This is a genomic window from Gordonia gummivorans (assembly GCF_022513585.1).
Classification (GTDB): Bacteria; Actinomycetota; Actinomycetes; order Mycobacteriales; family Mycobacteriaceae; genus Gordonia.
In genome coordinates, this window is record NZ_JAKWBF010000016.1 from 1 (window position 1) to 112,175 (window position 112,175).

General features: G+C 66.4%; 103 protein-coding genes and 2 riboswitches. Of the genes, 51 read left to right on the forward strand and 52 right to left on the reverse strand.

Annotated elements, in window-relative coordinates:
* Nucleotides 1-276 precede the first annotated feature (276 nt).
* From MKW15_RS13085 to MKW15_RS13100, 4 genes are all read right to left on the reverse strand, one after another.
* Nucleotides 277-1,173, reverse strand: coding sequence for a universal stress protein (locus MKW15_RS13085; protein WP_240858685.1), 897 nt, complete (start codon nucleotides 1,171-1,173; stop codon nucleotides 277-279).
* The gene (locus MKW15_RS13090; protein ID WP_240858687.1) at nucleotides 1,163-2,668 is read right to left on the reverse strand and encodes an APC family permease; all 1,506 of its coding nucleotides are present in this window, start codon (nucleotides 2,666-2,668) and stop codon (nucleotides 1,163-1,165) included. The genes MKW15_RS13085 and MKW15_RS13090 overlap by 11 nt, the downstream gene beginning before the upstream one ends.
* 189 nt (nucleotides 2,669-2,857) lie before the next feature.
* Nucleotides 2,858-3,586: a type 1 glutamine amidotransferase gene (locus MKW15_RS13095; RefSeq protein WP_240858689.1), complete on the reverse strand. Its 729-nt coding sequence runs from the start codon at nucleotides 3,584-3,586 to the stop codon at nucleotides 2,858-2,860.
* Nucleotides 3,587-3,597: 11 nt separating this feature from the next.
* On the reverse strand, nucleotides 3,598-4,065 hold the full coding sequence (locus MKW15_RS13100; RefSeq protein WP_240858691.1) for a hypothetical protein: 468 nt from the start codon (nucleotides 4,063-4,065) through the stop codon (nucleotides 3,598-3,600).
* A gap of 127 nt (nucleotides 4,066-4,192) precedes the next feature.
* Here MKW15_RS13100 and MKW15_RS13105 point away from each other — a divergent pair, with 127 nt between their 5' ends.
* Nucleotides 4,193-4,804, forward strand: coding sequence for a dihydrofolate reductase family protein (locus MKW15_RS13105; RefSeq protein WP_240858693.1), 612 nt, complete (start codon nucleotides 4,193-4,195; stop codon nucleotides 4,802-4,804).
* Nucleotides 4,805-4,847: 43 nt separating this feature from the next.
* Here MKW15_RS13105 and MKW15_RS13110 read toward each other — a convergent pair whose 3' ends face one another.
* From MKW15_RS13110 to sdhC, 4 genes are read right to left on the reverse strand one after another with little or no spacing between them, the layout of a single operon-like run.
* Nucleotides 4,848-5,636 carry a succinate dehydrogenase iron-sulfur subunit gene (locus MKW15_RS13110; RefSeq protein WP_240858695.1) on the reverse strand — a complete coding sequence of 263 codons (789 nt, stop codon included), beginning with the start codon at nucleotides 5,634-5,636 and terminating at the stop codon, nucleotides 4,848-4,850.
* The gene (gene sdhA / locus MKW15_RS13115; protein WP_240858703.1) at nucleotides 5,636-7,390 is read right to left on the reverse strand and encodes a succinate dehydrogenase flavoprotein subunit; all 1,755 of its coding nucleotides are present in this window, start codon (nucleotides 7,388-7,390) and stop codon (nucleotides 5,636-5,638) included. Before sdhA ends, MKW15_RS13110 begins: the two co-directional genes overlap by 1 nt.
* A gap of 16 nt (nucleotides 7,391-7,406) precedes the next feature.
* Nucleotides 7,407-7,859, reverse strand: a complete 453-nt coding sequence (locus MKW15_RS13120; protein WP_240858704.1) for a succinate dehydrogenase hydrophobic membrane anchor subunit — start codon at nucleotides 7,857-7,859, stop codon at nucleotides 7,407-7,409.
* Nucleotides 7,860-7,873: 14 nt separating this feature from the next.
* Complete coding sequence (gene sdhC / locus MKW15_RS13125) at nucleotides 7,874-8,281, reverse strand: succinate dehydrogenase, cytochrome b556 subunit (RefSeq protein WP_240858709.1); 408 nt, start codon at nucleotides 8,279-8,281, stop codon at nucleotides 7,874-7,876.
* 225 nt (nucleotides 8,282-8,506) lie between these two features.
* Between sdhC and MKW15_RS13130 the strand changes: the two genes are divergently transcribed.
* The 3 genes from MKW15_RS13130 to MKW15_RS13140 are packed head-to-tail and all read left to right on the forward strand — an operon-like array spanning nucleotide 8,507 to nucleotide 11,324.
* Nucleotides 8,507-8,908, forward strand: a complete 402-nt coding sequence (locus tag MKW15_RS13130; RefSeq protein WP_240858967.1) for a cytidine deaminase — start codon at nucleotides 8,507-8,509, stop codon at nucleotides 8,906-8,908.
* A complete protein-coding gene (locus MKW15_RS13135) occupies nucleotides 8,905-10,218 on the forward strand; it encodes a thymidine phosphorylase (RefSeq protein ID WP_240858717.1) in 1,314 nt (437 codons plus the stop codon). Before MKW15_RS13130 ends, MKW15_RS13135 begins: the two co-directional genes overlap by 4 nt.
* A complete protein-coding gene (locus MKW15_RS13140; protein WP_240858719.1) occupies nucleotides 10,215-11,324 on the forward strand; it encodes an adenosine deaminase in 1,110 nt (369 codons plus the stop codon). Before MKW15_RS13135 ends, MKW15_RS13140 begins: the two co-directional genes overlap by 4 nt.
* A gap of 115 nt (nucleotides 11,325-11,439) precedes the next feature.
* On the opposite strand, the gene MKW15_RS13145 is transcribed toward MKW15_RS13140, so the two are convergent.
* From MKW15_RS13145 to MKW15_RS13155, 3 genes are all read right to left on the reverse strand, one after another.
* Nucleotides 11,440-12,759, reverse strand: a complete 1,320-nt coding sequence (locus MKW15_RS13145) for a primosomal protein (RefSeq protein ID WP_240858721.1) — start codon at nucleotides 12,757-12,759, stop codon at nucleotides 11,440-11,442.
* Nucleotides 12,760-12,875: 116 nt separating this feature from the next.
* Entirely contained in the window at nucleotides 12,876-13,841 is a 966-nt protein-coding gene (locus tag MKW15_RS13150) for a C40 family peptidase (protein WP_240858724.1), read from the reverse strand.
* Complete coding sequence (locus MKW15_RS13155) at nucleotides 13,841-14,170, reverse strand: type VII secretion target (RefSeq protein ID WP_240858728.1); 330 nt, start codon at nucleotides 14,168-14,170, stop codon at nucleotides 13,841-13,843. The genes MKW15_RS13150 and MKW15_RS13155 overlap by 1 nt, the downstream gene beginning before the upstream one ends.
* A gap of 71 nt (nucleotides 14,171-14,241) precedes the next feature.
* Here MKW15_RS13155 and upp point away from each other — a divergent pair, with 71 nt between their 5' ends.
* Complete coding sequence (gene upp / locus MKW15_RS13160) at nucleotides 14,242-14,865, forward strand: uracil phosphoribosyltransferase (RefSeq protein WP_240858730.1); 624 nt, start codon at nucleotides 14,242-14,244, stop codon at nucleotides 14,863-14,865.
* Here upp and MKW15_RS13165 read toward each other — a convergent pair.
* The 3 genes from MKW15_RS13165 to MKW15_RS13175 are packed head-to-tail and all read right to left on the reverse strand — an operon-like array spanning nucleotide 14,862 to nucleotide 17,054.
* Nucleotides 14,862-15,650: an ABC transporter ATP-binding protein gene (locus tag MKW15_RS13165; protein ID WP_240858738.1), complete on the reverse strand. Its 789-nt coding sequence runs from the start codon at nucleotides 15,648-15,650 to the stop codon at nucleotides 14,862-14,864. The two genes, upp and MKW15_RS13165, sit on opposite strands and share 4 nt — an antisense overlap.
* Complete coding sequence (locus MKW15_RS13170) at nucleotides 15,647-16,246, reverse strand: hypothetical protein (protein ID WP_240858740.1); 600 nt, start codon at nucleotides 16,244-16,246, stop codon at nucleotides 15,647-15,649. Before MKW15_RS13170 ends, MKW15_RS13165 begins: the two co-directional genes overlap by 4 nt.
* Before the next feature lie 4 nt (nucleotides 16,247-16,250).
* Entirely contained in the window at nucleotides 16,251-17,054 is an 804-nt protein-coding gene (locus MKW15_RS13175) for a purine-nucleoside phosphorylase (RefSeq protein WP_240858742.1), read from the reverse strand.
* 119 nt (nucleotides 17,055-17,173) lie between these two features.
* Here MKW15_RS13175 and MKW15_RS13180 point away from each other — a divergent pair, with 119 nt between their 5' ends.
* Both MKW15_RS13180 and MKW15_RS13185 read left to right on the forward strand, forming a co-directional pair.
* Nucleotides 17,174-17,869 carry an enoyl-CoA hydratase/isomerase family protein gene (locus MKW15_RS13180; protein WP_240858744.1) on the forward strand — a complete coding sequence of 232 codons (696 nt, stop codon included), beginning with the start codon at nucleotides 17,174-17,176 and terminating at the stop codon, nucleotides 17,867-17,869.
* 37 nt (nucleotides 17,870-17,906) lie between these two features.
* Nucleotides 17,907-19,073, forward strand: coding sequence for an amidohydrolase (locus tag MKW15_RS13185; RefSeq protein ID WP_240858747.1), 1,167 nt, complete (start codon nucleotides 17,907-17,909; stop codon nucleotides 19,071-19,073).
* Here the strand turns inward: MKW15_RS13185 and MKW15_RS13190 are convergent, their stop codons facing one another.
* Complete coding sequence (locus MKW15_RS13190) at nucleotides 19,074-19,556, reverse strand: gamma-glutamylcyclotransferase (protein ID WP_240858749.1); 483 nt, start codon at nucleotides 19,554-19,556, stop codon at nucleotides 19,074-19,076.
* A 275-nt stretch (nucleotides 19,557-19,831) separates the two neighbouring features.
* On the opposite strand from MKW15_RS13190, the gene MKW15_RS13195 reads away from it, so the two are divergent.
* The 5 genes from MKW15_RS13195 (at nucleotide 19,832) to MKW15_RS13215 (ending at nucleotide 24,739) form a co-directional block, all read left to right on the forward strand.
* Complete coding sequence (locus MKW15_RS13195; protein ID WP_240858755.1) at nucleotides 19,832-21,235, forward strand: NAD(P)H-quinone dehydrogenase; 1,404 nt, start codon at nucleotides 19,832-19,834, stop codon at nucleotides 21,233-21,235.
* Between the two features lie 595 nt (nucleotides 21,236-21,830).
* Entirely contained in the window at nucleotides 21,831-23,144 is a 1,314-nt protein-coding gene (locus MKW15_RS13200) for a hypothetical protein (protein WP_240858757.1), read from the forward strand.
* A 2-nt stretch (nucleotides 23,145-23,146) separates the two neighbouring features.
* Nucleotides 23,147-23,578 carry a hypothetical protein gene (locus MKW15_RS13205; RefSeq protein WP_240858759.1) on the forward strand — a complete coding sequence of 144 codons (432 nt, stop codon included), beginning with the start codon at nucleotides 23,147-23,149 and terminating at the stop codon, nucleotides 23,576-23,578.
* Nucleotides 23,579-23,687: 109 nt separating this feature from the next.
* On the forward strand, nucleotides 23,688-24,086 hold the full coding sequence (locus MKW15_RS13210; protein WP_240858761.1) for a hypothetical protein: 399 nt from the start codon (nucleotides 23,688-23,690) through the stop codon (nucleotides 24,084-24,086).
* Between the two features lie 98 nt (nucleotides 24,087-24,184).
* The gene (locus MKW15_RS13215) at nucleotides 24,185-24,739 is read left to right on the forward strand and encodes a DUF3558 family protein (RefSeq protein WP_240858763.1); all 555 of its coding nucleotides are present in this window, start codon (nucleotides 24,185-24,187) and stop codon (nucleotides 24,737-24,739) included.
* 324 nt (nucleotides 24,740-25,063) lie between these two features.
* Here MKW15_RS13215 and glpK read toward each other — a convergent pair whose 3' ends face one another.
* Nucleotides 25,064-26,551: a glycerol kinase GlpK gene (gene glpK, locus MKW15_RS13220; protein ID WP_240858974.1), complete on the reverse strand. Its 1,488-nt coding sequence runs from the start codon at nucleotides 26,549-26,551 to the stop codon at nucleotides 25,064-25,066.
* Between the two features lie 90 nt (nucleotides 26,552-26,641).
* Here glpK and MKW15_RS13225 point away from each other — a divergent pair, with 90 nt between their 5' ends.
* Both MKW15_RS13225 and MKW15_RS13230 read left to right on the forward strand, forming a co-directional pair.
* On the forward strand, nucleotides 26,642-28,384 hold the full coding sequence (locus MKW15_RS13225; RefSeq protein WP_240858764.1) for a glycerol-3-phosphate dehydrogenase/oxidase: 1,743 nt from the start codon (nucleotides 26,642-26,644) through the stop codon (nucleotides 28,382-28,384).
* An 86-nt stretch (nucleotides 28,385-28,470) separates the two neighbouring features.
* Nucleotides 28,471-28,899, forward strand: coding sequence for a pyridoxamine 5'-phosphate oxidase family protein (locus MKW15_RS13230; RefSeq protein WP_240858976.1), 429 nt, complete (start codon nucleotides 28,471-28,473; stop codon nucleotides 28,897-28,899).
* A 4-nt stretch (nucleotides 28,900-28,903) separates the two neighbouring features.
* Here MKW15_RS13230 and MKW15_RS13235 read toward each other — a convergent pair whose 3' ends face one another.
* The 3 genes from MKW15_RS13235 to MKW15_RS13245 all read right to left on the reverse strand — a co-directional run bounded on the left by MKW15_RS13235 (nucleotide 28,904) and on the right by MKW15_RS13245 (nucleotide 35,287).
* Nucleotides 28,904-29,623: a Clp protease N-terminal domain-containing protein gene (locus MKW15_RS13235; protein ID WP_240858767.1), complete on the reverse strand. Its 720-nt coding sequence runs from the start codon at nucleotides 29,621-29,623 to the stop codon at nucleotides 28,904-28,906.
* Between the two features lie 266 nt (nucleotides 29,624-29,889).
* A complete protein-coding gene (locus tag MKW15_RS13240) occupies nucleotides 29,890-30,678 on the reverse strand; it encodes a DNA-formamidopyrimidine glycosylase family protein (protein WP_240858769.1) in 789 nt (262 codons plus the stop codon).
* Nucleotides 30,671-35,287, reverse strand: a complete 4,617-nt coding sequence (locus MKW15_RS13245; protein WP_240858774.1) for an ATP-dependent helicase — start codon at nucleotides 35,285-35,287, stop codon at nucleotides 30,671-30,673. The genes MKW15_RS13240 and MKW15_RS13245 overlap by 8 nt, the downstream gene beginning before the upstream one ends.
* A gap of 93 nt (nucleotides 35,288-35,380) precedes the next feature.
* Nucleotides 35,381-35,458, forward strand: a riboswitch (cobalamin riboswitch).
* 57 nt (nucleotides 35,459-35,515) lie between these two features.
* On the opposite strand from MKW15_RS13245, the gene MKW15_RS13250 reads away from it, so the two are divergent.
* The 4 genes from MKW15_RS13250 (at nucleotide 35,516) to MKW15_RS13265 (ending at nucleotide 38,451) form a co-directional block, all read left to right on the forward strand.
* Nucleotides 35,516-35,740 carry a CbtB domain-containing protein gene (locus MKW15_RS13250; RefSeq protein ID WP_240858775.1) on the forward strand — a complete coding sequence of 75 codons (225 nt, stop codon included), beginning with the start codon at nucleotides 35,516-35,518 and terminating at the stop codon, nucleotides 35,738-35,740.
* A 28-nt stretch (nucleotides 35,741-35,768) separates the two neighbouring features.
* A complete protein-coding gene (locus MKW15_RS13255; protein WP_240858777.1) occupies nucleotides 35,769-36,599 on the forward strand; it encodes a CbtA family protein in 831 nt (276 codons plus the stop codon).
* Between the two features lie 4 nt (nucleotides 36,600-36,603).
* Entirely contained in the window at nucleotides 36,604-37,077 is a 474-nt protein-coding gene (locus MKW15_RS13260; protein ID WP_240858778.1) for a histidine phosphatase family protein, read from the forward strand.
* A gap of 150 nt (nucleotides 37,078-37,227) precedes the next feature.
* Complete coding sequence (locus tag MKW15_RS13265; protein ID WP_240858779.1) at nucleotides 37,228-38,451, forward strand: acyl-CoA dehydrogenase family protein; 1,224 nt, start codon at nucleotides 37,228-37,230, stop codon at nucleotides 38,449-38,451.
* Nucleotides 38,452-38,458: 7 nt separating this feature from the next.
* Here MKW15_RS13265 and MKW15_RS13270 read toward each other — a convergent pair whose 3' ends face one another.
* The 4 genes from MKW15_RS13270 to MKW15_RS13285 all read right to left on the reverse strand — a co-directional run bounded on the left by MKW15_RS13270 (nucleotide 38,459) and on the right by MKW15_RS13285 (nucleotide 44,795).
* The gene (locus tag MKW15_RS13270; RefSeq protein ID WP_240858785.1) at nucleotides 38,459-39,703 is read right to left on the reverse strand and encodes an Nramp family divalent metal transporter; all 1,245 of its coding nucleotides are present in this window, start codon (nucleotides 39,701-39,703) and stop codon (nucleotides 38,459-38,461) included.
* A 69-nt stretch (nucleotides 39,704-39,772) separates the two neighbouring features.
* Nucleotides 39,773-42,625 carry a molybdopterin-dependent oxidoreductase gene (locus tag MKW15_RS13275; protein WP_240858791.1) on the reverse strand — a complete coding sequence of 951 codons (2,853 nt, stop codon included), beginning with the start codon at nucleotides 42,623-42,625 and terminating at the stop codon, nucleotides 39,773-39,775.
* Complete coding sequence (locus MKW15_RS13280; RefSeq protein WP_240858794.1) at nucleotides 42,622-43,437, reverse strand: FAD binding domain-containing protein; 816 nt, start codon at nucleotides 43,435-43,437, stop codon at nucleotides 42,622-42,624. Before MKW15_RS13280 ends, MKW15_RS13275 begins: the two co-directional genes overlap by 4 nt.
* The gene (locus MKW15_RS13285) at nucleotides 43,437-44,795 is read right to left on the reverse strand and encodes an 8-oxoguanine deaminase (RefSeq protein ID WP_240858800.1); all 1,359 of its coding nucleotides are present in this window, start codon (nucleotides 44,793-44,795) and stop codon (nucleotides 43,437-43,439) included. Before MKW15_RS13285 ends, MKW15_RS13280 begins: the two co-directional genes overlap by 1 nt.
* Nucleotides 44,796-44,904: 109 nt before the next feature.
* On the opposite strand from MKW15_RS13285, the gene MKW15_RS13290 reads away from it, so the two are divergent.
* The 4 genes from MKW15_RS13290 to MKW15_RS13305 all read left to right on the forward strand — a co-directional run bounded on the left by MKW15_RS13290 (nucleotide 44,905) and on the right by MKW15_RS13305 (nucleotide 48,845).
* Entirely contained in the window at nucleotides 44,905-45,453 is a 549-nt protein-coding gene (locus tag MKW15_RS13290) for a hypothetical protein (protein ID WP_240858803.1), read from the forward strand.
* Between the two features lie 276 nt (nucleotides 45,454-45,729).
* Nucleotides 45,730-47,100 (forward strand): PepSY-associated TM helix domain-containing protein, encoded by a 1,371-nt coding sequence (locus tag MKW15_RS13295; RefSeq protein WP_240858806.1) that lies wholly within the window; start codon nucleotides 45,730-45,732, stop codon nucleotides 47,098-47,100.
* A 1-nt stretch (nucleotide 47,101) separates the two neighbouring features.
* A complete protein-coding gene (locus MKW15_RS13300) occupies nucleotides 47,102-47,632 on the forward strand; it encodes a copper chaperone PCu(A)C (protein ID WP_240858808.1) in 531 nt (176 codons plus the stop codon).
* 10 nt (nucleotides 47,633-47,642) lie between these two features.
* The gene (locus MKW15_RS13305; RefSeq protein ID WP_240858815.1) at nucleotides 47,643-48,845 is read left to right on the forward strand and encodes a Dyp-type peroxidase; all 1,203 of its coding nucleotides are present in this window, start codon (nucleotides 47,643-47,645) and stop codon (nucleotides 48,843-48,845) included.
* A gap of 545 nt (nucleotides 48,846-49,390) precedes the next feature.
* On the opposite strand, the gene MKW15_RS13310 is transcribed toward MKW15_RS13305, so the two are convergent.
* Nucleotides 49,391-50,845, reverse strand: coding sequence for an MFS transporter (locus tag MKW15_RS13310; RefSeq protein ID WP_374247123.1), 1,455 nt, complete (start codon nucleotides 50,843-50,845; stop codon nucleotides 49,391-49,393).
* 115 nt (nucleotides 50,846-50,960) lie between these two features.
* Nucleotides 50,961-52,388, reverse strand: coding sequence for a short-chain fatty acyl-CoA regulator family protein (locus MKW15_RS13315; RefSeq protein ID WP_240858826.1), 1,428 nt, complete (start codon nucleotides 52,386-52,388; stop codon nucleotides 50,961-50,963).
* Between the two features lie 119 nt (nucleotides 52,389-52,507).
* Here MKW15_RS13315 and MKW15_RS13320 point away from each other — a divergent pair, with 119 nt between their 5' ends.
* From MKW15_RS13320 to MKW15_RS13335, 4 genes are all read left to right on the forward strand, one after another.
* The gene (locus MKW15_RS13320) at nucleotides 52,508-54,118 is read left to right on the forward strand and encodes an MmgE/PrpD family protein (protein WP_240858829.1); all 1,611 of its coding nucleotides are present in this window, start codon (nucleotides 52,508-52,510) and stop codon (nucleotides 54,116-54,118) included.
* Nucleotides 54,118-55,032 carry a methylisocitrate lyase gene (gene prpB / locus MKW15_RS13325; protein WP_240858831.1) on the forward strand — a complete coding sequence of 305 codons (915 nt, stop codon included), beginning with the start codon at nucleotides 54,118-54,120 and terminating at the stop codon, nucleotides 55,030-55,032. Before MKW15_RS13320 ends, prpB begins: the two co-directional genes overlap by 1 nt.
* The gene (locus MKW15_RS13330; RefSeq protein ID WP_240858833.1) at nucleotides 55,029-56,177 is read left to right on the forward strand and encodes a bifunctional 2-methylcitrate synthase/citrate synthase; all 1,149 of its coding nucleotides are present in this window, start codon (nucleotides 55,029-55,031) and stop codon (nucleotides 56,175-56,177) included. The genes prpB and MKW15_RS13330 overlap by 4 nt, the downstream gene beginning before the upstream one ends.
* A 135-nt stretch (nucleotides 56,178-56,312) precedes the next feature.
* Nucleotides 56,313-59,702 (forward strand): pyruvate carboxylase, encoded by a 3,390-nt coding sequence (locus MKW15_RS13335; protein WP_240858842.1) that lies wholly within the window; start codon nucleotides 56,313-56,315, stop codon nucleotides 59,700-59,702.
* A 249-nt stretch (nucleotides 59,703-59,951) separates the two neighbouring features.
* Here the strand turns inward: MKW15_RS13335 and MKW15_RS13340 are convergent, their stop codons facing one another.
* Together MKW15_RS13340 and MKW15_RS13345 are read right to left on the reverse strand one after the other, a co-directional pair.
* Entirely contained in the window at nucleotides 59,952-61,565 is a 1,614-nt protein-coding gene (locus MKW15_RS13340) for a 4-hydroxyphenylacetate 3-hydroxylase family protein (RefSeq protein ID WP_240858844.1), read from the reverse strand.
* 71 nt (nucleotides 61,566-61,636) lie between these two features.
* On the reverse strand, nucleotides 61,637-62,203 hold the full coding sequence (locus MKW15_RS13345; RefSeq protein WP_240858846.1) for a flavin reductase family protein: 567 nt from the start codon (nucleotides 62,201-62,203) through the stop codon (nucleotides 61,637-61,639).
* A gap of 120 nt (nucleotides 62,204-62,323) precedes the next feature.
* Between MKW15_RS13345 and MKW15_RS13350 the strand changes: the two genes are divergently transcribed.
* Nucleotides 62,324-63,268, forward strand: a complete 945-nt coding sequence (locus MKW15_RS13350; RefSeq protein WP_240858848.1) for an AraC family transcriptional regulator — start codon at nucleotides 62,324-62,326, stop codon at nucleotides 63,266-63,268.
* 68 nt (nucleotides 63,269-63,336) lie between these two features.
* On the opposite strand, the gene metE is transcribed toward MKW15_RS13350, so the two are convergent.
* Nucleotides 63,337-65,628: a 5-methyltetrahydropteroyltriglutamate--homocysteine S-methyltransferase gene (gene metE / locus MKW15_RS13355; RefSeq protein ID WP_240858849.1), complete on the reverse strand. Its 2,292-nt coding sequence runs from the start codon at nucleotides 65,626-65,628 to the stop codon at nucleotides 63,337-63,339.
* 164 nt (nucleotides 65,629-65,792) lie between these two features.
* A riboswitch (cobalamin riboswitch) is annotated at nucleotides 65,793-65,966 on the reverse strand.
* 202 nt (nucleotides 65,967-66,168) lie between these two features.
* Between metE and MKW15_RS13360 the strand changes: the two genes are divergently transcribed.
* On the forward strand, nucleotides 66,169-66,375 hold the full coding sequence (locus tag MKW15_RS13360) for a cold-shock protein (RefSeq protein WP_240858851.1): 207 nt from the start codon (nucleotides 66,169-66,171) through the stop codon (nucleotides 66,373-66,375).
* 319 nt (nucleotides 66,376-66,694) lie between these two features.
* Here MKW15_RS13360 and uraH read toward each other — a convergent pair whose 3' ends face one another.
* Genes uraH through MKW15_RS13375 form a run of 3 tightly spaced genes read right to left on the reverse strand, consistent with a single transcriptional unit; the run spans nucleotide 66,695 to nucleotide 69,564 of the window.
* On the reverse strand, nucleotides 66,695-67,021 hold the full coding sequence (gene uraH, locus MKW15_RS13365; protein ID WP_240858861.1) for a hydroxyisourate hydrolase: 327 nt from the start codon (nucleotides 67,019-67,021) through the stop codon (nucleotides 66,695-66,697).
* Nucleotides 67,021-67,551, reverse strand: coding sequence for a 2-oxo-4-hydroxy-4-carboxy-5-ureidoimidazoline decarboxylase (uraD, locus tag MKW15_RS13370; protein ID WP_240858868.1), 531 nt, complete (start codon nucleotides 67,549-67,551; stop codon nucleotides 67,021-67,023). The genes uraH and uraD overlap by 1 nt, the downstream gene beginning before the upstream one ends.
* Nucleotides 67,552-67,560: 9 nt before the next feature.
* Complete coding sequence (locus MKW15_RS13375) at nucleotides 67,561-69,564, reverse strand: solute carrier family 23 protein (protein WP_240858870.1); 2,004 nt, start codon at nucleotides 69,562-69,564, stop codon at nucleotides 67,561-67,563.
* Nucleotides 69,565-69,795: 231 nt separating this feature from the next.
* Between MKW15_RS13375 and MKW15_RS13380 the strand changes: the two genes are divergently transcribed.
* Entirely contained in the window at nucleotides 69,796-70,368 is a 573-nt protein-coding gene (locus MKW15_RS13380) for a nucleotidyltransferase family protein (RefSeq protein WP_374247125.1), read from the forward strand.
* On the opposite strand, the gene MKW15_RS13385 is transcribed toward MKW15_RS13380, so the two are convergent.
* Nucleotides 70,290-70,994: a TetR/AcrR family transcriptional regulator gene (locus MKW15_RS13385; protein WP_240858980.1), complete on the reverse strand. Its 705-nt coding sequence runs from the start codon at nucleotides 70,992-70,994 to the stop codon at nucleotides 70,290-70,292. The two genes, MKW15_RS13380 and MKW15_RS13385, sit on opposite strands and share 79 nt — an antisense overlap.
* Before the next feature lie 76 nt (nucleotides 70,995-71,070).
* On the opposite strand from MKW15_RS13385, the gene MKW15_RS13390 reads away from it, so the two are divergent.
* Both MKW15_RS13390 and MKW15_RS13395 read left to right on the forward strand, forming a co-directional pair.
* Complete coding sequence (locus tag MKW15_RS13390; RefSeq protein ID WP_240858872.1) at nucleotides 71,071-72,489, forward strand: MFS transporter; 1,419 nt, start codon at nucleotides 71,071-71,073, stop codon at nucleotides 72,487-72,489.
* Between the two features lie 121 nt (nucleotides 72,490-72,610).
* Nucleotides 72,611-73,360 carry a hypothetical protein gene (locus tag MKW15_RS13395; protein WP_240858874.1) on the forward strand — a complete coding sequence of 250 codons (750 nt, stop codon included), beginning with the start codon at nucleotides 72,611-72,613 and terminating at the stop codon, nucleotides 73,358-73,360.
* Nucleotides 73,361-73,592: 232 nt separating this feature from the next.
* Here the strand turns inward: MKW15_RS13395 and MKW15_RS13400 are convergent, their stop codons facing one another.
* From MKW15_RS13400 to MKW15_RS13420, 5 genes are all read right to left on the reverse strand, one after another.
* Nucleotides 73,593-73,937 (reverse strand): hypothetical protein, encoded by a 345-nt coding sequence (locus tag MKW15_RS13400; protein ID WP_240858982.1) that lies wholly within the window; start codon nucleotides 73,935-73,937, stop codon nucleotides 73,593-73,595.
* Between the two features lie 5 nt (nucleotides 73,938-73,942).
* Nucleotides 73,943-75,751 (reverse strand): acetyl/propionyl/methylcrotonyl-CoA carboxylase subunit alpha, encoded by a 1,809-nt coding sequence (locus MKW15_RS13405; protein WP_240858875.1) that lies wholly within the window; start codon nucleotides 75,749-75,751, stop codon nucleotides 73,943-73,945.
* A gap of 199 nt (nucleotides 75,752-75,950) precedes the next feature.
* Nucleotides 75,951-77,546: a condensation domain-containing protein gene (locus tag MKW15_RS13410; RefSeq protein ID WP_240858878.1), complete on the reverse strand. Its 1,596-nt coding sequence runs from the start codon at nucleotides 77,544-77,546 to the stop codon at nucleotides 75,951-75,953.
* Nucleotides 77,543-77,995 carry a SufE family protein gene (locus MKW15_RS13415; protein ID WP_240858880.1) on the reverse strand — a complete coding sequence of 151 codons (453 nt, stop codon included), beginning with the start codon at nucleotides 77,993-77,995 and terminating at the stop codon, nucleotides 77,543-77,545. The genes MKW15_RS13410 and MKW15_RS13415 overlap by 4 nt, the downstream gene beginning before the upstream one ends.
* Nucleotides 77,992-78,891: a sulfurtransferase gene (locus MKW15_RS13420; protein ID WP_240858881.1), complete on the reverse strand. Its 900-nt coding sequence runs from the start codon at nucleotides 78,889-78,891 to the stop codon at nucleotides 77,992-77,994. Before MKW15_RS13420 ends, MKW15_RS13415 begins: the two co-directional genes overlap by 4 nt.
* A gap of 87 nt (nucleotides 78,892-78,978) precedes the next feature.
* Between MKW15_RS13420 and MKW15_RS13425 the strand changes: the two genes are divergently transcribed.
* The gene (locus tag MKW15_RS13425) at nucleotides 78,979-79,962 is read left to right on the forward strand and encodes a neutral zinc metallopeptidase (RefSeq protein WP_240858883.1); all 984 of its coding nucleotides are present in this window, start codon (nucleotides 78,979-78,981) and stop codon (nucleotides 79,960-79,962) included.
* A 36-nt stretch (nucleotides 79,963-79,998) separates the two neighbouring features.
* Here MKW15_RS13425 and MKW15_RS13430 read toward each other — a convergent pair whose 3' ends face one another.
* Nucleotides 79,999-80,292 carry a hypothetical protein gene (locus tag MKW15_RS13430; RefSeq protein ID WP_240858885.1) on the reverse strand — a complete coding sequence of 98 codons (294 nt, stop codon included), beginning with the start codon at nucleotides 80,290-80,292 and terminating at the stop codon, nucleotides 79,999-80,001.
* On the opposite strand from MKW15_RS13430, the gene MKW15_RS13435 reads away from it, so the two are divergent.
* The gene (locus MKW15_RS13435) at nucleotides 80,291-81,007 is read left to right on the forward strand and encodes a neutral zinc metallopeptidase (RefSeq protein WP_240858888.1); all 717 of its coding nucleotides are present in this window, start codon (nucleotides 80,291-80,293) and stop codon (nucleotides 81,005-81,007) included. The genes MKW15_RS13430 and MKW15_RS13435 overlap by 2 nt on opposite strands.
* A 124-nt stretch (nucleotides 81,008-81,131) precedes the next feature.
* On the opposite strand, the gene MKW15_RS13440 is transcribed toward MKW15_RS13435, so the two are convergent.
* Genes MKW15_RS13440 through MKW15_RS13450 form a run of 3 tightly spaced genes read right to left on the reverse strand, consistent with a single transcriptional unit; the run spans nucleotide 81,132 to nucleotide 83,676 of the window.
* Nucleotides 81,132-81,794: a Maf family protein gene (locus MKW15_RS13440; RefSeq protein ID WP_240858890.1), complete on the reverse strand. Its 663-nt coding sequence runs from the start codon at nucleotides 81,792-81,794 to the stop codon at nucleotides 81,132-81,134.
* Between the two features lie 14 nt (nucleotides 81,795-81,808).
* Complete coding sequence (locus MKW15_RS13445; RefSeq protein ID WP_240858892.1) at nucleotides 81,809-82,051, reverse strand: acyl-CoA carboxylase subunit epsilon; 243 nt, start codon at nucleotides 82,049-82,051, stop codon at nucleotides 81,809-81,811.
* Nucleotides 82,048-83,676 (reverse strand): acyl-CoA carboxylase subunit beta, encoded by a 1,629-nt coding sequence (locus MKW15_RS13450; RefSeq protein ID WP_240858894.1) that lies wholly within the window; start codon nucleotides 83,674-83,676, stop codon nucleotides 82,048-82,050. The genes MKW15_RS13445 and MKW15_RS13450 overlap by 4 nt, the downstream gene beginning before the upstream one ends.
* A 119-nt stretch (nucleotides 83,677-83,795) precedes the next feature.
* Between MKW15_RS13450 and MKW15_RS13455 the strand changes: the two genes are divergently transcribed.
* Nucleotides 83,796-84,596: a biotin--[acetyl-CoA-carboxylase] ligase gene (locus MKW15_RS13455; RefSeq protein ID WP_240858896.1), complete on the forward strand. Its 801-nt coding sequence runs from the start codon at nucleotides 83,796-83,798 to the stop codon at nucleotides 84,594-84,596.
* Nucleotides 84,597-84,604: 8 nt separating this feature from the next.
* Here the strand turns inward: MKW15_RS13455 and MKW15_RS13460 are convergent, their stop codons facing one another.
* Entirely contained in the window at nucleotides 84,605-85,195 is a 591-nt protein-coding gene (locus MKW15_RS13460) for a DUF6069 family protein (protein ID WP_240858899.1), read from the reverse strand.
* Between the two features lie 112 nt (nucleotides 85,196-85,307).
* Here MKW15_RS13460 and MKW15_RS13465 point away from each other — a divergent pair, with 112 nt between their 5' ends.
* From MKW15_RS13465 to MKW15_RS13475, 3 genes are read left to right on the forward strand one after another with little or no spacing between them, the layout of a single operon-like run.
* Entirely contained in the window at nucleotides 85,308-85,853 is a 546-nt protein-coding gene (locus MKW15_RS13465) for a PH domain-containing protein (protein WP_240858900.1), read from the forward strand.
* On the forward strand, nucleotides 85,850-86,524 hold the full coding sequence (locus tag MKW15_RS13470; protein ID WP_240858902.1) for a response regulator transcription factor: 675 nt from the start codon (nucleotides 85,850-85,852) through the stop codon (nucleotides 86,522-86,524). The genes MKW15_RS13465 and MKW15_RS13470 overlap by 4 nt, the downstream gene beginning before the upstream one ends.
* Before the next feature lie 21 nt (nucleotides 86,525-86,545).
* Complete coding sequence (locus MKW15_RS13475) at nucleotides 86,546-87,892, forward strand: sensor histidine kinase (protein WP_240858904.1); 1,347 nt, start codon at nucleotides 86,546-86,548, stop codon at nucleotides 87,890-87,892.
* Here the strand turns inward: MKW15_RS13475 and MKW15_RS13480 are convergent.
* A complete protein-coding gene (locus MKW15_RS13480; RefSeq protein ID WP_240858906.1) occupies nucleotides 87,864-88,424 on the reverse strand; it encodes a GtrA family protein in 561 nt (186 codons plus the stop codon). The genes MKW15_RS13475 and MKW15_RS13480 overlap by 29 nt on opposite strands.
* Before the next feature lie 78 nt (nucleotides 88,425-88,502).
* Here MKW15_RS13480 and MKW15_RS13485 point away from each other — a divergent pair, with 78 nt between their 5' ends.
* Together MKW15_RS13485 and purE are read left to right on the forward strand one after the other, a co-directional pair.
* Entirely contained in the window at nucleotides 88,503-89,792 is a 1,290-nt protein-coding gene (locus MKW15_RS13485) for a 5-(carboxyamino)imidazole ribonucleotide synthase (RefSeq protein WP_374247111.1), read from the forward strand.
* The gene (gene purE / locus MKW15_RS13490; protein ID WP_240858908.1) at nucleotides 89,776-90,297 is read left to right on the forward strand and encodes a 5-(carboxyamino)imidazole ribonucleotide mutase; all 522 of its coding nucleotides are present in this window, start codon (nucleotides 89,776-89,778) and stop codon (nucleotides 90,295-90,297) included. The genes MKW15_RS13485 and purE overlap by 17 nt, the downstream gene beginning before the upstream one ends.
* A gap of 9 nt (nucleotides 90,298-90,306) precedes the next feature.
* On the opposite strand, the gene MKW15_RS13495 is transcribed toward purE, so the two are convergent.
* From MKW15_RS13495 to MKW15_RS13510, 4 genes are all read right to left on the reverse strand, one after another.
* Complete coding sequence (locus tag MKW15_RS13495) at nucleotides 90,307-91,137, reverse strand: dienelactone hydrolase family protein (RefSeq protein WP_240858910.1); 831 nt, start codon at nucleotides 91,135-91,137, stop codon at nucleotides 90,307-90,309.
* Nucleotides 91,138-91,142: 5 nt separating this feature from the next.
* Complete coding sequence (locus MKW15_RS13500; protein WP_240858917.1) at nucleotides 91,143-91,517, reverse strand: nitroreductase family deazaflavin-dependent oxidoreductase; 375 nt, start codon at nucleotides 91,515-91,517, stop codon at nucleotides 91,143-91,145.
* A gap of 108 nt (nucleotides 91,518-91,625) precedes the next feature.
* Entirely contained in the window at nucleotides 91,626-92,339 is a 714-nt protein-coding gene (locus tag MKW15_RS13505; protein WP_240858919.1) for a TIGR03089 family protein, read from the reverse strand.
* Nucleotides 92,340-92,347: 8 nt separating this feature from the next.
* Nucleotides 92,348-93,877, reverse strand: coding sequence for an LCP family protein (locus MKW15_RS13510; protein ID WP_374247114.1), 1,530 nt, complete (start codon nucleotides 93,875-93,877; stop codon nucleotides 92,348-92,350).
* Nucleotides 93,878-94,673: 796 nt separating this feature from the next.
* Here MKW15_RS13510 and rfbD point away from each other — a divergent pair.
* The 3 genes from rfbD to manB are packed head-to-tail and all read left to right on the forward strand — an operon-like array spanning nucleotide 94,674 to nucleotide 97,726.
* Nucleotides 94,674-95,636 (forward strand): dTDP-4-dehydrorhamnose reductase, encoded by a 963-nt coding sequence (gene rfbD / locus MKW15_RS13515; protein WP_240858986.1) that lies wholly within the window; start codon nucleotides 94,674-94,676, stop codon nucleotides 95,634-95,636.
* Nucleotides 95,637-95,640: 4 nt separating this feature from the next.
* Nucleotides 95,641-96,552, forward strand: coding sequence for a glycosyltransferase family 2 protein (locus MKW15_RS13520; protein ID WP_308221047.1), 912 nt, complete (start codon nucleotides 95,641-95,643; stop codon nucleotides 96,550-96,552).
* 52 nt (nucleotides 96,553-96,604) lie between these two features.
* Complete coding sequence (manB, locus tag MKW15_RS13525; protein ID WP_374247128.1) at nucleotides 96,605-97,726, forward strand: mannose-1-phosphate guanylyltransferase; 1,122 nt, start codon at nucleotides 96,605-96,607, stop codon at nucleotides 97,724-97,726.
* 41 nt (nucleotides 97,727-97,767) lie between these two features.
* Here the strand turns inward: manB and MKW15_RS13530 are convergent, their stop codons facing one another.
* On the reverse strand, nucleotides 97,768-98,406 hold the full coding sequence (locus MKW15_RS13530) for an O-methyltransferase (RefSeq protein ID WP_240858930.1): 639 nt from the start codon (nucleotides 98,404-98,406) through the stop codon (nucleotides 97,768-97,770).
* A 296-nt stretch (nucleotides 98,407-98,702) separates the two neighbouring features.
* Here MKW15_RS13530 and sigE point away from each other — a divergent pair, with 296 nt between their 5' ends.
* The 4 genes from sigE (at nucleotide 98,703) to tatB (ending at nucleotide 102,032) form a co-directional block, all read left to right on the forward strand.
* The gene (gene sigE, locus MKW15_RS13535; RefSeq protein ID WP_240858937.1) at nucleotides 98,703-99,308 is read left to right on the forward strand and encodes an RNA polymerase sigma factor SigE; all 606 of its coding nucleotides are present in this window, start codon (nucleotides 98,703-98,705) and stop codon (nucleotides 99,306-99,308) included.
* 145 nt (nucleotides 99,309-99,453) lie between these two features.
* Complete coding sequence (locus tag MKW15_RS13540; RefSeq protein ID WP_240858939.1) at nucleotides 99,454-99,993, forward strand: anti-sigma factor; 540 nt, start codon at nucleotides 99,454-99,456, stop codon at nucleotides 99,991-99,993.
* Nucleotides 99,990-101,546 carry a S1C family serine protease gene (locus tag MKW15_RS13545; protein WP_374247130.1) on the forward strand — a complete coding sequence of 519 codons (1,557 nt, stop codon included), beginning with the start codon at nucleotides 99,990-99,992 and terminating at the stop codon, nucleotides 101,544-101,546. Before MKW15_RS13540 ends, MKW15_RS13545 begins: the two co-directional genes overlap by 4 nt.
* 9 nt (nucleotides 101,547-101,555) lie before the next feature.
* Nucleotides 101,556-102,032, forward strand: a complete 477-nt coding sequence (gene tatB, locus MKW15_RS13550) for a Sec-independent protein translocase protein TatB (protein ID WP_240858948.1) — start codon at nucleotides 101,556-101,558, stop codon at nucleotides 102,030-102,032.
* A gap of 109 nt (nucleotides 102,033-102,141) precedes the next feature.
* Here tatB and MKW15_RS13555 read toward each other — a convergent pair whose 3' ends face one another.
* The 4 genes from MKW15_RS13555 to MKW15_RS13570 form a co-directional block, all read right to left on the reverse strand.
* On the reverse strand, nucleotides 102,142-103,287 hold the full coding sequence (locus tag MKW15_RS13555; protein ID WP_240858950.1) for an Mrp/NBP35 family ATP-binding protein: 1,146 nt from the start codon (nucleotides 103,285-103,287) through the stop codon (nucleotides 102,142-102,144).
* A 35-nt stretch (nucleotides 103,288-103,322) separates the two neighbouring features.
* Nucleotides 103,323-104,429, reverse strand: a complete 1,107-nt coding sequence (locus MKW15_RS13560) for a lytic transglycosylase domain-containing protein (RefSeq protein WP_240858951.1) — start codon at nucleotides 104,427-104,429, stop codon at nucleotides 103,323-103,325.
* A 263-nt stretch (nucleotides 104,430-104,692) separates the two neighbouring features.
* Nucleotides 104,693-105,220 carry a DUF1003 domain-containing protein gene (locus MKW15_RS13565; protein ID WP_240858952.1) on the reverse strand — a complete coding sequence of 176 codons (528 nt, stop codon included), beginning with the start codon at nucleotides 105,218-105,220 and terminating at the stop codon, nucleotides 104,693-104,695.
* The gene (locus MKW15_RS13570) at nucleotides 105,217-106,542 is read right to left on the reverse strand and encodes a magnesium transporter MgtE N-terminal domain-containing protein (protein ID WP_240858953.1); all 1,326 of its coding nucleotides are present in this window, start codon (nucleotides 106,540-106,542) and stop codon (nucleotides 105,217-105,219) included. The genes MKW15_RS13565 and MKW15_RS13570 overlap by 4 nt, the downstream gene beginning before the upstream one ends.
* Before the next feature lie 102 nt (nucleotides 106,543-106,644).
* Between MKW15_RS13570 and MKW15_RS13575 the strand changes: the two genes are divergently transcribed.
* The 5 genes from MKW15_RS13575 (at nucleotide 106,645) to MKW15_RS13595 (ending at nucleotide 112,092) form a co-directional block, all read left to right on the forward strand.
* The gene (locus tag MKW15_RS13575) at nucleotides 106,645-107,133 is read left to right on the forward strand and encodes a YflT domain-containing protein (protein ID WP_240858954.1); all 489 of its coding nucleotides are present in this window, start codon (nucleotides 106,645-106,647) and stop codon (nucleotides 107,131-107,133) included.
* 301 nt (nucleotides 107,134-107,434) lie between these two features.
* Nucleotides 107,435-108,868 (forward strand): extracellular solute-binding protein, encoded by a 1,434-nt coding sequence (locus tag MKW15_RS13580; protein WP_240858961.1) that lies wholly within the window; start codon nucleotides 107,435-107,437, stop codon nucleotides 108,866-108,868.
* Nucleotides 108,865-110,085, forward strand: a complete 1,221-nt coding sequence (locus MKW15_RS13585) for a carbohydrate ABC transporter permease (RefSeq protein WP_308221049.1) — start codon at nucleotides 108,865-108,867, stop codon at nucleotides 110,083-110,085. Before MKW15_RS13580 ends, MKW15_RS13585 begins: the two co-directional genes overlap by 4 nt.
* Nucleotides 110,086-110,088: 3 nt before the next feature.
* Nucleotides 110,089-110,919 carry a carbohydrate ABC transporter permease gene (locus MKW15_RS13590; protein ID WP_240858963.1) on the forward strand — a complete coding sequence of 277 codons (831 nt, stop codon included), beginning with the start codon at nucleotides 110,089-110,091 and terminating at the stop codon, nucleotides 110,917-110,919.
* Between the two features lie 3 nt (nucleotides 110,920-110,922).
* Nucleotides 110,923-112,092: an ABC transporter ATP-binding protein gene (locus tag MKW15_RS13595; RefSeq protein WP_240858965.1), complete on the forward strand. Its 1,170-nt coding sequence runs from the start codon at nucleotides 110,923-110,925 to the stop codon at nucleotides 112,090-112,092.
* Nucleotides 112,093-112,175: the final 83 nt, after the last annotated feature.

Here is a 112,175-nt window from a genome sequence, read left to right on the forward strand (position 1 = left end):
TTTCTCGGGGAGGACACCAATGGTCGGGGACGAAGTTTCTTCCCCGACTTTTTGTGGGCGCGTGTTCCTGGTGTCGCCACCGGCGGAACGCGACGGCCGACAAGCGGTGACTGAGATCGGGCCCGTCAGCGTCCGCTTCCGGGACATACCCGGAGGACCACCGTCAGGGGCCCGATCCTGGCCACTGGCCCCGACCCACCTTCCCGCCGCCACGATCGCCGACGACGTCGGCGGGTGGTCGATGACTCCTCAGCAGGCGTTCAATCCTTTGGGGGTTCAATCCTTTGGGGTGACGATGACCGGTGCGGTGGTCCAGCGCAGGATGCGAGCGGCGGTGCTCCCCAGGAAGACACGCTTGTCTGCGCCGAGATGCCCTGAGCCCACGGCCACCAGGTCGTTCTGGTCCCACGTCAGATTGTCCAGGGCTTCGTCGAGCGTCGAGCCGTCGGCGACGACCACGTCGACGTCGAGATCGGTGTCCACCGATGCCTTGGTCGCTTCCAGCAGCTCTTTCGCCACCGAGACCTGGTGGGCGCGCGCGGCACGGGCTGAGTCGTCGTCGAAGGGTGAATCCAGGGAGACGAGGGAGAGCAACCGGAGGTCGAGGCGTCCGAGTTCGGCCAGTTCGAGTGCGAACGGCAACGGGTTGGCGGCCGATTGCTTCACGGGCACGGCGACAGTGATCATGTCGAGGCTGACGTTCTCACGATCGGCGTAACTGCGCGGGGCGAGCGCGACCGGGAGCGGCGAGGAATGCAGCAACTCGGTGCTGACGGTCCCGAGGCTGTGGCGGCGCAACACGCCGTCGTTGGTGCCACCGACGACGATCATTGCGGCACCGGCCTGCTCGGCGAGACCGATGAGTCCGGCGGCGAACGACTCGTTGACCACCACGACGGTCCGGGTTTCCACGCCGTCTGGGATGCGGGCTGCGCCTTCGCTGAGCCATTGTGCGGCTTGGTTTTCCAGACGTTCCTGATATTGATCGAGCCCGGGGCTGCCGTCGAAGACCATAGGCTTGACGACGCAGACGAGGTCGATGGCCGCACCGGTGGCGCTGGCCAGCGCGCACGCGAGCGCGACACCGTCGTTGCCCGATGGAGTCGCCAGGTATCCGACGGTCAGGCGTAACGGATTGGGCGCGGTGTCGTTGGCTTGGGACTCAGTAGACATCGGGCACCTTCACTTCGGTGGTGGCGGTCAGGGTCTTGCCGCGGAAGAAGTCGCTGTTGTGGGCGAAGCAGGCGAGCATCAACGGGATTCCCAGCACCAACATGCCCACGCCCAAGATGAAGACGCCACCCACACCACCCACCGACGTCGACCCGTAGTCGACAGCGAACATGTCGATCGCCGATTTGACGAACGCCCACGTCATCGCCAACCCGCCGAGGAGGGGGAACAGGCCGCGGAAGAAGAAGTTGCGGGCGGATTGGAACAGTGTGCGGCGGAAGTACCACACGCAGGCGTACGCGGTGATGCCGTAGTAGAAGGCGACCGCGAGCCCGAGTGAGGCGATCGAGTCGGCCAAGGTGTTGCTGCTGAGCAACGACAGGACGAGATAGAAGGCGAGGGCCGAGCCGCCCATGACCGCGGTGCCGAACGCGGGTGTCATGTAGCGGGGATGGATGACGGCGAAGCGGTCCGGCAACGCCTTGTACACGGCCATCGACAGACTGCCTCGCGCAGTGGGCAGGATTGTCGACTGCGTCGACGACAGCGCCGAAACGCTCACGGTCAACAACAGGGCCGCGGCCATGAAACCGCCCGCGACCGGGTCGCCGAGAATGGTCAGCACGTCGTCGGTGTTCTCAGGGTTGTTCAAGCCGATCCCGGTGTCACCGAATCCGGCGAACGACTCCACGGCGTAGGCCACCAGAACGTAGGTGGCGACCAGGATCAGGCAGGTGATGACCGCGGCCTGCCCCGGGGTCTTGGCGGGGTTCTTGGTCTCCTCGCTGATCGCGAGGCAGGCATCCCATCCCCAGTAGATGAAGATGCAGAGGATGACGGCCGCGGCGATCTCCGACGACGTGAGTCCGGTCGGCGACAGCCAGCTCAACTCCGGGGTGATTGCCTGCTCGCCGGCCTTGCCCAGCCCGACCTTGGTCAACGCGATCACGCTGGCGGTGATCAGGACCGCGAACTGGATGAACATGAGGACGGCCTGGATGCGCTCGCTGATCACGATCCCGCGAATGCTGACCCACGTCATCAGTGCGATGAAAGCGGAGCCCAGGAGCACCTTGATCCACAGGTTCTCGGCGAGGGAGTCGAGCGTCAGGAACTTCAGCAGGTACACCGCGGCGACCTCGGCCACGTTCGCGAGCACGATGATCGCCGACACCGCGAGACCCCAGCCGCCGATCCAGCCGATCCATGGTCCGAATGCCTTGGTGCCCCAGGTGAAAGTGGTCCCGCAGTCCGGGGTGTCACGTGAGAGCTCGCGGTAGGCGAAGGCCACCAACAGCATTGGGATGAAGGCGACCACGAACATTGCCGGGGCCTTGGTGTGTACGTTTTCCACGACGTACCCCAGCGTCGCCGCGAGGCTGTACGCCGGCGCCACCGCCGAAAGACCGATGATGACGTTGCCGAGAAGCCCGATGGAACCGGCACGCAAGCCCTTGTCGCCGCCTTGTATCTCGGCCTGTACCGCCTCGCTCATGACTTGCTCCCACGTCTGATGCGCGTGTGCTCTGCGCATTGGTGGGAACAGACTAAGGTTTCCGTCGCAGTTGTGCATTCTGACGACGAAATCAGTCGTCAAGTCTCCAACAATGTCCGGATTGGCTGCGTCGAACCGACACAGTGTGAGCGTTTCGACGCTCCGGGCCGATCCGCGGCCGCCGCTGTGTCACCCCCGTCGGCGAATCCCGGTCAGCCACCGACGCATGACCGCATCGGCGAGTGCGCCTGCCCGGGCCTCGGCCTCGCCTGCCGCGTCGGCGAAGGCCGCCGTCGCATCGTCACCGATCGCCGCCGCGACAGCGGCGTACGAGTCGGGGCCCGAGAGCCACTCCCGGACCGACGACTCGCCGGCCTCGATGTGGAACTGCACTCCGTAACTGGCGCCAAGGCGGTAGATCTGGCGAGGACATTCGTGTGACGAGCCGAGCAGCACGGCGCCCGGTGGCAATGCGAACGTGTCGAAATGCCATTGCACGGTTGAGAACTCGTGTCCCGGCGTCGCCGACCAGACCGGGTCTCGGCGCCCTTCCTCGGTCAGGACCACGCGGTGCACCCCGAGCTCCGGGGTCTCGGCGCGCGTGACTCGTGCGCCGAGTGCCGCCGCCAGCAGCTGGGCGCCGAGGCAGACTCCCCAGATCGGAACGCCACGCTCGTGTGCCTCGCGCAGGAAATCGATTTCTTTCGCCAGCCAGGGCAGACTACCGGCGTCTCCGACACCCATTGCCCCACCCATGACGACGATGGCGTCGACGTCACCGAGGTCGCCCGGCAGCGGCTCCCGCCAGACGCGGACGGTGGTCACATCTGCGAGGTCGTCGAGGGCCGGCGAATACGCTCCGGGCGGCTCGGTTTCCGCATGCCGCAATTCCAGGACACGAAGGCGTTCGGAGGACACAGCTCCTGACGCTAGCGTCCCTTCGATCCTGGTGCAGCGTGTGCGCGGGGCCGCCGGGCATCGTCGCAGTAGACGGTCGCGTACTTGCCGTGCGCCTGCTGCTCGACGACCCGGTGCTCGTTCACCCAGATCTCGCATCCGGCGTAGTTGCCCATCGACTGGAACATGACGTTGGTGCGCTGATCCCGCATCGTGCGGGTATAGACCATGACCCCGGTCCACAGATGGCTCGCGGCGTCGTGGCGGGGCAGTGGCACGTCGGTCTGTGCCTGCATCCGGTTGTTGGTGTCGAACCAGGTTGCCGCGCTGTTGTATTCGCGGTCGGAGGTCAGAACGACGGTGATGCGGTCGCCCTGCCCGGTGGCGCCGGGGGCAGGACCAGTGGCGCCCGGAGCCGCGGCGGCCTGCGGTGCCCAGGCGGGCATCAGGATCGCGAGGCAGGTGAACAGGATCGGGACGAGGGTGCGGCAACGTGACATCGGATCTCCTCGGGTCGCAAAGAATCGGGACATCAACTTGGACGCAGCGGACCCGAAGTCGGTTCCCACCACCAGCGATGAGTTTTGTGCGCGGCCGCGGTCTGTCAGTGCGACGAAGGGAGATCGCATGCGGGTAGTCGTTGTCAACCACGTCAGCATGGACGGGGTCATCCAGGCGCCGGGCCGCGCCGACGAGGACACGAGAGGTGGTTTCCGCCACGGCGGATGGGCGTCGGCGGCCAACGACCCGGCGGCGGGCCCGGCGATCGGTGCCGCGATGGGGCCGGTGATGGGCGCGGACTTCTCGTGGCTGTTCGGGATGCGCAGTTACGAAGACATGCTGAGCCACTGGAATGCCGTCGGCGGACCGTTCAAAGAGGGGCTCAACAACACGACCAAGTATGTTGCGTCGTCGCGCCCCGACGCCGAATTGGCCTGGCCCAATTCGATTCTCGTCACCGGCGACGTACCCGCTCAGATCGCGGAGATGCGCGAGCGCCCGGGTGGCAACCTCGTCATCATGGGCAGCGGTCAACTCATCCGCTCCCTGTTGCCGCGCGGACTCGTCGACGAGATGCTGCTCATGGTCCACCCGCTCGTGCTGGGCTCGGGCGCCCGCATGTTCGCCGACGACGCCGACGAACTGCAACGCTTCGGCCTGGAAGACGTGTCGTCGGCAGGCGGGGTCGTGTTGCTGAGGTATCAGGCGGCCGCAGAAACAGACGCACCCGCCTCGTGAACCGGGGCGGGTGCGTCTGGGCTGCAGAGAAGATGCGTAATCGTCAGCGCGAGAACATGAGTGCGCGCTTGACCTCCTGGATCGCCTGCGTGACCTGGATACCGCGCGGGCAGGCGTCGGTGCAGTTGAAAGTGGTGCGGCACCGCCACACACCGTCCATGTCGTTGAGGATGTCGAGTCGCTCGACGGCCCCTTCGTCGCGGCTGTCGAAGATGAAGCGGTGCGCGTTCACGATGGCCGCCGGACCGAAGTAGCTGCCGTCGTTCCAGAACACCGGGCAGCTCGTGGTGCAGCACGCACACAGGATGCACTTGGTGGTGTCGTCGAACCGGGCGCGGTCGGTGGCCGACTGGATGCGCTCGCGGGTCGGCTCGTTCCCGCTGGTGATGAGGAACGGCTTGATCGCGCGGTACGCGTCGAAGAACGGTTCCATGTTGACCACGAGATCCTTCTCCACCGGCAGACCCTTGATGGGCTCGATGGTGATGGTGATCTCTTTGCTCTTGTCCTTGGGGAGCAGGTCCTTCATGAGGAGCTTGCACGCAAGGCGGTTGACGCCGTTGATGCGCATCGCGTCCGAACCGCACACGCCGTGGGCGCAGCTGCGACGGAAGGTGAGGGTGCCGTCGAGGTAGCCCTTCACGTAGAGCAGCAGGTTGAGCAGACGGTCGGTGGGCAGCGCCGGTACTCGGAAGCTCTCGAAGCCCTGCGCGTCGGGATCCTCCGGGTTGAACCGGAAGATCTTCAGGGTCACCATGGTCGCCTCGTCGGGCACCGGTGGCAGTGGCGGCTCCTCGGTGTTGGGAGCCGGGTTGTCCATGATCGCCGTCATCAGTACTTACGCTCCATCGGCTCGTATCGGGTCTGGACCACGGGCTTGTAGTCCAGCTCGATGTCGGAGAGCAGGTCGGTGCCCTTCTTGTACGCCATCGTGTGTCGCATGTAGTTCACGTCGTCGCGGTTGGGGTAGTCCTCGCGGGCGTGGCCGCCACGGGACTCCTTGCGATTGAGTGCGCCTGCGACGGTGACCTCGGCCATCTCGAGGAGGAAGCCGAGTTCGATGGCCTCGAGAAGGTCGGAGTTGAAGCGCTTGCCCTTGTCGTGCACACGGACGTGGGCGTAGCGCTCCTTGAACATGTGGATGTCGGACAGCGCCTGCTTGAGGGTCTCCTCGGTGCGGAACACCGACGCGTTGTTGTCCATCGACGCCTGCAACTCGGTACGGATGTCGGCGACCCGCTCGTGGCCGTGCTCGGAGAGCATGTCGGCGATCCACCCGTCGACCATCTCGGTGGGGTTCTCCGGCAGCTCGGCGAAATCGGCCGAGTTGGCGTAGTCGGCCGCGGCGATACCCGCGCGTCGACCGAACACGTTGATGTCGAGGAGCGAGTTGGTGCCCAGGCGGTTGGCGCCGTGCACCGACACGCAGGCGCACTCACCGGCGGCGAACAGCCCGTGCACGATCTCGTCGTTGTTGCGCAGCACCTGACCTTCGATGTTGGTCGGGATGCCGCCCATCACGTAGTGGCAGGTCGGGTACACCGGCACGTATTCGGTGACCGGGTCGACGCCGAGGTAGGTGCGGGAGAACTCGGTGATGTCGGGCAGCTTCTCGTTGAGCACGTCCTCACCGAGGTGGGTGACGTCGATGTAGACGTAGTCCTTGTTGGGGCCCGCGCCGCGACCCTCGAGGACCTCGAGCACCATCGACCGCGCCACGATGTCGCGGGGGGCGAGGTCCTTGATGGTGGGGGCGTAGCGCTCCATGAAGCGCTCACCGTCGGCGTTGCGCAGGATGCCGCCCTCGCCGCGAACCGCTTCCGAGATGAGGATGCCGAGCCCGGCCAGGCCGGTCGGATGGAACTGGTGGAACTCCATGTCTTCCAACGGGAGTCCCTTGCGGAAGATGATGCCCATGCCGTCGCCGGTCAGCGTGTGCGCGTTGGACGTCGTCTTGTACATGCGTCCCGAACCGCCGGTGGCGAACACGATCGACTTGGCGTGGAACACGTGGATCTCACCGGTGGCGAGTTCGTAGGCGACGACGCCGGTCGCGACCATCTCGCCATCGGCGTTCTCGCTCAGGCAGATGTCGAGGGCGTAGAACTCGTTGAAGAACTCGACGTCGTGCTTGACGCAGTTCTGATACAGGGTCTGCAGGATCATGTGGCCGGTGCGGTCGGCCGCGTAGCAGGCACGACGCACGGGCGCCTTGCCGTGGTCGCGCGTGTGGCCGCCGAAACGCCGCTGGTCGATCTTGCCCTCGGGGGTGCGGTTGAACGGCAGCCCCATCTTCTCGAGGTCGAGCACCGCGTCGATGGCCTCCTTGGCCATGATCTCCGCGGCATCCTGATCGACGATGTAGTCGCCGCCCTTGACCGTGTCGAAGGTGTGCCACTCCCAGTTGTCCTCCTCGACGTTGGCCAGCGCGGCACACATGCCGCCCTGAGCCGCGCCGGTGTGGCTACGGGTGGGGTAGAGCTTGGTCAGCACGGCCGTGCGGGCCCGAGGCGCTGCCTCGATGGCGGCTCGCATGCCTGCGCCGCCGGCACCGACGATGACGACGTCGTAGCGGTGTTCCTGCATGTGTTCTCAAGTCTCCTTAGTTGGACTCGACCGACCCGATGGTCAGAATCGCGTAGGTGCCGAGGACGAGGATCAGGATCATCGACAGCCCGAGTAGCACGTTGAGCCAGAATCGGGTCGAATCCTTGCGGGAGTAGTCGGCGATCACGGTGCGAACGCCGTTGCCGCCGTGCAGCTGGGCGAGCCACAACATGGTGAGGTCCCAGATCTGCCAGAACGGATGGCTCCAGCGCTCGAGCACGAAGCTGGCATCGATGCGGTGCACGCCGTCGTCCCACGCCAGCATGATGAACATGTGGCCGATGGTGAGGATGATCAGGGCGAGGCCGGAGAACCGCATGAACAGCCATGCGTTCTTCTCGAAGTTGCCGCCCTTGGGCTTGCGCGGTGACCGCGGGTTGTCGAGGCTGGCCGGGCGGTCGTGCTGAGTGCCCAGCGTCTTGGCGAGGTGTGTCTCGGAGGTCGTCATCTTCTGCGCGTCTCCTAGAGCGAATGGGTGATCAGGATCTGCAGCAACCGGATGGTCGCGGCACCGAACACGATGACGAACAGGCCGAGGATCGCCCACAGCATCTGGCGCTGGTACTTCGGACCCTTGGACCAGAAGTCGATCAGGATGATGCGCAGACCGTTGAACGCGTGATAGAGCACGCAGGCGACGAGACCGATCTCCATGAGGCCGATGATCGGCGTCTTATAGGTCTCGATGACCTCGGAGTACTTGTTCGGATCGACGCGGATGACCGCAGTGTCGAGAACGTGTACGAAGAGAAAGAAGAAGATGGTCACACCGGTGATGCGGTGCAAGACCCAGGACCACATGCCTGGGTCGCCACGATACAGAGATCGCCTGCGCACCGGCTCGGGTGCGACTTCGGTGGGGGTGCTCATCGGGAAAGTGGCCTCCAACATCGTCGATGGACGCGCCGAATCGGCATGCTCCGACTCGACCGTGGACCCATGTCAAAAGACTCTAAACCCATGGTGGGACCGGTGGTAAATTGCCCGAACCGATTTGGGCGACAAGAGATTCCGACTTAGGTTTGCCTTACCAAGGATCTCGTGGTAGCGAATATCACACCCCGCAGCACTCATCTGAAAGGTCAGGAGGTTGTTGTGCGCATCGAAATTGACTGGAATACGTTGCGAGACAAAGCCAATGACATGATCCCGCGGGCTTACGCGCCCTATTCCGGGTTTCCGGTCGGCGCAGCTGCTATCACCGACGACGGTCGGATCGTGGCGGGTTGCAATGTGGAAAATGTCTCATACGGGCTCGGCATCTGCGCCGAGGTCGCGCTGGTCGCGCAGCTGATCTCTGGCGGCGGATCGAGGCTGGTGGCGGTCAGTGTCTGTGATCGGCGGGGGGCCGTGCTGATGCCGTGTGGGCGGTGCCGTCAGGTGCTCTACGAGCATGGCGGACCCGATCTCCTCATCGACCATGGCTCCGGACCGAAGGCGCTGGCCACGCTGCTGCCGGACGCATTCGGTCCCGACGATCTGGAGGCGGCCCAGTGACCGAGGTCGACGAGGTGATTCATGCGGTGGCGGTGATCGCGTCCAAACGGGACGGTCGGGAGCTGACCGACGCACAGATCGCGTGGGTCGTCGATGCGTATACCCGCGGTGAGGTGGCACCCGAGCAGATGTCGTCATTGTTGATGGCGATCTTCCTGCGGGGGATGACGCGCCGGGAGATCGCCACGTGGACCCGGGCGATGATCGACAGTGGCCGCCGGATGGACCTCTCCGGATTGCGGCGCGACGCCCGACCGCTCGCCACCGTCGACAAGCACTCGACCGGCGGCGTCGGAGACAAGATCACGCTTCCGCTCACACCGCTCGTCGCGTCGTTCGGGGTCGCGGTTCCGCAACTGTCGGGTCGTGGACTCGGACACACCGGCGGCACCCTCGACAAACTGGAGTCGATCCCGGGGTGGCGTGCGGATGTGTCGGCCGACGACATGATCGCCCAGCTCGAGGACGTGGGCGCGGTGGTGTGCGCGGCGGGTGCCGACCTGGCACCCGCCGATCGCAAGCTGTACGCGCTGCGCGACGTGACCGGGACCGTGGAAACCATTCCGCTGCTCGCGAGTTCGATCATGAGCAAGAAGATCGCCGAGGGCACCGAGTCGCTCGTGCTCGACGTCAAGTTCGGGTCGGGCGCATTTCTGCGGGACATCGACCAGTCGCGGCTGCTCGCCGAGACCATGGTCGAACTCGGCAGCGACGCAGGGGTGCGCACGGTCGCGCTGCTCACCGACATGAACACCCCGCTCGGGCTGACCGTCGGCAACGCCGTCGAGGTCGCCGAGTCCGTGGAGGTCCTGGCGGGTGGCGGGCCCGACGATGTGGTCGAGCTGACGCTGGCCCTGGCACGCGAGATGCTCGACGCCGTCGGCCTGACCGCGGCCGATCCTGCCGAGCACCTGGCCAACGGTCGTGCGATGGACACCTGGCGGACGATGATCGCCGCGCAGGGCGGCGACCCTGATGCAGCCCTTCCGGTCGCGGATCATTGCGACGTGGTGGTCGCACCCGCCGACGGCGTCATCACCGTGATGGATGCGCGGGCCGTCGGTGATGCGGCGTGGCGGCTTGGCGCCGGCCGATCCCGCCCGGGGGAGTCGGTGCAGTCGGAGGCGGGCGTGACCATCCACGCCAAACCGGGCGACCGGGTGCGGGCGGGCGAACCGCTGTTCACCCTGCACACCCAGACGCCCGAGCGTTTCGCCGGGGCGCGAGCGGTGCTCGTCGACGCCGTCGAGGTCTCGGCGGGTGGCGAACCTCCCGCCCGCTCCCTGGTGCTGGATAGGGTGAGCTCATGAGGCCGCTGGATCTCGCCAACATCACACTCGCCCCCAAGGTTCTGCTCCACGACCACCTCGACGGCGGGCTGCGGCCGGCGACGGTGCTCGACCTCGCCCAACAGACCGGATACGACGACCTGCCCGCCGACGACGTCGACGATTTGGCGCGCTGGTTCCGGGAGGCCGCCGACAGCGGGTCGCTGGAGAAGTATCTGGAGACCTTCGCGCACACCGTCGGGGTGATGCAGACGGCCGACGCCCTGGAGCGGGTCGCGCGCGAATGCGTGGAAGACCTCGCCGACGACGGCGTCGTGTACGCCGAGATCCGCTATGCACCCGAGCAGCACCTCGAACGGGGACTGACGCTGGACGAGGTGGTGGAGGCAGTGCTGCGCGGTTTCGCCGACGGTGAGGCCACCGCAGCTCAGCGCGGCAAGCCGATCGCGGTTCGGTGCCTGGTCACCGCGATGCGTCACGCCGCGCGATCTCGCGAGATCGCCGAACTGGCCGTGCGTTATCGGGATCGCGGTGTGGTCGGGTTCGACATCGCCGGCGCCGAGGCCGGACACCCACCGACCCGACATCTCGACGCGTTCGAGTACATGCGTGCCAACAGCGCCCCGTTCACCATCCATGCCGGCGAGGCGTTCGGGCTGCCGTCCATCCATGAGGCGATCGGATTCTGTGGCACCGACCGCCTCGGACACGGTGTGCGCGTCATCGACGACATCGAGCTGCCCGCCGACGCCGACCCGGCAGCAGAGTCGTTCGTCGGCGCTCGGCTGGGGGACATCGCGAACATCGTGCGCGACAAGCGAATTCCACTCGAGCTCTGCCCGAGTTCCAACGTGCAGACCGGGGCCGTGGCCTCCATCGCCGAGCATCCGTTCAACGTCCTCGCGCGGCTGCGCTTCCGGGTGACGGTCAACACCGACAACCGGCTGATGAGCGACACCACCATGAGCAACGAGTTCCTCCAACTCGCACGCCAATTCGGTTACGGCTGGGCCGATTTCGAGCGGTTCACAGTGAACGCGATGAAGTCGGCGTTCATCCACTTCGACGAACGGCTCGCATTCATCGACGACGTGATCAAACCGGGGTACGCCGTGCTGCTCGGGTGACCGTCCGCCGCTCTGAGGTGCCACACCCCATCCTCCCTGAGGTGCTCTCGGCTGGCGCCTCGAGCACCGCAGCCGGCGGTGGTGGATGCTCAGCCGGCGGGAGCGTGACGGGCGATCAGCCCTTCTTCTCCAGGCGGTCCTCGAAGTCGTGCTCGAGTGCGCGCCAGGCTTCGGCCTCGTTGTCGAACGGCGGGCTCGGAGCCATCCGCTTGGGGTCGGGGTTGACGGCGTAGTCGACAAACCAGCCGAGCGGAGTGGTGGAGGCGAGTGCCTCGCCGACGGCGTTGTCGCCGGCGTAATCCGCTGCGTCGGTGAACAATTCGACGGCGAGGTCGAGCTGATTGCGGTCCATGCGGCGCGGGCCGTCGGCGATGTCCTCGGACAGTCCGGGCAGGATGTAGACGTTGTCGTCGATGACGTCGAACTCCAACGAGCCGTCGGTGGCGCCGGAACGAACGTCCTCGAACGTCGACAGGTCGGCCAGGTCGTGGTTGTTCTGGTTGGCGATGAACCGCGAGAGTGACCGTCCGGAAGTGAACACGAAGATCTTGCCGTTCGCGCCCAGGAACACCGGCTCGTCACCGAGGTAGCAGCGCAGCGTCAGGTACTCGTTGGCGCTGGTGACGATGCGGATCGGGTCGATGCCGACAGACGCCCAGAAGTCGTCTTCCAGGTCGTCCTCGTCGTCTTCTTCTTCCTCGTCCTCTTCGTCGGTGTCGCTGTCCTCGTCCTCGTCGTCTTCCGAGTCCGATTCGTCGTCGTCTTCGTCGGAATCGGCGTCGGTGTCGACGATCTCGATGTCGTCGTCGGCCGGCTCGTCCTCATCCTCGGCAGAGGCTGCGGCTTCGAGTTCGGCTTCGGCCGCGACCACGGCGTCGGCGTCGACCTCGGGCGTCTTGATGACATCGTCGATCGCGTCGAGCACGTCATCCCAGTGCTTGGCGATGAGCCGGCCGATCCGGACCCACAGGTCGGTGCCCTCACGCCCCTCGAAGTTGCGGGTGCCGGTGGTCACCGCGCCGAGGATCGGGTTGCCGTTGAAGAACTTGGTGATGGTGGTGAGCTCACACACCTCGCCGAGGATGCGCACGATCTCGAGCGCGTCCTCGAGTTCGGCGATGACCTCGGGGGTGGGATCCTCGGCCGCCAGTTCCGGCACGCCGACGAGGTCGTAGCTGTGCCGATCGTCGGGGACCAGCTCGTCGGCCTGCAGTCCTACGACGATCGACCATGCGGGATGGTCGGCCAAGTCGTTGTCATCGTCGTTGCGGATGAACGCCGCGAGTTCGGCCACACCTGGCAGCACATAGAGATCCTCGTCGAGGCCGAGGAAGGCCTCCCATTCGTCGTCGCCCTCACGCCAACGTGGTGCCCACAAGGTGAAGCTGTTTCCGTCGGTGAGTCCGAGCTCAATAGGGACGATGTCTCCGGCCATGGGGACACAGCGTAGCGATTCTGTCTGTGACGCCGGGTAGTGACCCCACGACAGTTGGGTGAACGATCGCCCATTTCCAACTTCGTTGCGCCCAACTTCGTTGCGCGTAGCGTGGTTCATCGGGGGCGATAGAACCCCTCAAATGTCTGAGACATGTTGGTCGTCCGCACCGCAGACACCTGCACCGGATTGCCTGCCTCCACCATCTGCCCGTTCCCGATGTACATCGCGACGTGACCCGACCAGACGGCGAGATCACCCGGCTGCAGATCTGCCTGTGACACCTGGACGCCGGCGGTGTCCTGATCTTGCGCGAGCCTGGGCAGCTCGAGACCGGCCTGGCGATACGCCCACTGGGTGAGTCCACTGCAGTCGAAGCCGTCCGGTGTCGTGCCACCCCACTGGTAGCGCACGCCGCGCTGCGAGAGGGCGGCGCGTACTGCCTTGGCGGCGCGTTCGTTCGGCGCGTAGGCGGTCGAGCCGTCGGGCAGAGTGATCGGGATCCGCCCGCCGGGGTGGTCGTTGTTTGTGGTCCGGTCGTTCGTGATCCGGTCGCCGGGCGGCGCCACCTCGGCGGGCGCGACGTGCCGGGCCAACGCCAACATCTTGGTGGTGTCGGCCTTCAGTTCATGCCGTGCGCGACCGACGATCTCCATGCCGCGGGTCACATGATCGATGGCTACCGGCAGGATGGTCGCCAGCCCGGCCGGGGTGTACAGCTGCGGCCCGAGTGCGGTTGCGATCCGCTCGAACGAATCCACCAGTGTGTTGAGCGCGGTCGAGGCGACCTTGACCTTGCGACTGGCGTCTTCGACGATCCGCGAGAACTCGACGCCGTCGTTGCGCAGGGCGGTGTTCCGGTTCTGTGTGTTGATGGTCGCTCGTCGGGCGGCATCTCCGCCTTCGCCACGCCAACCATCGCCGAGACCACGCACGGAGGCCGCCGATCGCTCGCGGGTGTGCGTGAGATTCGCTGTGGTCGTGCGGACCTGATCGGCGGGATTGCCGGCCGGCAGCACGCCGGTGCCGAGCGCGGTGATCAGCAGCCGAAGCGGAGCGATGAGAAGTTCGACGGTGAGCATCAGGCCTTCCTCGCAGCGTCGGGCGTGGTGTCGCCGGCAATGTCCTTGCCGCACCGGCAATCGCGGGCGTTGTACGTCGTGTTTGCGCGCTCGGTCTTGTCGGAGACCGCGTCGTGCTGTCTGGCGGTGGTGTCCAGATGCCGGGTGTAGAGCTCGAACACCTGCACTGCCGCCGACAGGAACTCGGCGCCGATCAGCCCGAAGGTGATGGCGAGATCGGTGACGGCGCTGCGTTGCCGGGCCGCGTCCGCGTGGGTGTCGGCCGCGGCGGATCGCTGCGCAGCGGCGAAGGTTCGCAGGGATGGCGAATCGATGGTCAGTTGGCTCATAAAAGATCAGACGCAGCGGACCCGCACTCGGTTCCGAGCGCCAGGTTCGCGCACGTCATATCGTGTTCGCCATGGAGTGCCTCATCGTCGACCACCCGCTCGCGGCCGCCCGACTGACCACCATGCGCGACGAGAAGACCGACAACGCCGCTTTCCGTGCGGCGCTGTCGGATCTGACACAGATGCTCATCTACGAGGCGTTGGCCGGCGCGCCCGTCGCCGACGTGCCCATCCGCACCCCGTTGTCGGAGTTCGCGGGTTCGCGGCTGGCCAATCCGCCGTTGCTGGTTCCGGTGTTGCGGGCGGGACTGGGCATGGTGGAGCAGGCCCACGCGATGGTGCCCGAGTCGCACGTCGGCTTCGTCGGTGTCGCGCGTGACGAACGGACGGCGCAGCCGGTGCCCTACCTGGAGTCGCTGCCCGACGACCTGTCGACGACAGCGGTCTTCGTCCTCGACCCCATGCTCGCCACCGGTGGCTCGCTGCTGCACACGATCGAACTCCTGGTGGCCCGCAAAGCCGCCGACATCACCGCTGTCTGTGTGGTCGCTGCTCCCGAAGGTGTTGCAGCACTAGAGAAATCAGGGCATCCGGTCCGTCTGGTGGTGGCCGCTGTCGACGATGGTCTCAACGACGACTTCTTCATCGTCCCCGGTCTCGGTGATGCGGGCGATCGTCAGTTCGGCCCGCGCTAACCGGCGTCGGACACTGCCGACCAGCGGCCGGCGTTGCGTGTCACGGTCACCGGATGGTCGAAACATTTGCTGATCGTGGTCGAGGTGAGGGCGTCGTCCACCGGTCCGGTCGCCACCACCACGCCGTCGCGGAGCAGCATCGCGTGCGTGGTGCTGGCGGGCAGGTCTTCGAGGTGATGGGTCACCAGCACGGTCGCGAGATCGGTGACGTCCGAACGTAACTGGTCGATGCCCGCCAACAGCTTCTCGCGGGCGGCGAGGTCGAGGCCGGTAGCCGGCTCGTCGAGCAGGAGCAGCGCGGGAGTCGGCATCAGCGCGCGGGCGATGAGTGTGCGTCCACGTTCGCCCTGGCTCATCACCGTCCAGACGGAATCGCGACGGTCGGACATGCCGAGCAGCGCGAGCAGGGCGTCGGCGCGATCATGCTCGGCGTCGTCGTATCGATGCCGGCGGTCGAGCTCCGGGGTATTGGTGAGACCGGTCAGCACCACCTCGTGGGCGGTCAGCGGCACGTCGATGCGCCACCGTGGGTCGACGTGGCCGATATGCATGCGCAACTCGCGCATGTCGACGCGTCCGATCCGTCGACCGAGGACATCAACGGTGCCGCGCGTCGGGTGTTCGCGGGCGCCGAGCATGGCCATCAGGGTCGATTTGCCTGCGCCGTTGGGTCCGAGCAGCGCCCAGTGCTCTCCGGGGTGTACCTCGAGACTCACGTCGTCCAGGAGGAGGCGTCCGGACCGCACGACGTCGAGGTGCTCGGCTCGCAACACGGGGTCGGTCACGACGCGGCCCAGTGCTGGAGCATCGGTTCGTTCGCGAGGGTCGATCCACCCTGGGTGATGAGCAGACTGCTCGGCGAGATCGTGTACACGACGCCTTCGTTTTGCACGATGAATGTGTTGCCTGATTTCGTCGGGTAGCCGATCTCGATGTCGCCTTCCGGAGCGGAACCCTTGTAGTACCAGCGTCCGGTCTGGGTGCCGACCTGACAGATGATCACCCGCGACCGCGAGGTTTGCCCGACCATGACCACCTGATCGCCGGCGTCGTTGCAGCGGGGACCGTTCACGAAACCCAAGGAATCGGTGCCGGGCACCGTTGGTGTCGGGCGAGGCGCGACGGTGGTGGTCTCGGTGGTCGTGTCCGCGGTGGTCCGACTCTGCGTGACAGTGCTGGTCACTGCCGAGGGCGACGATGTGGCTGCCGTGTTGTTGTTCTCGTCGTCGCCGGGAATGAACACAAGCGCGCCGAGGACACCGGCGATCAGAATGAGCACGCCGGCGACGATGGCCGCGATGACCGCCGGTGACGACCAAGGTGACCGTTCCGGTGGTGGGTACGACCCCGGCGGGGGATAGCTGCCCGGTGGGTAGGTCATCGGCTCACACCTCCCCGATGATCTGGGCCAGCAACTCGCCCATCCGGGCTGCCGAGTTCCGTCCGACGTCGAGGACCTCGGCATGGCTGAGCGGTTCGCCGGTCATGCCGGCCGCCAGGTTGGTGACCAGACTGACCCCGAGGACCGCCACGCCGGCGGCGCGGGCAGCGATGGTTTCGTGCACCGTGGACATCCCGACCAGATCGGCGCCCAGGGTGCGCAGCATCCGGATCTCGGCCGGCGTCTCATAGTGGGGGCCGGGCAGACCCGCGTACACGCCCTCGGCGAGGTCGGGGTCGACGCGGCGGGCGACCTCGCGCAACCGCGGTGAGTAGGCGTCCACAAGGTCGACGAACTGCGCGCCCACGAGTGGCGAGCGGGCCGTGAGGTTGAGGTGATCGGAGATCAGCACGGGCTGACCCACCGACATGTCGGCGCGCAATCCGCCTGCCGCGTTGGTCAGCACGATCGTGCTGACCCCGGTCGCTGCTGCGGTACGCACCGGATGCACCACTCGTGCGAGATCGTGCCCCTCGTAGGCGTGAATACGGCCGAGCAGGAGCAGAATGCGGCGATCGCCGATCCGCACCGAATGGATCATGCCGCCGTGTCCGGCCGCCTTCGGTGGTGTGAAGCCCGGGATCGACGCCATCGAGACCGATCGGACGGGCGTACCGAAAGCCTCGGCAGCCGGTGCCCAGCCCGAACCTAGTACCACGGCCACGTCGTGCGCTGCGGCATCGGTCTCGGCGGCGATGGTGGCGGCCGCGACCGCTGCCGCGGCGTCGGCGTCGACGGTGGGATCCATGCCGCCCACACTAGGACGTGTCTCGCCAAGGGGATTGGGAGACACGTCCTGGGACGCGGGTGGATGCGGTGTACGCGGTGCCGACTAGTCGGATCAGGTCCAGGCGATATGGTTCTCGCATGCCTTACCTGAAGACCAACGGCGACGTCATCGAGCTGTATCTGGGCACCGAAGGGGTCGAACTCGACGAATCGAATCCCGAGAACCGCTTCCGCCTCGACTGGCTCGACACCGTCACGGCGTTGCTCGACGACGTGGCGGCCGCGGCCAAGCCGGTGATCATCACGGCGACCGGCAAGTACTTCAGCAACGGCCTCGACACCGACTACGTCTTTGCCAACCCCACCGGCCTGCCCGCTTACCTCGACCGCGTACATGCGCTCTACACCACGGTGTTGACGTTGCCGGTGCCGACGATCGCCGCCCTGAACGGTCACGCCTTTGGGGCGGGCGCAATGCTCGCGCTATGCGCGGACCATCGGTTGATGCGCACCGAGCGGGGATTCTGGTCGTTGCCCGAAGCAGCACTGAACATGCCGTTCACGCGGGGTATGGCAGCGCTCGTCCGCACCCGGATTTCGGATGCGGCGGCCACCGAGGCCATGCTCACCAGCCGTCGGTATGGCGCTGACGATGCCGCGTCGGCAGGGATCGTCGAAGAGGCGGTCGCCGCAGCCGAACTCGTCGACCGCGCCACCGAGGTCGCCACCGCACGCGCGGCCCTGGCCGGTCCCAACCTCGCTCTGATCAAGCGCGGACTGCGCACGCCATTGCTCGACGATCTCGCTGTCCCGACACCGAGTTCACTGCTATGAGCGGCGTGGCCGTGTCTCGACGAGGTCGGGTGATCGTATGGGCGATCTGATCGAATCCTGGCTGGCCGCGCACGGCACCGACCTCATTGCGTGGCGCCGGGCCATCCATGCCTACCCGGAACTGTCGCGGCAAGAGGTGCGGACCACCGAGCTGGTGATGACCGAGCTGCAGTCGGTCGGCCTGAATCCGCGTCGGCTCCCGCTCGGAACCGGCGTCGTGTGCGACCTCGGACCGAGTGGGGAGGCGCGGATCGGTTTGCGCGCCGACATGGATGCCCTGCCGATCACCGAGCACACCGGGCTGCCGTTCACTTCGACTGTCGACGGGGTGTCGCACTCCTGCGGGCACGACGCGCACACCGCCATCCTGATCGGGGTCGCCAAGCTGCTCGTCGAGGCCGAACCGCTGCCGGTGGGGGTGCGGCTGATCTTCCAGGCCGCCGAGGAAGTGATGCCGGGCGGCGCTCTCGACGCCATCGACGCCGGGGTGACGACGGGCCTGAGCAAGATTTTCGCGCTGCATTGCGATCCACGGTTGCCCGTCGGGACGGTCGGGCTGCGCGCCGGTGCGTTGACGTCGGCCGCCGACCACATCGACGTGCAACTGCGATCACCCGGTGGGCACACATCGCGCCCGCACCTGACGGGTGACCTCGTCTACGCGATGGGCACGCTGATCACCGGTCTGCCGGGCATCCTGTCGCGTCGCGTCGACCCGCGTTCGGGAACGGTGATGGTGTGGGGCGCGGCCAACGCCGGCAGTGCTCCCAACGCGATTCCGCAGGAAGGTCGTCTGCGCGGGACGGTTCGAACCGGTGAGCATGCGACGTGGGCGCAGCTGGAACCGTTGGTCCGCAGCATCGTCGGCGAACTGGTCGCGCCGCTGGGCGTGCAGTACGACCTGGCCTACTTCCGCGGCGTGCCACCCGTCGTCAACGACGAGAACGCGATCGAGATGCTGGAGCGGTCGATCGAGGCGATCGGTCCGAACGCGGTCGCCGACACCCCGCAGTCCGCGGGTGGCGAAGACTTCTCCTGGTACCTCGAGCACGTGCCCGGTGCAATGGGCCGGCTCGGCGTGTGGGACGGCATGGGGGTGCAGCGGGACCTGCACCAACCCAACTTCGACATCGACGAACGCGCACTCGCAATCGGGGTCCGCGCGCTCGCCGGACTGATCGTCGGGCCCGGCGCCGGGGTCTGATCAGCCTTCTACGCTGCCCGGTCCGGGGCCGACGTTGCGGGACTCCCGAAGCCGAAGATCCTGGACATATTCGGCCGGTGCGCCCGCGATCTCAGCGGCCTCGGCCATCACACCGAGGTAGCGGGCCGACGGCAAGCCGCCTTCGAAAGCATCGAGAACATACAGCCACGCGAGGACGGGTCCGTCCGCGGTGTCGACTCGCGCGCGCACCTTGCGGTGGATGCCGAGTTCTGAGCCTTCCCAGCGGTCGAGGTAGTCCTCGTCTTCGACGGGCACGTCGTAGAGCACCACGAACACCTTGGCCTCGACGTTGTCGCGGTCCTCGGTGACGGTCGCCAACGAGCCTTCCCAACCGATGTCCCCGCCGCCGAAGGTGAGGCGCCACCCGTTCAACCATCCGGTCCCCGCCATCGGCGAGTGCGGGGCGCGCTCGGCCATCTGTTCGGGATGCATGTTCGAACCGTAAGCCGCATAAATGGGCATGTCGCCTCTGACCTGCTCTTTCTCGACGGAGTGGCGCGAAAACGGACTCCGATCGCGCCACGTTGACCCGGGCCACGACGATCGTATTACGACAAGGCGTCGTGCACCGCAGTCGCACCGGGTCCTTCAGTGCGTCGGCCCGACCATCCCGTCGTCGACGACCGGGCGTCCGGGCATACCCTGGACAGGGCGCACGCCGGTACTTCGAGCCAGTGACCAGCCCAAGATCGTCGCCGGCTCGACGAGGGCCATGGATGGCCGGAACAGGAGTGATTGTGACCAAGATCGTCATCATCGGTGGTGGACCGGCCGGTTACGAGGCGGCGCTTGCCGCAGCCGCATACGGCGCGGACACCACGGTGATCGATTCGGACGGGATCGGCGGCGCGTGTGTGCTGTGGGATTGCGTCCCGTCGAAGACGTTCATCGCGTCGACCGGCATCCGCACCGAGGTGCGCCGGGCCGTCGACCTCGGCATCAACATCAAGACCGACGACACCCTCGTGACCCTTCCGCAGATCCATCAGCGTGTCCGCGATCTGGCCTTCGCGCAATCCGCCGACATCCGTTCCCGGTTGATCAGCGAGGGCGTCACCCTGGTGTCGGGTACCGCAACGCTGGAGCCGACCCAGGTGGGTGTCTCCACGCATGGGGTCCTGGCGACTCTGTCCGACGGGAGCACCCAGCGTTACGACGGTGACGTGGTGTTGCTCGCGACGGGCGCCTCGCCGCGCATCCTGCCCGACGCCCAACCCGATGGTGAGCGGATTCTGACCTGGCGTCAGCTCTACGACCTGGAAGATCTTCCCGAGCACCTCATCGTGGTCGGATCGGGTGTCACCGGTGCCGAATTCGTGCACGCCTACACCGAATTGGGTGTGAAGGTGACTCTGGTGTCGAGCCGCGACCGTGTGCTGCCGCACGAAGACGAGGATGCCGCGCTGGTGCTCGAGGAGGCCCTCGCCGAGCGAGGTGTCGAGCTGGTGAAGCACGCACGGGCGAACAAGGTTGAGCGCAACGGCGATTCGGTGACCGCCTATCTCGCGGACGGTTCCACCGTCACCGGATCGCATGTGCTGATGACGGTCGGTTCGGTGCCCAACACCACCTCGCTCGAACTCGAGGCTGCCGGGGTGGACGTCGACAAGGGCGGCTACATCCGGGTCGATCGGGTGTCCCGGACGTCGGTCACCGGCATCTACGCGGCCGGCGACTGCACGGGACTGTTCCCGTTGGCGTCGGTCGCCGCGATGCAGGGCCGGATCGCGATGTACCACGCCCTGGGCGAAGGTGTGTCGCCGATCAAGCTGAAAACCGTTGCGTCGGCGATCTTCACGCGTCCGGAGATCGCGACGGTCGGGGTGTCGCAGAACGCCATCGACGCCGGCGAATATCCCGCCCGCACCGTGATGCTGCCATTGGCCACCAACCCTCGGGCGAAGATGAGCGGTCTTCGACGCGGTTTCGTCAAGATCTTCTGCCGACCGGCGACCGGCGTGGTCATCGGTGGCGTGGTGGTCGCGCCCACGGCGTCGGAGCTGATCCTTCCGATCGCGCTCGCGGTGCAAAACAAGCTGACCGTCAGCGACCTTGCGGCGACCCTGTCGGTGTACCCGTCACTGTCGGGATCGGTGACCGAGGCGGCCCGGCAATTGGTACGGCACGACGATCTGGACTGATCGCGTCGGTCAGGTGACCTCATCGCTCTCTGACTGGGAGAGTTGGCGCTGTGAGCTGGGGAAATGTGACCTGTCATCGTTCGATCCGGGAGGCGCGACGGACACCCTGTGTCGTGTTGGAGAATCTGTGTGCTGCAGCACCCAGATGACCTGATTCGACACAGGTGTGGCCTGAGTTCACGCGGATTGCCGCAATGACCTGGCTGGTAGTCGCGGCCTGGGCTTCGCTCCGGCCACCTGCCGCGTCGATCTGAGAGAACGCGAGTTGATTTGGAGAATGCGAGTGCTGCAGCACTAGCGTTCTCCAGTTCGGCACCGGGTGTCGTGAGTGTCGCCATTTCGCAAGGTTCCGAGCCACGTCCCGGGCAGCGGCGCTCTTCCCGCCTCCACGATCGCCGACGACGTCGGCCGAGGGCGCTGATCCAATGAGCGGGGACGGAATCGATGAGCAGTAGGAAGGCTGCCTGTCCGACGCCGTCATGGTCGCGCAGTTCCCGACGCAACCGAATTGTGCACAACGCCGCGAGCGATCGCCATCGTCGGTGATCGCGGGGTATGGTCCGTCAGAACCGAATTCCGGTCCGTTGGGGGTGTCGTGGGCGATCCGCTAGATCAGATGAAGGGTGCGCCCGGCAACATCGACGGGCAGCGGACGGCTTGGGAGACGATGAGCATCGGCGAGGTGCTGGGGATTCTGGCGAAGATGGGCCGCGGAAATGCCAGCGGCGACGCCGAGGCGTTCGCCGGTACCCCGGGTCTCGTAAAGCAGGCGGTCAACCAGATGAACAGTGCATTTGGAACCGACCTCATGCTCGGGCGCGCGGCGGACGGAAGCGTGACCCGCGCACGTCTGCTTGCCAACGCAATAGACACGAGTGCGACCAGAGGACAGCAGGTCGTGGACGCAGTCGAACGCGGTGGCCAGATCGCGGGCGACGCGGCCGCGCTCGCGCCACAATTTCAGGCTCTCCAAGAGCACGTGCGCGACAATCCGGAGGATTCGGCCGCTGCGCGCGCCGCGGTCCGTGCAGCGATGGACAGCACCTACAGCAATCCCATGCTCGCGGCCCAAGCGAATCTGCCTGCAGAGAGAACAGATGACTCTGCTTCGAGGGAACTCAGCAACATCGGCAACCTGGGTTCGACCGACCCGAATAACCCGAACCGTGACAACTCGTCGAACTCTCGCGGCCAGACGGCCAACACAACCGACATCACCGGCGGCGGACCCAACGGCCCGGGGAGCGGACCGACGCCGACTGGCGGCCCGTCGCCGTCGTCGAACTCGCCGAACCGGACGACCCCCGTCGACACGACTAACACGAACAACCCGTCGCGGCAGAATCCTGGTTCGCCCGACCGCAATCCGGACTCGTTGAACCGCGGAGGCCGGGGGACGCCGAACGTCGTGCCGGCCAACATCGACAACCGGCACCCACCCGGCCCTGGCAAGGGCGCTCCCAACAACATTCCGCGCGGTGGCGTTCCCGCGGGTCTCGTGCCGGGTGGACCGCGGAGCCCGGTGATACCGCCTGGGCTCGTGCCGCCTGCCGGAGCGCCCGGGGGAGCAACCAATCCCGGTGCTGGGACACCGAATTCGAATCCCGGGGCCGCCCAGCGACCGGGTACGCCCGGTGTACCTCACGGCGCTGGACGGCCACGCTCGGACGACAAGAAGCACACTCCCGCGATCTACCTCCACAGCGACGACAACGGCAAGGAGATCGTTGGTGACCTGCCGCTCGTCGGACCACCGGTGATCGGCGACTGGGCGCCGCGTGCTGCGCCTGCCGCGAGCGTCCCGGCGCCGAATGAGACGGTTGCAGATGAGGGTTCGGTGGATCTTCGGCTCCCTACACCCACAACCACACCTGCACCCGAGAAGCCGGTCGAACAGCGTGAGGCGTAGGCATGCACCGAGTTGAACGGCTGCCCGGAGGCGTCGCACGACTGGTCGACAGCGTTCCCGACGGAGACATCCCGCAGTGCCTGGCGCTGCTCACCGCGTCGGTCATCGACGTCGCCGATGTGCACTCGCCCGAGATCGCGGAGGCGCTGACACAGTGGCGTGAACGTGGGACCGCGTCGGAACGATCACGCGCACATGTGCGTTCGGTGGTCGCCCAGCACGACCTCGACGCGTTCGTTCACCAGCGACGCGGCGACATCGACAAACAGCGCGAGAGCTTTCGCCGCGCACGCGCCTTCGAATGCATCATGATCACCATCGATTCGGAGAGCCAGGAACCTCGAACCGTGCTCCGCGAGTCCGTGTACGAGGCGGCCGCGGCAATGGGAGGGACCGGCGGAGTCGTGGGTATTCTGGCCGACTTCGTGGTGTGACAGGGTTTGATCCACAGATCTCGTTCCGCCGGTGGATCGGTCGACGATCCAAGGTAGTGTTGCGACAATCGTTACATCGGCAGCCGATGGCGCATACGGGGGAGGTCGGGTGGGAGACAACTACACGTCCAACGACGATATGGGCCTTCAATTGCCCGGATACGAGGCTTCGGACATTGACTCCGTGCGGCGCGGTCCTAACGGCCCAGGTGGCGTCGTCCGGTTCTCGACTGAGGACTGGGAAGGGCGAGCGAGGACGGCGGAGGCGGCTGCGGATACGTTGCAGCAGGCAATTATGAATCTGAATCGAGCTGTTCCGGCGAACTATTTCGGCGACTGCATTGAAGGCCAGAAGATGTACGAGCGTGTTAGAACCGCGATTGACTCATGGCAGGCCGAGCTAAGTGACCAGAGAACGCAAATGAAGCAACTTGCGATCGACTGCCGCCACGCAGGGGCGAGGCTTGACGGTTGCGATATCTCGGCATCGGCGAGTATTCAAACGTGAACTCTAGTCCGTCTGGTTCTCAGAGTGCTGGAGCCGTGTGGGCAATTGTTTCAATCGCACTCGCTCTCCTGACTGGTTGTACCGTCAATGGAGTTCCAGTGAGTGACGGATCTACCACCACGAATTCATTGTCACGACCGTCGATTCGTCAGGTGGATGACGCTGGTCGGAGACTCCCTTTTATGACCGTCTTTCCGAATCGGTGGAGTAGCAACAACGACGGTACACAGTACGAGCCGTGTACGAGCGTGTCGGATCGTGTCCTGGCTTCACTTGGACTCGATCCACGGTCGGTGAGTGATGCTGCGGTTGCCGATCACCAGACGGTTCGTGGATGTGAGTGGGATGTTCTGAATCGGAGACGGGCTTCGGCATCGCAGTACGTTGGTAATCTGGCCGGCTCTGGCGCATCCGATCTCGACGGGTACAAGGCGATATTCGATGACTTTCGATGGTTCCCGGATCGCATGATCGACGGCCGCACGGTTGCCGTTTTCTCGCTCGGGGTTGATCATTGCGCAACTATTACTGTGTCTGGGCGTGCACTTGTGTTCACGGATGCCGCTCTGGATCGAGACGACAAGGATGTGTCTGAAAACTGCAATTTTGCACTCGCTTTCACGCGTGCAACTATCGATAAAATTCCAAGGTAGGCCGTCCATTTGGAGCCGACCCGGGGCGTCCTGCAAATGCGAAGTCTTTGGCTCGACCGGATGGAAAAAATCTAGGGGAAGAAAACTCGTCCCCTAGTTTTGGAGTCTTCCCTGAGGAATTTCTGGGGGAGGACTCCACAAATAGGGGAGGAAGTTCTTCCCCTATTTTCAGGGTCGGTGGCCGCCGACATTTTCGGCTCGCGCGGGTTTCGATACGCGTCGGGTTGGTTTCGAGACGCGCCATGGTCGCTCCGCTCCCTTGCCGCTCCTCAACCCGGCGGCTGCGCTCACTCGCCGCTCCTCGACCGGCAGGGGCTACGCGACTTACGCGAGGTCGAAGCTGTGCTCGACCGCTCGGTTCCATTCGCTGTACAGGCGATCTCGTTCTGACGCGTCCATCGACGGTTCCCAGCGTTTGTCCTCGGCCCAGTTGGCGCGGATCTCGTCTTCGCTGTCCCAGTAGCCGACGGCGAGGCCGGCGGCGTAGGCGGCGCCGAGGGCGGTGGTCTCGTTGACGACCGGTCGGACGACGGGGACGTCGAGGATGTCGGCCTGGAACTGCATGAGGAGGTCGTTGACAACCATGCCGCCGTCGACCTTGAGGGTCGACAACTCCACACCGGAGTCGGCCTGCATCGCCTCGATGACCTCTCGGGTCTGAAAAGCGCTGGCCTCCAAAGCAGCTCGGGCCAGGTGGCCCTTGTTGACGAAACGGGTGAGGCCGACGATCACCCCGCGTGCGTCCGAACGCCAACGGGGCGCGAAGAGGCCGGAGAAGGCGGGCACGAAGTAGGCGCCACCGTTGTCATCGACCTGTGTGGCCAACTGTTCGATCTCGGAAGCATGCGAGAAGAGGCCGAGGTTGTCGCGCAGCCACTGCACGAGAGACCCGGTCACCGCGATCGACCCCTCCAGCGCGTATCGGGCGTCCTGGTCGCCGATGCGGTAGCACACGGTGGTCAGCAGGCCGTGGTTGCTGAACACCGGCTCGGTACCGGTGTTGAGAAGGAGGAAGTTGCCGGTGCCGTAGGTGTTCTTGGCCTCGCCGGGCTCCAGGCACGCTTGACCAAAGGTTGCCGCCTGCTGATCGCCGAGGATGCCGGCCAGCGGAACGCCCGGTAACGAGCCGTGCTCGCGCAGCGGGCCGTAAACCTCTGCGGAGCTGTGGATCTCGGGCAACATCGCGGCAGGGACGCCGAAATCCGCGCACAACGACTCATCCCAGGACAGGGTGCGCAGGTCCATCAGCATCGTGCGCGACGCGTTCGTCACATCGGTGATGTGTAATCCGCCGTCGGCACCGCCGGTCATATTCCAGGAAATCCAGGAATCCATTGTGCCGAAACATAGTTCGCCGTTCTCCGCGCGTTCTCGACTGCCCTCGACACTGTCGAGTATCCACCGCGCCTTGGGGCCGGCGAAGTACGTGGACAGCGGAAGGCCGGTTTTGTCCCGATAACGGCCCGGGCCGTCGTCGCCGGCAAGTTCGGTGCACAGATCGCCGGTGCGGGTGTCCTGCCACACGATCGCGTTGTGGATCGGCACGCCGGTCTCTCGATCCCAGATCACCGTGGTCTCGCGCTGATTGGTCAGCCCGCACGCGGCGATGTCGTCGTACTTCAGATCCGCCGACGCCAGGGCCGCAGCGGTCACCCGGCGGGTGTTGCGCCAGATCTCCTGCGCGTCGTGCTCCACCCATCCCGCCTTGGGGAAGATCTGTTCATGTTCGATCTGCTCGCAGCTGACCACTCGCCCCCGGCGATCGAAGACCATCGCTCGGGTCGACGTGGTGCCCTGGTCGATCGCGGCCACATAGGTGTTTTCGCTGCCCACGCAGCCAGTGTCGCACGCGCCGGTTCGCTGCCACTGCAATCCGCGCGAGATCAATTAGGCTCGATGATCATGGATACCGAGTTCAATCCGGATCGACCTGCGGATATGGGCCCGCTGTATCGCCAGGAGGCGTGGCGCAGGCTCGGAGCGGAACAATTCGACATCGTCGTCATCGGTGGTGGTGTCGTCGGTGTGGGTGCGGCGCTCGACGCCGCCACTCGCGGTCTGCGTGTCGCGCTGGTCGAGGCCCGCGACATCGCGTCGGGCACGTCGAGTCGGTCGTCGAAGATGTTCCACGGCGGTCTGCGCTACCTCGAACAGCTGGAATTCGGCCTGGTCCGTGAGGCGCTACGCGAGCGTGAACTGTCGCTGCGGTTACTGGCCCCACACCTGGTCAAGCCGCTGCCGTTCCTGTACCCGTTGACGCAGCGCGTCTGGGAGAGGCCCTATGTCGCGGCGGGCATCTTTCTGTACGACCGCATGGGTGGAGCCAAATCAGTTCCCGGACAACAGCATGTCACTCGGTCCGGTGCTCTGCGAGTGGCTCCGGCGCTCAAACGCGACTCGCTGATCGGTGGTATCCGCTACTACGACACCGTCGTCGACGACGCGCGCCACAGCCTCACGGTGGCGCGCACCGCGGCCAACTACGGTGCGGTCATCCGAACCTCCACCCAGGTGGTCGGATTTCTCCGTGAATCCGACCGTGTGCTCGGTGTTCGTGTCCGAGACACCGAGAACGGCGAGGTCACCGAGGTGCGTGGACACTGCGTGATCAACGCGGCGGGCGTGTGGACCGACGAGGTGCAGGCTCTGTCGAAACAGCGTGGCCACTTCAAGGTGCGCGCCTCCAAGGGGGTACACATCGTGGTGCCGCGCGATCGCATCGTCAGCGAGACCGCGATCATCCTGCGGACCGCCAACTCGGTGCTGTTCGTCATCCCATGGGAGACGCACTGGATCATCGGCACCACCGACACCGACTGGAACCTCGACCTCGCGCACCCGGCCGCAACCCGCGCCGACATCGACTACATCCTCGAGCGGGTCAACCAGGTGCTCGTGACTTCCCTGACGCACGACGACATCGAAGGCGTGTACGCGGGATTGCGACCGCTGCTCGCGGGGGAGGACGACCAGACGTCCAAGCTGTCGCGCGAACATGCCGTTGCCACCGTCGCGCCCGGTCTCGTGTCGATCGCGGGCGGCAAGTACACCACCTACCGGGTGATGGCGGCCGACGCCGTCGACGCATGCAACGACTTCATCCCGACTCGGGTGGCGCCGTCGATCACCGAACGCGTACCCCTCATCGGCGCGGACGGATACTTCGCCCTGATCAACCAGTGCGAACACCTCGGACAGCGATACGGACTGCACCCGTACCGGATTCGCCGACTGCTCAATCGTTACGGCTCACTCATCGACGACGTGCTGTACTACGCGGCCGGCGATCCGTCGTTGCTGCGACCGATCGCGGCCGCACCGCAATACCTGCGGGTCGAGGTGGTGTACGCGGCCATCGACGAAGCGGCGCTGCACCTCGAGGACGTCCTCGCCCGACGCACCCGCATCGCGATCGAGTACTCGCACCGCGGCGTCGGCTGCGCCGAAGAGGTCGCCGAACTGCTGGCGCCCGTGCTCGGGTGGAGTCCCGAGGACATCGCCTTCGAGATCGATACCTACCGCGCTCGCGTCGAGGCCGAAGTCGCTTCGCAGACGCAGCCCGACGACGAGTCGGCCGACGCACTGCGTGCGGCCGCACCGGAGGCACGTGCGGAGATCCTGGAGCCGGTCCCGGTTGACGGCTGATGAATACGGGGCGTTAGGCGGGACCTTGGGCTCTGTGCCCGGTAACCTCGGCGGGTGAACAATGAGATATGGGAGAAAGACAGGTCATGGTGGACAACCCGATCAAGGAATTGACCGTCGATGAGTCGTGGAATCGGCTTTCTCAAGTCGAACTCGGCCGGATCGCACTGAGTTTCGGCGGACTTCCCGACATCTTCCCGATCAACTTCTACGCCGGCGACGGGCGCATCCTGTTCCGCACCGCAGAAGGAACCAAGCTCTACGAGCTGACCGCCAACGAGCATGTCGCCTTCGAAGCCGACAGCCACGACGGCGTCAGTGGCTGGAGTGTCATCGCGAAGGGCACCGCACGTGTCCTGCAGTCTCATCGCGAGATCGAGGCCGCCGACCAGACTCCGTTGAAGCCGTGGATCCCCACGCTCAAGTACAACTACGTGGAGATCGCGGTCGAAGAGATCACCGGTCGGGACTTCACTTTCGGCGAGGAGCCGGAGCGGTACACCTCCGACGGCTGAGTTCTCAGGCCAACTCCGACAACCGATCCAGCACGGCCTCCTCGAAGGCGTCGGCACCTGTGCCGGCATCGACGAGGATCGGTCCCACGGTGGGGTCGGCAAAGAGTGCGATCAGCAGATGTTCGGTTCCGACGTAATTGTGGCCGAGGCGCTCGGCGGTTCGGACGGTCTCCTCAAGCACCGTCTTGGCGGCATCGTCATACGGGATGAGCGCTCGCGGTTCGGCCTCGCTTGGCGCGTTGATCGCTGAGAGTTGTTGGGCCACAGCGTCCGTGTCTACGTCGAGGGATCGGAGAGCGGCTACCCCCAGCGACTCGGTTTCGCCCAGAACCCCCCGACCGAGCAGCGCCGTGGTGACGTATTCCGAGCGCTCGGAGGTGGCCAGGTTGTGCGCGTTCACGACGGCATTGCGTGCGCGAGGAGTGAAGCGGGCGAACGGATTCGACGCAGCTTCGGCAGGGGCCGCGGGAGATTGTCCGACGAATCGCTTCTGCGCCGCTTGCTTGCTGACGCCCATGCTCGAGCCGATCGCCGTCCAGGACGCGCCGGTGCGTCGGGCCTGATCGACGAAATGTCCGATCAACGAGTCGGCGAGGTCGCCGAGGTGCTGTGCGGCGATGACAGCCCCGGAGAGTTGTTCGAGCGGATCGGTATGGACGGCACGAATGCCGTCGATGAGGTCGTCGAGCCGGACGTTCGTCAGGGGTTTGTTGTCTGTGGGCATGCGTCAACTCTAGGTTGACGGGCATTGGTCGTCAACCCTGGGTTGACGAGCTGGCAGGGCGGCGCCCCTTGCCGCTGGCTGAACGCGAGCTCACGAGCCTCGAAGCCCTTGGTGAGCTGAGAATGCCGTCTCACCAGGCCCTTCGAGGCTCGCTCCGCTCGCACCTCAGGGAGCGGAAGGGGCATGCTCAGGGGGACCGCCACCATCTCAGATCGGATGGGGAGCGGGTGGAGGGCAGGGGGCCACGTGGGGAGGGGCGCGTCGGGTCAGCGTTGGCAGGTTGGGCAGAAGTAGATCACCCGGTCGCCGTCGTCGGCGTCGCCGAGACGGTCACGCCGGATCGGGGTAGCGCAGCGTCTGCACAACTGGCCGCGGCGACCGTAGACCCAGGTGCGTGCGTTTGGGGCCGTCTGACCAGTCGTGCTGCGAGCAGTGCGTATCCGGTTGTTCCACAGCAGCCGACGGCACAGGTCGACCATGGCCGGGATGTCGACGTCGGCCACCGGTGTTGTCGGCAGTACGCCGCGCAGAAAGCAGGCCTCGCAACGGTAGACGTTGCCGACACCCGCCATCAGGCGTTGGTCGAGCAGGGCGAGACCGATCGGCGTGGAAGGCCGCGCCTCGATTCGCCGGACAGCCTCGGCGGCATCCCAGTCGTCGGCGAGCAGGTCCGGTCCGAGATAGGCCAGCGCTGCATCGGGGTCGGCGAGCAGTTCGAGGATGCCGAGTTCGAAGCCGACCGCCTCGGACTTCTGGGTGCGCAGGACGACCCGCGCGTGATGGCCCGGCCGACGCCACCGCGTCCCGAGAGGGTGCACGTGCCACGCGCCCTCCATCTTGAGGTGGGAGTGAATCGATGGCACCGCAACGCCTTCCGGGTCGACCACATCGATCAGCAGGTGCTTACCGCGGGAGCGGACAGCGGTGACGGTGTGTCCGGTGTAGTCGACGGTGGCGAGGGTCGGCGTCCGGAACTGGCAATAGGTGAGCACCTGGCCGTCCAATGCGCGACGCAGCCTGGCCGCCGCTGCGAAGACGGTGTCGCCCTCAGGCATGGAGTCCGTAGCGGAGTCGGACGCCGCGCGGGGTGGTCGCGAAACCTGCCTCGACGAAGGCTGCGGCGATCTGGGTGCCGAGCACGTTTGCGCCGTCGACCTGGTCGATGGTCAGTCGATTGATCCGACCGGACCGGACCGCGTCGGCGAGAGCGGAGCTCGCCTCGCGCAGCAGATCGGCGTCGGCGGTGAAAGTCAGCACCGTCTTGCCGCCACGTTCCACGAACAGCGCGGGCTCACCGTCGGCGATCACCACCAGCGCGCCGGGTTTGCGGCCCGGTCGGTGGCCCGAGTCGTCCGCGCCGGTGGCCGGCCAATCCAGAGCAGCCCCATAAGGATTGGCCGGATCGGTGGCGGCCAGCACCACTGTGTGGTGAGTCTTGCGATCGTCGAGCGCGTGGTGTCGGAGTTCGTCGACGATGGATGGCCGAGCGAACTGGGCGCCGCCGAGCCCGTCGACGTAGTAGCCGCGACGAACGTGGCCGTTGTCCTCGAACACGCTGAGCGCCTTGTAGACCCGAGCGAAACCGCCGGTCACGCCCTCGGCTGCCACCGCGCCACGAGTGACCACTCCGTGGCGGACCAAGAGTTGCTCGCAGACGGCCTGGGTGGCGGTGGTCGGGTCGACGTCGTCGCGGTGGAGGCTGAACCACCGGCCCGTGGTCGACGGTGAACTGGGCCGGGCGCCCGGATGTTCGGCCAGGAACCTGGTCGAGAGTCGTTGTGGCCGAAGCCTCGGCGCGCGGCCTCGTGATCGGTGGGCGGGCGTGCCGCGCGCACCCGCGGATCGCGCCGGCCCGCGGCGGTCGGGCCGCAGCAGCGCACGCACGGCGGAGAAGGAGTCGTTGCCGACCTGGCCCGACCACACCAGATCCCACAGGGCGGTCTCGATGTCGGCGTCCGACGACCCGATCTCCGTGTCGCCACGCACACCATCGGCGAGCTGCGGAAAGCGCAGGGCTCCGCCGGGATTCAGTGCGTCCAGCAACAAACTGTGCGTCGCCGTCAGGTCGATCTCGTCGGCGTCCGCCAGCGTCACGGGGAGCAGGTCGATGGGGTGGAAGGCGATCCAGCCGTCGGCACCGCCGATGCGGCCGTGTCCCGACCACACCACCTCACCCGAGGACAGCAGTTCGTCGAGCATGGCCGGGGTGTAGTCGGCGACCCGGCTCGGCAGGATGAGGGACTCCCACGCCGACGCCGGAAGCTGGTATCCGGCAAGCTGATCGATGACGGTCGCCACGCCGTCGACTCCGCTGAGCCTCTCGTCGGATGCCACGTGATGCCAACTCGACAGGAAGCGGGTCAGCGTGGGCGCGTCGACCGGTGCGATGTCGGCGCGGGTGGCGGCGAGCGATCCGCGCCGGATCTGCCCCAGCACGTCGGCGTGACACCACTGCGTCGTCGATCCCGCGTCGGGGTCGGGCAGGAAATCGCCCTCGATCACCTTGCGCTCACCGGCCAGGCGCACCAGGGTATCTCGGACCACCGCCGTCGCCATCCCGATACCCTCGGCCGCCTCGGCAACGGTGAACGGACCGTGCGTGCGCGCGAAACGGTGGACCAGGTCGGTGACGGGATCGGGGACCGGCTCGGTGTAGGCGGCCGGAATGCCCAGTGGCGCGGGGACTCCGAGGGCATCACGCAGGCGTGCGGTGTCTTCGACCGCCGCCCACAATGGGAAGCCGCGATGGGTGACCGAGATGATCGGGCCGGCGCGGTGCAGGTCGGCCAGTACGGCAGCGGCGTCGTCACCCTGATATCGGGCGGCCACGTCGTCGGTGGTGAGCGGGCCGAGCCAGCGAAGCAGGTCGACGATGTCCTCGGCGTCGCGCGCCTGCCGAGCCGGATCGAGACGCTGGAGTCGGCGTACGACGTCGGCGATCACCGCGGGGTCGAGCAGCTCGCGCAGATCCACCCGGCCGAGGAGTTGGGCGAGCAGGCTCGTGTCCAACGACAGTGCCGCGGCACGGCGTTCGGCGAGCGGTGCGTCGTCGGAGTACATGAATGCACCGACGTACCCGAACAGCAGCGACGCCGCGAACGGCGATGGCTCGGGGGTCTCGACCTCGACCATCCGCACCCGGCGTCTGGCGATTCCGCGCAGGAGGTCGGTCAGCGCTGGCAGGTCGTACACGTCCTGGAGGCATTCGCGCACCGCTTCCAGCACGATCGGGAAGTCGGGGAATTGTGATGCGACGGAAAGGAGTTGCGCGCTGCGCTGACGTTGCTGCCACAAGGGAGCCCGGCGGCCAGGGTCACGTCGGGGCAACAGCAGTGCACGCGCGGCGCATTCGCGGAATCGCGATGCGAACATCGACGAGTCGGCGAGCGCATCGGTGACCATCTGCTCGATGTCGTCGGGGTCGACGACGAAGACTGAGGCGCCGGGTGGTTCGTCGTCGGTGTCGGGCATCCGCACGATGATGCCGTCGTCGGAGGCGGTGGTCGCACCGTCGAGGCCGAGGGTCTGCTGCAGCCGCGCGGAGATGGCACTCGCCCACGGTGCGTGGACACGTAAACCATAGGGGGAGTGCAGGATCACCCGCCAGTCGCCGAGCTCGTCGCGGAAACGTTCGACGACGAGGGTGCGGTCGGTGGGGAGGTGGCCGGTCGAGTCGCGCTGCTCGGCGATCAGTGCTGCCAGGTTGTCGCGCGCATAGTCGGTGAGGCCGAGTGCATGTGCGTGTTTCTCGAGTTGCTCGGGATCGGCGATGGCGCCGGTGAACTTGCCGATCGCCACGCCGAGTTCGGCGGGCCGTCCGACGGTGTCGCCGACCCAGAACGGCAGGCGGCCGGGCTGTCCGAAGGCCGGCGTGACGAGAACACGGTCGTGGGTGATGTCCTCGATCCGCCAACTCGTGGCGCCCAACGCGAACACGTCCCCGACGCGCGACTCGTAGACCATCTCTTCATCGAGTTCGCCTACGCGGGTGGATTTTTCCCCGACCATGAAGACACCGAAGAGCCCGCGGTCGGGGATGGTTCCGCCGGAGGTGACGGCCAGACGCTGAGCTCCGCGTCGGCCGCTGATGGTGTTCGCGTCGCGATCCCAGGTGACGCGAGGGCGGAGTTCGGCGAACTCGTCGGACGGGAAACGCCCCGAGATCAGGTCCAGAGTCGATACGTACACATCGCGGCTGAGTTCCCGGTACGGCGCGGCGCGGCGGATGACGTCGAACCATTCGTCGACGTCGAGGTCGTCCATTGCCGCGGCGGCGATCGTCTGCTGGGCAAGGACGTCGAGCGGATTCGACGGGACGCGCAGTTGCTCGATGTCGCCGGCGAGCATGCGTTCCACGGCGACCGTGCAGTGCACGAGATCGGTGCGGTGCTTGGGGTAGAGCACGCCCTGGCTGATCTCGCCGACCTGGTGACCCGCCCGGCCGATCCGCTGGAGACCACTCGCGACCGACGGTGGCGATTCCACCTGGATGACCAGATCGACCGCGCCCATGTCGATGCCGAGTTCCAGCGAACTCGTTGCAACCACGCAGCGCAGCCGACCCGACTTCAGGTCGTCCTCGATCTCGGCCCGCTGCTCCTTGCTCACCGAGCCATGGTGGGCGCGGGCCAAGGCGGTGGGTGCGCCGCCGCTGGCGCCGCTCGCCATAACAAGCGCAGGTGCGCCACCGGCTACACCGGGATTTGGCGCATTGGTGACCGGCGTCCCCGAGCGGTCGGCGTGGATCTCGTTGAGCCGAGCGGTGAGTCGTTCGGCGAGGCGCCGGGAGTTGGCGAAAACGATCGTTGCGCGGTTGCTTTCGATGGCGTCGACGATCGAGGCCTCCACATGCGGCCAGAGGGAGCCGGCGGTCGGGGAGAAGGCGTCGTCGAGGTCGTCGTCGGGTGCATCGGCGGGCGGCGGGATGTTCGCCATGTCCGGCACAGGCACGTCGACGCGCAGATCGAAGGTCTTCGCGGCGGGCGGTCGGACGACGCGGCAGGGACGGGAGCCGGCCAGGAACTGCGCGACCAACTCTGGCGGTCGGACGGTCGCCGACAACCCGATCCGCTGTGCCGGCTCGTCGAGCAGCTCGTCAAGTCGTTCAAGGGAGACCGCGAGATGGGTGCCGCGCTTGGTGCCGGCGACGGCGTGCACCTCGTCGACGATGACGGCGTCGACGTTGCGGAGAGTGTCGCGGACCGACGAGGTGAGGATCAGATACAGCGACTCGGGGGTGGTGATGAGGATGTCCGGTGGCTGCCGGGCAAGGAGCCGGCGCTGATTGGCCGGCGTGTCCCCCGAGCGCAGGCCGACGGTGATGTTCGGTTCGGGAAGGCCGAGCTCCTGGGCCGCACGCGTGATCCCGGTCAGGGGGGCGCGCAGGTTGCGCTCCACGTCGACCGCAAGTGCTTTGAGTGGCGAGATGTAGAGGACGCGGGTGCCGTGCGCGCGGTCGGGTTCGGCGGCCAGACGGTCGAGCGCCCACAGGAACGCCGACAGCGTCTTGCCAGACCCGGTAGGCGCGATGACCAGTGTGTTCTCACCGTCGGCGATGGAGTTCCATGCCCCGGTCTGAGCAGCAGTGGGCTCCGGGAAGGCGCCACTGAACCACCGCCGCGTCGGGGCGGTGAAGCGCTGCAGTACAGACGCGGTTCGGGCCACCTCGCCATCATCCCCTACGGCTGTGACAACTCCGTGGCGCGAGCGCGAGCAGGCCGAGCCGGTCAGGGTATAAGGTCAGCACACGCCAGTGCGGGGAATCCGGTGCAAGTCCGGAACGGTCGCGCCGCTGTGAACGACGGTCAACTGAGAATCGACGTGAGTCAGAGTGCCGCGCTGGTAACCGGTTCAAACGAACTGCCGACGCGTGATCGGCGAAAGGACAGGCAGATGACTGCTTCCACCAAGGCGGCACCCGCATCTCGGGCGCTCGCGGTACCCAATCTCTCCGTCGCCAGCGCGGCACTGTGGCTCAGCCTCACCGTGCTGCTGGTGTCGATGGCCTACTACTTCCTGGGCTACGACCAGGGCGCGGTGTCGGTGTTCGGTTCCGACACCCACATCCACGAGTTCGTCCACGACGCCCGCCACTTCCTCGGCTTCCCCTGCCACTGAGCGAATCTGAGCCAGGAGACAAATAAACATGGAGAAGAAGTTCATCGGCGCCGGCCTGTTCTCAGGCCTGATCGCCGGAATTCTGTCGTATCTGTTCGCCCGACTGTTCATCGAACCGCAGGTCGCCAAGGCCATCGACTACGAGGATCTGCGTTCGGGCGCCGAGGAGGAACTCGAGATCGCGGCGGGCGGACACGTCCACGGTGAGGGTGGCGAGGTGTTCACCCGCGCCATGCAGCAGAACCTCGGTGCCGGAGTCGGCACGCTGGTGTTCGCGTTGTGCATGGGCGCGTTCTTCGCAGTCGCGTTCTCCGTGCTGTGGACCTATGTCGGACGGCGTTACCCTGCGACCGATCCGCGGTGGCTCGCCGGCGCACTCGGGGTGATCGGGTTCGTGTCTTTCTTCGCGGTTCCGTTCTTCGCGTACCCGGCGAATCCGCCGGCGGTCGGCGACGACGACACCATCGGCGCGCGCTCGGGTGCATTCCTGACCATCACGTTGATCTCGGTGGGCGCGGCGATTGCGGCCGTCGTGTTCGCGTTCTGGTTGCGCCCCCGCATCGGCGGGCTCGTCTCGGCCATCGTGAGCGTGGTGGGGTACCTGGCGGTGATCACCGTCGCGGTGGCTCTGCTGCCGGAGTTCCACGAGGTGCCCAAGGAGTTGCGCAACGACCAGGGCGTCATCGTCGCGCCAGGGTTCCCCGGTGACGTCATCGGCGATTTCCGGGTGTACGTGATCGCCAACCAGGTGATCCTGTGGACCGTGCTGACCGTCGTGTTCGCCCTGGTTCTCGGCTACCTGGCGCGGCCTAAGACGTCGGCGCTGGCGTCGAAGGGCATCACGGCCGAGGTCAACTGAGGTCATGCAGATCATCACCGCCGGCCGCACCGGCCCCAATCGGGACCTGCGGTTCGGCGGTGATCTGTCTCTGGACGACGCCGGACGGCGCACGGTCAACGATTTGCGACGCACGGTCAGCGATATGGGGCGCACGGTCAGCGGGCCAGAGGCGGTGGCGCTGGAGACGTCGGCGCTCTTGAGTGGGCAGTTCGACGTCGACGACGCATTGCGCACGATGGACTTCGGGGAGTGGGCAGGGAAGCTGCCCGAGGAGATCGATCCTTCGGCACTCGGCCTCTGGTTTTCGACTCCGGATGCGTGCCCGCACGGCGGAGAGACGGTGGCCGACTTTGTTGCGCGCATTCATGACTGGCGTGCGTCGGCGACGTTCGGGGTGTGCGTGGTGTCGATGCCGGTCGCGCAGGCGTTGCTCGTCGACGATGCTGCAGGCTACTTCGCAATCGAGGTCCGGCCGGCGACGTCGTATCAACTCTGATTCTGGTTGCCATGGCGCTCGCTTTCCGAGCGCCGTGGCAACCAGTGCGACGGTGAAACATTTGGGCCCAAGTGTGTCTTTACTTCCGGAGTGACACCTGACACAGTGAAACTGAAACGTGTTTTAGTTGTCTCGAGATGCGAGGTGGAGATGTTCGAGTGGTCCGACGAGGATCTGATGGTGCGCGACGCCCTGCGGGCGTTCATCGACAAGGAGATCCGACCGCACATCGATGAGCTCGAGACCGGGCAGCTGCCGCCCTACGACATCACCCGCAAGCTGCTGTCGACCTTCGGTGTCGACGCCATGGCCAACGACGCCTTGGAGAAGGAGCTCGCCGCCGAGGCCGAGGGCAAGAAATCGTCGGGTGGCGGTGGCGGCAGCATGGCCTCGTCGATGTTCATGATCGTCAACATCGAACTTGCCGGTGTCTGCCTCGGACTCGTCGGATCGATGGGCGTCAGCATGGGGCTCACGGCGTCGACGATCCGCGGCAAAGGCACTCTCGCACAGAAGAAGCGGTGGCTTCCCGAGCTGGTCACGATGGAGAAGGTGGGCGCGTGGGCGATCACCGAACCCGACTCCGGCTCCGACGCACTGGGCGGCATGAAGACCACGGTCAAGCGCGACGGCGACGACTACATCCTCAACGGGCAGAAGACCTTTATCACCAATGGCCCGTACGCCGACACCATCGTGGTGTTCGCCAAGCTCGACGACGGCAGCAACACCCCGATGCGTGACCGCAAGGTGCTGTCCTTCGTCCTCGACAAGGGGATGCCGGGTCTCACCCAGGGCAAGGCGTTCAAGAAGATGGGCATGATGAGTTCGCCGACCGGTGAGCTCTTCTTCGACAACGTGCGCCTCGGCAAGGACCGTCTCCTCGGCGAGACCGAGGACACCGGCGAGGATTCACGCGGTTCGGAAGGTGCGAAGGCCGGCTTCACCGCCGAGCGGGTCGGCATCGCGGCGCTGGCGATGGGCATCATCAACGAATGCCTGCGTCTGTCCCTCGATTACGCCAAGACACGCAAGTTGTGGGGCCAGGAGATCGCGCAGTTCCAGCTCATCCAGCTCAAGCTTGCCGAAATGGAAGTCGCGCGAATCAATGTGCAGAACATGCTCTTCAGTGCGATCGAGCGGACTCAGGCCGGCAAGCCGCTGAGCCTGTCGGAGGCGTCGGCGATGAAGCTGTACTCGTCCAAGGCCGCGACCGACGTCGCGATGGAGGCGGTGCAGCTCTTCGGTGGAAACGGCTACATGGCCGAGTACCGCGTCGAGCAGCTTGCGCGAGATGCCAAGTCGCTCATGATCTATGCCGGCAGCAACGAGATCCAGGTGACCCACGTCGCCAAGGGGTTGTTGCGCGGCTGAGCCTTATTCACTCGGTGATCATCAACACGATGAGAGCGATGTTGAGCATGACGATCATCGCCGCCGCGGCCCCTGCGACGATCTGCAGGGGTCGCGAGTCGGTGAAGGAGCCCATGAGCTTGCGGTCGGCGGTGAGCCGACCCAGCGGGATGATGGCGAAGGGGATGCCGAAGCTCAGCACCACCTGGCTGATCACCAGGGCCCAGGTGGGTTCGACACCGACCCAGAGCACCACCAGTGCCGGGACGAGGACGAGTGTTCGGCGCAACAGGAGCGGCACTCGAACGTGCAGCAGGCCCTCCATGATCGACGCGCCGGCATACGACCCGACCGACGTCGCGGCGAGACCCGACGCCAGTAGGCCGATGGCAAAGAAGGTGGCGACGGTCGGACCCATGGCGTCCTGCACCGCGGTGTAGGCGCCTTCGATGGTGTCGGTGCCCTCCTTGCCGCGGAGATTCTGTGCGGCAAGGAGCAGCAGCGCGATGTTGACCGCTCCGGCGATCAGGAGCGCGATCACCACGTCCCAACGGGTGACACGCACGAGCCGGCGCTTGTCCTCGTCGGTGTGGTTGGCGCCGTGTCGGTCGATCACCAGGGACGAGTGCAGGTAGATCGCGTGCGGCATGACCGTCGCACCGAGCATGCTGGCCGCGAGAAGGACCGTCTCCGGGCCTTGTAGGTGGGGGATGAGCCCGCCGAGAACGTCGGTCGCCGGGGGAGGATTGATCACCAGGCCGGTGAGGAAGCCGACCACGATGACCGCGAGCATCGTGAGGATGACGCGTTCGAAGACCTTCTGCTGCCGCGGATTCTGCAGGAGCAGGATGATCATGGAGACGACGCCGACGATCAGCCCGCCGACCACCAGCGGCAGGTCGAACAGCAACTGCAGAGCGATCGCACCACCCACGATCTCAGCGAGATCGGTTGCCGCAGCCACAATTTCGGCTTGTACCCAGTAGGCGCGCCGAGAGCGCCGCGACAAACGTTTGCCCAGCAGTCCGGGCAGGCTCTGGCCGGTGACGATGCCCAGCTTGGCCGACTGGTACTGGATCAGCATCGCGATCAGGTTGGCCATCACCAGGACCCAGACGAGCAGGAATCCGTAGCGGGCGCCCGCGGTGATGTTGGCTGCGACATTCCCGGGGTCGACGTAGGCGATCGCCGCGACAAACGCAGGACCCATCAGGGCGGCATTGCGCACCTTTGCGCCACTGGGTGTGTACTGCGCTGCGCGTAGCGATGCCATGGCGACCAATCTTGCACGAAATCTGATTGAGTTCAAGCTGGACGAAACAAAAGTTTCGGTCGCCCGAAACTACCCGGGTGGCCGAGTGTCCGTGCTGGTAGGGGCGGCATCTTGGGTGAGCCGCCAAATACGGTCCCTGGACATCGGTGTTTCGTAGGGTCGGACTCCAATCGCACGACGGATGGCGTTGGCCAACGCGGGTGCGACGGGGTTGTAGGGGGATTCGCTCATCGACTTGGCGCCATACGGCCCGAGGTCGTCGCTGGTCTCGGCGAAGAAGACCTCGGTCGGCGGAATGTCGGCCATCTGCGGCACCCGATAGGTCCGGAACACCGAGGTGATCGGAACGCCCTTGCCGTCGAGGATGATCTCCTCGTAGAGCGACGACCCGATGGCCTGAGCGACGCCGCCCTCGACCTGGCCGAGGCACTGCTGAGGATTCATCACCGTGCCGGCGTCGGCGGCGTGCACCGAGTGCAGGATGCGGACCGTGCCGGTGTCGACGTTGACCGCCACCCGGAACGCCTGCACGTTGAAGGCGATGGAACGCAGGTCGCCGCGCTCCTCGCCGACGGCGGTCAACCGGGTGCCGCCGGGGTCTCGGTGCTGGTCGTCGGACGCTGCGATGAGCTCGGCGAAGTCGAGCATTCGTTCACCGATGAGCACCCCGTCGGCGGTGACGGTCACCTCGTCGGGTGTGCATCCGGTGATGGCGGTCGCGGTTTCGATGAGCGTCGTACGCAATGCCAGACATGCCGCGTGCAAGGCCTTGCCCGCGACGGTGGTACCTGCGGATGCGAAAGCGCCGGTGTCATAGGTGGCGGCGTCGGTGTCACCGTGGTGTAGGTGCACGCGGTCGGGCGTCGTCTGGAGTGTGGTCGTGGCGATCTGGAGGTGCACGGTGGTGGTACCGTTGCCGAATTCGCTTGTGCCGATGCCGATGTCGTAGTTGCCCTGGGCGTCGACGCTGACCCGTACCGACGACAGGTGTCCGCGGGGTGCCATCGTGGCGATGGCCGCAAGTGCCATACCGTCGCCGACGCGCCAGGCGCTGCCCTCGGGTGCCGGCACGCCGTTGCCGCGCTCGAGGGCGCGCTGAGCGAGGTCGAGGCACTGATCGAGGCCGTAGCTGCCGTACAGCAGATCGGGTTCGGGTTCGGGGTGGGTGATGAGCAGTGGATCCCCATCGCGCACGGCATTGATGCGCCGCATCTCGAACGGGTCGATGCCGAGGTCGAGCGCCAACTCGTCCATCGCGCTCTCGATCGCGAAGATCACCTGGCCCAGACCGTAGCCGCGGAAGGCGCCCGACGGCGGATTGTTGGTGTAGACGACCTCCGCGTCGACCCACTTCACCGGGCAGTTGTAGACCGACACCGATTCGGCGCACGCGTGGAACATCACGCCGATCGCGTGATTGCCGTACGCACCGGTGTCCGAGAGCACGTCGATGCGCAACGCGGTCAGTCGTCCGTCGGCGTCGGCGCCCAGATCCACCGACACGCGGAACGGGTGACGATAGGTGGTGCGGGTCATCTCGTCGGTGCGCGTCATCTCGTACCCGCACGGCCGGCCGGTGCGCAGGACGGCAAGTGCCACGAGATCTTCGGTGAGCAGTTCCTGCTTGCCGCCGAAGCCGCCGCCCACGCGTGCGCTGAACACTCGAATCTTGTCGGTCGGCAGATCGAGGAGCAATGCGAGCTCGTCGCGCACGAGGAACGGCACCTGCGTGCTGGTACGGATCACCAGTCGGCCGTCGTCGTCGAACCATCCGATGCTGCCGTGGGTTTCCAGTTGCGCGTGCGACACGCGCCCCGTGCTCCACGTTCCCGAGACGGTGGCTGCGGACTCCTCGAGCGCGGTGTCGACGTCGCCGCCGAAACCCTGGTGGTGCTCGGCGATCACATTGCGGTCGGCGTGGTTCACACGATCGAGCGGCGTGCGATCCGGATGGATCAGGGGTGCGCCCGGGCGGCGTGCTTCCTCCGGGTCGAAGACCGCGGGCAGCACCTCGTAGGTGACCTCGATCAGGCGACAGGCCTCCTCGGCGATCGCAGCAGTGGTCGCGACGACGGCCGCCACGCGCTGGCCGACGAACCGGACGACGGGGTCGAGCACGAGGCTGTCGTCGGGATCGTCCTCGCGATGCTCGTGCCGAGCCGTGGAAAACCTTCGGGTGGAGACGTTCTCATGCGTCAGGATCAGTTCGACGCCGGGCAGCGTGGCAGCTTCGGTGGTGTCGATCGCGGTGATGCGTGCGTGCGGATGAGGGGAGGGTAGGACGCGGATGAACAACATGCCGTCGACCGCGACATCGAAGGTGTACGGCTCGGTGCCGGTGACCACCCGCCGGGCGGCGATGGGGTTGGCGGATGTGCCGACTGTGGCGGAGCAAGCCTCGGAGGGTTGGGGAGGTGTTGTCGCCAGGCCTTCGAGGCTCGTCGCTAGCGCTCCTCGCACCTCAGGCAGCGGATTGGTTGGTTGCTCCTTTTCGGCAACGGCGGAGGTGATGGAATCGCGGATCGCGCGATATCCGGTGCAGCGGCAAAGGTTTCCCTTCATGCGCCGTGGGAGGTCGTCGAGGTCCTCGGGCTCCAGGGTCGACGCGGTGACGATCATGCCTGCCGTGCAGAACCCGCACTGAAAACCGAAGTTGTCGACGAAGGACTGCTGCACGGGATGAAGGTCGTCGGGTGTGCCGAGTCCTGCGACCGTGGTGACGGAACGATCCTCGGCACGCTGAGCCGGAAAGATGCAGGAGTGCACCGGATTTCCGTCAACAAGAACCGTGCAGGCACCGCAATCGCCTGCGTCGCAACCCTTCTTGACCTCGAAGTGAGCATGGTCGCGCAGCAGGGTGCGCAGACACTGTCCCGGAGCAGGATTCGCGTCGACCGCCTCGCCGTTGATCTCGAATCTCATGACACCGCACCCACCAACTCGGCGCGAATCTCCTCGGCGAACACCATCGACGTCGCGCGTCGCCAGTCGGCAGCACCGAGCGGGTCCGTGTAGTAGCCCGCGGCGGAACCGACATCGTCACGCAGACGATCGGTGTCCGGCATCGACGGATAGCGCAGAACCGTAGGCCATTCGGTGGCCGCCGTGATCCCGACAACCACCGTGCCGTCTTCGTCGAGGCGACCGGTCATCACGACACCCGACCGACCCAGCTCTGCGAGAGCGATCTTCCGAAAGGCAGTCGTGCCGCGCAATGCGTGTGCGGGGAAATCGATGGCCCGCAGGACTTCTCCGCTCTCCAGCGTGTTGGTTCCATTGCCGGTGACCAGCTCGCTGACGGGAATGTCGCGGTCGGTGCCGTCGGGCCGCCAGATGTGCGCGCTCCCGTCGAGCGCAACCGTCAGCGAGACCATCGATGCGGCGGCGAACGAGCGGCAGATGTTTCCGCCCACAGTGGCCATGTTCCAGATCTTGAACGACGCGAGGAGTGCGTGGGCGCACTGGGCGAAGAGTGGATGTGCCCGCCATCCGGACTGCGGCCGAAGTGCTGCCAATTCGGCGATGGGGCAGTTGGCGGCGATCCGGAGGCCGCCGTCGGGCCTGTATTCGATTGCAGGCCAACCGATGCGGCTGATGTCGACCAGGCCGTCGACGTCGATCTGGGGTTCGGAAAACATCCATGTGCCACCGGCCACGATGCGCTCTCCGGGCGCCAGGGCGAGATCGGCTCGATCGTGCGCGAACCGATATCCGGTGACGGTGTGCAGATCCATCAGCCGGCCCGGTCGATCAGGAGACGATGCTGCGTTGCGACCTCGGCGGTGACACTGTCGAGGTCGACGGTCTGCATCTCACCATTGTCGATCAGCTTTCGGCCGTGCACCCACGACGCCTTGATGGGCGGGATCGCGCCGAGGACCAAGGCCGCGACCGGGTCGTCGATGTCGCGGTGCGCGACGGTGGTCAGGTCCCAGAGGACGAGGTCGGCGAACTTGCCCGGCTCGATCGATCCGATCTCGTCGGGGCGCCCGAGCACTCGGGCACCACCGAGGGTGGCGAGTTCGATGGCGGTACGTGTGGACAACGCGGTGGGTCCGCCCTTCGCCCTGGCCATCAGCACGGCCTGATGGGCTTCCTCGAGCAGTCGGCACGATTCATTCGACGCCGCACCGTCCACGCCGAGCCCGACCGGCACTCCGGCATCGACCAGTTCCCGGGTGCGGCAGATCCGGTTGCCCAGACGGGCATTCGACGTCGGACAGTGGGCGACACCGGTCGAGGTCGCGGCCAGGCGACCAATTTCGTCGTCGTCGAACTCGATGCCGTGCGCGAACCACACGTCGTCGCCCACCCACCCGACCGACTCCATGTATTGCAGTGGAGTGCAACCGAAATGCTCATCGCAGTAGGTGTTCTCGTCCAGCGACTCGGCCAGGTGGGTATGCATCCGCACGCCGAGTTCGCGTGCGAGGAGCGCGGATTCGCGCAGCAGGTCGGTGGTGACGGAGAACGGGGAGCAGGGCGCGAGGGCGATGCGCACCATCGCGCCGGGGTCTGGGTTGTGCCACCGGTTGACCGCATCACTGCTCGCGGTGAGGATCTCGTCGAGCGATTGCACCACCGAGTCGGGTGGCAGTCCGCCGTCCTTCTCAGAGAGGTCCATCGACCCGCGGGTCGGATGGAATCGCAGCCCGATCTCGCCGGCCGCCGCGATCTCGGCGCCCAGGAGGTCACCGCCCTCCCGGGGAAACACATAGTGGTGGTCGGTGGTGGTGGTGCAACCGGACAGGGCGAGCTGACTCAGACCGCCCAGGGCCGCGGCATGCACGGCCGCCTCGTCGATCCCAGCCCAGATGGGATAGAGCGTGGTGAGCCACTGGAACAGCGTGTGATCGGCGGCCAGCCCGCGGGTGATCCACTGGTAGAGGTGATGGTGGGTGTTCACCAGGCCGGGTGTCAGCACGCAGCCGGAGCCGTCGATCCGGGTCACGTCGTCGCCCACCTCGATCGGTCCCTGGCCGACGGCCGCGATCCGGTCGCCGTCGATGAGGACCGATGCCGATTCCAATTCCCGTCGCGCGGTGTCGACGGTCACGACATGACAGTTCTCGATCAGGGTCTGGGCGGCCACCGCGACAGGCTACGGCGGCGAGATTACAGCCGGATTTCGGTGGACGTGTGCGCAGCTCATCCGGTATGCGGAGGGTCGTCGGCGGTGCCGGATTGATAGGGTTAGGCGCATGGTCGGGTCTCCTAGTTTCACCGCGCGCTTGCGTGGGGGCTATGTGGGCGCCGTATCCGGTACGGCCTCGCTCGCCGCGCACTGCATGGGCGGCGGTTCCCTCCCGTCCAGCGAGACCCTGATGGTGCTTGTCGGCGGTTGCGTCGCGGTCGGGGTGTGGAGTGCGGGCCGCGCAGGCCGAAACCTCACCGATCTGATCGTCCAGTTGTGCCTCGGGCAGTTCGCCGGGCACATCCTGCTCGCCGCTTCGGCCGAACACATGCACGGCTCGACGATGGGCGTGACACCCTCGCCGCTGATGGCCGGCGCTCACCTCGCCATGGCGGTGGCCGTGGCCCTGGGCCTCGTGGTCGCCGAGTCGTTGGTCGAGCTGATCGCCCGCACCGCACTGCGGTGGACGATCTGTCTCGGATCGCCGCCGCCCACCGCGGAAGCGCCGTGGCGACCCACACTGTGGCAACTCCCGGTTCGATCGCTGCGTTCGCGGCTCGCCGGTGGCGGAGGGGTCAGCCGAGCGCCACCCGTCGCCGCGTCGCCAGCCTGCTGACCTCAGCGGGTTCTGGTTGCCCTTTTCCCCTCGGATTCTTCGACATTCGAGGGGTCTGACCGTGCTGCGCGCGAGTTCGCCGCGGTGAACGCGCCACGCGCCGCCTTCTACCTTCAGCCCCGATCGGCCTTGATCATTCCCTCTGGGTCGATCATTCGTGAAAGTACGTACCCATGACGGACCTTCTGTCCTCACCTTCCGTTCCTACCCGTCCCGTCGCAAGACGACTCTCCGCCGGAAACGTCGACAACGTCCGCCGGCAACTGGCGACCGCTGATGATGCGCCTGCACTTCTATGCCGGTGTGCTGATCGGGCCGTTCATCCTCGTGGCCGCGCTCACCGGCGCCCTCTACGCAGCTGCCCCGACCATCGAACGAGTCGTCTACGGCGACGTGCTGAGCGTCGACGCCACCGGCTCATCCGTGCCGCTGACCGCGCAGGTCGCGGCCGCACAGCAGGCGAATCCTGGCCTGTCCGTGACCGGGGTGCGGCCCCCGGCGTCGGCCACCGATTCCACTCGGATCTACTTCGCCGACCCGGCACTCGGTGAGGAGAAGCTGCGCGCTGTGTTCGTCGACCCCTACTCCGGGAAGGTGCTGGGCAGCGAGCCGACCTGGTTCGGATATCTGCCATTGAGCAGCTGGCTCGACGGCTTCCACAGCAACCTGCAGCTCGGTGAGACGGGCGCGCTCTACAGCGAGCTCGCGGCGTCGTGGTTGTGGGTGGTCGCCCTCGGTGGTCTCTACCTGTGGTGGCGTCGGTTCCGGCAGGCTCGAGCACGCGGACGGCGCGGCCGGTTCTTCGGGGTCGACCGCTCGGTGACCGGTCGGGCCCGTACGGTGAATTGGCATGGTGCGGCGGGTGTGTGGATTCTCGTCGTGCTCGTCTTCCTCTCGGCCACCGGTATCACATGGTCGACGCATGCGGGTGAACATGTCACCGAGTTGCGTACCGCGATGTCTTGGGAGCGCCCCGATCTGGCCACCTCGCTTCCCGCGGCATCTGACGCCGCCGGAGGTCATGCCGGGCATTCGATGGCCACACCGACCGTCGACTTCTCGACGATCGACTTCGATCGGGTCGTCGCTGTGGCCGCAGCGGCCGGAGTGCGCACGCCCCTCGATGTGACGCTGCCCAGCGAGCCGGGGCAGGCGATCAGTGTCGCCGAGATCGAGAAGCCCTACCGACTGTCCAGCGATGCGGTGGCCATCGATCCCACGACGATGCAGATCGCGGGCCGGGTCGACTACGACAGCGACTACTCGCTGATGGCGAAGCTTGCCGACTGGGGGATCCGCGCGCACATGGGATTCCTCTTCGGTTTCCTCAACCAGCTCTTGTTGCTGGTCGTCGCGCTGATCCTCGTCACGGTGATCATCCGCGGATACCGGATGTGGTGGCAGCGCCGACCCACGCGCGGTGGCGCCTGGGGCGTCGGACGAGCTCCTCGTCGCGGCGGCATCCGTCAGATCCCGTGGCCTGCCGCGGTTGTGCTGGTGGCGGCGGCCGTTGCAGTGGGATGGTTCCTGCCGCTGCTCGGCTGGACCCTGCTGGCATTCCTCGTGGTCGACGCGGCGCTGGCTCTGATCGCTTGGGGGCGCCACCGGACGGCCGCGGAAGTATCGGCTGCACGAAAGGGCAAGTGAGGTGACCACATTCAGAACGAGCGGTCGCGCGATCGTGTTGGTGGTCGCTGTGGCCTTGACGTTGTTTGTCGCCGCGTGCGGCGACAGCGGTGACGACAAGGCAGATCTCACCGTGGCCAACCAGTGGGTGAAGGCGGTCCCGCAGGGACAGATGACGGCGGCCTTCGGCGTCCTGACCAACACCACCGACAGCGACATCCATGTGACGGCTGCATCATCGCCTGCCGCCGGCCGCATGGAATTGCACGAGGTTGTCCCCGGTGTCGGCGGTGCGATGCAGATGAGGCAGAAGGACGGCGGGTTCGTCATCTCGGCACACGGCTCCTTGGAGTTGACGCCCGGCGGTTACCACCTGATGATGTTCGACCTGCCTGCACCTTTGACCCCGGGCGAGGACGTCGCGATCACATTGACGCTCTTCGACGGAAGTACGACCTCGTTCTCGGCCCAGGTGCGGGACTTCGCGGGTGCGAACGAGGACTACGGCCCCGGACACGGCATGCCCACCAGCACCACGGCACCTGGCGCCTGAGCGGTGTGACATGTCGAGAACGGAACTGAGCCGGCGGCGCCTCCTCGGGGGAGGCGCCGCCGCGCTCGGCGCCATCGGGGCGGGTGCTGCAGTATCGACGCTGGCGTCGTCCGGTGCGGTCACCGGTCCAGCGGGCCAGGAATTCGGACGGCACACGGTGCCGTTCTTCGGTGACCATCAGGCCGGGATCGAGACGCCGCCGCAGGCGCACGCCGTGTTCATCGCTCTGGATCTGAGGCCGGGATCGACGACGCGAGAGGCGATTTCGATCCTGAAGTTGTGGACCGCGGACGCCGCCCGATTGACCGCGGGTGCGGCTGCCCTCGCCGACACCGAGCCCGAACTCGCCACTTCGCCGTCGCGCCTGACGGTCACGGTCGGGTTCGGTCCGACGCTGTTCGAGCGGCTACGACTCCAGTCCCCGGCGTCGGTGCGGCCACTGCCGTCCTTCGGGATCGACGCCCTCGAGCCGGAATGGGGTGGGGGCGACCTGCTCCTGCAGCTTTGTTGCGATGATCCGACGACGCTGGCCCACGCGCAGCGCGTGTTGTTGAAGAACACCCGAAAGCTCGCCACCATCCGGTGGATTCAGCGTGGCTTCCGGCCGGCCCGGGGCGCGCACCCCGACGGCCAGACGATGCGCAACCTGATGGGATCGGTCGACGGGACCGTCAACCCCCGATCGGGTAGCGGCGACTTCGCCGACGTCGTCTGGGCAGGGCCGGACCAGGGGTGGCTCGCCGGCGGCACCACGATGGTGATCCGCCGCATCCGCGTCGAACTCGATACCTGGGACGAACTCGATCGGCACGGACGAGACCTCGCCATCGGCCGCCATCAGGACACCGGTGCTCCGCTCACCGGAAGTCACGAAGACGACGAGCCCGACTTCGCGGCGACCAAACGGGGCATCCCGGTGATCCCGGCGAACTCCCACATCGCGCGTGCCCACGCGAAGGGGCCGCGGGAACGTTTTCTGCGGCGGGCCTACAACTTCGACGACGTGCCGTCTGGCGGTGCCACGACGAACGCGGGCCTGATCTTCACGACGTTTCAGCGAGACATCGACACCCAGTTCATCCCGGTACAGCAACGGCTGGCCGAGGCTGACCTGCTAAACGAATGGACGACGCCGATCGGGTCGGCGGTCTTCGCGATCCCGCCCGGTGTCGCCGCGGGCCGGTATCTCGGACACCAGCTGTTCGAGAGCTAGACGCGTTCTTCGACCACCTGCCGGCTCGCTGACCTGGGCAAATACGTCAGCGTCGTGCTCGCAGAATCTAGGGGAAGAGTTTTCCTCCCCTAGGTTCAGAGTCCTCCCCCAGAAGTTTCTAGGGGAGGACTCTGAGGGTAGGGGACGAAGTTTCTTCCCCTATTTTCTGCGGGCGCCACGAGCGTGTGGCGCGTTCCGCGGAACGCGCCGATCGACAGTCGCGGGCTCGACGACGCAGGTGCTCGCGTTTCTCCCCTTTGCGCGCAGTGCATCGCGCGCAGATGGGAGACATGCGAGCAGATGTCGCCAGCACCCTCTGAGCGGAAGCGTCCGCCGCCGAGATGGTGGTCCAAGACCGCCGCCGACGCGCATTGTCGGCGTGTCGCGATCTCAGGAACCGCGTGTCTGGTGAGAAACCCGGTGCGCACCAGAGGTTTCCGACCGCACTGGCGGTTTCTGGCCACGAATGCGGTGTCTGCGACGAGGCGCGCTCTTCCCGCCTTCACGATCGTCGACGGGGCGGCGGGTGGGTCGCTGCTCCGATCTCAGACGCGTTCTTCGACGACGCGCCGACTCGCCGGGATGGTGAGTGCGACGACGCTCGCAATAACGCAGGCGCCCAGCGAGATTCCGGCGGACCACAGGTAGCCGACCTCGCTGGGCACCGCGATCGTCTGACCGTCGGGGGCGGTGGCGGCAATCATCGACCACGTCAGGATCATCCCGACGACAGCCGCCGACATCGACGTCCCGACCACTCGCATGAGGGCGTTGACGCCGTTGGCCTCGCCGGTCTGTTCGACGCGTACCGCCCGCATGATCAGCGACGGCATCGCCGAGTACGCGATTCCCAGCCCGGCGCCGATCAGGCAGCTGATGGTGACCATCAACCCCCAGTTCAGGGCCCACGGCCCGGCGATCGCGACGATGAACACGATGTAGCCGGTACCGATCACCAGCCCGCCGAGCGACAGCGAGATCCGCGGCCCGAAGGCATCCGTGAGCCGACCGCTGATATGGGAGAAGACGAACATCAGCAGACCGCTCGGGGCGAGGATCAGACTCGCCGTGAGCATGTCGAAGCCGAGTCCGTTGGGGCTCGAGGTCGGCGCCATCAGGAGCTGGATCGGGATCAGCTGCATCGAATAGAACGCGAATCCGGTCGCCACGGATGCGACATTGGTCAGCAGGACGGGACGCTCGACGACCACCGCGAGGTCGATCAGAGCGTTGGCGTGATGACGCTCGAAGTACGACCACAGGGCGCCGACCACGATGAAAGCGGCAAACAGTCCGAGGGTCAGTGGACTCGTCCACCCCCACGCCGATCCCTTGGACAAGGGCAGGAGAAGGCAGACGAGCATCGCGGCGAGTCCGGCCGCGCCGATCAGGTCGAAGCGGCCGCCGCTGCGGGTCGGGCTCTCCGGGACGGTGATCGCGATGCCGATGGCGCCCAGGATTCCGGCGGCGGCGCACGCCCAGAACAGGGCATGCCAGCTGAGATGCTGGGCGATGGACGCGGCGAACGGCAGGCCCAGTGCGCCGCCGACACCGAGCGACGCACTCATGGTGCCGACCGACGAACCGAGGTGTCGGGGCGGCACGATGTCGCGCATCACGCTGATACCCAGCGCGATGGTGCCGAAACCGAGGCCCTGCAGACCCCGACCGATCAGGAACGGGACCAGCGCCGTCGACAGCGCACACACCATCGAACCGATGGCCACGCAGCTCATGCTGCCGATCAGGGCGAGTCGCTTGCCGTACATGTCGCCGAGACGACCACCGATCGGTGTGATCACGGCACCGACGAGCAGGGTGATGGTGAGCGCCCAGGATGTGTTGCCGGGATCGGCGTGCAGCAGCGTCGGCAGCTGGGGGATGAGCGGCACAATGATCGTCTGCATCAGCGCCACTACGATGCCCGCCGCACAGAGCACGGTGACCGCAGCGCGGGGGTGCCGTTCGATCGGTTCCGGTGCGCCTGCCACTCCGGGCACATCCGTCCCGCACGTCGCGCTCACTGTTCTGCACACCTCCGCTCTGGATGCTATCCCGGCCGATCGATCGTTCGGATCGAGGGCCCGCACTCGGGGAGCGGGAGTATTCGAGTGGTCAGGTCGTCGCCTGGCGGTAGGGAATCGAATCGCTGACAGTGGCGTCGACGAGGATGGGCTGACCGAGTTGCGGGAAGGCGCGCTGCGCACACGCGGGTCGGCTGCACACCTTGCAGCCCGCACCGATCGGCACGACGGTCGTTTCGTCGGCGAGGTCGATGCCGCTGGCGTAGATGAGCCGTTCGGCATGCGAGACGTCGCAGCCGAGACCGATGGCGAAGCTCTTGCGCGGCGACAGGAAGCCCTGCTGTTCGTCGGTGGTGCGGGCCAGCCAGAAGTAGGAGCGCCCGTCGGGCATCTGCGACACCTGGGTGACGATGCGGCCCGGCGTCGAGAAGGCGTCGTGCACCACCCACAGTGGGCAGCTTCCGCCGACCCGGGAGAAGTGAAAGGCCGTGGCGGACTGACGTTTTGAAATGTTCCCCGCGCGATCGGTGCGGACGAAGATGAACGGAACTCCGCGGTTCTGGGCGCGCTGGAGCGTGGACAGTCGATGGCACACCGTCTCGAAGCCGACGCCGAACCCGAGACTGAGGAGTTCGACGTCGTAGCGCGCCTTCTCGGCCGCGTCGAGGAACCGCTCGTAGGGGAGGAGTAGCGCGCCGGCGAAGTAGTTGGCCAGGCCGATCCGCGCGACGGGTACCGACGCCGGGTGCATATTGTCGGCCTCGGCGACGAGGGCGTCGATGATCGGACCCTGGGTGAGCAGTGCGAGTTGGGTGGCGAGCTGGAAGGCGCGTTGTCCCGACGAGAGTCGCCCGGCGAGGTGCAGCACGCGGCTGTCCTCGTGGAAACGACGTTTGGGCCCTCGGGCCGCGCCGGCCGGATCGGGATCGTGGTCGATGGTGACCGAGATGCCGAACTCGTCGCGCAGGAGTTCGGCGAGTTGGAGGTCGAGACCGCCGACCGAGAGCCGATGGTCGACGAAGAGCTGCTCGGCCGCCCGGTCCAGGGAGTCGATGTAGTTCTTGCGGTCGTAGAAAAAGTCGCGGACCTCCTCGAACGGCATCGGGGTGGCCGACGGCGTGCCTTCCGCCGAGACCCGTGCACGATGCCCTTCCAGTTCGGTGTCGGCGGTGACCAACCGGCGATGCATGTTCACCAGCGTCTGCCCGATCGCCGGCATGCGCGCGACCAGCTCGGAGATCTCGGCGCGGCTGACGTCGCCGGCGTCGGGTTGTGCGGCCAGTACATCGGCGAGGTCTGCGACCAGGCGTGCGTCGCCGTCCGGCGCGAAGTAGTCGGCGTCGAGGTCGAACTCGCGCGTGAGCGTCAGCAGCACCGGAACGGTGATCGGCCGCTGGTCGTTCTCGAGCTGATTTACGTAACTGGTAGACAGGTCGATCCGCCGCGCCAGACCCGCCTGGGAGAGGCCTCGTTCATCGCGCAGCCGACGAAGCCGCGCACCCACAAACATCTTGGCCATGGGAACAGCATAATCGACACAGCTTCCACAACATTCGCAAAATGGCTCAACGGTATTCGCTGAAATACGCATTTGCCAGGCCTTTTGCGACGTCCGGGCGTGTGCGTACGGTGCAACACATGATCACTCATCACGTCCGCACCCACCGCAGTTCCGAAGATTTCCCGCAGTCGGAGCACCTCGCCCAGAAGATCGCGGAAGTCGCGACCGACCCCGTTGCGGTGCCCGACGACACCGCGGCGATGGTGATCAACCGCATCATCGACAACGCTGCCGTGAGTGCCGCCTCGGTGATCCGACGTCCGGTCACCACTGCTCGCCGCCAGGCGCAGGCACACCCGTCGACCCCCGGCGCCGGGAGCGGAGCGAGCGGGCCGAATAGGCACGGCGCCGGGAGCGGAGCGAGCGGGCCGAATAGGCACGGCGCCGGGAGCGGAGCGAGCGGGCCGAATAGACACGGCGCCACCGTCTTCGGTATCGACGGCACCTACTCGCCGGAGTGGGCCGCCTGGGCCAACGGCGTCGCGGTGCGTGAACTCGACTTCCACGACACCTTCCTCGCCGCCGAGTACTCCCATCCCGGCGACAACATCCCGCCGCTCGTCGCGGTCGCCCAGCACCTCGGTGTCGGCGGCGCGGACCTGATCCGCGGCCTCGCCACCGCCTACGAGATCCAGATCGACCTGGTGAAGGGCATCTGCCTGCACGAGCACAAGATCGACCACGTCGCCCACCTCGGACCGTCGGTGGCCGCGGGCATCGGCACGATGCTGAATCTCGATCAGGAGACGATCTACCAGGCCGTCGGCCAGGCGCTGCATCTCACCACCGCCACCCGGCAGTCGCGCAAGGGGCTCATCTCCAGCTGGAAGGCCTACGCACCTGCGCACGCCGGAAAGATCGGCATCGAGGCCGTCGACCGTGCGATGCGCGGTGAGGGTGCGCCCGCTCCGATCTGGGAGGGCGAGGACGGTGTCATCGCCTGGCTGCTCGGCGGTCCCGAGGCGTCCTACGAGGTTCCGTTGCCCGGACCCGGCGAGGCCAAGCGCGCGATCCTCGACTCCTACACCAAGGAACATTCGGCCGAGTACCAGAGCCAGGCGCCGATCGACCTCGCACGCCGCATGCGCGAGAAGATCTCGAACTTCGACGACATCGAGTCGATCGTCCTGCACACCAGTCATCACACCCACGTGGTGATCGGTACCGGATCGGGCGACCCGCAGAAGTTCGACCCGAGCGCCAGCCGCGAGACCCTCGACCACTCGGTCATGTACATCTTCGCCGTCGCGCTGCAGGACGGTACCTGGGATCACGAGGCGTCCTACGCTCCCGAGCGCGCCAACCGCCCCGACACCATCGACCTGTGGAAGAAGATCTCCACGGTGCAGGACCCGGAGTGGACCCGTCGCTATCACTCGACCGACCCGAACGAGAAGGCCTTCGGTGCCAAGGCGGTCATCACACTCCGCAACGGTGAGGTGATCACCGACGAGCTCGCGGTCGCCGATGCGCATCCGCTCGGTGCACGTCCGTTCGCGCGGCCGCAGTACGAGGCCAAGTTCGCCACGATGGCCGACGGTGTGGTGGAAGCCGAAGAGCAGCAACGCTTCCTGGCTGCGGCCACCGGACTGGCGGACCTGGCCGCCGGTGAGCTGGGCGCGCTCAACGTCGCGGTACTGCCTGCCCTGCTCGACAAGGCTCCCTCGACCGGCAAGGGGATCTTCTGATGTCCCTGTTCTCTTCGGCCGTCACCGACGGCGACAAACGACTGGCGCTGCGCGCCGGTTTGACCTCCGGTGAGTTGCAACGGTGGCCAGGAGCGTTCTCGCCCCTGGTGGCAAAGCTCGTTACCGATATCGGATTCGACGGGGTGTACGTTTCTGGTGCGGTGCTGTCGGCGGACCTGGGCCTCCCCGACATCGGGCTCACCACGCTCACGGAGGTGGCGGCGCGGGCCGGGTCGATCGCACGTGCCACCGACCTGCCCGCGCTCGTCGACGCCGACACCGGATTCGGCGAACCCATGAGTGCGGCAAGGACTGTCGCGACACTCGAGGACGCCGGGCTGGCCGGGTGTCACCTCGAGGATCAAGTCAATCCGAAGCGATGCGGGCATCTCGACGGCAAGGACGTCGTCCCGGTCGGCGACATGCTCAAGCGGCTGGCGGCAGCGGTCAACGCACGGCGCGACGAGAACTTCGTCATCTGCGCACGCACCGACGCCCGTGCGATCGAGGGCTTCGACGCCGCGATCGACCGGGCCAAAGCGTATGCCGACGCCGGTGCCGATCTCATCTTCACTGAGGCGCTGCGCGATCTCGGTGAGTTCGAAAAGTTCCGGGCCGCAGTCGATGTCCCGTTGCTGGCCAACATGACCGAATTCGGCAAGTCCGAGCTCCTCACCACCGATCAGTTGCGCGACGTCGGCTACAACGCGGTGATCTATCCCGTCACCGCCCTGCGGATCGCGATGGGTGCCGTCGAAGCGGGACTTCACGAAATCCATTCCGCAGGAACGCAAGCCGGACTGCTCGACGGTATGCAGCACCGGAGTCGGCTCTACGAACTGCTTCGTTATGCCGAGTACAACGATTTCGATTCCGATCTGTTCAACTTCTCACTCGAGGGTGCATCACAATGAGCACAGAGGCGATAACCACGGGCACGATCTCGACCCCCAAGATCTACAAGGGCCTGTCCGGCGTGGTGGTGGACACCACTGCAATCTCCAAGGTCGTCCCGGAGACCAACTCGCTGACCTATCGCGGTTACGCGGTCCAGGATCTGGCCGCGCAGTGCAGCTTCGAGCAGGTCGCGTACCTGCTGTGGAACGGCGAGCTGCCCACCGACGGACAACTGGCGCTCTTCACCCAGCGGGAGCGTGCGAGCCGTCGGATCGATCGGTCGACGCAGTCGCTCCTGGGGAGCATCCCGGACAACTGCCACCCGATGGACGTTGCGCGTACCGCCATCAGCTACCTCGGCAGCGAGGATCCCGACGAGGACAACAGCAATCCGGAAGCCAACTTCGACAAGGCATTACGCATGTTCGCGGTTCTGCCGACGATCGTCGCCGCCGACATGCGCCGGCGTCGTGGGCTCGATCCGATCGCACCGCATCATGGCCTGGGGTACTCCGAGAACTTCCTGAACATGTGCTTCGGCGAGGTCCCGGACCCGGTCATCGTCAAGGCCTTCGAGAAGTCGATGGTTCTCTACGCCGAGCACAGCTTCAACGCGTCCACCTTTGCCGCCCGGGTCGTCACCTCGACGCAGTCGGACATCTACAGTGCAGTAACAGCGGCCATCGGGGCGCTCAAGGGTTCGCTGCACGGCGGAGCCAACGAAGCCGTGATGTACGACATGATCGAGATCGACCGTCCCGAGAACGCTCGGAGCTGGCTGAACGCCAAGCTCGACCGCAAGGACAAGGTCATGGGCTTCGGGCACCGCGTCTACAAGAACGGTGACTCGCGCGTGCCGACGATGAAGGCCGCGCTCGAGGACGTGTCGCATCACGTCGGCGACGAGCGCTGGCTCGGCATCTACGCCGAACTCGAGGCCGTGATGGGCGAGCGGACCGGCATCAAGCCGAATCTCGATTTCCCCACCGGACCCGCCTACTACCTGATGGGCTTCGACATCGCGTCGTTCACGCCGATCTTTGTGATGAGCCGAATCACCGGGTGGACCGCGCACATCATGGAGCAGGTCGCGTCGAACGCACTGATCCGCCCGTTGAGCAACTACGACGGACCAGCCCAGCGCGAGATCGCGACGGTCTGACCCGACCCAAACGCGCACAGCCACGGTTGATCTCTGTGAGGTCAACCGTGGCGTGCGGGTTTGTGCAAAGGTCTTCATACGGGGGTTGTGCAAACAGCGGCCCGTGCGCGTGCGCACCCGATGAGAGAGAGTCAAGTGTTCGACAAAGTTCTGGTTGCCAACCGCGGCGAAATCGCCATCCGCGCTTTTCGTGCGGCCTACGAGTTGGGTGCGCGCACGGTCGCGATCTTCCCGTATGAGGATCGTAACTCGGTGCATCGTCTGAAAGCGGACGAGTCGTATCAGATTGGGACGCCCGGACATCCGGTGCGCGCGTATCTGTCGGTCGACGAGGTCGTGGGTGCGGCGCAGCGGTGCGGTGCGGACGCGATCTACCCCGGTTACGGATTCCTGTCGGAGAACCAGGGCCTGGCGGCGGCGTGTGCGGCGGCCGGGATCACCTTCGTCGGGCCGTCGGCGGATGTGCTGGAGCTGACCGGTAACAAGGCGACCGCGGTTGCGGCTGCGAAGGCAGCGGGCCTGCCGGTGCTGGCGTCCTCGGAGCCGTCGTCGGACATCGACGAGCTGGTCGCATTCGCCGAGCAGATGCAGTTTCCCGTCTTCGTGAAGGCCGTCGCGGGTGGTGGCGGTCGCGGGATGCGGCAGGTGGAGCGCATCGAGGATCTGGCCGAGTCGATCGCGGCGGCGTCACGGGAGGCCGACGCCGCGTTCGGCGACCCGACGGTGTTCCTGGAGCAGGCGGTGGTCAATCCCCGCCACATCGAGGTGCAGATCCTGGCCGACACCCAGGGCAACGTGATCCACCTGTTCGAGCGGGATTGTTCGGTGCAGCGTCGCCATCAGAAGGTGATCGAGCTGGCGCCCGCGCCGAACCTGTCCGAGGAGTTGCGGGAGAAGATCTGCGCGGACGCGGTCGCTTTCGCCAAGCACATCGGCTACTCGTGCGCGGGCACTGTCGAATTCCTGCTCGATGAACAAGGCAGGCATGTGTTCATCGAGATGAATCCGCGTATTCAGGTGGAGCACACGGTGACCGAGGAGATCACCGACGTGGATCTGGTGGGTTCGCAGTTGCGGATCGCGTCGGGGGAGTCGCTGGCCGATCTCGGTCTGTCACAGGACAAGCTGCAGATCCGAGGCGCCGCGCTGCAGTGCCGGATCACCACCGAGGATCCGGCGAACGACTTCCGGCCCGACGTCGGACGTATCACCGCCTACCGGTCTCCGGGTGGTGCGGGTGTGCGCCTGGACGGCGGTGCTGTCCTGGGGGCCGAGGTCAGTGGCCACTTCGACTCGATGCTGGTCAAGTTGACCTGTCGCGGAAGGGATTTCGCGACCGCAGTGCGACGGGCACGACGCGCGGTGGCGGAATTCCGCATTCGCGGCGTCTCGACCAACATCCCGTTCCTGCAGGCCGTGCTCGACGACCCGGATTTCCAGGCCGGCAAGGTGACGACGTCGTTCATTCCCGAACGACCGTGGCTGTTGACGTCGCGCAGCTCGGCCGATCGTGGCACCAAGATCCTCACGTATCTCGCCGACGTCACCGTCAACAAGCCGCACGGCGAACGCCCGACCACCGTCTACCCGCGCGACAAACTCCCCAAGATCGACAAGTCGGTGCTCGCGAACCCGCCGGCCGGGTCCAAACAGCGACTCGACGAACTGGGTCCAGAGGGATTCGCCACGGACCTTCGCGCCCGCGAGGCATTGGGTATCACCGACACCACCTTCCGCGACGCGCACCAGTCGTTGCTGGCGACCCGCGTGCGGACCAGTGGTTTGGTGACGGTCGCGCCTTACATCGCAGCGACGACGCCACAGTTGCTGTCGATCGAATGCTGGGGTGGCGCCACCTACGACGTGGCGTTGCGGTTCCTCAAGGAAGACCCGTGGGATCGGCTTGCCCAGCTGCGTGAGGCGATCCCGAACATCTGCCTGCAGATGCTGCTCCGCGGTGCCAACACGGTTGGCTACACCCCGTACCCCCGCGAGGTGACCACCGCGTTCGTTGCCGAGGCCACCGAGGTCGGCATCGACATCTTCCGGATCTTCGACGCGCTCAACAACATCGAGCAGATGCGTCCGGCGATCGACGCGGTCCGCGAGACCGGCACCGCGGTCGCCGAGGTCGCCATGAGCTACACCGGTGATCTCGCCAACCCGGACGAGGATCTCTACACCCTCGACTACTACCTCCGGCTCGCGGAGCAGATCGTCGACGCCGGTGCGCATGTGCTGGCGATCAAGGACATGGCCGGTCTGCTGCGGGCGCCTGCCGCGACCAAGCTGGTGTCGGCATTGGTCAAGGAATTCGAGCTACCCGTCCACGTGCACACCCACGACACCCCCGGTGGTCAGCTCGCGACCTACATGGCTGCGTGGGAGGCGGGTGCGTCGGCGGTCGACGGTGCGTCCGCGGCTCTGGCCGGCACCACATCGCAGCCGGCGTTGTCGGCGATTGTCGCGGCGACGGCGCACACCGAACGCGACAGTGGCGTCGACCTGCAGGCCGTCTGTGACCTGGAACCGTATTGGGAGGCGCTGCGCAAGGTGTACGCGCCGTTCGAGTCGGGGCTTCCGGCTCCGACCGGGCGCGTGTACACCCACGAGATTCCCGGCGGACAGTTGTCGAATCTGCGGCAGCAGGCCATCGCACTGGGCTTGGGTAACCGGTTCGAGGCGGTCGAGGAGGCCTACGCCGCAGCCGACCGACTGCTGGGCCGGCTGATCAAGGTGACCCCGTCGTCGAAGGTCGTCGGTGATCTGGCGCTGGCGATGGTCGGACGTGGGATCACCGCGTCGGAGTTCGCCGCCGATCCCTCTTCCTTCGACATCCCGGACTCGGTGATCGGTTTCCTGCGTGGCGAACTCGGCGACCCAGCCGGCGGCTGGCCCGAACCATTGCGCACCCTGGCGCTCAAGGGCCGGGCCGAACCGCAGCCCACCGTCGAGTTGTCCGCGGAGGATTCCGCCGTGCTCGACAAAGCCGGCCGCGACCGCCAGGTCACGCTCAACCGGCTCCTGTTCCCCGGTCCGACAAAGGAATTCGAAGACCACTTCGAGAGCTACGGCGACACCTCACGACTGTCGGCCAACCAGTTCTTCTACGGCCTGCGCTACGGCGACGAACACCGCGTCGTCCTCGAACCCGGTGTCGACCTGCTCATCGGCCTCGAAGCCATCAGCGACCCCGACGAGAAGGGTATGCGCACCGTGATGTGCGTGCTCAACGGGCAACTGCGGCCGGTGCAGGTGCGTGACCGATCCATCGACTCCGCCGTCGAGGCTGCCGAGAAGGCCGATCGTGGCAACCCGCATCACATCGGTGCACCGTTCGCCGGGGTCGTGTCCATCTCGGTCGACGTCGGCGACGAGGTGGTTGCCGGAGCCGCCATCGGCACCATCGAGGCCATGAAGATGGAAGCCACCATCACTGCCCCCATCGGCGGCAAGGTCGCGCGTGTCGCCGTCGGACCGGTCACCTCGGTGGCGCCCGGGGACTTGCTCATCGAGATCGGCTGAGAAGCAAGCGCTTTCGCCCTTCTTGTGACCGGTCTCTACCGCTCCCTGAGGTGCGAGGAGCGATAGCGACGAGCCTCGAAGGGCCTGGCGACGTATCTCACCAGGCCCTTCGAGGCTCGCAAGCTCGCACCTCAGGGAGCGGAGCGGGATTCCGCAACGCGGGGAGCGGATTTGGGGATTCGCACCTCAGGGAGCGGGGGGAGGGGTAGCGCTCCTTTCACCTCACCTCAGCTCAGGGAGCGGCGAAACTCAGTTGCCGAAGTAGCTGACGTCGTCGTTGCCGATGAGGTCGGGGACCGTCCAGCCGTCGAGGTCGTACTCGGACAGGCACTGCTCGGCGAGACCCTTCATCTGCTCGACGCCGCCGCGGTTCTGGGCGGCGAACAGCAACTCGGCCTTGACGTTCTCGTGGTTGCCGGAGTAGTTGCGCTCGTACAGCTCGTGCCGGCCACCGAACTCGGAGCCGATCGAATCCCACAGCGCCTTCATGACTTTCACGCGATCGACGGCGGTGATGCCGTTGGAGCCGCGCACATACTTGTCCAGGTACGGCCGCACGGTGGGGCTCTTGAAGTCGGCCGCGCTCGAGGGCAGGTAGATCAGGCCCGACGCGACGTCCTGCTCGATGATCTCCTTGATGCGCGGGTAGCCCTGCATCATGAACATGCGGTAGGTGAGCCCGTACTCGAGGCGCGGGATCACGGTGTCGCCGATCCACGGCTCGGGGTTGTGGGCCATTGCGTCGGTGAGCGTCCAGAACAGGTTGCGCCAGCCGATGACCTCGCCGACGCGCGTCTGGACGCCGCGGAAGCCGCCCGAGCCGGTGCAGTCGAGGGCCTTCATCAGCAGGCCGGCGATGAAGTCGAGCTTCACGGCAAGGCGGGTGCAGCCCTGGAACGTGAAGCGCGGCAAGAAGCCTGACTGCGGGAAGAACGCGTTGATGCGGTCGACGTCGCCGTACATGAAGACGTTCTCCCACGGCACCAGGACCTTGTCGAAGACGAAGATGGTGTCGTTCTCGTCCATCCGGCTCGAGAGCGGATAGTCGAATGGGCTGCCCATCACCGCGGCCTGCTCGGTGTAGGAGCTGCGGCAGATCAGCTTGATACCGGGAGCGTCCATCGGCACCGTGCAGATCAGGGCGAATTCCTTCTTCTTGATCGGCAGACCGTAGTGGGCGATGAAGTTGTAGTTGGTGATGGCCGAACCGGTGGCGACGACCTTGGCGCCGGAGACGACGAGGCCGGCGTCGGTCTCCTTCTCGACCTTCATGAACACGTCGCCCACCTCGTCGGGCGGGAGCTGACGGTCCACCGGCGGATTGATGATGGCGTGATTCCAGTACAGGACTTTCTCCTGCGACTCGCGGTACCAGCGTTCCGCGTTGGCCTCGAACGGTGCGTAGAGGTCCTTGTTGGCGTGCAGAGTGCCCAGGAAGCTGGCCTTGTAGTCGGGGGAGCGGCCCATCCAGCCGTAGGTCATGCGCGCCCACTCGGCGATGGCGTCGCGCTCCTTGATGAGGTCTTCCGAACTGGTCGACGCCTTGAAGAACGGCATGGTGACGCCGCCGTTGCCGGTGTCGGTGGGTGCGGTCACCTTGTCCTTGGTCTCCGGGTCGTGCATCGAGTCGTAGAGCCGGGCGGTCATCCGGATCGGATTGCGGAACGCGGGATGGGTGGTGACATCCTTGACTCGCTCGCCGTGCAGCCAGATCTCGCGACCGTCGCGCAGGGACTCGATGTACTCGTCGCCGGTCATGGGGCGCGAGGCGAAGTTCTGCTTCTTGTTGGCCTCCGCGTCGGCAGCCGGATTGGTCTGTGGTGCTGCGGTCTGTGAGTCGGTGGGGCGCTCGATGGTCGTCATGATTGATACCTCTTTCTGATCGATTGATCGTGACTGTCGATGAATCGCGTTCGTGTGGAACGGTTTTGTGGTCAGGCGGGCTGGTCGAGGGTGCGCCGGAACGGTGTGAAGTCGGTGGTCGAGTCGAACCACCCGGAGTGCGGATCGTCGGCGCACAGGGTCCACAGCGAGTTGACGGTGGGTTCGCCGAGATCATGGAAAGTGCTGCGGTAGTAGAGAAGCGGGGACTTTCCGCTGGCTTCGGCGTCGACAATCTCGCCGATGAAGATGATGTGGTCGCCGCCGTCATAGCTGCGCCACGGAACGCAGCTGATGGTGGCGGCCGCGTCGCACAGAACAGGCGCGGTCGGTCCCTGTGCCCACACCGGACCGGGGGTGGCCGGGCGGCCGGCGAAGTGCATCGCGATGTCGAGCTGATCGGCGGCGAGGATGTTCACCGCGAATGGCTTGTCTTCTAAGTAGCTGCACGCCTTGGATTTTCGGGTGAGCGTGACTTGGCACAGCCGCGGCTCGAGTGAGACTGCGGTGAACGCTGTCACCGTTGCGCCGTGTGGCTCGCCGTCTGCGTTCGCGCAGGTGATGACCGTGACGCCGCTGGCGAACTGGCCGAAGACATTCTGTAGCGTCTTGCGTTCCATGTGACCTCTCCTTCCGATGAGGCAGAATGTGAGGTAGAACATAAATCGACCGCAGCCCGTCTTCGATCCGCCGAACGCGATGGGGATCCGGAATGCGCGGTGAGGTCGTGAGGAGTTGTCATGAGCCTGGTCGAGCGGCTTCGTATACCGGGTGATGCGGAGTGGGAAGCGGCCTCGGCGGCTGTGTCCGACGCGTACTTTCCACACGAACTGAGTCCTCGGGAAACGGGCAGCACGGCGATCGACGCCGACGTCGCGGTGACCGTCGTCGGGCCCCTGAGAATCGCGCGGATCGGATGGGGCGCCGAAGTGGCCATCCACTCCGACCATCCCGGCGCCTACGGCATCAATGTGCCCCTCGACGGGGTGCTCGAGACCAGCGTCGCCGGGAGCACGGTGGTCTCGACCAGCGGCTCGGCCACCATCAATCCGCCCGATACTCCGGCGGAGATCACCCGTTGGTCGAGCACGTGCACCATTCTCGGGGTCAAGATCGACCGCGATTTCCTGCAGCACGAGGTCTGTCGCGTGACAGGTGGACCCGATGCGCGTCTGCCCGACCAGCTTGATCTGCACTCGCCCGAAGGGGCGAGCTGGTTTCGGCTCGTCCAGTCGATCGCGGGTCAGCCCGACGACGACCCGCTGTTGGCCAATCCGCTTGTGGCGCAACAACTCGCCGCGTCGCTGACGGACGCATTTCTACTCGCGACGCTCACCGACGATCCGTCGGACCACAAGACCCTGCAACCTCGCATCGTCACGCGCGTGCTCGACGCTCTGCGCGCGGATCCGTCCCGCGCCTGGTCGGCGGCCGACATGGCCGAGATCGCGGGAGTCAGTGTGCGCCGCCTGCAGGAAGGCTTCCGCGAGTACGTGGGCCGCACGCCGCGCGAATGCCTCGTCGAAATCCGGCTGGCCGCGGTGCACCACGACCTGGCGTCCGGGGTCGAGTCGTCGGTGACGGACGTGGCGATGCGGTGGGGATTCACCCACACCGGACGGTTCGCGGCGGCCTTCCGGCGCAAGTACGGGGTGGCGCCGTCGCATGTCCTGCGCGATCGATGAGGTGCACACACAGAACTACCACGTACACACGAGATCCCGTGTGTACGTGGTAGTTCTCGGTGTGCGTATCAGACGAGCTGCTCGCGCATGGTCTGCGCGGCGGCGACCATGTTGGTGAGCGACTCGATCACTTCTTCGTTGCCACGGGTCTTGAGCCCGCAGTCCGGGTTGACCCACAGGCGCCGCGCGTCGACGGCCTTCAGGGCGGCCGCCAGCGACTCCTCGATCTCGCCGGTGCCGGGGACGCGCGGCGAGTGGATGTCGTAGACACCCGGTCCGACCGCATTGGAGAAGCCGACCTTGTTGAGGTCGTCGAGCACCTCCATGTGCGAGCGGGCAGCCTCGATCGAGGTGACGTCGGCGTCGAGCGCCGCGATCGCCCCGATGACCTCGCCGAACTCCGAATAGCACAGGTGGGTGTGCACCTGGGTGGTGTCGGCGACGCCCGACGTGGACAGCCGGAAAGCGGTGACGGCCCAGTCCAGGTAGGCGGGCTTGTCGGCGTCACGCAGCGGCAGCAACTCGCGTAGCGCCGGTTCGTCGACCTGGATGATGCCGACGCCTGCCTTCTCGAGGTCGACGGTCTCGTCGCGAATCGCGAACGCGATCTGATTCGCCGACTCCGATAGCGGCTGATCGTCGCGGACGAACGACCACGCCAGGATGGTGACCGGCCCGGTGAGCATGCCCTTGACCGGCTTGGCGGTCAGCGACTGCGCGTAGGTGATCCAGTCGACGGTCATCGGCGTCGGACGGCGGACATCGCCGTACAGGATCGGCGGACGCACGCAGCGGGTGCCGTACGACTGCACCCAGCCGTTCTGGGTGGCGAAGAATCCGTCGAGCTGCTCGGCGAAGTACTGCACCATGTCGTTGCGCTCGGGTTCGCCGTGCACCAGCACGTCGAGACCGATCTTCTCCTGCAGTGCAACCACATCGGCCACCTCGGCCTGCATGCGGCGTTCGTACTCCGCCTCATCGATCTCGCCCTTGCGCAGCGCGGCCCGAGCCAATCGGATGGCCGAGGTCTGCGGGTAGGAGCCGATCGTGGTGGTGGGCAGCGGAGGCAGACCCAGCTGCTCGTATTGCTGCTCCAGCCGGGCGGCGGCCTCACCGCGGGTGATGTCGGCCGACGTCACGGCCTCCAGCCGGGCGCGGACCGCCGGGTCGTGCAGCCGGTCATCGGTCTCGCGGGTGGCCAGCGCGCGCCGGCTCTCGTCGAACGCTGCTGCCTCGCTGTCGCGACCGTCGCGCACTGCGTGTGCCAGCGCCGCGACCTCGCGATACTTCTCCGACGCGAAGGCCAGCCAACCGCGCAGATTGTCGTCGAGCGCATCCTCGGCGTCGAGGGTGTAGGGCACATGCAGAGTGGAGCACGACGTGGAGACCGCAAGGTTGCCGACCGACCCGAGGATGGAACCGAGGGTTCCCAAGGCCTTGTCCAGGTCGGTGCGCCAGATGTTGCGCCCGTTGACGACACCTGCGACGACCAGCTTGTCGGCGAGCTCGGGGACGGCGGCGACGGAGTCGACGCTGCCCTCCACGAGATCGACGGCGATGCCCTCGACACCGGTGCGGGCGAGTTCGCCGAGCGCGCTGCCCGGGTCGCCGAAGTAGGTGGCGACGAGGATCGCCGGCCGGCGCGAGACCCCGGCGAGGCGTTGGTATACAGCACCGGCGAGTTGCGGCAGGCCCTCGACGGCGTCGGTGACCAGCGCGGGCTCGTCGAACTGCACCCATTCGACGCCGGCGTCGACCAAATGGTCGAGGAGCTCGAAGTAGGCGGGCAGGACGTCGTCGATGCGTGTGATCGGGTGAGCGGCGCCGTCGACCGCCTTGGCCAGCGCAAGGAACGTGACCGGTCCGACGATCACCGGCCGGGCAGCGACGCCCAGGCCGTGGGCCTGCGCGATCTCGGCGAGAACCTTCTCGGGGCGCAACCGGAACGTCGTCGAGTCGGAGATCTCCGGCACCAGGTAGTGGTAGTTGGTGTCGAACCACTTGGTCATCTCCAGCGGAGTGACGTCGGCGTTGCCGCGTGCGGCGGCGAAGTAGCGGTCGAGCGGATCGTCGATGCCGGCCACGCGCGGCGGCAGTGCGTCGAGCATGGCGGCGGTGTCGAGCATCTGGTCGTAGTACGAGAACGCGTTGACCGGGATCGAGTCCAGCCCGGCGTCGGCGAGTTCCTGCCAGGTCTGACGACGAAGATCGGCGGCGACCTTGTCGAGGTCGGTGGCCGAGACGCGTCCGGCCCAGTAGCCCTCGACAGCGCGCTTGAGCTCCCGACGGGGCCCGATCCGGGGTGTACCCAGGACAGTTGTGGTGAACCGGCGAGCCGGTGATTTCCCAGAGGTTGACATGGAAATGCTTCTCCTGCAAACGATGTGGATGGTCCACCGCCGGCAGGGAGGGTCGACAAGCCCCATCGCGCACGGCACTGCCACAGCACGATTCGTCTTCTTCGACCAGCGCCCATTCCACGAGGCGGTGAGCCACCGGACGCGGCGCGTCCGGTACCGCTGGCAGGTCTTCGGACTCGTCGGCGGGCGCGGCAGAAGGTCTCTGCTGCGCGGTCCTACTGGCCGTCGCTTCCCAGACCCGTGGTCCAGTGCTTGTGACGGCGGTCGTTCCGACATACCGCTGCGGGACAGTTCCGGATTCTCACCGGATTCCCTCTCACCCGTCCCGTGTGGGACAGGTTCGACGCCGAACGCGGGAGCAGGGGCTCCATAGTCAACCCGGTCGGCGAACCAGTTGCGTGTGCCAGGCTACCGTCCAGCTCAGTCCTGGCCAAAGGGGAGTGTGGACGCCGATTAAGCGGGGACGCCCATCGTGTGGCAGGATAGATCGGCGCGCCTCAGTTGAGGTGCGTCTGCATAAAGAGAGAAGTAAACAGCATCATGGCTCAAGGAACCGTCAAGTGGTTCAACAGCGAAAAGGGCTTCGGCTTCATCGCTCCGGACAACAGCACCGATGGTGACGTTTTCGTTCACTACTCGGCCATCCAGGGCGGCGGATACCGCAGCCTTGACGAGGCAGAGCGCGTCGAGTTCGAGGTGGAGCAGGGTCCCAAGGGTCCCCAGGCGACCTCGGTCACCAAGCTCTGACACCGACTTAACAACGACGCCGTCCGGATTTTCCGGGCGGCGTCGCTGTTGTTGTGGCGTCTCTATCCCCTACCGCAGGCCAGGTGCGAACCCTCCTCCGCTGCCTGAGGTGCGACGAGCCCTTGCGAGGAGCCTCGAAGGCCTGGCGACGTCATCTCACCAGGCCCTTCGAGGCTCGTCGACTTCGAGACGCTCCATGCTCGTACCTCGCAATGGGGCTCCTCAGCCCGGCGGCTTGCGCTCCTCGCACCTCAGGGAGCGGAAGTTGGGGCACCTCAAGGTGGAGCGGAAGTGGGGCACCTCAAGGTCGAGCGGGAGATCAACTACCCCGATACGTCGAGTACGAGTACGGGCTGAGTAGAACCGGCACATGGTAGTGCCGATCCGGATCGTCGACCTCGAAACAGATGTCGATCTCCGGATAGAAGCCGTTGATGTCGTTGTCGGCGAACCATTCTCCGGTGTCGAAGACGAGGTGGTAGATCCCCGGCACCAGCGGATCGGTGTTGACCTGACCGATACGTCCGTCGGAATCCGTACTGCCCGAGGCCAACTCGGTACCGCTCGCGTCCTGCAGGGCGACCGCCACCCCGACCGCCGGAGAGCCGGACACCGCGTCGAGGACGTGCGTGGACAACCCGGTCATCAGCCCGCCTTCTCGTCGGCGAATTGTCCGGCCGGTGCCAGCATCCGAATCAGCCTGCTGCGGTTGATCTTCGCGAGCTCCATGCGCAGCACGCGTCGTTCGGTGTCGGCGTCGTTGCGGATGCGTTCCTTGAGGATCGCGAGTAGTTCGTCGGCCGGGCGTCCGTTGGCGAAGACCAGGTAGACGTGGCCGAACTTGTCGTCGTAGGCCTTGTTCAGATCCTTCAGCTCGGTCAGCACGGCCGGGTCGGCGCCCGATACCCCGCTCTGCTCCCGCTGCGACGACGGGTTGTCGGGCCGGTCCCCGATGCGGGGATGGCCCGACAACGCCTCGTCGAGGTCGGCGTCGGTCAGCTCGGCGAGAATCAGATCCGCGTACTCGAGCAGTGCTTCCTCGTCGGCGAACGGACGTGCCCGGGCAACCCGAAGGGCCCAGATCGACGAGCTGCAGCACTCGTAGAGCGTGCTGATCGCCTGCCGTTCGCTGAGCTCGTTGAAACTCTCGAGCCCACGCCAATCCACCCGTCGCATACCCCTACCCTAAGAGAGTTCGGGCTGGCGGCTGAATCGGGCCGAGGTGATCGGATTGGCGTCGGCGACGAGATCATCGAAGCGGTAGTTGGCGATCTTCGCGATCTCGATGAGCGCAAAGGACTTCTCCGACGTCTCGGAGTTGTCCATGCGTGCCCAGCCGTTGCGCAGCACGCGGTCGTAGCGTTCGGTCTCGCGGGCACAGATCACCAGCGGGAACCCGAAGTGCTCGCGGTAGGCCGACGCGAGGTTCACCACGTTCTCGTGTTCGGTTTCCTCCAGGTGCGAGAGACCCTTGTGGTCGACCGCGATGAGCTCGCCGGTGTCCTCGTCCTCGGCGCCGAGGTCGGGGAAGGCCTGGATGAGCTGCATGTGCTGGTCGTCGCTGCCGGTGAGCATCGCTTCCTGGAACGCGCTGCGCAGATCGTGGACATCCTCGAACGGCCGCTGTTCGAAGGCGCGGTCGAGCACCCAGTCGACGTTCTGCACCACGCCACCGAAGGTCGCGCGGAACTGCTCGATCGACATCGCGTTGACCTCGTCCAGGGTGATCGCACCGCCGCCGGCAACCGCCGGGCCCTTGCGTCCGATGTGGAAGAACAAGAGGTTCAACAGGATTGCGCTGATCGCGCCCATGGTGATGCCGGTGGAGAAGGGTATCTGTAGGAAGATGTTGGGCATCGCCTGGTCCACGCCGGGCAGTGCGGGCACCTCGATCGGGGTGCCGTCCTTGGCCATCACGGTGGTGGGGGGCGAGGACTGCGAGTGCTCGACGTAGAGGGCGATGGCCAGCGACGTCGCCGAGATGATCAGGTTGCGGTGGTCGGTGAAGTCGACGGTTGTCAGGGTCTGGATGCCGACGATCGCGACCGTCGCGAACATGATCAGCGCCGCGCCGCCGAGAACCGGTGCGGGAATGGACTCGACGACCTTGGCCAGCTTGGGCAGCACACCGAGGATGATCATGATGACTCCGGCGCAGGCGACGACCCAGCGGCTCTTGACGCCGGTCAGACGCACCAGTCCGACGTTCTCGGAGAACGCGGTGTAGGGGAACGAGTTGAACGATCCGCCGATCACGGTGGCCAGGCCGTCGGCGCGAACGGTCGCCGCGACGTCTTCCTTCTTGATGCGCTTGCCGACGATCTCGCCGGTGGCGAAGACCGAACCCGTCGATTCGACGATGACCACGAGCAGCACCACGATGAGCGACACGATCGCGACGATGTCGAAGCGTGGCCAGCCGAAGGCGAACGGCGGGGTGAAGCCCAACCAACTCGCTTCGCCGACGCTGCTGAAACTGGCGTCACCGAGCAGCCACGCGACGAAGGTGCCGGTCGCGAGGCCGACCAGAACGGCGATGGTGGCCATGAACCCGCGGAAGAACCGCTGCATCAACACGATCAGCAGAATCGTCCCCAGTGCGTACATGATCCAGCGCGGATTGGCGGGGTCGTGGTCGTGCGTCGCGGGGTCGGTCACCGCGTCGCCCGCGCCGATCGGCAACAGGCAGATACCGATGATGGTGATCAGCGTGCCGGTCACGACCGCGGGCAGGAATCGGATCAGTTTGGCAAAGAACGGCGCGATCAGGAAGGTGAACACACCGGCCGCGATGACGGCGCCGTAGACGGTCTGCAGGCCGACGCGAGCCGCGTGCTCGCCGGTGCCGGCGTTGTCGTTGGCGATTTTGATGACCGGAGCCAGAGTCGCGAAGGTGATGCCCTGCAGCAGGGGTAGGCGGACGCCGATCTTCCAGAAGCCGACCGCCTGCAGCAGCGATGCGATGCCGCAGGTGAAGAGGTCGGCGGTGATCAGCATGGTCAGCGCTTCGTCGTCGAGATTGATGGCGCGCGCGATGAGCAGCGGGACGAGGACGGCGCCCGCATAGAAGGCGACGACGTGCTGGGCGCCGAGGGCGACCATCTTGCCGAACGGCGGCACCTGGTCGACGGGATGGATGCGCTTCTTCGGCGTCTTGGGGGTGGCTGCTGGTATTGCATCCGTCGCCATGATGTTCTCCTGGGTCGTGCGTTTGGGGGTTGCGGCGTCTGGGGTGTGGCAGGCGAGTTCGCCCTGCCACCGGGCACGCAGGAGCGAACATCGCGATCATCGACCGGCAGCTAAATAGTGGACCCGGTGTGCGAACCTCGCTGGGTGGCGGATCGTATATTGCGACCGGGTAAAAGGTGCGGATCGGACATCGATCAGCGGTGATCGGAGGCGGCTGTGGGCGAGAGTGACGTGGAGGTCGGCGGACCTGTCGGACGCTCCGGAAAAGTGCTGGGTGTGGTGCTCGCCGCCGGTGCCGGCACTCGATACGGAATGCCGAAAATACTTGCTCACCAAGGGGAATGGCTGACAATCGCGGTCTCCGCGCTGCGGGACGGAGGGTGCCCGGAGGTGATGGTCGCCATGGGTGCCGCAGTGGTGTCGGCGCCGGCGGGAGCATCGGCGATCGTCGTCCCCGACTGGTCGGATGGAATGGGGTCGACGGTCGCTGCTGTGCTTCGCGCCGCACGCAATGAGTCCGGACTGGCCGGAGTTCTTTTACATGTTGTTGACACGCCGGATGTGGGCGCGGACGTCGTTGCCCGGGTGCTCTCGGCAGCCGAAGGCCACCGCTCAGTGTTGGCACGAGCGGTATTCGACGGCCGCCCCGGGCACCCGGTCTACATCGGGATCGATCACATCGATGGCGTGCTCGCCGTGGTCGGCGGCGAGGTCGGAGCCAGGGCCTACCTACGCGACCGTGCGGATGTCGTGGACGTCGAATGTGGGGATCTCGCGACGGGGGCCGATGTCGACGTCGAATGAGCCGACGCGTCGTCGCCGGCGCTCTGCGGTGTCAAGACCAGCATGACGGTGTCGAGCGTCCTTGTGGCGTCCACTCTGCCGCGGTCGTGTCCGACAAGTCGGGGTTGGGTGGTCCGGAAGAACACCGAACTCAGCAGCAGGTAGGCGAGCGCACCGGCATCGGCCTCGGGATTCGCGAACCCGGCAGCCTGGGCGTCTTCGATGAAGCCGGTGATCGCGGCCAGTCCGTGCTGGGGGCCGTAGTCGTTCTCCGCCATCACTGCGTGGATGTCGGTGCGGAGGTCCGCGTCGGCCTGGGTGGCGAAGAGGACGTCGAGCCCGGATTCGAGGAAGTTGCCGACGGTCTCGGTGAAGTAGGCGATGCCGGCGCGCAGGTCGTCGAGGTTCTGCGGTGGTTCGGGCGGCAGCGTCTTGAATTGCAGCAGGGGCCGCAGCGACTCGTCGAAGACGGCCTTGATGAGCCCCTTCCGATCGCCGAAGTGATAGAAGATGGTGCCCTCGGAAATGCCCATGCGGGAGGCGATTTCGCGTGTGGTGAGACGGGCGATGCCGCGTTCGGCCAGCACTTCGACGGCGGCGGCGACGATCTCGTCGCGGCCGGTCTTCGGGGGTCGTCCTCGGCGCATCACACCGGCCACACTAGCTGACCTCTGTCAAGTTCTTGAGTGAGAACTCAAAATATGTCACGCTCTATTGATTTCGGTGATCGACGCCTACGCGCTGACGCTGACCGCACTGTTGCTGACCTCGGGAACCATCGCCGACATCGTCGGTCGCAAGGTGGTGTTCGCGTCCGGCATCGTGGTGTTCACCATCGGCTCGCTGCTCTGTGGTCTTGCCCCGACGATCGAATTCCTGGTCGGCGCGCGGGCATTGCAGGGCGTCGGCGGCGCGATCATGTTCGCGACCTCGCTGGCGCTGTTGGCGCAGGCGTTCGCGCCGAAGGAGCGGGGTGTCGCCTTCGGCGTGTTCGGTGCGGTGACCGGTGTGTCCGTTGCAGTCGGCCCGGTGCTCGGCGGCCTGCTCACCAGCGGGATCTCCTGGCACTGGATCTTCTACGTGAACATCCCGGTGGGGATCTTCGCGCTCGCGATCACGCTGTGGGGAGTCGATGAATCCAAGGCGCCGGGTGCGCATCGCATCGACTGGTTGGGGTGCGTGACGTTCAGTGCCGCGTTGGCGTTCCTGGTCTTCGGACTGATCCGGAGTCACGCTGACGGCTGGGGATCGTTGACGGCCGCTGGCTCGCTTGGCCTTGCGGCAGTGCTCCTGATCGCGTTTGTGATCGTCGAACGTGTTGTGTCCCAACCGATGATCGACGCTTCACTACTGCGGGTACCGACCTTCAGCGGCGGACTCGTTGCGGCGTGGGCCATCTCGGCGTCGATGTTCTCGGTGCTGACCTACCTGGTGATCTATCTGCAGTCGATCATGGGCTATTCGGCTCTCGAGGCCGGTCTCCGGTTCCTGCCGTTCTCGGGTGTGGTGTTCCTCGCGGCCGGTGTTGCGGGCCGACTGTCCGACGTGGTGCCGGTGCGCTGGCTGATCGCGCCCGGGTTCGTGCTGGTTGCGGTGGGCCTGTGGCTGCTGCGCGGCACCGATCCGACCGGTAACTGGACACAGCTGATCCCCGGATTCGTGGTGGCCGGGATCGGCACCGGCCTGATCAATCCGCCATTGGCGTCGACGGCTGTCGGGGTGGTCGAACAGGCCCGCGCGGGAATGGCGTCGGGCATCAACTCGACCTTCCGCCAGATCGGTATCGCCACCGGCGTCGCACTACTGGGCAGTCTGCTGGCCGCGCGCTACTCCGACGTGGTCAGTGACGCCCTGGCCGACGGTCCGCTCGCCTCGAGGTCTCGGGAGATCGGTGACGCGCTCGCGAGTGGCGATGTCGCGCAGGTGATGCAGGGCGTGCCCGGCCCGATGCGGGGACAGGTGCTCGCCGAAGCCGCACAGGGATATGTCGCGGGACTCGACCAGATCCTCGCCATCGCGTCGGTGACGGCCGCAGTGGCGGCGGTGGTCACCGCGGTGTTGATTCGGCAGAAGGACTTTCATCACGAGCGTGAGGGTGACTACGCCGGGACGGGCCAGGTCGCGGCATCCCTACGATCCTGACCGTTTCCGTTTCGTTGCCGTCTCGTGGTCGTTCCGGTGCACTCCGTTGCCGTGATGCGAGAGCACTTGTGCCTAGGGTGCACCAAGGGGCAGAAATCCGGGGGCCGCGAACCGTGAGGTGATGGCCGTGACGCGTACACATCGCGCATGGGTCGCTGCCATCGTGGTCGGGATCGCGCTGGTCGCCGGATGTGCGCGCGGTCCGGACACACCGACTGCCACGGTCACCTCGTCACACGATGCCCATGTGCCGGCAGAGTTCGACACCACCTTCCGATGGATCGCCGGGCCGGCACTCGACATGTCGAGTCCCGAGGGTACGTTTGTCCGCGCGTACGTCGAGTCCTTCGAACTCGCCAACGCCGGTGGATCTGTGCAGTGGGGTTACCGCGGCTTCGTGCAGGCCTCGCCGTCGAACATCGACCAGATGATCCTGGCGTATCCGTCGGGTGTGTCGGCTGGACGCCACGCCGTGGGCACGGCCTTCTTCACGTCGCTGCGTCGGATCGACGGTGTCGATCGAACTCGTATTGTGCTGTGCCGCTATGGATATCGGTCTGTGCGCGACGGTGATGCGTGGGTGTCGAAGGTCGACGATCCGCACCCGGTGGAGATCGACTTCCGGCGTGAGGGTGCAACACCGCCTACCGCTGCGAGCGGCCGCTTGCGTACTCCGGAGACCGCAGTGTTCGGCGGTTGGTACACCACCCGATACGACTTCGCCGCCGTCTACCCGACCCCGACCGCCGACCAACATGCCTGTGCCGCAACGGTTCCGGACGCGTCACTGAATCGCGGACCTGCGCGTGGCGACCAACCGTGGCCGACGATGGCTCCGAGTCCTGGATGGTCGGGTCGGTCGGTGGTGTGAAGAGTCTCGCTCCCGCTGGCTTAGCCCATCTGCTGATTGATTTCGACAAGCTCAATCCAAGGAGTAGCCGAGCCCCTCAGGGCGAGGCGTATCGAAATCCGGCGAGATTCCGTGTCCGCAACCCGGTTGTCGCTGACACTGCCGTCTCCCGAGGTTTCGATACGCGGCGGGCTCGCTGCGCTCGCTCGTCGCTACTCAACCAGCAGTGGTCGGCGGCTCTTTCCGATCAGCGTCAGGCCGGTTCGACCGTGAGCCCGAGCGCACCCTCGGCAAACCGGGTGACGGGGCCGGTGGCGACCTCGACTGCCTCGTCGTAGCCGGAGCGGGCGCGCGCCCACAGGTGGCCCGTCTCGCCGTCGCGGGTGACACCGATCAGGGCGATCAGCTCACCGGTGGTCGGAATGCAGATGGCCCAGACGAATTCGGTTTCGCCTGCCCAATTGCGGTCGGCGGTCGAGACGTATCCGGCGGGGTCGTCTACCCCGAGATCGGACAACGCCGGGACATCGGATATCCGGTCGTCCGCACGAAGCGCACGCAGATACCAGGTCCCGGCGTTGATCTCGACTGCTTGCAGCGTTACTACTTCAGCTCGAGGAGGACGGTGCCCTGGGTGACAGCGGCGCCGGCCTCGACGGAGAGTCCGGTGACAACGCCGTCCTTGTGCGCGGTGACCGGGTTCTCCATCTTCATGGCCTCGAGGACGACGACGAGCTCGCCCGCGGCGACCTGCTGGCCCTCCTCGACGGCGACCTTGACCACGGTGCCCTGCATCGGGGCGGCCACGGCGTCACCGGATGCGGCAGCGCCGCCACCCTTCTTGCGTGAGCGGGCCTTCGGCTTCTTGCGGACCACGCCGTTGCCGCCGCCACCGTTGCCGAGTGCGAGATCGCCGGGCAGCGACACCTCGACGCGGCGTCCGCCGACCTCGACGACGACCTTCTGGCGCGGGGCCTCGTCGTCGTCCTCGATCGCCTCAGCACCGGTGTAGGGCTCGATCGGGTTGTCCCAGTCGGTCTCGATCCACTTGGTGTAGATATCGAACTTCTCGACGCCGTTCTCGTCGACGTGGCCGTGGAAGGCCGGGTTCTCGACGATGTGGCGGTGGAACGGCAGAACTGTGGCCAGACCCTCGACCTGGAACTCGGCCAGCGCGCGACGCGACCGTTCGAGCGCCTGCTCGCGGTTCTCGCCGGTGACGATCAGCTTGGCCAGCATCGAGTCGAACTGTCCGCCGATGACGTCGCCCGCGACGACGCCGGAGTCGACGCGCACGCCCGGGCCGGTCGGCTCCTTGTAGACGGTGATCGGGCCGGGAGCGGGCAGGAAGTTGCGGCCCGCGTCCTCGCCGTTGATGCGGAACTCGAAGGAGTGTCCGCGCGGGGTCGGGTCCTCGGAGATCTCCAGCTTCTCGCCGTTGGCGATGCGGAACTGCTGGCGCACCAGGTCGATGCCCGCGGTCTCCTCGGTGACCGGGTGTTCGACCTGCAGGCGGGTGTTGACCTCGAGGAACGACACCAGGCCGTCGCTGCCGACGAGGAACTCGACGGTGCCGGCACCGTAGTACCCGGCCTCACGGCAGATGGCCTTGGCCGAGGAGTGGATCTTGGCGCGCTGCTCATCGGTCAGGAACGGAGCGGGGGCCTCCTCGACGAGCTTCTGGAAGCGGCGCTGCAGCGAGCAGTCGCGGGTGCCCGCGACGATGACATTGCCGTGCTGATCGGCGATGACCTGTGCCTCGACGTGGCGCGCCTTGTCGAGGTAGCGCTCCACGAAGCACTCGCCGCGGCCGAAGGCGGCGATTGCCTCACGGGTCGCCGACTCGAACAGGTGGGGGATCTCCTCGATGGTGTAGGCGACCTTCATGCCGCGTCCGCCACCACCGAATGCGGCCTTGATGGCCACGGGAACACCGTGTTCTTCGGCGAAGGCGACGACCTCGTCGGCATCCTTCACCGGGTCCTTGGTGCCCGGCGCCATCGGCGCGTCGGCCTTGAGGGCGATGTGGCGGGCGGTGACCTTGTCGCCGAGGTCGCGGATGGACTGCGGCGACGGTCCGATCCAGATCAGCCCGGCGTCGATGACGGCCTGCGCGAAGTCGGAGTTCTCCGACAGGAAGCCGTAGCCGGGGTGGATTGCGTCGGCGCCCGACTTTGCGGCGGCATCCAGGATCTTGTCGAACACCAGGTACGACTCGGCCGAGGTCTGTCCGCCCAGCGCGAAGGCCTCGTCGGCCAATTTCACGAACTGTGCATCCGCGTCGGGCTCGGCGTAGACGGCGACACTGGCGAGTCCGGCGTCACGAGCGGCGCGGATCACGCGCACGGCGATCTCGCCACGGTTGGCGATCAGGACCTTGCTGATGACGGACGGGGTCGTGGAACTGGGCACTTGTTCTCCTGGGCCTTACTCGTGCTGGGTGCTGCGACTTGCGGCGCTGCACAGGCATGTCGGACATCGAGTCTTGTGGGTGCACCCGCGCGGTCGGGGTGTGACCTCAGCGGGTGACGTACGACACCTGGGAGTGTATGTGTCGCACGTTCCGGGGAATACCCTAGCCCACCGAGCAATCGTTCGGTGGAGCCCTATGTCACATCGTCGGACCGAAGGTGCTCGCGTCACCGAGCGATCGAACGAGTTCGGTGAATGCGTGCAGGTAGGCGTGCACGGGACCGACGTCGGGGTCGATGCGATCGCCGTCCTCGGAGTGCGGAGTGGAATTGTTCACTCCGGGTGTCGCGGGCTGCGCGGACTCGCGGGGGAAGCGTGCCGAATACCGCATTCCGGACGGCGTGCGGTTGATCCAGATGTACACCTCGTCGGGTGCATAGCTGTGGCTGCGGATCACCTTGGCCCTTCCGGCGTCGGCCACGCCGGCACCCGGCGCATACCGGGTGTCGATGAAGGAGATCACGAACCGCGGATGCCCCTTGTGGCCGAGCAGCTCGGCGACGCGGAGGAACGGCAACGTAGCGCCCCGCCTGCCGTTCTTGAGCTCGGCCGTGGCGCGGGTGATGGACTCGTCGAAGCTCGGCGAATCCGACATGTCGATACAGAACGGTGCCACCGCGACGAACCAGCCGAGCGCAGTGAGCCATTGCGTGTCGTCGCGTGTGTGCCGGGGAAGGACGCAGCGGAACTCGCTGTCGCCGGTCAGTTGGTGGTGAACGACGGCGAACGCGGCCAGAACCCCAGCGGTGAGGGTGCCGCCGGCCTCCGAACAGACGGCGTTGAACCGGTTGGCGCCCGCGTCGTCGAGGATCGTGCCCCACAGGGATTCCTGGGGGTCGTCGGTGGCGGGATCGGGATCGACGGTGGCAACTCGCGTCGACGCAGAGGTATCGGACCCAGAGGTGTCGGACGCAGAGGTGTCGGACGCAGAGGTATCGGACGCAGAGGTGTCGGACGCAGAGGTGTCGGACGCAGAGGTATCGGACGCAGAGGTGTCGGCCAGCAAGGGCGGCATGTCGCCGGAGCCCGACGCGAGGAAGCGTTGCCACGTGGCCACCGCGGGATGGTCGGCGCCCGACTGATCGGCAAGACGTCGTTCCTGTGCGCTGAAATCGACGTAGCTGCCCACCTCGGGCAGGTTCGCGGCCCGGCGCTCACGGACCGCGCGGTAGAGCGTCACGAGTTCCTGCTGAGCCATGATCAGCGAGTAGCCGTCGACCAGCGAGTGGTCGGCGGCGAAAAGCAGGGTGAACGACCGCTCCCGGCCGACCGTCGCGAACATGTACGCCGGCCACTGCAGCGGGGCAGTGGCCCGATCGAAGGACCCGGCGATCTGCTCCATCAGCGGACCCGACGCGTTGTACCAGCCGATTCGGCCCATCTTGAGCTTGACGGTGCCCGGCGCGGTGGTCAGACGCTGCAGCCCGCGGCCCTTGATCACGACGTGACTGCGCAGCACCTCGTGCCGATCGATCCACTGCGTCAGGACCGAGCGGATCGCGGGGATCGACAGCGGTTCGTCGAATTCGATCGACAAACCCAACCACGACTCCCGGCCACCCTCACGGCGGGTGCGCACCCGGTACTCGAAGGCGGAGCGCAAGTGCTCCTCGTGATTGTGCGACGTCAACCGCGAATCGGTGCTCCATGCGCCGAGCCCACCCGGCACGAAAGGCGTCCATTCGACGAGCCCACCGGGTTCGAGCGGTTCGTCGCGGATCTGGACGAACTTCATGCCCCGGGATGGTTGGAACTCGGCCCGGCGGAGGTCTGGGTGCGGACCTGACCCTTGATGCGCCCCAGCATCCCGGCCATGCCGCGCAGGCGCAGCGGGCTCACCGCCGACCCCAGTCCGAGGTCGTAGTAGAAGTCGGCGGGCACCTCGAGGATCTCCTCGGCCGATGCGCCGTCGAGGCCCTGATGCAGGATCGACGCGAACCCGCGAGTGGTCGGTGCCTCCCGAGGCGCGCTGAAGTAGAGGCGCACCGCGGACGGCTGCGTCGCGTCGACCGACAGGAACACCGGCGACTGGCACTCGGGTACCGGTTCCATCGCGTCCTCGCGCAAGTGATCGGGCAACGCGGGCAGTTCCCCGGCGAACTCGAGCAACAGCGTGACCTTGTCCGAATCGCCGAGAGCCCCGAAATCGTCGACGATCTCGGCCAGGGCGGGCGGCAGGGTCATGCCGCGGAACCGGGCGGCGAACCCGGCTCGGTGCCGACGGCGATGGGCACCCGGACCGCGTTGCCCCACTCGGTCCACGAACCGTCGTAGTTGCGCACCTTGGTGAAGCCGAGCAGGTGAGTGAGCACGAACCAGGTGTGGCTCGAACGCTCGCCGATGCGGCAATATGCGATGGTCGGGGTGTCGGGGTCGAGGCCTTCGTAGACATCGTCGAGTTCGGCCCGCGGGCGGAATCGGCTGTCGGGCGCTGCCGCCTTCGCCCAGGGGATCGAGACCGCGGTCGGGATGTGGCCACCACGCAGTGCGCCCTCTTCGGGATAGTCGGGCATGTGCGTGCGTTCGCCGGTGTACTCCTGCGGTGAGCGCACATCGACCAACGGCTCGGTGCCGATGGCGGACAGGACCTCTGGCGCGAACGCGCGGATCGTGTCGTCGTCGCGCTCGACCACCGGATAGTTCGATCGCGGATACTCGGGCACGTCGAAGGACGTGTCCCGGTCCTCGGCCATCCACGCGTCACGTCCGCCGTCGAGCAGTCGGACGTCCTCGTGGCCGAACAGGGTGAACACCCACAGCGCGTAGGCGGCCCACCAGTTGCTCTTGTCGCCGTAGATGACGATCGTGTCGTCGCGTTCGATTCCCTTGCTGCGCATCAATTCTGCGAACTGCTCGCCGTTGATGTAGTCGCGCGTCACCGGATCGTTGAGATGGAGGTGCCAGTCGATCTTCTGCGCCGTCGGGATGTGCCCGATGTCGTAGAGCAGCACGTCCTCGTCGGACTCGATGATCTTGAGGCCCTTGGCGCCGAGATGCGCGGACAGCCACTGGGTGGTGACCAGACGTTCCGGATGGGCGTAGTCGGCGAAGGCCGGGTTCGGGTCGGTTTCAACACTCACGGTCTGAGTCTAGGGGTTTGTGGCCCAGTCATTCGGCTCACCGACAATCCACGCTCGGGGGGTGTCGCGATTGCTAGATTCGTTTCCATGATTCGTGCAGGTGAGCGGCGTGTGTTTCGTGTCGGGATCGCATTGGCCGCCGTCGGCGTGATGGTGCTCGCGGCGTGTGGTTCGCAAGGGTCGGACAAAGGTTCGTCGTCGACGACGAGTGCGAGCCCGTCGTCGACCACCTCCACGACCACCACGACGACGTCGACCAGCACCTCGGCGCCGTCCGGTGGCGTCGTGCCCGGCGCATGCACGAAGGCGGCATGCCCCGACCTGGACGAGTCGTCGGGCAATCTCATGCGCGGAGTGGTCACGACGGAGAATGCCAACGGAACCAACGTGACGCAGTTCCTCACCGACGCCCTCGATGACCTCGACGAGTCGTGGGGTCAGTGGTTCAGTCAGGTGCAATGGGGCGATGCCTCGCCCGGCCGCGCCCTGATCGCGCCGGGCACCACTTTCATGACTCGTTGCACCGACTCGGAAACCGGTGAGGCCGAACCGGTGCCGTCCGACGAGAAGAATGCCTACTTCTGCTCCGCGGATGCCGCGCCCAACGGTGCGGGGGTGACGCGGCAGGGTTCGGTTGTGCTCCCGGTGCAGACCTTCGTCAACTTCTGGCACGGCCAGATCGTCGGTGTCCCCGCACCATTGGGGGCGGGCGAGTTCGCCGCCGCGACCGTGGTCGCACACGAGTACGGCCACAACGTGGTGTACCGGATCGCGCAACAGGGCAACATCCCCCGAAGTGGGTATCCGCAGGGCGACAACAGCGAACTGATCGCCGACTGCTTTGCCGGCAACTGGGCGGCGACCGCGCTGCGGCAGCGATTGCTCCGACCCGACGATCTGCGGCAGGCGGTGTCGTTGATCGAGGTCGTCGGGGACCCGGAACCGGGACAAGGCCACGGGACCAGCGCGGAGCGGGGTTTGGCGATCCAGCGTGGGTTCGGTCTGCCCGGCCGGCCCGGCCAGCCCATCGATTGCCTCACCACGTACTGGCCCGAGGTCTTCGGCGCCTGAAACGGCAGCGGGGGCACGCCACCAGAGTTCATTCGTTCAACGCTGCCGATGTGCGGCCGCGCTTGATAGGTTCTTGGCCATGAACGGTGCGGGACGTACGCGTTTGACACGGGTGTTGGTCGGTGTTGCCGTCGTCTTCTCGATGCTCGCGGTGGCCGGTTGCTCGGTCCTGGATTCCGGTGACAAGAATGCCGGTTCGTCGAGTCGCGCGGCGTCCTCATCCTCTGCCGAGACGTCGAGCCCGCGCACCGCCACGTCGACGCCGAGTAGTCCCGGCACCTGCAGCGCGACATCGTGTCCCAAGCTGCCGACACCGTCGTCGGACGTCATGGAGAGTGGCGTCACCGACTCCAACGCCGACACCGCGGTGCCGGCCTACCTCACCAGCCTGTTCAACGACCTCGACGAGACCTGGGGCGGATGGTTCGGCGAACTGGGTTGGGGGAGTCCGGATCCCGGCCGTGAACTGATCGAGCCCGGCACCACCTTCCGGACCGAGTGCATCGACGACGAGAACGACGCGAACATCCCGTCGAATCTGGCCAACGCGTTCTTCTGCCCAGTGGACACCCAGCCCAACGGATCCGGTCAGCCGACGAAGGGCACCATCGTGTTGCCGGTGCAGACCTTCCAGGCGATCTGGCAGGGCAACGTCTTCGGGGTGCCGTCCCCGGTGGTCGGCGACTTCACCGCTGCGATCGTGGTCGCGCACGAATACGGCCACAACATCGTCTACCGGATCTCCGAGGTCCTCGACATCCCGGAAAGTCAACAGCCGCAAGGCAACAACTCCGAGCTGATCGCAGACTGCCTCGCCGGCAACTGGGCAGCCACGGTGTTCCAGCGTGATCAGTTGTCGCCCAAGGATATTCTTCAGGTCGCGACTCTGCTGCCGATCATCGGTGACCCGGGCCCCAACCAAGGACACGGCACCATTCGTGAGCGCGCCACCGCGCTGACCATCGGACTCACTGGGCCGCAACTGAATCGGCAGGGCCAACCCGTCGACTGCCTGTCGAAGTACTGGCCGGAGAAGTTCTCCTGATTTGGCAGTGTCATCTCGCCAGGGGCTTCGAGGCTCGCAGGCTCGCACCTCAGCCGGCGGGTGGGTCACCATCCGCTCCCTGAGGTGCCCGAGGCACAAGCCGAGGCCTCGAAGGGCTCGCGCCTCAGCCGGCGAGAGGGCGCCAGAAGTCGTCGATGCGCAGGCCGACTCGTTCGACAAGCATCCGTACGAGAGGCAGTCCGATACCGATCACCGACGACGGATCACCGTCGATCTTCTCCACCAACCAGCCGCCGAGCCCGTCGAGGGTGAAGGCGCCGGCGACCTTGAGGGGCTCGCCGGTGGACACGTAGCGCTCGATCACCTCGTCGGCGGCGTCGGCGAAATGCACCGTTGTCGACGAGGTGTCGCCTGCCTCGGCACGGTTCGCGCCGTCGAGGCGGATCAGGTGGTGTCCGGTGAGCAGGTCGGCGTGCCGGCCGCGCATGGTCTGCCACTGGGTCAGCGCTCGCTCGGCGGTGTGCGGCTTGCCGAGGAGCTGATCACCGAGGTGGAGCATCGAGTCGCATCCGATCAGCACGACCGGTGCCCGATGATCCGCGAGTGCCGCGATCTCCGGCGTTGCGGCCACCGCTTCGGCCTTCGCCCGCGCGAGCGCGAGCACCACCTCGGCCGGGTCGGTGGAGTCGGGCAGCGCGGCGATGACCGCATCCTCGTCGACGTCGGAGACCCGGACGACGGGATCGATGCCCGCGGCCTGCAACACACGCAGGCGTGCAGGGGAGGCGGAGGCCAGCACGAAGACCGGTTTGTCTGCAGCTATCACGGAACCGGGAGCGCTCAGTAGCGCATGTTGGTGAAGCTCGTCGGTGCGCCCCACTGCGGGCGCAGCCGATCGATCGCACTGCCCCATTCGTTGCGCGGCTCGGTGGAGGTCTGGGCCGACCCCCCGCCGGCAGCAGCACCGGCGATGAGAGCGGTCAGCACCGCGAGCTCCTCGTCCGACGGGTTGCCGCGCACCACCCGCAGGAAGGGGCGGGCGGGCGCTTGCGACGTCGTGTCGTCGGTTGCGTTCTCGGTCATAGCGGGATGTTTCCGTGCTTCTTCGGCGGCATGGTGACCATCTTGCGCTCGAGCAGCTTGAGGGCGGTCGCCACCTGGCCACGGGTGTGGCTCGGCGGGATCACCGCGTCGACGTAGCCCCGTTCGGCCGCCACGTACGGGTTGACCAGTGTGTCCTCGTACTCCTGCTGTAGCTGCAGGCGCAGTGCGTCGACGTCGTCGCCGTTGGCCGCAGCCTCCTTGAGCTGGCCGCGGTAGACGAACCCGACCGCTCCCGACGCGCCCATGACCGCGATCTGGGCGGTCGGCCACGCGAGGTTGACGTCGGCCCCCATGTGCTTGGAGCCCATGACGTCGTACGCGCCGCCATAGGCCTTGCGGGTGATGATGGTGATCTTGCCGACGGTGGCCTCGCCGTAGGCGTACAGCAGCTTGGCGCCGCGGCGGATGATGCCGTTGTATTCCTGGTCGGTGCCGGGCAGGAACCCGGGCACGTCGACCAGCGTCACGATGGGGATGTTGAAGGCGTCGCAGGTTCGAACGAACCGTGCGGCCTTCTCGGAGGCGTTGATGTCGAGGCAGCCGGCGAACTGGGTCGGCTGGTTGGCCACGATGCCGACGCTGCGACCGTCGACCCGGCCGAAGCCGACGATGATGTTGGTCGCGTAACCCTCTTGGACCTCGAGGAACTCGTCGTCGTCGAGGATGCGCCGGATGACCTCGTGCATGTCGTACGGCTGGTTCGGGGAGTCCGGGATCAGGGTGTCGAGCTCGAGGTCCTCGTCGTTGAGGGTGTCCTCGATCGACCCTGCGGCCGGCTGCGTCACCGGCAGACGCGGTGCGTCGGCCCGGTTGTTGCTGGGCAGGTAGCCGAGCAGTTCCTTGACGTATTCGAGGGCGTCCTCCTCGTCGGAGGCGACGTAGCTGGCGGTACCCGACTTGGCCATGTGCGTCTGGGCGCCGCCGAGTTCTTCCATGGTCACTTCTTCGCCGGTCACGGTCTTGATGACGTCGGGGCCGGTGATGAACATCTGGCTGGTCTTGTCGACCATGACCACGAAGTCGGTGAGCGCCGGGGAGTAGACGTGTCCGCCGGCGGCAGCGCCGAGGATCAGCGAGATCTGCGGGATGACGCCGGACGCGCGGACGTTGCGGTGGAAGATCTCGCCGTAGAGACCGAGGGAGACCACACCCTCCTGGATGCGGGCGCCCGCACCGTCGTTGATGCCGATCAGCGGGCGGCCGGTCTTGACCGCGAGATCCATGACCTTGACGATCTTCTCGCCGTACACCTCGCCGAGGCTTCCGCCGAACACGGTGGAATCCTGACTGAAGACGCACACCTCGCGACCATCGATCGTGCCGTAACCGGACACCACACCGTCGCCGAGCGGACGGCGATCGGCGAGCCCGAAATTGGTGCTGCGATGCCGGGCGAGGGCGTCGAGTTCGACGAACGAGCCCTCGTCGAGCAGATGGGTGATCCGCTCGCGGGCGGTCAGCTTGCCTTTTTCGTGCGTCTTCTCGACGGCTGCTTCGCCGACCGGATGCTTGGCCTCGTCGATGCGGTTACGCAGATCAGCGAGCTTTCCCGCAGTGGTGTGGATGTCGGGAGCCGCGTCGCCGTCGCGTGAAGCTGTGGTCATGACTGTCGATGCTAACGACCCGAGTGTGAGCTACGTCAACCGGATCGACGTGAGATATCCCTCAGGTTTCCGAGCGATCGGTCGGTGGGATGGCGACCGCGCCCCGTAGGCTCATCGACATGGACGAACCGGTCACCCAGAATCTGCGCGACGCCATCGACGAATTGCGTCCGAGGATCGCCGACACGCGCTGGCAGCGCATCGAGGTGGTCGAGGCCACCGGGTCCACCAACGCGGACCTGATGGCTCGTGCTCACGAGCCGGAGATCGTCGGGACGGTCCGCATCACGACCGATCAGACCGCCGGCCGCGGCCGCCACACGCGCGTGTGGGAGGCGCCTGCGGGAACCCAGGTCGCGATCTCGGCCGTGCTGCCTGCCGGGGACAAACCCGATCGTCTGGGGTGGTTGTCGTTGGCGACCGGTGTCGCGGCGGCGTCGGCGATCGAATCGGTGACGAGCCTGCGCCCGGTCCTCAAATGGCCCAACGACGTGCTGATCGACGGCAACAAGGTCGCTGGCATTCTTGCCGAGGTCACCAGCGTCGGTGACCTCGGAATCGTGGTCGTGGGCATCGGCATCAACACCAACATGACCGCCGAGCAGTTGCCGGTGCCCACGGCGACGAGTCTGGCTATCGCCACCGGCCAACCGGTCGACGCGGCCGCGGTGGCCGTGGAGTATCTGCGCGCGCTGTCGGGGCAGGGGTGGCCGGAGGACATCGCAGCCGTCACCGAGAATTATCGCGGGCGGTGCGACACCCTGGGGCGTCGTGTGCAATTGGCCCTGCCCGGCGACGAGACGATTGTCGGCACCGCCGTGGACATCGACTCCGACGGCCGCATCGTGGTCGAGGACGCGGACGGTCGGCGGACCGTGGCCGCCGCCGGCGACGTCACGCATCTGCGCAGCGTCGACTGAGACCCGCCCTATCTCGGCTGGTTTGTGGTCTTGCGTCCCATCGCCGGTATCAACGTCAGCAGCGGCAGTCCGATGATCAGGTGCATCACCGCTGTGCCGATCTTCACCGAGACCTGGGCCGACAGCACCAGCGGGATGATGACCGCAGCGGCGACGAGCAATCCGACGATCCAGGTGTAGAACTGGTCCGGCGACGGTGTGCTGATCTGCAGCACGTACCAGAGCGCACCGGCGGCCAGGGCACACAGGAAGCCGACGACCGCGAACCAGTACTCGTCTCGGGCGACGGGATTCCAGATGCCGTACTTGCCGGATTCGTTCACCTGATCGACGATCGCGCGGATGATGAACGCGGCCAGCCAGGCCGCGAGTCCGGTCACGACGCCGGACATCACGACGCCGCCGACGAACATCCCGACGTTCACATTCGGGCCGCGCTTGGGACGCGGCTGCGGCGGCGGATACCCGCCCTGTGCATAGTTGCCCTGGGCGTACTGCGCATTCGGATCGCTGCTGTATGCGCGCGATTCCGGACGGTAGTCGGGCTCGTAACGGGCGGTGCCCGGATCGCGGGGATCTCGCGGGTCGGAAAAGCTCATGTGTTCCTCACCGGGCACGATATGCCCTGTTCGGTGGCGGTCTCTGACGCATTGTACTCAGGGCGGCGATTGGTGGCCCCGGCCTGCGAATCCACCCACTAAGCTGATCGCCATGGCCTATCCGCGGGAGAACCTGGCGCCCGGCGAGCGCATCGTCCTGCATCGTCACCCTCATTGGAAGTGCCTGCTGGGGCCCTTCCTGATCTTCATCCTGGTCACCGTCGTGGTCGGGGTACTTGCCGGCGTGGTGACCGGAAACGACCTGGGCTCGACACCCACCATGGTGCTGTTGATCATCCTCGGCGTGCTGTGGCTGGCCGGCTTCGGCTGGTACTTCGTGCGTCCCCTGGTGTCGTGGAAGTCGACGCACTTCGTGCTCACGGATCGTCGCGTCATCTTCCGTAACGGCATCATCACCCGCTCGGGAATCGACATCCCGATCCGGCGGATCAACACCGTGGAGTTCCGGCACGGCCTCATCGACCGGATGCTGCGCACCGGCACGCTCGTCATCGAGTCGGCGTCCGACGACCCGCTGTCCTTCGACGACATCCCGCAGGTCGAGAAGGTCCACGCGCTGCTGTATCACGAGGTGCTGGACATGCAGGACGACGAAGACGGCGGCGCGCGGGCCGACACCGGGACAGTGGACCGGTGACCGACGTCCTGCTCGCCGAGGACGACGCCGCGATCGCCGAACCGCTCGCGCGCGCTCTCGCACGCGAGGGTTACGGCTGCGAAGTGGTGACGACGGGTACCGCCGCCCTCGAGCAGGCCCTCGACAACCGGTTCGAGTTGCTTATCCTCGACCTCGGGCTGCCAGAGGTCGACGGCCTGGAGGTGTGTCGTCGTGTTCGCGCGCAACGGCCTGCGCTCGCGGTCATGATGCTGACCGCGCGGACCGACGAGGTCGATTTCGTGGTCGGACTCGATGCCGGCGCGGACGACTATGTCGGCAAACCGTTCCGCCTGGCCGAACTCCTGGCCCGGGTGCGCGCGCTGCTGCGCAGGCGCCCGGCGGGCGACGTGGTCCTGGAAGGCGGTGACATCCGTCTGGATGCCCGTGGCCGTCGGGTGTTGGTGGCCGGACGAGATCTCGTCCTGGCCAACCGCGAGTTCGACCTCCTCCGATTCCTCATGGAACGATCGGGCGAGGTCGTCAGCCGCGACGAGATTCTGACCGAGGTGTGGGGGTCGGCGGATCTCCGTTCGTCGAAGACCCTGGACATGCACATCTCATGGCTGCGCCGAAAGATCGGCGACGACCGTCGTGAGGGTCCGCGTCACATCGTGACCGTGCGCGGCGTCGGCTTCCGCTTCGATCCCTGATCCGCCGTCGAGAAACTCCTCATGCGCCGCCGAATACTCAACACGATGCTCGCCATGCTGCTGGCGGTCGGTGCGCTGCTCGGGATTCCGCTGAGCGTCGTCGCGTGGTGGTGGGTCGCCGACAACGCCCATCAAAGCCTCGACGCCCGACTCAAGGTGATCTCCGATCAGCTCATCCGGGCGGAGGGGCCCGACGGTCGGGTCCCGCCGGATGTCCTGACCGGCGAAGACGTCGCGGTGCTGCTGCCGCCGGACGGACGGCTCACACTGCGCTATCCCGACGCCACCGGGATCGAACGCACGACCACGACCGGCAGTCAGATCGACGGCAAGACCATGGCGGATTCGATCGGGCTGGGTGATGCCGGAACACTCGCCCTGGAGATCCCCCTCGATCAGGTCCGCGACGACCAGCTCGCGGCGGTGGGGATCGTGGCGATCGTGGTGGCCGGTTCGATCGTGGCGGGCACCGTGGTCGCGGCAGTGACGGCCGGTCGGATCGCCGACCCGCTGACCGACCTGGCCGCACGCGCCGGCGCCATGGCCCGTGGTGACTTCCGCAGCGACTGGAAGATGTACGGCATCGCGGAACTGGATCGGGTCTCGCGCGCACTCGGCGACGCGAACGCGGAGATCGCCCTGCGGCTCGAACGCGAAGGCGAGATCGTCGGCGACGTCTCGCATCAGCTGCGCAGCCGCCTGACCGCCATCCAGCTGCGCCTCGACGAACTGTCGATGCACTCCGACCCTGCCGTGGTGAACGAGGCAGAGGCGGCCTTGTCGCAGGTCGAGCGTCTGTCTTCCGAACTCGACGAGATGGTCGCGGCGGCCCGCGACGACCGTGGCGCGCCGCATGTCACCGACGTCCGTGACATGCTCACCACCCTCGTCGGCGATTTCCGCAGCGCGTTCGACGCAGCGCACCGCGAACTGTCGGTGACCTTCCACGGCACGGCGCAGGCGTTGAGCGCCCGCCCTGGACGGCTGCGCGAAGCGGTCAGTGTCCTGGTCGACAACTCGCTACAGCACGGCCGGGGTGAGTGTCGAATCACCGTCGGTGAACTGCCGAGGGCGAACATGCTCAGGATCACCGTCGCCGACGACGGTGAGGGGGTGCCCGACTCGGCCGCCGAGCACATCTTCCGGCGGGGTTACTCCGCCGGGCGCGCCGACGGGGTCGGCGGCAACGGCGTCGGCCTGTCGCTGGCCCGGGCGCTGGTCGAGGCCGACGGTGGTCGACTGGAACTGACGGTGCGTCGACCGCCGGAATTCGCGATTGTCGTCCCGTCGGGCACCGATGGTGACGACCCGCCGGGTCCGACCCCGCCGCTGACCGGCATCAGGCGTGACCGAGTTCCTCATCGTTGAGTTCGGCGAGACTGGCGTGCAGGTCGGTGGACCCGGCGTCACCGCCGCGCAGCTTCTCCTCGGGGAAGGCGAACTTGCGCAGCGCCCAGAACCGGAACGCCATCTGCAGGATGTTGCCGATGATGAAGCCGAGGATGAAGTCGACGACCGCCAACTCGATGGCGCTCAGGTTGTCCCGGACGTCGAAGACGTTGTTGGCCAAGAACAGCGGTGCCGCGGCCAAGATCACACCGATACCGCTGATCGCGAAGAACAGCAGCGCCTCGTGGTGGCGTTCCCGTCCACCGCGGTTCTTGAAGGCCCACTCGCGATTGAGGATGTAGCTCAGGATGGTTGCCAGGGTGCCGGAGATGACACGGGCGATCACCGGTTTCGTCTCGAGCACCGTGAAGGTCAGCAGATAGAAGATCGCCAGGTCGAAGACGAACGTCGTGCCACCGACGAGGGCGAACTTGATGAGCTCGTGGTGGCGCATCGCGAGGCGACGAACCGGCCCGGGGAGTCGAGCGACGAGCTCGTCGATGAATGGCACAAGATCCGAGTGTACGAAACAAAAGCGTCGGCGATCTCGACCGGTCGGTCATGCGCCGGACATGTCCGGCATGCCACGATGGGTCGCGTGAACCCAAGCGAGCAGGTGCCACGGCCCCAACCGGCCGACCGCACCCAGGCGAGGACGGGCGGAACCGACAGCGTGGGACTACCGACCGTGACGATGATCGGCGGCGGTCAGCTCGCCCGGATGACCCATCAGGCCGCGATAGCCCTCGGCCAATGCTTGCGGGTGCTGGCCACCACGTCGTCGGATCCGGCCGCGCAGGTCAGCGCAAACGTGGTCCTCGGCTCGCATGACGACCTCGACGACCTGCGCCGGGCCGCCGACGGGGCGGTGGCACTCACCTTCGACCACGAAGGTGTACCGCTGGCACACCTGCAGCACCTCGAAGCGGAAGGTGTGGCAGTGCGTCCGCCGTCGAAGGCGCTGCACTTCGCGCAGGACAAACTGGCCATGCGTGAGCGGTTGTCGGAATTGGGGTTGCCGGTCCCGGACTACGCCGACCTCGCCGGTGACCGTGACGGAGCCCGCACCCGGCTGGTCGAGTTCGGTGACGCACACGGATGGCAGGTGGTCATCAAGACGGTGCGCGGTGGCTACGACGGACGAGGGGTATGGCTCGTTGACAACCGCGACGCCGCGCTCGAGGTCTTCGACACCCGTCCGACCGATCTACCGGCGCTCATGGTGGAGAGCAAGGTCGACATGCGGCGGGAGTTGTCGGCGATGATCGCGCGTTCGCCGTTCGGCCAGGGTGGTGCTTGGCCGGTGGTCGAGACCGTGCAGCGCCACGGGCAGTGCGCCGTTGTGCTGGCACCCGCCCCGGGCCTCGACGCCGACGTCGCAGCCCAGGCCCAGCAGATGGCACTGCGGCTTGCCGCGGAACTCGGTGTGGTCGGTGTGATGGCGATGGAGCTCTTCGAGACGACCGACGGTGAGCTGGTGGTCAACGAGTTGGCCATGCGCCCGCACAACAGTGGGCACTGGACGATGGACGGCGCCATCACGTCGCAGTTCGAACAGCATTTGCGCGCCGTTCTCGACTATCCGCTGGGTGACACCTCGCCCCGCGCGCCGATCACGGTGATGGCCAACGTGCTGGGTGCGCCCGATGCGCCGGATATGTCGATGGACGAGCGGCTGCATCACCTGATGGCACGGATGCCCGACGCGAAGGTCCACCTGTACGGTAAGGGCGAACGACCGGATCGTAAGATCGGACATGTCAATATCGTTGGCCGGGTGGATGATTCACTCGCCGATGTACGTGAACGTGCCGAACGTGCGGCGCATTGGATGTCGCACGGCCAGTGGACCGACGGATGGGATGTGCACGGTGAGTGAGGGTTTGGCGCCACGCGTTGGCTTGATCATGGGCAGCGACTCGGATTGGCCGACGATGAAGGCCGCCGCGGAGGCGCTCGCCGAGTTCGACGTGCCGTTCCAGGTGGGCGTGGTGTCGGCGCACCGCACCCCGCAGCGCATGCTCGACTACGCGGCCGGCGCCGCCGAGAACGGCATCGAGGTCATCATCGCCGGTGCCGGTGGCGCAGCGCATCTTCCGGGCATGGTGGCCTCGGCGACACCGCTGCCGGTCATCGGTGTCCCGGTTCCGCTGCGCTACCTCGACGGGATGGACTCGCTGCTGTCGATCGTGCAGATGCCGGCCGGGGTGCCGGTGGCGACCGTGTCGATCGGCGGCGCGCGCAACGCCGGACTGCTGGCGGTGCGCATCCTGGCGTCGGGCGACGCGGAACTGCGCGGACGCATGGTTGCCTTCCAGCAGGGCCTCGAACGGATGGTGCTCGACAAGGACTCCGCGCTTCAGCAGGAGTTGTTGGGGGAGTAGGTTGCGTGGCTACAGTTCGAGCTTGCTGTGGAAGAACTCCAGAACCTGTTGGAGCGCTTCGTAAGTCGGCTCACCTGGTGCGTCGATCAGATCCTCTGTGAGAACCGAGTGCGGCTTCGGGAACTCCGAATCGGGGTTCGCGGTGGAGTCCGGCAGTTCGATCCCGATGAAGGCGTCGCCGAGCTTCTCCTCCAAGAACCGGAAGCGTGAGCCGGGTGCCAGGACGTCACCTTCGAATCGGAGTCCCATCACCTGAAGCCCCTTGGCGCATCGCACCTGCACTTTCTCCAGGTCGGCGTCGCTGATGTCGATCGTGGACCTGCGGCCGGGAAGCGCGGCGAAGGGCAATGACGGCTGTGACAGGACGGGTGCCAGCATGCGCTCGTCGGTCGCCATCGCGAGGGCGAATCCACCGGTGAAGCACATGCCGACCGCCCCGACGCCGGGTCCGCCGCAGCGTGCGTGTTCCTCGGCGGCCAGCGCGCGCAGCCAGGACGCCACCGGCGACGTCTTGCCGGTCGCGAGGACGGTGAACTCGCGTGAGATGCAGGCGCGCCCAATGGTGCCCAGCATGTTGGTGACGGCGCCGACCCGGCCGAGACTCGACGGTCGGGGATCGCGTCCGTCGACCCCGAACAGCGACGGCATCACGGCGGTCGCACCGAGATCGGCAACCCGCCGCGCGAAATCGGCCACCTTGGGACTGATCCCGGGCATCTCCGCGATGACGATCACCGCAGGCCCGGTGCCCTTGCGGTAGACACGGCGAGTTGCGCCGTCGTAGGTGACGTCCTCGGAGGTGAAATCGTCGAGCGGATCGTCGGTGTGTGTCCGGCTCATCGGCGTCACGCGCCGTGCAGGGTGCCGATGAGCACCGAATCGAACAGTCGGCCCGGAATTTTGGCGCCTTTGACGATGTCGGGGGAGTCGGACGGGACAACTCGCGGACCGGTCACGGTGTAATGCCGGGATTTGCGGATCAGGCCGAACGAGCCGGCAGCTTGCACATTGCGCACCCAGTCGGTGTGGCGTCCGTAGGTGAGGACGATGGACAGTCGGTCGCCGTCGACCCACGCCAGAACCGGTATGGAGTACTTCTTGCCCGACTTGCGGCCGACATGTTCGACCATCGCGTACGGGGCGAGCTTTGGCGCCCATTGGCGCTGAATGGGATTGGTGATCTTCTTGTTGATCCGGCCCACGACCGCAGGAATCTGCATGGCCTCCACTCTGCCCGAAGGGATCGGATCGCGGTAGGTCTTCGACCTCAGGAGTGTGGGAAGGGCTCGCTCCTCGCTACTCAACCAGCAGGGGTGCGGCGTCGTAAGTCAGGTCAGGATGAGGTCTGCCTTCTCGGTCGCGGCTCGTGCGTCGAGTGCGTCGGGCCTGGCGCCGGAGACGTGCACGAGCGACGCGCCGACCACCAACGGGCCGAGGAGATGGGCGAGCACGCCGTCGGGCGTGTGCCACTCCCGAGTCGAGAGGACACGGGTGTTGGGACCTATGCCCTCGTGTTCGGCAGCCGAAAACGCTTGGGCGACAACGTCTGCGACAGTTGCCGTCTCGAGTGCCGGACCGGCCTGCGACGACGACGCGAACTGATCGCCGTGCACGCGGACCACCGAGCCGTAGTCGGCGACTCCGGGCGGCAAATTGCGAAGGGGCAGCGCGAAGGCGTCGAGCGAGGCGATCACGAGTTCGTCGGCGTCGGGATGGTCGTCGATACCGTCGATGCCGGTGAACGTGACCACCTCATCGGCCGCGTCGTCGTGCCCGAGTCGGATGTCGGCGCCCGCCCACCAGGCACCGAGCAAGATGCCGGCCGTCTGCCAGTGCTCTGGCAAGTCCACGCGGACGACGTCACCGGAGACCACCCCGATCTCGTCGATGAGGTAATTGGCGGTCTTCGCGGCCCAGTTGCCCAGCGTTGCGCCGGACAGTTCGGTGCGCTCACCCGTCCGATCGTCGTAATAGGTCAACAGAGGTCGCGACCAGTCGGTGATGACGCCGAAGACGGCGTCGGTGACGGTGCGCGCGGTCATGGCTGCCATCAATTCACGCAGGTCGGACCGTCGGTGCCGGCGGTGATGGGCGGACGGTTGTTCCCGACGCGCTCACTGGCGGGACGGTTGTCCTCCTGAGATCCGGTGTCGGAGAACGATCCTGGGCCGGCGTAGGTGTTTGTCAGCACCGCGCGCAGCCGATGTGCGTCGATGTTGGGGTCGAGAAGAACTCGTGCGCCACCGAGGTCGCGCGCAAGCATCCGTGCGCCCTCGTTGTCCTCGTGTGCGTAGACCACAGAGTCGCGGACGTCGGCGGGCTCGGTCGACGTGCGGCCGGCCTGGAAGCCCTTGTTGGTCAGGATGTTCGCCACATTCGACGCCAGACCGTCAACGGTTCCGGCGTTGACCACGTCGACCGTGTAGTCGCTGCGTTCGCCTTGTCTCTTGCCGCCGTTCAGTAGCCCGTCGGTGAACTTCTTGACCGCGTCCGGATCGACGCGGACGACGCTCTGCTCGCCGTCGTCGCTCCAACCCTGTTCGTCGACCACCGGGATGGTCGCGAACTTCACCTTTCCGCCGCTGAGATCGCGCAGTTGTTCGGCGAACGACAGGATGTCCCAATCGTCGTCGATGACCACCGACCGGGAGACGGCCTCCTCGAGATCGGTGAGCTTGGCGGGATCGGTGAGCGTCTTCGCGGACAGGATCTTCTGGGTCAGCGACGCCATATATGCCTGCTGACGGGTGATGCGGTCGAGATCGCCCCGGGGGAGCCCGTGACGTTGTCGGACAAAGCTGAGTGCCCTTGGGCCGCTGAGGGTTTGACGTCCCGCTCGGAATTTCGCGCCGGTCACCGGGTCGGCGCTGGCCTCCTTGAGGCAGACCTCGACGCCGCCGACCGCCTTGGTGAGCAAGGCGAATCCCAACAGGCCGACTTCGGCGTAATGGTCGACGCGCACACCGGTCAGGCCGGCCACGGTGTCGATCAGGGCCTTACGTCCGGCGAGGACACCTGCGGCCTCGGCCTGTTTCTCGGTCTTGCCGGAATTGACGGCGTCGACGCGCGTACGTTCGCGCGTCGCTCCATAGGCGGCGTTGATCTTCGTCATCCCGATGCCCGGCGCCTTCACGTAGGAGTCGCGCGGAATCGAGATCGCGGTCGCCGACGACCCGTCGTTCGGGATCCGGATCAGCAGGATGGTGTCGGTGTTGGTGGCCACCTCGTTGCCCGCGCGCAGCATCCGCTGCTCCTCCTCGGACAGCGGGTTGCCCTTGGCGTCGGTCCGTGAATCGGTGCCCACCAGCAGGATGTCGGTGGCGCCGTCCTCGGCGTCACCGAGCCCGAGACCACTGATCTGATTGATCTTGCCCTGCAGGTTGTTCATGCTGTTCCAGGCGTATCCGGTGCACAGCAAGACCGCCGCCGAGACCAGCGCGATGAAGCCGCGTCCCCACGCCGAACGTCCGAGCCAACCGCGGCCTCTCGGGCCCGTGCGGGCGGGTGGTGGCGCCGTGGCGGAGTCGGTGACCGCAGAGTCCGCGACAACAGAGTCGGCTGCCCCAGACTCGGCTGCCACAGAGTCGACTACAGCGTCCGCCGCCTTCTTGCGAGCGGGACGCTCCGGTTTGCCGCCGGGCGGGCGCGGTCGGCGCGGCTTGGTCGATGCCGCCTCAATTCTGCGTCGGTCGTCGCTGCGGGGTCGATCGTCGGTTCGGGGTCGACCGTCGGGCCGAGGCCTGCTGCCGGTCTTACGTGTGTGGATTTCTCCGGACGACCGGCGATTCGTGCCGTCCTTCTCGCCGGGGCGCGCGGGACGTCGCGGACGTTCGCCGCCCGCCGGTGTGCGATTCCTCCGGTCGGGTCCGCGATCACGCGCGTGTGGGTCTCGGGTCCGTTCTGATGAGCGCGGTTCACGAGGCTCCGAACGTCCGGCGTCGGCTGCGGGTCTACGCGGGCGAGGCTTTCGGGGCTCGGTGGCCGAGTCGCGCCGCTGGTGTTCGTCGCCGAGCTCTTGGCCGCCGAGCTGTTGGCCGCGAAATTCTTTGTCGCGGGCTCGCTCGCCGCCCGCTGTGCGGGGTGCTCCCGACCGGCCGGGGTCGGTCGGCCGACGACGTCGGCGCGGATCCGGGGCGGTGTCGGGGCGTGGTCGCGGACGTCCTCTGGCGCCGTCAGGTGGGAGATCCACGAGTGGGCGATACCTTTCGACTGGACCACGTGCCAACTGCACATCGTGAGACGGCCGTTGTTGGAGTGGTTGACGTTTCTGGTGTTGTTTCTCTGACGCCAGGCTACTGAAGTGACTCGAGAATCCGGGCACGCAACGCCGATGGAAGCCCGACGCGACGCGCAAGGTCGTGTCGTCGTACGGCACGATGGTGCCCATGGGGATGCGAGATGCAGAGCCGACGACGGTCTACGTACTCGGGGCCGCAGGCCAGCTCGGGTCGGCGCTTCGGGCGCGTCTGGCAGCGGCTCGTCTGCAGGCCCGGGTGAAGTGGCTGACCTCGGCCGACGTCGACATCGCGGATGGCTCCTCCGTGGATGCCGCGCTGAGGGGCCTCGCCGGTGGGGACGTGGTGCTCAACTGCGCCGCGTATACCGATGTCGACGGCGCCGAATCGGATCGTGCCGGTGCCTTTCTCGTCAATGCCGAGGGACCTGCCAACCTGGCCCGCGCCACGGCACCGGCCGGTGCCTGGTTGATCCACATCTCGACCGACTACGTGTTCAGCGACGCCGCGGCGGGGGCAACGGCGACAGGCGGCACTCGACACCCCTTTGAGCCGGACGACTCCACGTCGGTGACCCCGGCGACCGTCTATGGGGCAAGCAAACTCGCCGGCGAACGGGCGGCATTGGCCGCCGACCCGCGCACCACGGTTGTCCGCACCGCCTGGGTGTACACCGGCACCGAGGCGAGCAAGGACTTCGTGGGGACCATGCGTCGCCTCGAACGCACCCGCGAGTCGGTGTCGGTCGTCGACGACCAGCTCGGCTCGCCCACGTACGCCCTCGACCTCGCCGCCGGTCTGTGGGAACTCGCCGCCGCAGGCCCCTCAGAGCGGGTCGCCGGCGCGGTCCTGCACGCCACCAACGCAGGCGAGGCCACCTGGTTCGACGTCGCACGAGCAGTGTTCGCCGATGTCGGAGCGTCACCCGACCGCGTGCTGCCCTGCACCACCGCCGAGTTTCCGCGGCCCGCACCGCGGCCCGCCTACTCGGTGCTCTCGCAAGCGTCGTGGACATCGGCCGGTCTGACACCACTGCGGGGGTGGCGTGCCGCCCTCGACGAGGCGATCGCCGCGCCGGCGCCCGAAAGTAGTTCGTTACCCTGAGCCGGTGTCTGTGCCCCGAGAAGGTCTGCCCACCGACGATCACGTCGCAGTGGTGACGGTGACCTACTGGTCCGGTGAATATCTGGAGACGTTCCTGCGCAGCCTGCAGGTGGCGACCGAGCGACGGCCCCGGGTGATCATCGCCGATAACGAGTCCGGTGACGGCGCGCCGGAGGCCGCCGAACGCGACCATGAGCGCGTCACCCTTCTGCGCACCGGCGGCAACATCGGTTACGGCGGGGCGATCAACCTCGCGGTGGCCCAGATCGACCCGCAGATCGAATTCATCGTGATCGCCAACCCCGACGTCGAGTGGCTGCCCGGATCCATCGACGAGCTGCTGGCCGCGGCCGATCGGTGGCCGCGCGCCGGCTCGCTCGGGCCGTTGATCCATGAGCCGGACGGATCGGTGTACCCGTCGGCACGCAGGGTCCCCGATCTGGTGTCCGGGACCGGTCACGCCGTCCTCGGCACGGTGTGGAAATCCAATCCGTGGACGGCCGCCTACCGGGCCGAGAACGAGTCACCGACCGAGCGGAGGGCCGGCTGGCTGTCTGGCTCGTGTCTGCTGGTGCGCCGCGAGGCGTTCGACGCGATCGACGGCTTCGACTCCCGTTACTTCATGTACATGGAGGACGTCGACTTCGGTGATCGTGTCGGCCGCGCGGGCTGGGACAACGTCTACGTCCCGTCGGCCGAGGTGATCCACACCAAGGGTCACTCGGCCGGACGCAATCCGGAGAAGATGCTGCCCGCCCACCATCTCAGCGCGTATCAATTCCAGGCCGACCGCAACCCGGGGATGTTGCGGGCGCCGTTGCGGCTGGCGCTGCGGGTCGGCCTGGCGGTGCGGTCGCGCCTCGCCGTGCGTTCGGCGCGTCGGGCCTCATCTGCCGAAACGAGCGAGAAATCGTGAGTGGTGGTGAAGTGTTGGGGAACAGACCGATGGAAGGAACCGACAAGTGGATGTGAACGCCGTGGGGGGCTCGGTGTCCGAAGGTGAGATCGACCCAGGCAAGGCCGACGCCGTGCAGGCAGTGGTGCTGGTCGGGGGCAAGGGCACGCGCCTGCGACCGCTCACCATCTCCGCGCCCAAACCGATGCTGCCGACGGCCGGGTTGCCGTTTCTGACTCACCTGCTGTCCCGAATACAGGCCGCGGGGATCCGGGATGTGGTGTTGAGCACGTCCTTCAAGGCGTCGGTGTTCAGCGAGTACTACGGCGACGGTTCCAAGCTCGGACTGCACCTTCGCTACGTCACCGAGGACGAGCCGCTGGGTACCGGCGGCGGAATCCGGAACGTTCTCGACGAGCTGACCGCGGACACGATCGTCGTGTTCAACGGTGACGTCCTCGGCGGCACCGACGTTCGCGACGTCATCGGCGGACATCGTGAGTCGGGCGCCGACGTCACCTTGCATCTCGTCCGGGTCAGCGATCCTCGCGCCTTCGGGTGCGTTCCGACAGACGAGAACGGGCGTGTGACGGAGTTCCTGGAGAAGACCCAGGACCCGCCGACCGACCAGATCAACGCCGGTACGTATGTGTTCCGACGCGAGATCATCGAGTCGATCCCGGCCGGAGTGCCGGTGTCGGTGGAACGCGAGGTCTTTCCGCGTCTGCTGCTGGAGGGCAAGCACATCCACGGGCACGTCGATCACGCTTACTGGCGCGACATGGGCACCCCGGAAGACTTCGTGCGCGGCTCGGCCGACCTGGTGCGCGGCATCGCTCCGTCACCCGCACTCGGCGACCGCCACGGCGAATCGCTGGTCCACGAGGGTGCCGGCGTGGGGCCGGGTGCCCTGCTCATCGGCGGTACCGTCGTCGGCCGTGGCGCCGAGATCGGGCCGCGCGCTCGACTCGACGGCGCAGTCATCTTCGACGGAGCAGTCGTCGAAGCGGGTGCAGTGGTGGAACGCAGCATCGTCGGCTTCGGAGCTCGCGTGGGTCCGCGGGCCCTGATCCGTGACACGGTCATCGGAGACGGTGCCGACATCGGTGCGCGCTGCGAGCTCTTGCGTGGTGCACGAGTCTGGCCGGGCATCCAGATCCCGGACAACGGCGTGCGGTTCTCCACCGACGTCTGATCGGCCCGGCCTGGGCCGCAGTTGCGCGAGTGAGTAGGGGCTCAGCGTGCTTTCGCGGCGGCGAGCACGCCGGCGCCGAGCGGGATCACCACCGGTAGGAGTCGTTCGTCGTCGGCGATGAGCATCGCGGCCTCGCGGGCTGCGGCGGTCAGTGGGTCGTTGCGCGTGGGGTCGCCGACCGCCCCCTGCGCGGTCGCGTTGTGCACGACGACCACTCCGCCCGGACGCAGCATCCGGATCGCCTCGGTGACGAACCGGGGATGGTCGATCAGCGGGCCGTCGACGAACACCAGGTCGTAGGAGGCATCGGTGAGGCGGGGGAGTACCTCGAGCGGCGTGCCGTTGATCAGGCGGGTCCGGCCGGCCGGGATGTCGCCGCCCGCGAAGGACTGCCGCGCCGCGCGATGGTGTTCGGGTTCGGGGTCGATGGTCGTCAGCACGCCGTCGGCGGCCATACCGTTCAGCAGCCAGAGTCCACTCACGCCGGTTCCGGTGCCGATCTCCACCACGGCCCGCGCATCGGTGGCGCGCGCGAGCACGGCCAGCAGCGCACCGACAGCGGGGCTGACCGGGGCGGTGCCCAACTCGTCGGCACGTGAGCGAGCGGCCAGCAATGCGTCGTCTTCGACGATGGCCGACTCCGCGTAGGAGTTGAGGTCGGCAGGCGATGAGTCGGTCACGCATCGAGGTTAATCCGCATGCGCCCCGGATCGTGGTCACGGCACGCCACAAAGTGGCCTCGCGCACCCCGCGAGCAGGCCATTTCGTTTCGACCTGTGCGACCGTCCCACATCCTCAGCGAAACCTCAGGGGTCTCATACGGCGACCACACGACGGTGGGAGAGGCTGAGATCGCGGCCGACGGAATACCCGCCCGATGTCCGATGTTCGCAGGAGTGAACAGTTGCCGCACCGAGCGGGAGACCGCTGACAGACGGGCGATGCGACAGCACCAGAAGGGAACAAACCTCCGACGATGACCGAACCCCTGGAGTCCACCGACATGGTCCTCACCGGGACCGCCGGATTCGACGCCACCGGCGACGAACTCCTCATGCCGTCGTGGGACGAGTTGGTGCGTGAGCACGCCGACCGGGTCTACCGCCTGGCCTACCGGTTGTCGGGCAATCAGCACGACGCCGAGGATCTCACCCAGGAGACGTTCATCCGCGTCTTCCGGTCGCTGTCCAACTATCGCCCGGGAACCTTCGAGGGGTGGTTGCACCGCATCACCACCAACCTGTTCCTCGACATGGTCCGGCGGCGCAACAAGATCCGCATGGAGGCTCTGCCCGAGGAATACGACCGGGTGCCCGCCGACACGCCCGATCCCCAGCAGATCTTCGACGCGAGCAATCTTGATCCCGATCTCCAACGTGCCCTGGATTCGTTGGCTCCGGAGTTCCGTGCCGCCGTAGTGCTCTGTGACATCGAGGGTCTGTCCTACGAGGAGATCGCGACCACCCTGGGCGTGAAGCTGGGCACCGTCCGAAGCCGTATTCATCGTGGTCGGCAGACCATTCGCGACGCGCTCGCCGCACAGGGCCACACGGACAGCCGTTCGGTCGCAGTCGGCCGCTGAGCTGGCCCGGCGCGTGTTCCGCGTCGTGACGTCGAGGTGAATGCGTGCGACTCGGGAACCTTGCCGCGCCAGGCGACGTTGTCACTTTCGGATAGGCTTGGACGTCGCATGCGACCACGCGTCGCGGGAGAGGGGTGAATTGTCGATGATGGATGGCCATCGTGGTGGGTCGGCCCGCGGTGACGAGGGCGCCGACGCGGCGTCGGCACCGAGCTTTCGACGCCGCCGCATGGCGTGGAATCCCGGTAACTGGAATCCGGCACCGTCGTCCATCGGACCCAATCGTGGCTATCGTCGCCCGGGCAGCCCCGGCGGCAGACAATTCGCCCCCACCGAACACCTCGCCCCGGAAGCCGTCGCAGCATTTGTCGACGGTGAGCTGGGCATGACCGCGCACATGCGCGCCACCCACCATCTCGCGTTGTGTCCCGAGTGCGTCGCTGCGGTCGACGCGCAGACGTCGGCCCGCGCCCGCCTTCGTGAGTCCGGTCGGGTCGCCATTCCGGACTCGTTGCTCAGCCAGCTCACCCAGATCCCCACCCGCGAGATCGACATGACCCCGCGTGACACTCCGACCGACCGGATGGGCCCCGACCGTATGGGCCGCAGCCTGCCACCTGCCGCACCCATCACACCGGGAACCCCGTTGACCCGGGGCCGGATGACACGTCGGTGGGGTCGCTGAGCGTGGATGACAACCGAGAGACAGACACCCCCCGCACATCTGACGAGTCCAGCAGCGACGCTGCGACCGTCCATTCCCCGTTCGAGCGTCCGCAGAATGCGGAGCCGACGTCATCGGTGACCCCGCCGCCAGCGCGCCCGCGCCACGCCCCCGTGTCCCCGGCCGCCGCGCAGGTCTTCGGACGACCCTCAGGAGTGCGTGGCTCCTTCGCTGCCGGCCCCACGACGAATCGGCCCGAGCCCCAGGTCGCGGCGCCCGACCCGGTCCTCGCCGAAGCCTTCGGCCGGCCGGACGGATCCGCGGAGACCCTTCAGCGCGACCCGCTCGCCACGTACGGCGAGAAAGACGAACCGCCGACCCCCATTGATCCCTGGCGGGACCCAGAGAGTGCGGCGCACCTCGACGCCCCTGCGGTGGCCACCGAGAAGTCGGCAGAACCCACGGTCGCCGGGCCCAAGCTGGGCGTCCGCGACGTGCTGTCGGGCAAGCGGGTCAGCTGGGTCGCGCTGGTGATCCTTGCGCTGATCGCGCTGGTCATCGGTGTCCTCGGGGGCCTTGTCGGCCGGATGACCGCGGAGACGGCGGCACCCTTGCACAGCGACACCGTCGAACTGGCCACTGACGATTCCGTCGGGAACGGCGCACCGCGGTCTTCGGTTGCGCAGGTGGCGCAGAAGGTCGCGCGCTCGGTGGTCGAGATCGACGTGCGCACCGCCAGCGCTTCCGGTACCGGTTCGGGCTTCGTCATCAGCGGCGACGGCTACATCCTCACCAACAATCACGTGATCTCGCAGGCCGCGAACGATCGCAGCGCCAAGCTCGAGGTGGTGTTCTCCGACCGCTCCCGGGTGCCCGCCCGCATCGTCGGCCGCGACATCAAGACCGATCTCGCCGTCATCAAGGTCGATGACGTCGCCAATCTCGTCGTCGCGAACCTCGGCAACTCCAACGATCTGCAGATCGGTGAGGAAGTGGTTGCCTTCGGTTCGCCGCTCGGCCTCAACCGGACGGTGACCAGCGGAATCGTCAGTGCGCTCAACCGCGCCGTCTCACTGCCACCGGACGCCGAGTCCGACACCGACGCGGTGATCGACGCCATCCAGACCGACGCCGCGATCAATCCGGGTAACTCCGGCGGTCCGCTCGTCAACGACCGCGCTCAGGTCGTCGGCATCAACACGGCCATCCGCAGCGGTGGGGGCGGTTCGATCGGACTCGGTTTCGCGATTCCGATCAGCCAGGCCCAACCGATCGCGCAAGCCCTCATCCGGGACGGCAAGGTCACTCATCCGCAGATCGGCGTCAACGTCAGCTCGGTGCGCAACGAGCGGGTGCTCGGTGCGCTCGTCCGTAACGTCGTCGCGGGCGGTCCGGCCGATCGGGCGGGTGTTCGGGAGAACGATGTCTTCGTCTCCTTCAACGGCCGTCCGGTCGAGAGTGCCGACGAGTTGAACGTCGCCGTACGAACAGCGACAATCGGCAAGGCAACACCATTCAAGTATTGGCGCGACGGGCGCGTCTTCGACGGCACCGTCACGCCTGCCAGTGACTGAGGCGTAGACATGTTCAGCAGCGTGGGTTGGGGAGAGATCGCGATCCTCATCGTGGCCGGGTTGATCATTCTCGGTCCCGAACGTCTGCCCGGCGCGGTGTCGTGGACGATGAAGTCGCTGCGTCAGGTTCGCGATTATGCGTCGGGCGCCACCAGCCAACTCAAAGAGGAACTCGGCCCCGATTTCGAGGATCTTCGCAAACCGCTCGCGGAACTCAACGAGCTGCGTGGCATGACGCCCCGCTCGATCGTCACCAAACATCTACTCGACGGAGACGACTCCGTCTTCCGAATGGCTTCGGAGGCAACGACTTTCGAGCGGGACGGCGATACCCCGGCGATCAAGCCGGTCTCCAAACCCCTGCCTACCGACGCCCCGGGGGTGGATACGTCGAAGATCGACATCACGAAGTCGGGTCCCTCCGAGGCAGCACCCCGGCCGCGCAGCACGGAACGGCCGTCGGTCACCGACTGGGATGCCACCTGATCTGTCTGCGGCTTGGCGGACACACCCTGTGTCGAATCGGGTGATCTGTGTGCTGCAGCAAACAGATTCTCCAACAGGACACAGGGTGTCCGGTCGCGACTCCCTGAGATCAGCCGTGGCGGGTGGTGTCGATGCCCAGGCTCATGCCCGCCAGGCCACGGCGCCGCACGGCGAGTTTGTCCGCGACGGCGCGCAACGCCGACCCCGACGGTGAGTCGGGCGCGGACAGGACGACGGGGACGCCGGCGTCGCCGCCCTCGCGCAGCGCCTGCTCCAGTGGGATCTGTCCGAGCAGTTCCACCGGCGCGCCCACTGCTCGTGTGAGCCGCTGCGCCACCTGCTCGCCGCCACCGGATCCGAACGGCTCCATCCGGGTGCCATCCGGCAGTTCGAGCCACGACATGTTCTCGACGACGCCCAGGATCTTCTGGCGGGTCTGCAGCGCGATGGCGCCGGCCCGTTCGGCAACCTCGGCCGCCGCCTGCTGCGGGGTCGTCACCACCAGGATCTCCGCCCCCGGGATCAGCTGTGCGATGGAGATGGCGACGTCGCCGGTGCCGGGCGGCAGGTCGAGCAGCAGAACGTCGAGATCGCCCCAGTAGACGTCGGCGAGGAATTGCTGCAGCGCACGGTGCAGCATCGGCCCACGCCACGTCACCGGAGTGTTCCCGTCGGTGAACTGTCCGATGGAGATGAACCGAACGTCGTGGCTGATCGGCGGCATGATCATCTTCTCGACCTGCGTCGGCTTGGCGTCGCTGCCGAGCATCCGCGGGACCGAGTGGCCGTAGATGTCCGCGTCGAGCACACCGACCGAGAGGCCTCGTGCCGCGAGTGCGGTGGCCAGGTTGACGGTCACACTCGACTTACCAACACCGCCCTTGCCCGACGCGACCGCATAGACCCGCGTCAGCGACCCGGGCTGGGCGAAGGGGATCACGGGTTCGGACTTGTCGCCACGCAGCTTCTTGCGCAGTTCGGTGCGCTGCTCGTCGTTCATCACGTCGAGGCCAACGCGCACCGTGCCGACACCGGGGACGTCGGCGACCGCGTGCTCGACCCGCTCGGCGATCTCGTTGCGCATCGGACACCCGGAGGTCGTGAGGTAGACCGCCACGTCGACACTCGCGTCGTCGTTGATCGAGACCGACTTGACCATTCCCAGGTCGGTGATGGGTTTGCCGATCTCCGGGTCGCGGACCTTGCTGAGGGCGGCGCGAACCGAGGATTCCGTTGGTGCGACTCCGGTTGTCATCAGCGCCAGTTTACCGGCGGCATCCGACGTGGGATTCAGCGCACCGGTACCGGCGTGGAACGCCCAGCGGACGGGTTCGCCGGCCGTGCGCCCGGATTGGGCGCCGTCCGCTTGGGGCTCGTGCGCGGCTGGCCGGGCAGTGGCGGCAAGGTGATGTCGGGCAGGCAGATCACCACACAGGGCTTGGTGGTCGTGGTGGTGCTCGACGACGAGGACGAATTCGACTTCGAACCGCTCTTGGAGGAGGACGGCTTGGATGGCTTCGACGACGACTTCTTGGAGGACGACGCCGCGTGCTTCGGTTCCGGGATCGGATTGGTCGGCATAACGCCCGTCGCATACGCCCCCGCCCAGGACAACACATTGGCCACGTACTCCATCGAGTGGTTGTAGCGCAGCACCGCGGCGACTTTGTTGCTGTCGTTCATGATGTCGGAGACGCCCGCGCACAGATAGCGTCCGGCCGAGTAGGTCGCGTCGAAGACGTTGTTGGGGTCGGCCTTTCCGTCGCCGTTGGCGTCGGAGCCCCAACTCGCCCAGGTGCTCGGGATGAACTGCATCGGCCCCATGGCGCGGTCGTGCGCAGAATCGCCGTCGATCCGGCCGCCGTCGGTGTCGTGGATGACGGCGTTGCCGGCCAGTGAACCGTCGAGCACGGGACCGGCGATCGGGTTGATGGTGGTGCCGTACTGGTCGACCGACCCGTTGCTCGCGTGGTTGGACTCGATGCGTCCGATGCCGGCCAGCAGGAACCATGGCAGCTTGCACTGCGGGGACTCGGCTCCGAGTCGATTTGCGGCGAGTTTGTAGGCCTGCAGGACGACGCCCGGGATACCGAGCGGACCGCTGGGCAGGTCGGTGGCGATCCGCAACTGCGGTGTCAGCGCAGCCGCTGCCTTGGGTGGTGGCGGAGCGAAACCGAGCACGGTGACCGGCTCGGACGCGACTACCGCGGCGACCACCACGGGTGTCTGTTCTTCGGCAGCGACAGCGGTCACGCCGCCATGCGCACTCGAGGTGGCGGTGCCGAGCACCATCGCACCCACCAGCACGCTGCCGGTGGCGACGCCGATGGCCCGCCGGGGTACCCGCAGCGGGCGACGCGGGCCCTGGGCACGTCTGAAGAGGTCACCTGGCCTCATCGCTTGCCACCCGCCATATCGGCCCCATCCACGATGCCGATCCCGCACGCTTGTGCAGACTCGCTCACGTCAGCTCCGTTGCTCGCACACATCACTCAATTCGCCCCCGACAGCGCATGGGAAAAACGTTGCGGGTCGCGATGCCGAACACGGACGGGCGACCCGAATCTGTGACCCACCATACATATGGGTCGCACGACCCAATGCAGGAACCGTCGCTTTGTGTGCTCACCTGCAGATGATCGGTCCTTGGACCTCGGAAGTTACTCAGACCGCCTTCTGGTGCGATCCGCCTTCGCCGAATCGTCGTCGCCGGCCGCGGTGATGCGTTCGGTCAGCTCGTCGAGCAGGTCGTCGAGTTCCTTGCGCAGGTAATCGCGGGAGACGGTGTCACCGACGGCAAGTCGGACCGCGGCGAGTTCGCGTGCCAGGAACTCGGTGTCGGCCTTGGTTTGGGCGGCGCGGCTGCGGTCCTCGTCGAGCGCGATCCGGTCGCGATTCTCCTGCCGGTTCTGGGCCAGCAGAATCAGCGGGGCGGCGTACGCGGCCTGGGTGGAGAAGGCCAGGTTGAGCAGGATGAACGGGTACGGGTCCCACCGGATGGAAACCGCGATCAGATTCAGCGCCACCCACACGATGACGATGACGGTCTGGATCGCCAGATACCGGCCGGTGCCGAGGAAGCGGGCGATGCGCTCGGCATAGCTGCCGACGATGTCGGAGTCGAGGTTGAACGAGATCCCTCGACGCGTGCTCGGCTGATCCAGTTTGCGCCCGGACTGCTCGCTCATGAGCGGCCCACTCCGGGTACGTGGGTGCCCAGCCCGACGGTCGGGGTCTCATCGTCGTCGGGCTCGTTCTCGCGCCAGTCGCGGGGGAGGATCTCGTCGAGCAGGTCGTCGACGCTGACGGCGCCGAGCAGATGGCGCTGTTCGTCGACGACCGGCCCGCAGACCAGGTTGTACGTCGCGAAGTACCGAGTCACGGTCTCGAGGGAGTCCTCGGGCCGCAGGTTGGCCAGGTCGGTGTCGAGGATGCCGCCGACGATGTTGGCCGGGGGCTCACGCAGCAGCGCCTGCAGGTGCACGCAGCCGAGGTACTTGCCCGTCGGTGTGGCGGTGGGCGGTCGGACCACGAACACGATGCTCGCAGCGGCCGGGGTGAGGTCCGGATTACGGACGCGGGCCAATGCCTCGGCGATGGTGGTCGACGCGGTCACGACGATGGGCTCCGACGTCATGATGCCGCCGGCGGTGTCGGGGGAATGCAGCAGCAGTCGACGCACCGGTTCGGATTCCTGCGGGTCCATCTCCTCGAGCAGGGCCTCGGCCTCGGTGTTGGGCAGCTCGCCGAGGAGGTCGGCGGCGTCGTCGGGATCCATGGCCTCGAGGATGTCGACGGCCCTCGCGCGATCGAGGTGGGCGAGGACGTCGGTTTGGTCGTCGGGCGGCAGTTCCTGCAGCACGTCGGCGACGCGTTCGTCGTCGAGGGCCGCGACGATCTCGTCGCGCCGTTTCGCCGGTAGCTCACGCAGGGCGTTGGCAACGTCGGCGGCGCGCATGCCCTCGAACTGGAGCAGGACCTGAGCCACTCCCTGGCCGGGCAGGTTCAGTGCGCTCTGGGTCAGCCCGCTGACATGCGACCACTCCACGACGTGTGTTTCACCGCGGCGCCGCAAGCCACGACGACCACCCCGGATGGCGACGCGCGACACGACCCAGTCGCGGGTCCGAGTCTGCTCGATGCCGAGATCGATGACGTTCACCTCGGCGTCGGCGAGTTCGGGTAGGTCGGGATCGTTCACCTTGACGTGACTGTCCAGGATCTGACTGATCGCGAGGGCCTCGCCGGGGCGCAGATGCAGGCGTCTGAGACTGACATTGCCGGTGTTCAGGGTCACCGCTTGGGGGTCGATCGAGGTGACGCGCAGCATCGGAACGAAAATTCTTCGGCGAGTGGTCAATTCGACCGCGAGGCCGAGCGCGCGAGGTTGTTGGCCGACGAGTCGGACGCTCACCACCACGTCGCGGACGCGACCGATGGATTCACCATCAGGACCAAGGACGGCCAATCCGACTAATCTGGCCACGAACACCTTGCTCACCGACGCCATGGGAGTAAGGGTAGTGGTAACGGCGCCGCGTGCGGTGTCGCCGACCGTCGTGTTGGGGATGTCGCGCGCCACACGTACAGGTGCGATCCAGAGGAGCCCGACATGACCAATCCGATGCGACCCGGCCAACAGACACCGGGCCTGCCGACTCCGCCCAAGGGCTGGCCGATCGGTTCCTACGCCACCTATGCCGAGGCTCAGCGCGCCGTCGACTACCTGTCCGACGAGCACTTCACCGTGCAGGACGTGACGATCGTCGGCGTCGACCTCATGCAGGTCGAGCGCGTGATCGGTCGGCTCACCTGGGGCAAGGTGATCGGTGGCGGCGTGGTGTCCGGAGCGTGGTTGGGCTTCTTCTTCGGTCTGCTGGTGTCGTTGGTGTTCACCGGCTCACCGTTTGTCCCGATCCTGGTGGGCATCGTCGGTGGCATCATTTTCGGCCTGATCTCGGCCACCATCCCGTACGCGGCGACCCGGGGTCAGCGCGATTTCGCGTCGACCATGCAGCTCGTCGCCGGACGATACGACGTGCTGTGCGACCCGAAGAGCGCGGAGAAGGCCCGCGACATGCTCGCCCGACTGGCGGTCTGAGGACCCTCGAGGGGTTATCCGAGTCCGATGCTGCGCGGACGCTGCCGAGCAGGACACGACCCGATCACAATCGGCGACGATGTGGCACGTCCATGCCGAATGTGTTGCATGTCACGAATCTTGCCGTATAGCGTAGCCCTCCAGACGCTCACGGTGCGGTCACGTCGTGCTGCACCGCGTACGACATCGAGGAGGCTCCGTGCGGAGTTCGGTCAGCGCTGGTGGTACGAGTCGTCGGGGATCCCCAACTGAACAGGCAGGCCCACCAAGACAGGTGGGCGCGACTGAGTCGCGAAAGTCGATGGGAACCAAACGAATAGGGCGCAAGGCCACCGTCGCGGTCGCAGCACTCGCGGCGGCTCTGCCGATCATCAGCGCGTGCGGGGACAGCTACTCACCCGGGGTCATCAACTTCTATTCGCCCGCCGACGGTGCGTCGACCTTCGCCAAGATCGGTGACCGGTGTTCCTCGGAGTCCGGCGGCGAGTACAAGGTGGTCACCACCGTCCTGCCGAAAAACGCCGACGACCAGCGACTTCAGTTGGCCCGACGTCTGGCCGGCAACGACAAGGGTCTCGATCTGATGTCCATGGACGTCGTCTGGACCGCGGAGTTCGCCGATGCGGGTTGGGTGGTGGCGGTTCCCGACCAGGTGGCCGCCGAAGTCACCGCGCGCACCCTCGGGGGTCCGCTGGAAACCGCGACCTGGCGCAAGAAAGACGAAGATCGCGAACGTCTCTTCGCGATCCCGATGTCGACCAACACCCAGTTGCTGTGGTACCGCAAGGATGTCCTCAAGACGATCGGCGCGAGAGGTCCGGCCAAGAACTGGGAGGGGATGCTCGTCGACGCCCAGAAGAGCCTTGCGGACGGCGGACCGTCGTACATCATGGTGCAGGGCAAGCAGTATGAGGGCCTGATGGTCTGGTTCAATTCGGTGCTCGTGAGCGCCGGCGGCCAGGTCGTCGATCCGGAGAACCCCGACAAGGTCACGCTGGTCGACACCCCAGAGCATCGGGCCGCCACCGTGCGCGCGCTGCAGATCATGAAGTCCATCGCCACGGCACCGGGCGCCGATCCATCCCTCACCAACTCCGACGAGGGGTCCTCGCGTACCGGAATGGAGAAGGGGCAGGCCATCTATCAGGTGAACTGGCCGTTCGTCTTCTCGGGGATGGCGACGAATGCGGCGGCCGGGTCGGTCGATTTCCTGCCGGACGTGAAGAAGTACGCGGACCTGTTCGACGCCGACGGGCCGAAGGAGGACACCACCGACGAGCAACTGGCCCCGGTGAATGCCGAGGTACGTAAGGTCTTCGACTTCGCCCAGTACCCGGGGGTCGGCGACCGGCCGTCGCGAACCACCTTGGGCGGATTCAACATCGCGGTCGCCAGCACGTCTGCGCAACAGGATCTTGCGTTCAAGGCCGCCCAGTGCATCACCTCGGCGGAATCGCAACGGCAGTTCGCGCTCGAAGCCGGACCGCCGCCGGTGATCGGGGCGCTCTACTCCGATCCCGAGTTCCGGGCCGCCTATCCGATGGCCGACGACGTGAAGGAGCAGCTGGAGGCCAATCGCGCTGCAGTCCGGCCCAAGTCTCCTGTTTACCAATCCATTTCGACGCTGGTCACGGCCAAGTTGAGTCCGGTCGGGCAGTGGGACCCGGAGACGATGGCCGACGAACTCGCTGATGCGGTGCAGAAAGCGATCAACGGGGAGGGGCTGATCCCGTGACAACCGGAGACCACGAACCAGGCAGCGTCAACGAACCAGGCGCCGGTGACACCGGTGACGATTCCCGGCCACGCGCCGGGCGGCACGCACTGCCCGACGACGCTCCGCCGGCGACCGGCGGAATTCCGTTGCGCAAGGACGAGTCCGGCACTCCTCCAGTGCACTCGGACATCTGGACCCCGCCGGCGTCCGCCGGGCATGCCGAACCGCAGAATGCCGACACCGTCGCGTCGCCGACGGTTGCCTCACCGGCAGCTGCGGTCCCCGCATCGGCCGCCACCACCGCTGTCGCCGAACGGACCGCCACACCGGAAACCCCGAGTGCCGGAGGCAAGATCAGCGAGGGCAAGTCCGCGGAGCGCCGGCTGGCCTTCTGGCTGGTCGCGCCCGCGGCGATCATGATGCTGCTCGTCACGGGATATCCGATCCTCTACGCGGTCTGGCTCTCGTTGAACAAGGCGAGCTTGTCGGCGCCGGGTGAGCGGGAGTTCGTCTGGTTCAGCAACTACGTCACGGTGCTGACCGACAGTTATTGGTGGACGGCGTTCTCGGTGACGCTCGGGATCACGATCGTGTCGGTGGCCATCGAACTGGTTCTGGGTATGGCGATCGCACTTGTCATGCACCGCACCATCTTCGGTAGGGGCACTATTCGCACGGTTGTGTTGATCCCGTACGGCATCGTCACCGTCGCGGCGGCGTTCTCGTGGTACTACGCCTGGACCCCGGACACCGGATACCTGGCCAACTTGCTGCCCGACGGGACCGCCCCGCTCACCGAGCAATGGCCGTCCCTGGCGATCATCGTGCTGGCCGAGGTCTGGAAGACGACGCCGTTCATGGCGCTATTGCTTCTTGCGGGCCTGGCGCTGGTACCCGACGACCTGCTCAAGGCTGCGCAAGTCGACGGTGCAGGTGCGTGGACGAGGCTGTGGCGCATCATCATTCCGCTGATGAAGCCGGCCATCCTGGTGGCGTTGCTGTTCCGCACGCTCGACGCATTCCGCATCTTCGACAACATCTACGTGTTGACCAGCGGATCGAACAACACCTACTCGGTGTCGATCCTCGGTTACGACAACCTGTTCGGGGCGTTCAACCTCGGTGTGGGCTCGGCGATCTCGATCCTCATCTTCGTCTGCGTCGCGATCATCGCGTTCATCTTCATCAAGGGATTCGGCACCGCCGCCCCGGGTAGCGACGAGGAGGGGAGGTAGTTCATGAAGCACAGTGCGAAATCCAAGGCGTGGTGGTCGATCGCCAACATCTTGGTGATCCTGTACGCGGTGATCCCACTGCTGTGGATCATCAGCCTCTCCTTCAAATCGCCGGCGACGGTTCTGGACGGCAACTTCATCCCGCAGGAGTGGACGCTGGAGAACTACAAGGGCATCTTCGACACCAGCTCGTTCACGTCGGCCCTGCGTAACTCCATCGGAATCGGACTGATCACCACGCTGATCGCGGTGATCCTGGGCACCATGGCGGCCTATGCCGTTGCCCGGCTGGACTTCCCCGGAAAGAAGCTGCTCATCGGGGCGTCCCTGTTGATCGCGATGTTCCCGCAGATCTCGCTGGTGACACCACTGTTCAACATCGAGCGTCGTCTCGGCCTGTTCGACACCTGGCCGGGACTCATCCTGCCGTACATCACCTTCGCGCTGCCGCTGGCGATCTACACGCTGTCGGCCTTCTTCCGGGAGATCCCCTGGGAGCTGGAGAAGGCGGCCAAGATGGACGGCGCCACCCCATGGCAGGCGTTCACCCGGGTGATCGCGCCGCTGGCCGCGCCGGGCGTCGTGACGGCCGCGATCCTGGTGTTCATCTTCGCGTGGAACGACCTGCTCCTCGCCCTGTCGCTCACGTCGACGGAACGAGCGATCACCGCTCCGGTGGCCATCGCCAACTTCACCGGTTCGAGTCAGTTCCAGGAACCCACGGGATCGATCGCCGCCGCCGCCGTGGTCATCACCATCCCCATCATCATCTTCGTGCTCTTCTTCCAACGTCGAATCGTGGCCGGACTCACCTCCGGCGCCGTGAAGGGATAACCCATGGCAGAGATCGTTCTGGACAACGTCACCAAGAAATACCCCGACGGTTCGACCGCGGTCCACGAGGTGAACATCGAGATCGCCGACGGCGAGTTCGTGATCCTCGTGGGGCCCTCCGGGTGTGGAAAGTCGACCACGCTCAACATGATCGCCGGCCTCGAGGACATCACCTCGGGCGAACTGCGCATCGGTGGTCAACGGGTCAACGAGCGTGCGCCCAAGGACCGGGACATCGCCATGGTGTTCCAGAGTTACGCGCTGTACCCGCACATGTCGGTGCGCGACAACATCGCCTTCCCGCTCACCCTGGCGAAGATGTCCAAGGACCAGATCGCGTCGAAGGTCGAAGAAGCGGCGCGCATTCTCGACCTCGGTCAATACCTGGATCGTAAGCCCGCCAACCTCTCCGGCGGCCAGCGCCAACGTGTGGCGATGGGGCGCGCGATCGTGCGCTCGCCCAAGGCATTTCTCATGGACGAGCCGCTCAGCAACCTCGACGCCAAGCTGCGTGTGCAGATGCGTGCGGAGATCGCCCAGTTGCAGAACCGACTGAACACCACCACGGTCTACGTCACCCACGACCAGACCGAGGCGATGACGCTCGGCGACCGTGTGGTGGTCCTCCGCGCCGGCTACGTTCAGCAGATCGGGACACCGCAGGAGCTCTACAACCACCCGGCCAACGTGTTTGTCGCCGGCTTCATCGGCTCGCCGTCGATGAACTTCTTGCCGGGCCGACTCGGCTCGGCGGGGATCGAAACCGCCATCGGCACAATCTCACTCGACGATCACCAGCAGGTGGTCTCCCGGGCAGGCGACGTGGGCAGCAACGGCGACGTGCTCGTGGGCATCCGGCCCGAGCACCTCGAGGACGCGGCACTTCTCGATGCGACCACGCGTGCGCGTGGCGGCACCTTCAACGCGACCATCGATGTCCTCGAGTCGATGGGATCAGACACCTACGCCTACTTCAGTGTTGACTCGGAGCGTGCGTCGAGTGATGCGCTCACCGAGTTGTCGGCCGACTCGGGCGCGGATTTCGGTGGCGGGCAGATGATCGCGCGGCTCTCGCCGGAATCACGGGTGAGCCGTGGTTCGACTGCCGAACTGTTCTTCGACACCGCCAAAGTCGCTGTGTTCGACCAGAGTTCGGGCGCCAACCTGCGCTGATGCGAAGAGTACTGCTTTCGGCCGCCTGACTGCGGAAATGCGTCATGGCGTGCTCGCAAAATCTAGGGGAAGAGTTTCTTCCC

Excerpts from the sequence above, each read along its gene's own strand:
- MKW15_RS13230 (WP_240858976.1), top strand. The coding sequence starts at position 28,471 with ATGGTGGACAACCCGATCAAGGAATTGACCGTCGATGAGTCGTGGAAT.
- MKW15_RS13575 (WP_240858954.1), top strand. The coding sequence starts at position 106,645 with ATGACCAATCCGATGCGACCCGGCCAACAGACACCGGGCCTGCCGACT.
- MKW15_RS13085 (WP_240858685.1), bottom strand. The coding sequence starts at position 1,173 with ATGTCTACTGAGTCCCAAGCCAACGACACCGCGCCCAATCCGTTACGC.
- MKW15_RS13205 (WP_240858759.1), top strand. The coding sequence starts at position 23,147 with ATGCACCGAGTTGAACGGCTGCCCGGAGGCGTCGCACGACTGGTCGAC.
- MKW15_RS13360 (WP_240858851.1), top strand. The coding sequence starts at position 66,169 with ATGGCTCAAGGAACCGTCAAGTGGTTCAACAGCGAAAAGGGCTTCGGC.
- MKW15_RS13425 (WP_240858883.1), top strand. The coding sequence starts at position 78,979 with ATGATTCGTGCAGGTGAGCGGCGTGTGTTTCGTGTCGGGATCGCATTG.
- MKW15_RS13140 (WP_240858719.1), top strand. The coding sequence starts at position 10,215 with ATGAGGCCGCTGGATCTCGCCAACATCACACTCGCCCCCAAGGTTCTG.
- MKW15_RS13570 (WP_240858953.1), bottom strand. The coding sequence starts at position 106,542 with ATGGCGTCGGTGAGCAAGGTGTTCGTGGCCAGATTAGTCGGATTGGCC.
- metE (WP_240858849.1), bottom strand. The coding sequence starts at position 65,628 with ATGTCAACCTCTGGGAAATCACCGGCTCGCCGGTTCACCACAACTGTC.
- MKW15_RS13240 (WP_240858769.1), bottom strand. The coding sequence starts at position 30,678 with ATGCCTGAGGGCGACACCGTCTTCGCAGCGGCGGCCAGGCTGCGTCGC.
- upp (WP_240858730.1), top strand. The coding sequence starts at position 14,242 with ATGGAGTGCCTCATCGTCGACCACCCGCTCGCGGCCGCCCGACTGACC.
- MKW15_RS13170 (WP_240858740.1), bottom strand. The coding sequence starts at position 16,246 with ATGACCTACCCACCGGGCAGCTATCCCCCGCCGGGGTCGTACCCACCA.
- MKW15_RS13345 (WP_240858846.1), bottom strand. The coding sequence starts at position 62,203 with ATGGAACGCAAGACGCTACAGAATGTCTTCGGCCAGTTCGCCAGCGGC.
- MKW15_RS13180 (WP_240858744.1), top strand. The coding sequence starts at position 17,174 with ATGCCTTACCTGAAGACCAACGGCGACGTCATCGAGCTGTATCTGGGC.
- MKW15_RS13430 (WP_240858885.1), bottom strand. The coding sequence starts at position 80,292 with ATGACGTCCGACGACGGTGTCGGCAGCTTGGGACACGATGTCGCGCTG.
- MKW15_RS13565 (WP_240858952.1), bottom strand. The coding sequence starts at position 105,220 with ATGAGCGAGCAGTCCGGGCGCAAACTGGATCAGCCGAGCACGCGTCGA.
- sigE (WP_240858937.1), top strand. The coding sequence starts at position 98,703 with ATGACCGAACCCCTGGAGTCCACCGACATGGTCCTCACCGGGACCGCC.
- rfbD (WP_240858986.1), top strand. The coding sequence starts at position 94,674 with ATGGTGCCCATGGGGATGCGAGATGCAGAGCCGACGACGGTCTACGTA.
- MKW15_RS13580 (WP_240858961.1), top strand. The coding sequence starts at position 107,435 with ATGGGAACCAAACGAATAGGGCGCAAGGCCACCGTCGCGGTCGCAGCA.
- MKW15_RS13320 (WP_240858829.1), top strand. The coding sequence starts at position 52,508 with ATGATCACTCATCACGTCCGCACCCACCGCAGTTCCGAAGATTTCCCG.
- MKW15_RS13560 (WP_240858951.1), bottom strand. The coding sequence starts at position 104,429 with ATGAGGCCAGGTGACCTCTTCAGACGTGCCCAGGGCCCGCGTCGCCCG.
- MKW15_RS13105 (WP_240858693.1), top strand. The coding sequence starts at position 4,193 with ATGCGGGTAGTCGTTGTCAACCACGTCAGCATGGACGGGGTCATCCAG.
- uraH (WP_240858861.1), bottom strand. The coding sequence starts at position 67,021 with ATGACCGGGTTGTCCACGCACGTCCTCGACGCGGTGTCCGGCTCTCCG.
- MKW15_RS13435 (WP_240858888.1), top strand. The coding sequence starts at position 80,291 with ATGGAGAGTGGCGTCACCGACTCCAACGCCGACACCGCGGTGCCGGCC.
- MKW15_RS13505 (WP_240858919.1), bottom strand. The coding sequence starts at position 92,339 with ATGACCGCGCGCACCGTCACCGACGCCGTCTTCGGCGTCATCACCGAC.
- MKW15_RS13280 (WP_240858794.1), bottom strand. The coding sequence starts at position 43,437 with ATGGATCTGCACACCGTCACCGGATATCGGTTCGCGCACGATCGAGCC.
- MKW15_RS13350 (WP_240858848.1), top strand. The coding sequence starts at position 62,324 with ATGAGCCTGGTCGAGCGGCTTCGTATACCGGGTGATGCGGAGTGGGAA.
- MKW15_RS13225 (WP_240858764.1), top strand. The coding sequence starts at position 26,642 with ATGGATACCGAGTTCAATCCGGATCGACCTGCGGATATGGGCCCGCTG.
- MKW15_RS13145 (WP_240858721.1), bottom strand. The coding sequence starts at position 12,759 with ATGGCCGGAGACATCGTCCCTATTGAGCTCGGACTCACCGACGGAAAC.
- MKW15_RS13395 (WP_240858874.1), top strand. The coding sequence starts at position 72,611 with ATGGCCGTGACGCGTACACATCGCGCATGGGTCGCTGCCATCGTGGTC.
- MKW15_RS13270 (WP_240858785.1), bottom strand. The coding sequence starts at position 39,703 with ATGGCATCGCTACGCGCAGCGCAGTACACACCCAGTGGCGCAAAGGTG.
- MKW15_RS13500 (WP_240858917.1), bottom strand. The coding sequence starts at position 91,517 with ATGCAGATTCCTGCGGTCGTGGGCCGGATCAACAAGAAGATCACCAAT.
- MKW15_RS13555 (WP_240858950.1), bottom strand. The coding sequence starts at position 103,287 with ATGACAACCGGAGTCGCACCAACGGAATCCTCGGTTCGCGCCGCCCTC.
- MKW15_RS13175 (WP_240858742.1), bottom strand. The coding sequence starts at position 17,054 with ATGGATCCCACCGTCGACGCCGACGCCGCGGCAGCGGTCGCGGCCGCC.
- sdhA (WP_240858703.1), bottom strand. The coding sequence starts at position 7,390 with ATGCAGGAACACCGCTACGACGTCGTCATCGTCGGTGCCGGCGGCGCA.
- MKW15_RS13295 (WP_240858806.1), top strand. The coding sequence starts at position 45,730 with ATGATGCGCCTGCACTTCTATGCCGGTGTGCTGATCGGGCCGTTCATC.
- MKW15_RS13450 (WP_240858894.1), bottom strand. The coding sequence starts at position 83,676 with ATGACCACAGCTTCACGCGACGGCGACGCGGCTCCCGACATCCACACC.
- MKW15_RS13315 (WP_240858826.1), bottom strand. The coding sequence starts at position 52,388 with ATGGCCAAGATGTTTGTGGGTGCGCGGCTTCGTCGGCTGCGCGATGAA.
- MKW15_RS13340 (WP_240858844.1), bottom strand. The coding sequence starts at position 61,565 with ATGACGACCATCGAGCGCCCCACCGACTCACAGACCGCAGCACCACAG.
- MKW15_RS13190 (WP_240858749.1), bottom strand. The coding sequence starts at position 19,556 with ATGCCCATTTATGCGGCTTACGGTTCGAACATGCATCCCGAACAGATG.
- MKW15_RS13250 (WP_240858775.1), top strand. The coding sequence starts at position 35,516 with ATGACTGCTTCCACCAAGGCGGCACCCGCATCTCGGGCGCTCGCGGTA.
- MKW15_RS13260 (WP_240858778.1), top strand. The coding sequence starts at position 36,604 with ATGCAGATCATCACCGCCGGCCGCACCGGCCCCAATCGGGACCTGCGG.
- MKW15_RS13540 (WP_240858939.1), top strand. The coding sequence starts at position 99,454 with ATGATGGATGGCCATCGTGGTGGGTCGGCCCGCGGTGACGAGGGCGCC.
- MKW15_RS13475 (WP_240858904.1), top strand. The coding sequence starts at position 86,546 with ATGCGCCGCCGAATACTCAACACGATGCTCGCCATGCTGCTGGCGGTC.
- MKW15_RS13265 (WP_240858779.1), top strand. The coding sequence starts at position 37,228 with ATGTTCGAGTGGTCCGACGAGGATCTGATGGTGCGCGACGCCCTGCGG.
- MKW15_RS13110 (WP_240858695.1), bottom strand. The coding sequence starts at position 5,636 with ATGACGGCGATCATGGACAACCCGGCTCCCAACACCGAGGAGCCGCCA.
- MKW15_RS13255 (WP_240858777.1), top strand. The coding sequence starts at position 35,769 with ATGGAGAAGAAGTTCATCGGCGCCGGCCTGTTCTCAGGCCTGATCGCC.
- MKW15_RS13275 (WP_240858791.1), bottom strand. The coding sequence starts at position 42,625 with ATGAGATTCGAGATCAACGGCGAGGCGGTCGACGCGAATCCTGCTCCG.
- MKW15_RS13415 (WP_240858880.1), bottom strand. The coding sequence starts at position 77,995 with ATGACCCTGCCGCCCGCCCTGGCCGAGATCGTCGACGATTTCGGGGCT.
- MKW15_RS13375 (WP_240858870.1), bottom strand. The coding sequence starts at position 69,564 with ATGGCGACGGATGCAATACCAGCAGCCACCCCCAAGACGCCGAAGAAG.
- MKW15_RS13305 (WP_240858815.1), top strand. The coding sequence starts at position 47,643 with ATGTCGAGAACGGAACTGAGCCGGCGGCGCCTCCTCGGGGGAGGCGCC.
- MKW15_RS13465 (WP_240858900.1), top strand. The coding sequence starts at position 85,308 with ATGGCCTATCCGCGGGAGAACCTGGCGCCCGGCGAGCGCATCGTCCTG.
- purE (WP_240858908.1), top strand. The coding sequence starts at position 89,776 with ATGTGCACGGTGAGTGAGGGTTTGGCGCCACGCGTTGGCTTGATCATG.
- MKW15_RS13235 (WP_240858767.1), bottom strand. The coding sequence starts at position 29,623 with ATGCCCACAGACAACAAACCCCTGACGAACGTCCGGCTCGACGACCTC.
- MKW15_RS13445 (WP_240858892.1), bottom strand. The coding sequence starts at position 82,051 with ATGACCGAGAACGCAACCGACGACACGACGTCGCAAGCGCCCGCCCGC.
- MKW15_RS13455 (WP_240858896.1), top strand. The coding sequence starts at position 83,796 with ATGGACGAACCGGTCACCCAGAATCTGCGCGACGCCATCGACGAATTG.
- MKW15_RS13185 (WP_240858747.1), top strand. The coding sequence starts at position 17,907 with ATGGGCGATCTGATCGAATCCTGGCTGGCCGCGCACGGCACCGACCTC.
- MKW15_RS13485 (WP_374247111.1), top strand. The coding sequence starts at position 88,503 with ATGGGTCGCGTGAACCCAAGCGAGCAGGTGCCACGGCCCCAACCGGCC.
- sdhC (WP_240858709.1), bottom strand. The coding sequence starts at position 8,281 with ATGAGCACCCCCACCGAAGTCGCACCCGAGCCGGTGCGCAGGCGATCT.
- prpB (WP_240858831.1), top strand. The coding sequence starts at position 54,118 with ATGTCCCTGTTCTCTTCGGCCGTCACCGACGGCGACAAACGACTGGCG.
- MKW15_RS13495 (WP_240858910.1), bottom strand. The coding sequence starts at position 91,137 with ATGAGCCGGACACACACCGACGATCCGCTCGACGATTTCACCTCCGAG.
- MKW15_RS13150 (WP_240858724.1), bottom strand. The coding sequence starts at position 13,841 with ATGCTCACCGTCGAACTTCTCATCGCTCCGCTTCGGCTGCTGATCACC.
- MKW15_RS13330 (WP_240858833.1), top strand. The coding sequence starts at position 55,029 with ATGAGCACAGAGGCGATAACCACGGGCACGATCTCGACCCCCAAGATC.
- MKW15_RS13155 (WP_240858728.1), bottom strand. The coding sequence starts at position 14,170 with ATGAGCCAACTGACCATCGATTCGCCATCCCTGCGAACCTTCGCCGCT.
- MKW15_RS13460 (WP_240858899.1), bottom strand. The coding sequence starts at position 85,195 with ATGAGCTTTTCCGACCCGCGAGATCCCCGCGATCCGGGCACCGCCCGT.
- MKW15_RS13290 (WP_240858803.1), top strand. The coding sequence starts at position 44,905 with ATGGTCGGGTCTCCTAGTTTCACCGCGCGCTTGCGTGGGGGCTATGTG.
- MKW15_RS13120 (WP_240858704.1), bottom strand. The coding sequence starts at position 7,859 with ATGACGACCTCCGAGACACACCTCGCCAAGACGCTGGGCACTCAGCAC.
- MKW15_RS13090 (WP_240858687.1), bottom strand. The coding sequence starts at position 2,668 with ATGAGCGAGGCGGTACAGGCCGAGATACAAGGCGGCGACAAGGGCTTG.
- uraD (WP_240858868.1), bottom strand. The coding sequence starts at position 67,551 with ATGCGACGGGTGGATTGGCGTGGGCTCGAGAGTTTCAACGAGCTCAGC.
- MKW15_RS13385 (WP_240858980.1), bottom strand. The coding sequence starts at position 70,994 with ATGCGCCGAGGACGACCCCCGAAGACCGGCCGCGACGAGATCGTCGCC.
- MKW15_RS13100 (WP_240858691.1), bottom strand. The coding sequence starts at position 4,065 with ATGTCACGTTGCCGCACCCTCGTCCCGATCCTGTTCACCTGCCTCGCG.
- MKW15_RS13595 (WP_240858965.1), top strand. The coding sequence starts at position 110,923 with ATGGCAGAGATCGTTCTGGACAACGTCACCAAGAAATACCCCGACGGT.
- MKW15_RS13590 (WP_240858963.1), top strand. The coding sequence starts at position 110,089 with ATGAAGCACAGTGCGAAATCCAAGGCGTGGTGGTCGATCGCCAACATC.
- MKW15_RS13410 (WP_240858878.1), bottom strand. The coding sequence starts at position 77,546 with ATGAAGTTCGTCCAGATCCGCGACGAACCGCTCGAACCCGGTGGGCTC.
- tatB (WP_240858948.1), top strand. The coding sequence starts at position 101,556 with ATGTTCAGCAGCGTGGGTTGGGGAGAGATCGCGATCCTCATCGTGGCC.